Origin of the sequence: Candidatus Binatus sp. (assembly GCF_036567905.1) — a bacterium.
Classification (GTDB): Bacteria; Desulfobacterota; Binatia; order Binatales; family Binataceae; genus Binatus.
In genome coordinates, this window is sequence record NZ_DATCTO010000012.1 from 1 (window position 1) to 115,343 (window position 115,343).

Consider the following 115,343-nt stretch of genomic DNA (forward strand, 5'->3'; position numbering starts at 1 on the left):
CCACGCCGAAGCGCGAGACCGTCGAGCAGCGCGAGCCCGGCGGCAGCGGCATCCGCGATCGCGCCGGAGAGCCGCGCGGTCATGGCGCCGGCATCGGTGCCGATGTCGGAAGAGAGACCGGCTGCCGTCGGCTCAAGCACGAACTGGCTGACCGTCCTGAACGCATACCGCACGCGCCTCAATATACCGCCGGTGGAGGAAGATCCGGCGCTGGGCAGCGGCTGCGTCGCCCATGCGAAGTATCTCGTGATGAACTATCACCAGACGCTCGCAAATCTTGGAGGTCTGATGCACGAGGAGGACGAATCGAAGCCGGGGTATTCGCCCGAGGGCCTCAAGGCAGCGCATTCCAGCGACGTGATGTTCCAAGCCCGGATGAACACGACCGACGCTCAGCGAATGGCAAAGGCAATTGAATGGTGGATTTCGGGACCGTTCCATCGCCCATCGCTCTTGAACCCCGATCTCAGGCATGTAGGTTTTGGTGAGTATTGCGAGGGAACTCTCTGCGCGGCGGTGCTCGATTTGAAAAGCGATCTGCCGCGGGCGCCTCCCGGCGGCCGCCCGCTGGCCCAGCCGGTCGAAGTTCCTCCCGACGGTGTGACGGTAAAGCCCGGCGGATTCAGCGGTGAATGGCCGGATCCAGTATCGTCGTGCCCTGGATACTCTACGGCCGCATTGGCGATCACGCTCCAACTTGGAATGCACGTGCCGGCGAAGATTACCGATGCGTCTGTCACACAGACCACTGGCGCGGCGGCCGGGACCAAAGTCGCCACCTGCGCCTACGATTCCGAAAGCTACGCGAATTCCGACATGGTCACGCAGACCAAGGGCCGCGGGATCCTCAATACGTTTGGTGAAGTGGTAGTGATCGTGCGAGATCCGCTCGCCGCCGGCGAAACTTACCGCGTCGCGATGAGCGTGAACGGCAAACCGTTTGCTTGGAGCTTCACCGCGGCCCCGTGAACAACGATTAGCTAGCGCTGGAAATCGACCGCGATGATCGTCGCCGTCGAATCGAGCGCGCTGTCGGGCGTCGCAATCACGAGCTCGCCAATCGGATCGGGGTTGAACAGCGTATCGGCCGCGGCGATTCGCTTGCGCAGCTTGAGCGAAATCATACTTGCCAGCGGACGCACGTCGCCGACGTGCCGCACCTTGACGCCGCGCACCGAGACCGACTCGTACGGCTTCATCAGCAGGTGCAGATAGACCCGATTGCCGCGGCGGGTTGACGGTCCGTAGAACTGCCACGGCTCGAGTCCGGGGTCAGTGCCGACGATTGCCTCGTTGTTGCGGTCCATCCAGTTGCCAATCGCTTCGAGCCGTTCGGCGTGTTCGGGTGGAATGGCGCCGTCGCCCATCGGGCTCACGTTGAGCAGCAGATTTCCACCCTTGCCCGCCACTTCGCACAGAGTATGGATCAGCGACCGGATCGATTTGAGGTCCTTGTCCGACGGATTGTAACCCCAGCTGTTGTTAATCGTCAGGCAGGTCTCCCACGAGCCTTGCGGCGGCTGGGGCGGAACGGCCTGTTCGGGGGTCTGATAGTCGCCGTAACCGGGGATGCGATCATTGATGACGACCTCGGGCTGAAGCGAGCGGATCATCTCGACCAACTCGCGCGACTTCCATTCCTCGGGCGTGCGTTCCCATCCGCCGTCGAACCAGAGAAGATCGATCTTGCCGTAGTTGGTCAGCAGCTCGCGCATCTGGGCGAACATGAATTGTATAAATCGATCCCACTGTTCAGGCGTCGAGCGGCGCCAGTTGCCCCACTTGTAGGGTTTGTCCGACTCGATGAATGCCGGGTAGTCGGGGTGATGCCAGTCGATAAGTGAGTAATACAGTCCGACCTTCAGGCCCTCGGCGCGGAACGCATCTGTATATTCACGAACTATATCGCGCTTGAACGGCGAATACTCAATTGAATAGTCAGAATGCTTCGTATGGAACATCGAGAAGCCGTCGTGATGCTTGCTGGTCAGGACTGCGTATTGCATCCCGGTGCGTTTTGCCGTCCGCGCCAGCGCGCACGCGTCCCATTTTGTCGGATTAAACGTCCTGGCGGTCGAGTGATATTCGTCAACCGCGACGCTTTGCCCATCCGGCAGCACGCCGACGCCTCCGACCAGCGGCCACGACAGCTCGAGCCCGCGCTGGCTGCAATGCCCCCAATGGATGAACATCCCGAATCTTGCCTTGTTAAACCACGATTCCATAGCGGGGCATTCTCGCCTTCATCGGATGCGCTTGTCCATCCCGAGCCGGGCCGCGGCGCCGGCGCTTCGTCCGGTTCGATGATCGACGCCGGGATTGGGTCGGTTCGGCTCTTGCGGATTGGCGCCGCCTCGAATACTTCCATGTAGGACTGTTGGAATAACCCGATGCATGGACGTTTGATTGTTCGTGCAAATGCGAGTGGATAATATGAAACGCAACTACTTTAGAATGTCGTGTCTTGCCGTCGTGGCGGTGCTGGTGCTTGCCTCGGCTTGCAGGGGCGCAACGGATGGACTCCCAGTGAGAAACACAGGTCATTACGCAATCATCGAGACCGACCGCGGCGCCGTCATCGTCGAGCTTTACCCGGCCGTCGCACCCAAGACGGTCGCGAATTTCGAGACGCTGGTGAACAAGGGCTTTTACAACGGCTTGACTTTCCATCGCGTCGAACCTGGCTTTGTGGTGCAGGGCGGAGATCCTGACGGGACGGGGACCGGCGGTCCGGGCTACACGGTGCCCGGCGAGATCAACGCCAACGAGCATCACCTGCGCGGCACTTTGGCCACCGCGCGCACCAGCGACCAAGTCAATCCGCAACGCGCGTCCAGCGGCAGCCAGTTCTATATCTGCCTGGATAAGGCGCCGTTCCTCGACGGCCAATACACCATCTTCGGCGGCGTGATTAAGGGCATGGACGTGGTCGATCAGATTCAGAAGGGCGACCACATGAAGAAGATCACGCTCGCGAAGGAGCCGCCCAAGTAGCCGCGGCGCGTCGCAAATGACGGATTCACGAAGCGGGCACCCCCATCGGGCGGGGCCCTACTTCACCGTTGACCTGCATCTCCACACCAACCGCGGTAGTTCGGACTCGAACCTGGCGCCGAAAGACCTGGTCGATCGCGCGCGTGCGATCGGAATCGGCGCGGTCTGCATCACCGAGCACGACAACATGTGGGATTCGCGCGAGATCGCGGCGCTGGCGGCCGGCTCGGGCGTGATTTTTATGCGCGGGATGGAAGTCACCACCGACATGGGGCATGTCGGCGCGTTCGGGCTCGAGCGCTACGTCGGAGGAATCTACAAGCTCGCCGAACTGCGGCGCGTGGTGAACCTCGAAGGCGGGATACTGATCGCGAACCATCCGTTCCGCTACAAACTCGACCCGCGCTTTTCCTTCATCAACCCGGACTCGGAGCCGATCGATCCAACTTATCCGGACCGCGCCGCCAAGCTCGAAATCTTCGAGATGGTCGATGCGATCGAAGTGCTCAACGGCGCCTGCGGTGAGGACGAGAATCTGTTCGCGCTCAAGGTCGCGCGCCGTCTTGGGTTGGCGGAGGTGGCGGGCTCGGACTCGCATTCCGCGGGCTCGGTGGGATGCGTGACGACGCTGCTCGACGGGCCAATCAAGGACGAGCGCGAGCTTATCGCCGCGATCCAGTCCCGGCGATGCCGCGCGGGTCGCGGCCTGCTCAAGAGCGCGCTTGCGCCTTTCGAGCTGTCGGCAAATGCCGGCTAACGCTCGGCAAGACCAGGCGGATTGGATCGCCCGCCGGCATTGTTTGCCACGCGATCGATCCGATAAAATTTCTCCGCCGCCGCTGAGACTTTACCCGAGACTTTACCAATGAGTGCCAACAAGGATCGCCTCGCTCTGATCGAGCTGCTCTCCTCGATCGGCGGCGAACATTCCGAGGATCTCCGCGAGACCCTGGACCGGGTTGCCGCCGCGATTGCCACCGGCATGGAGGCCGAGGTCTGTTCGCTCTACCTCTTCGATCCGCAGCGCGAGCGAATCGTGCTGCGCGCCACGGTCGGACTCGATCGCGAATCGGTCGGCAAGGTTTCGATGCGCCTCAACGAGGGACTGGTCGGGTTGGTGCTGGAGAAGGACGAACCGGTTTGCGTGCCCGACGCGATCAGCCATCCGCGCTACAAGTACTTTCCCGAGACCGGCGAGGAACGCTTCCATACTTTTCTGGGCGTGCCGGTTCACGACCACGACGGCCGCAAGAAGCCGCTCGGAGTGCTGGTCGCGCAGACCCTCGAGCGGCGCAAATTCAACAAGAGCGAAATCCGCCTGCTCAACACCGCCGCCAACCAGGTCGCGCAAATTCTTTCTCATTTCAGGCTGCGCGAATCGCTTGCCACCAAGGAAAAAGAGCGGCTCGAATATCGGCGCCGGATGATCGAGGCCAACCGCCAGCTCAAGGACTACGAAAAAGTCGGCGGCAAGACCCGCCACGCCCCGCCCGCCAAGATTCGCCGCCCCCGGCTGCCGGGACTTTCCGCCTCACCCGGATTTGCGCAGGGAAGCGCGCACATCGTCGGCGCATTTCTAAGCAGCGTCGATCGTAACCAGAAGTCCCGCGACCCCAAGGCCGAGCTCAAGCGCTTCGAGGACGCTCTGGCCCGTTCGCTGGCCGAGCTGGCCACCCTGCGGGTGCGGATGGAGCCGCTGATGCCCGAGGCGGACCTCAAGATCTTCGACGGCCATCGCATGATTCTCGAAGACGAGGAGTTCGTCGGCCGCATCCGCGATACAATTGCCAACGGCTACGCCGCCGAGAGCGCGCTGTTCCGGGTCATCGAGGAGCTCAGCACCTCGATGCTTGCGGTCGCGGACAATTATTTGCGCGAGCGCGCGACCGACTTCCGCGACGTCGGCCATCGCCTGTTGCGCCATCTGCGCCAGGAGGAAAAAAGGGCTCCCTTCACCAAGCCGACGATCATAGTCGCCGAGGAGCTTACGCTTTCGCAGCTGATGCTGGCCAGCCACGACAAGCTCACGGGTATTGCCCTGCAATCCGGCGGCGTCACCTCGCACGCGGCGATCCTCGCGCGGGCGTTCGAAATCCCGACCGTAGTCGGCGTCGAACATCTTATGGAATCCGTCGTCGAGGGCGATCAGCTCGTGCTCGACGGCAACTCGGGCGTCGTTTACGTCAATCCCGGCGCCGAGATCGAGCGCGACTACGTGAGCCTGTCCAAGCGCTACGAGGCATTCAAGCGCGAGCTTATCGAAGAGGGCAACGCGCCGACCGCGACCCGCGACGGCCATCGCGTCATGATGCTGGCGAATATCGCGCTGCTGGCCGATATCCAAATGGCGCTGCGCTACGGCGCCGAGGGCGTCGGGCTGCTGCGTTCGGAATTCTCGTTCCTGACCTACGAGGATTTCCCCGATGAGACTCAGCAGGTCGCGCTGTACGGCAAGATGCTCGAGATGCTCGGCAAGCGCCCGATCACGATTCGCACCCTCGACATCGGCGCCGACAAGTATCCGGCCTATATGCGGGTGCCGCGCGAGGACAATCCGTTCCTCGGCTGGCGTTCGATACGCATCTCGCTGGAGATGCCGGGGCTGTTCAAAGTTCAGCTCCGCGCCATTCTCCGCGCCGCCGCCAAGCACGACGTCCGCATCATGTTCCCGATGATCTCGAGCCTCGAGGAATTGCGCCGCGCCAAGGAATTGCTGGCCGAGTCCCAGGCCGAGCTGTTCAAGGAAGGACTCGAGCACAATCCCAATATCGAAGTCGGAATCATGGTCGAAGTGCCATCGGCGGTATGGCTCGCGCCGCGGCTTGCGCGCGAGGTCGATTTTTTCTCGATCGGAACCAACGATCTGATCCAGTACCTGCTCGCCGCCGACCGCAACAATCGCAAAGTCGCGCACCTCTACGAGGCGCTGCATCCCGCGGTCATTTCCGCCATCGCCGAGGTCGTCAATGTCGCGCGCGCGGCCGACAAGGAGGTCTGCCTGTGCGGCGAGATGGCCAGCGATCCGCTGGCAACGCTGCTGCTGGTCGGCATGGGTCTCGACGAACTAAGTCTGAGCCCGCTATTTATTCCGGTGGTGCGCAAAGTCATTCGCGAGGTCGATTATCAGACCGCCCGCCTGATCGCGCGTGAGACTTTACAAATGGCCAGCGTGCAGGAAATCAAGGGTTACCTGGTCGAACGCTATCGCGATTTGGGCCTCATCAATCTGGTCGAAATGTACCGCTAGTTACCCTCCGCCCAGAATTATCCCCATTTAATCCTCGACTTTGGCGCTATTAATGTGTTTCAATTAATTGTTGACATTTCCAGTCGGGAATTGTTTACTGTTTCTGACCGACCGGTTAGATACCATCAGACCCCGCGTTCGGTTATGATGCGCAGGATGGGTACGCTGGGGGCTGGGGGTAGGAAATAAAAGCAGAGGATCTATCGATGGTTTTTCTTATATTTTTAGGCGCATTTCTGATTTTCGCGGCAAGTGTCCTCTACTGGCTGTTGGGGACCAATCGTTATGGCGGTGATCGTCCCGCCGCCACGCTTCAGTTGACTGCGCGCAAGGGTGCGACCGCCGATGCGGCGATGAAACCCGAGCCTTGCCGAACGGTTCGCGTCTATTTCATCAAACCCTCGCGCTACGACGAGGAGGGTTTCGTCCAATATTTCCGCTACGGGGTTCAGCCCAACAACACTTTGACGGTGCTGACCGCGCTCAACGAGGCGTTCAACAAGCGTTACGCGGTCGAGCGCAACGTCCGCCTCGAGACGGTAATTTGGGACGAAATCTGCGACGGTGTAGTCAGCCCTGAGACAATCAAGGCGATAAAGGAAAAGGCGCGCGAAGATGGCGTCGAGTTGCTGATCGGGCTGGCCGGTGTGCAATCGAATCAGTATCCGCGCGGGCGCGACCTCGCGCTTCAGTTCGTCGCCGAAGGCTTGCCCACGATGATGGGCGGCTTCCACGTCAGCGGCTTTCCGGATTCGTGCAAGTTCCTCAACGAATGCGGCGTCACCACCGTCGTCGGCGAGGCCGAAAACATTTGGGGCGTTATCGTCGAGGACTTCCTGCGCGGTGAGCTGCGCAAGCATTATTCGGTCACCGAGGGAATTCGCGCGAAGACCGGCCAGGACGACATCACCGTTCCGCTAATCACGGAAACCCTGCTGCCGATGCTCGACGATCGTTATCTCACGCGATTTTTCAACGATACGATGACCACGCTCGACACTTCGCGCGGATGCCCGTTTACCTGCTCGTATTGCAGCGTGAAAAACGTGATGGGCCGCACGATGCGCTCGCGCGAGCCTGACGCCGTCGTAAGCTGGGTGCGCGACGCATGCCGCAATCATGGCATCGAGTCGCTGTTCCTGGTCGATGACGACTTTTTCCGCTCGCCGCGATGGGAAGAGATTCTCACCGGCCTGATTGAAGTGAAGAAGGAGTATCCCAAGCTCTCCTTCATGATGCAGGTGGACGTCGATGCGTCATGCTACGCAAATGTCGCCGACGGCGAGACCGAGACCGCCAAGCATCGGCGCAGCAAGCGTTTCACCGAACTGGCCGCGGCCGCGGGATGCTACCAGGCGTTCGTCGGAATCGAGTCGCTCAATCCCGACAACCTGAACTTTGCGACCAAGTACCAGAACACCGACGACCGCCAGCACAAGTGGGGGCTGGAAGCGGCGCGCGCGCACGTGATCGACAAGTATCGGCGCGTCGTCGAGAACTGGCACAAAGTCGGGGTCTCGGTGCACGCCGGCTACATGCTGGGATTCCCGTTCGACGGTCCCGATTGCGGGCGCGTGGCGGTGGCAACGCTGAAAAAAATCGGCTTCGACCTCGTGTCGTTCTTCATCATGACTCCGCTGCCGGGCACCGAAGACCAGGCGCGCTTCACCAGGGAAGGCGCCATCATCGACTGGGACTTCAACCAGCTCGACTCGCAGCACGTCACGCTCAAGCACGACAAGATGGACAAGGAAAGCTGGCTCGGCGCGTACCGCGACGCTTACCTGGGCTTCTACTCGCTCCCGCGCTTTCTTCACAGCATATTCACCATTTGCGCCGGCCGCGGACTCAGTGCGGAAGCGCGCTGCTCGACGCTCCGTCAGTTCACCTATTATTTCTTCAGCCATCGCCAAGGACGGCACCCGATGGTCGGCGGGATATGGCCGATTCGCCGCCGCGACGTCCGCCGCGTGGCAGTCACCGACGACGAGGCGCGCCGCTTCTACCTCGGCGGGAAGCGCTTCGGCGCGATGTTGCGCGGCGACGGTGGCGAGGGATTCGCCGGGGCTCCGGCGTAAGCAACGAACAACGCTAATTTTAATCACTTGACCGCACACCGGCGCGATCCAATCGGGATCGCGCCGGTGTGCTTTTCGGGTGTTGCGCATCGCGCCCCAAGGCTACCCGCGCCCGGCTTGCGCCAACGCCCCATAAACGGCTAGGGATTTTCCGGGGACCCCATCATGACCACACTGCCCGTCTTCGCCATCGTCGTCGTCGCCCTGGTCGTCATCGGCATGCTGATCTTCGTCCCATTCATCTTCCGGCTGCTTATCCACCTCGCCTTTTTTCTCATACCCGTGGCGGTCGCCGCGGCGGGTGTCGCGATGATCATGAACGACGAAACGATCTTCGAAAGGCCCGGCGCCGAGCAACGCGTGATCCGGTTCGTCACGATGAACTCCGCGGCCGCCAGCGCGTCGGGTTCCGGCTCGGTGACTTGCCGGATGGGCATTCAGCCCAACGCAGTACCGACTCCGGCCGCGCCCGCGCCAAAGAAGCGCGCCGCAAAGCAAGCGCACGCCAATGGGCCTGCGCCCGTACGCAGGCTGGAACCGACCGCGACCCCGGCGCCGCTCGACGATGTCTATCCTGAATTGATTCGCCGCTCATATCCGGGAATCCCGCGCCAGAAACTGTTCCAACTCTCGCTAGACACGATCCACTCGCTCGGTGGATGGAAAATCGTCAAGGCGGATCTCCGCAACTTCACCATCGATTGCATCTACACGTCGCGAATCTTCAAATTCGAGGACGACGTGAGGATCGCAGTAGAATCATCAGGTGAGATCGACGCGTGCGCGCGCTCCGGCCTGGCGCGCCCCGACGCGACCTCGATACTGCGCTACTTCCCGGGTGACATCGGCGCCAGCGTTGGGCATATCAAGCAATTTTACGAGGCGCTCGAGCCCAAGATGGACGAGGTTTACAAGCAAGCGCAGGACCAGGAGAACGCCAAGAAGCCGCACTGACGCGCACGCGCCGCGAGGTAAAGGGAAGGGGAGATCACTTTATTGAATGCGAAACCCACCGTGGGTTTCGCGCATCCTTGGGCAGGGGTGACCCCTGCACCCAGTGAACAGTGAAAAGAGAAGATGCGGGACTTCGTCCCTGTTAGAAGGGTGAGGCAGAACCATCATCGCAAGTCCTGTTCTTTTTGGTGTCTTTTTTCCTGTGTCGTCCACTCTTTGTGTCACCCTGAGCGGAGCCTGCGGAGTCGAAGGGCCCCGATCTTTTTCTTCGCCTCACCCTGACAGGGCGAGGCCGACGCGAGTCGTCGAGCGTCGGGTGCGGGTACTGATTCCAGGATGCCCTTCTCTGCGCGCCCTTTTTTTTGCGTCATCCCGAGCGAAGCCGAAGGATCTCGCGCGCGCCAGCGCGTGTCTGGCCGACGCCGGACGCCGGGCATCCGTCGAGATTCTTCGCTACAGCAGCTTCCGCTCAGAATGACACGAGGGATCACGCACTTTCCTGTGTCATGCCGAGCGCAGCAACTGGCGCGCAAATTCCTAAAGATCCGCGTTTCACGACCGGGTTTTGGGGATGACCTAATTCAGCCTGACCCCGCCGGATTTGGCGTGCTATGCGTACGCTATGGTCAACCGCCAGGATGTCCCGTACCCGCCCGGCTCACCCGAAATCGGGCGACCCCTGCGTCTGGCAGAAATAGTTTTTGACGAAACAAAGCTAGCCATAGAGCGGAGCCGTCCCAGAACCACTACGAATGGTAGAAATTGCTCTTTCCGGCTCTTTTCGAATAGTCAGAATCGCGCCCGTCGCAGGCTGACGTGGAGAACGTCAGGACCCGGTTGAAGTACGAACGCCGCGAAATTAGCATCCCAATCGCGATCCGGAACCGGACGCGGGAAATGAAGCGGCGTTACACGCGAGCCAATTCGAAGACCATCCGACCACGGGCTGCTCGCAAGGCGTCCGTGAAGACTCCCAAGCGCGCGACTCCGAGCAAGCGCGTCATTCTGATGGTTGGTACACGCAAGGGTGCGTTCATCTATTACGCCGACGCAACGCGCTCACGATGGCGCCTGGACGGGCCGCATCACCTCGGCGAAATAGTCAATCACGTCGTGCTCGATCCTCGTGACGGCAACACGATGCTGATGACGGCGCGCGCCGGACATCTTGGACCTACTATTTTCCGATCGACCGACCTGGCGCGCACGTGGAAAGAAGCAGCCCAGCCGCCGGCGTTCCCAAAGGCGGCGCCGGGCGAGAACGGATGCGCGGTCGAGTACACCTTCTGGCTCTCGCCGGCGCATCGCGATGAGCATGACACCTGGTATGCGGGCACGTCGCCGCCGGCGCTGTTTCGCAGCGAAGATGGCGGAGTTACGTGGCGCGGCGTCGATGGCTACAACGACCATCCGATGTATTCCAAGTGGAATCCGCCCGGCGGGGGAACACCCGACGGACCGGTGCTGAGTTCGGTCAATGTGGACCCGCGCGATGCGGCGCACGTGTATATGGTCACCTCCGACGGCGGTGCGTTCGAAACTCACGACCGGGGACAGTCGTGGCGCTCGCTCAATCGAGGCGTCGAGGCGAACTTCCTGCCCGATCCATATCCGGAGTACGGACAGGACGTGCATTGCATGTGCTTGCATCCGCGCAAGCCCGATCGCCTCTACCAGCAGAATCACTGCGGCACCTATCGGATCGATCGCCCCAGCGACCAGTGGGTGCGAATCGGCAACAACATGCCCCGGGCGATTGGCGACATCGGCTTCGGCATCGTGTTGCATCCGCGCGATCCGGATACGGCGTGGGTGTTCCCGATGGACGGCACTACGGTATGGCCGCGGACCAGTCCCGGCGGGCGGCCGGCCGTGTACCGGACGAGCGACGCAGGCGCGACGTGGACCCGGCAGGATCGCGGGCTGCCGCGGCCGCTTTTGACAAGATGCACGCGACTGGGCCAAGCTGTGATCGTATGGCGATGCGGGAAGCTCAGATCGACGCGCTGGCGACTCATCTCGTGCAGGGGCTGATCGATCGCGGCCTGATCAAGCCCAAGGGCGAGATGAAGGACCTGGTCGCGTGCGTGGTCGAGCTGATGTCGGCGAATTTCGAGACCGAAGCGCAGATCGACGAAGAGGCCGACAAGATGGCGGAGGCGGAGGCGCGCCGCGATACGCGCCTGGACGTCACCCGGCTGCGCAATTTGATTCGCCAGCGCTTGGCCGAGAAAAAGAACTTCACGCTCTAGCCGGCATGCTCGCACAGTAAAGTCTTCATGAAGCTCACCGAAGCACGAGTGCTGTTCCTGGCGCGCGAGTCACTGGCAAAATTGCGCGACGAGGGCTTGGCCGAGATCGCGAACTTTCCGCTCGCGCTTCGCCAGGCGCGCGAAATCGTCGCGCAGTTCAACGAGCAGGGCGACGAGATCGATGCTGCAGTGCGGCGCAAGATCAAGTCGATCAAACGCGGCATCGTCGAGGGTTCCAACGAATGGACCATCCTCTACAAGCGCTACCGCGACGAAGAGATGCGCAAGAAGGGCCCCCAGCGGCAGGGGTGACCCCTGCGTACCGCGTCGGGTCGGCGGTTGATACAATCGGGGCATGGACGATAACGAATTTCGCGAGCGGTCCGATACCGCCTTGACCAAAGTCGCGAAATGGCTCGAGGACCTCGACCCGGACGAAGTCGATTACACCACCGCCGACGGCGTCGTGACGATTGAGTTCGCGGGCGGCGCGAAGTTTATTCTGTCGAGGCAATCGCAGATGAAGCAGATGTGGCTCGCCGCCGGCTCGCATGGATTCCATTACAGTTGGGACGCGGCTGGCGGTCTGTGGCTCGACGACAAGGACGGCCACCAGTTGTTTCCGCGTCTGGCAGAGGCGATATCCGAGCAGCTCGGGCATCCGGTGGAGTTCTGAATTTCCGTCGCCAGGGCGGGGAAAAAGATCCGGGGTCGCTCGGCTTCGCAGACTCCGCTCGGGATGACACAAAAAAGTCGATGCGGCGGCTACACCCTCACCTGACCTCTCCCTTAAGATAGCGGGCGAGGTACCAGCGGTGGCGAATGGAGCAAAAATCCGGGGTGCGATCTCGGGATTTGGCGAGGTCGCCGCGCGGGCGCATCTCCCCGGATGGCGCACGCGCGAAAATATCGCTATCGGCGCGATCCACGATCCAATCTCGGAGCGCCGCCATGAGGCGATTCGGCTAATCAAGAATGTTCGGGTGTACGACGACCTCGAGTTGATGCTCGACGGCGAGGCGCCCGACTTTGTCGATGTCGCCAGCCCCCCGGGGATGCATCATGAGGCCGCGCGCGCGGCGCTTAGAGCGGGCGCGCACGTGCTGGTCGAAAAGCCGCTGGCGCTCACGCTGGCCGGCTTCGACGAACTCGCCGCGATTGCCGCGGAAAAACGGCGCGTGCTGATGTGCGTGCACAATTGGAAATACGCGCCTGCCTATGAGGCCGCGCGCCGGGCGGTCGAAGCAGGGCGGCTTGGCGAGATTCGTTTCATGTCGATCGACCGGCTGCGCACAGAGCCTGCGGGCGCCGGCGCAAGCGGCGGCAGGTGGCGCGCGTCGTCGGCCTCAGGCGGAGGGATTCTGATCGATCACGGATGGCACGTCTTCTACCTGATGTATTGGATGCTCGGCGGCGAGTCGCCGGTGTCGATTTCGGCGCGGCTTGAATCGCCGGCGGGCCTGGAGGTTGACGACCTGGCCGACGTGCGAGTTCGGTTCGGGGCGGGGCGTGTGGCGCGTGCGCATCTGTCGTGGCGCGCGCCGGTGCGCAGAACTTCGGCGCTTATCTATGGAGAGCGCGCGAGCATCGAGATCGAGGGGGATCGGGTGCGCCTGACTGATCGGTCGGGCAACGCTGAAGACCTATCGGTGGCTGACATTCCCGACGATTCGTACCATTCGGCGTGGTTCGGCGCCGTCGCGGAAGAGTTCGAGCAAGCTGTCTCCGAAGGAGGCAATTCGTCCATTGCTGTTGCAAGGCGCAATTTGGCCGAGGCACGCGCCGCATTGGCGCTAATCGATGCAGCGCGAAGATCAGCCGTGAACCACGGCGTCGAGATAAATATCCCGTAAAATCGGGTATTTAGAGCGAAATGTCTCCCCGGGGACATTTTCGCTCGAACTGATCGCCTGACCGCTCGGACTGTCACTCTTGACTTTCGGGAACGCGACGGTAAAGTTGCCATTGACCGAAAGGTTAGCCGCATTACCGAGCCGGGAGGATTATGGGCGCACCGCAGGCCAAACAACTAGACTCATCCGAGGCGCGCACGCAGTCGCAGGATTCGCGAGACGAGATTCTGAAGGCGGCGATGCAGCTCTTTGCCAATCGCGGATTCCATGAGACGTCGATGTCGGAAGTGGCGCGCGAGGCGCGGGTCAGCAAGGCGCTGATTTTCTGGCATTTCAAGACCAAGGAAGAGCTGTTCGTGGCGGTGCTGAACCGGCTGCTGGAGCCGTATTTCATCGATTTTGCGGAAGAAGCGGCGATGGACGAGCGGGCGCAGATTGAGAAGCTGGTCGAGGCCTACCTGTTGTTCGTGCGCGACAACGCGAGCTCGGTGCGTTTCTTCCTGGCGCAGATGCTCCACGACCAGCGGCTGTCCGAGAATCTCAACGGCCAGGTGCTCAAGCTGTATAGCGGATATCGCGCGATGCTGGTGGAGCTGATCGCGCGCGCGCAGCAAAAGGGCATCTGCACGGCGCGGCCGGCGCCCGAATCGGCGGCGGCGTTTCTGCTCTCGGCGCTGAACGGATTGCTGATCGAATACTTGTTCATGGGCGCAAACGCCGTCGATCCGGAAGGGGCGGTGGCGATGGTCGGCGAATGGCTGTTCGGGGGCTTGCCGGGGGCATCTTCATCGGAGGATGGCGGCACGCCGGGCGCCTGAATTTTTCACTTTTTTCACTTTGTTCAAAATCCAGGAGAACGCGCCAGCATGCGAATCCCGCTAAGACAGATGATCGATCTGGGCCGCTACATGCGCGCGAAGAAGCGGTCGGGGGAGAAGTATTTTCCGTTGGTGCTGATGCTCGAGCCGCTGCATGCGTGCAACCTTGCCTGCATCGGATGCGGGCGAATCGTCGAGTACAAGGACACGATTCGCGACATGATGCCGCTGGACGAGGCGCTGCATTCGGCCGAGGAAGCGGGCGCGCCGATCGTGTCGATCTGCGGCGGCGAGCCGCTCATGTACAAGCATATCGTGCCGCTGACCGAGCGATTGATTGAGGATCAGAAGCGTCACGTCATGATCTGCACCAACGCGGTCCTGCTGGACCGATTCGTCAAGCAGGTGGCGCCGAGTCCGTACCTGAGCTTCAACCTGCATCTGGACGGGATGCGCGAAACCAACGATCGCGTGACCGACCGGCCGGGGCATTTCGACACCGTCGTGAAGATGATCAAGATGCTCAAGCAGAATGGCTACCGGGTGCAGACCAACACGACGGTGTTCCGCGAGACCAGCGGTGAAGAACTCGAAGGGATGGTCAAGTACCTGACGAGCCTGGGCGTCGATGGGATGCTGCTGAGCCCCGGCTATCACTACCAGGTGCTGAACAACGACGGCGAGTATCTGCGCAAAGAGGATATGCCGGCCAAGTTCCTCAAAGTCCGCGACATGGCCAACGACTACAAGATCGTCAATACGCCGATATACCTGGACTACCTGGTCGGCAAACGCGACCTGCAGTGCAGTCCGTGGACGACGGTGACGCGCAATCCGCGAGGATGGAAGGGGCCCTGCTACCTGATAACCAACGGGCACTACAAGACGTTCAACGAAATGCATGCGGCGACGGACTGGGAATACTACCGAACCAAGCAGGATTTCCGCTGCCGCGACTGCAAGCTGCATTCGGGATTCGAAGGCACGGTGGCGCTTGATTTCGGCAAGAATCTCAAAGACTCGTGGCGGATGGTGCGGCATTACGTGGCGTGAGGGATTGCTTGCGCTGTCGAAGCACAGAGCGCTCGCGCGCAGTTGACCAATCACCCTTGCCAAGCGGGAGGGGGAGCGATCGCGTGGGGAAAAATTCCGGTCGGTCTTTCAGCGCCGCGGTCGAGCCGGCGTCAGCGCCGCCGGCATCGGAGCAAGAGAAGCGAGACGTGTTTGACTTGCACAGCTATTTAAAGGAGCGCGCGCAAATTATCGAGCGAGCGCTCGCTCAAAGCGTCGAGGAACCCGCGGGTGCGGCGGCGCGCTTGCATGAGGCGATGCGCTACTCGCTGCTGGCGGGCGGCAAGCGGCTGCGGCCGGTGCTGGTGCTGGCGTCGTGCGAGGCGGTCGGAGGGAAAGCCGAGGCGGCGATGGGACTGGCGTGCGCGGTCGAGATGATTCACACCTACTCGCTGATTCACGACGACCTGCCGTGCATGGACGATGACGATATGCGCCGCGGGCGTCCGACCAATCACAAGGTCTATGGCGAAGCGATCGCGACGCTGGCGGGCGACGCGCTGCTGACGGACGCATTCAAGGTGCTCGCGCGCTCGGCGCACAACAGCGCGCCGCCGGCACTCGTGCTGGAAACGATCGCGGAGCTCGCCGGCGCGGCGGGATCGGCCGGGATGGTCGCGGGGCAGGTGATCGATCTGCTCGGCGAGGGCAAGTCGAAGACGGTCGAGGAGCTCGAGGAACTGCACGGCAAGAAAACCGGGGCGCTGTTCCTGGCGTCGGTTCGCGGCGGTGCGCGCCTGGGCGGCGCGAGCGAGGCGCAAATCGAATCGCTCGACGCATACGCGCGCGCGCTTGGGCTGGCGTTCCAGGTCGTCGATGACCTGTTGGATATTCAAGGCACGCCCGAGCAGATGGGCAAACGCACGCAAAAGGACGTCGCGCGCGGCAAGGCGACCTATCCCGCGATATTGGGAATCCAGCGCTCGCTCGATTTGGCGCGCGAGCTCGAAACGCGAGCGCATCGCGCAATTGCCGGTTTCGGGGATAGCGCCGACGCGCTGCGCCACATTGCAACCTTCGTCGTGGAGCGAAAGCTGTGAACGCAGCCCAAGCGTCGGTGGAAATTGCGGGGACGCATTCGCGCCAGGCCGTGCTGGTGGAGCCAGGGCGGCTCGAATTGCGCGACTACGTCGCGCCGCATCCGGGGCCGGGCGAATTGCTGATTCAAATCCGCTGCGCGTTGACTTGCGGCACCGATCTGAAAATGTTTCGGCGCGGACATCCGCTGTGGAAACTTCCGATTGCTTTCGGGCATGAGTTTTCCGGCGTGGTGATGGAAGCCGGCGAGGGCGTGGCGTTCAAGGCCGGCGACGAAATAATGGCTGCGCCGACCGCGCCGTGTGGAATCTGTTTCTACTGCCAGCATGGGCAGCAGAATCTTTGCGACGATGCGGTCGGGCGGATGGTGCTCGGCGCGTATGCGGACCTGCTGCTGCTGCCGGCGCACGTCGTCGCGTGCAACACCTTTATCAAACCCGCGGACTTGCCGTTCGAAGAAGCCGCGCTGCTTGAGCCGCTTTCGTGCGTGGTTCATGCCCAGGAAATGGCGCGTCCCGAAAAAAGCGAGACGGTGGCGATCATCGGCGGCGGCGCGTTCAGTCTGCTGCACATGCTCGTGCTGAAGGCCGCGGGCGTGCGCGAGGTGGCGGTCGTGGGGCGGGGCGCCAAGCGCCTGAAGTGGGCGCAGGAGATGGGCGCGGACCGGGTGATCGACGCGCGCAGCGTCGATGCGGCCGCGGAAATCGCGCGGCTCAACGGCGGCTTCGGTCCCGACCTGGTGATCGAGTGCACGGGACAAGTCGAGGGATGGCAGGATGCGGTGGCGCGCGTGCGGCGCGGAGGACGGGTGGTTTTTTTCGGCGGATGCCCGGTGGGCACGGTGCTCAGCGTCGATACGCGATCGATGCATTACGACAATCTGACGTTGATGGCGCCATTTCATTTTCGCCCGCGCGACGTGCGGCGCGCCTACGAATTGCTCGAGGGGCGTGCGCTGAATGCGGGCGCGATCGTCAACGCGCGAATGCGGCTTGACGATTTGGTGGAAGTGTTTGCGATGCTGGAGCGCGGCGTGGTTCTGAAATGCGCCGTGATTCCATAGTGGATTGCGATGAGGTTGCGAAGGGTTGCCGGGGGACGCGGGCTGAGTTCAGGCAAGGGTGAAACATGAGTCAGGCTATTGAAATTGGAAGCACGGCGATTGCCAGGTCGCCGCATGACGAGTTCGTCGCGAAGGTTGATTACACCGTAGAGCGCGCGCAGCGTGCGCTTATCGCGCTGCAGAAGCCCGAGGGCTACTGGCACGCGCCGCTGGAGGCCAATGCGGAGATGAACGCGGAGTTCATCATCTTCAACCATTTCATGGACACGGTCGATCTCGAGGTCGAAGCGCGGCTGAAGAAGCATCTGCTGGACATTCAGAGTCCGGACGGGAGCTGGGCGCTTTACCAGGGCAGCGAAGGGCATCTGTCGACGACGATCGAAAGTTATTTTGCGCTGAAGCTCACCGGCATGCGCGCGGGTGACGAGCCGATGGCGGCGGCGCGGCGCTGGATCCTGTCCAAGGGCGGCATCGTGAACTGCGGAACGCTGGCGCGCTTCTACCTGGCGGCGATGGGACAGATAACATGGGATGCGACGGCTGCGCTGCCGGTCGAACTTGCGCTTTTTCCGAACTGGTTCCCGTTCAACATTTACGAGCTCGGCTCATGGGCGCGCGGAACGCTGATGGGACTGATGATGCTGCAGGCGGCGCGGCCCGAAAAAAAGATCGATTACCAGCGCGGAGTGCTGGAGCTGTTCATCGAGCCGCCGCATTTCACGAAGTTCAAACAGCCGCGCGGAAAAAAATTGCTGTCGCTGCGCAACGCGCTGAACCTCGCCGACCGGGCGCTGCGATTCTACGATCGGCACAAAATCAAATCGATCCGCGCGCGCGCGCTGCGCCACACGGAAAACTGGCTCATCGAGCATCAGGCGGCCAATGGCTCGTGGGGCGGAATCGAGCCATGCTACCTGCTGAGCGCGATGGCTCTGAAAGCCAACGGTTACCGTAACGACCATCCGGTGTTGAAGAAGGCGATCGAGGCGTCGCGCGAACTGATTTGGCATTTCAACGACTACGACATGTACATGCCGTGCGTGTCGGTCAACTGGGACACGGCGCTCGCGGGCCGCGCGCTGCTGGATTCGGAATTGCCGGCCGACCATCCGGTGCTGAAGCAGGCATCGCAATGGTTTATCGATCATCAGATTTTCAAGAAGGGCGATTGGTCAGTAAAGCGGCCCGAGCTCGAACCGGGCGGATGGGCCTTCGAGTTTTACAACGACTGGTATCCCGACGTGGACGATTCGGCGGTAATTCTGTCGGTGATGGCGGATTCGGCAGCCGATGATGCCGCGGCCGGGGAGCGCGCGATCCGGGTTGGCGCGAACTGGGTAATGGGAATGCAATCGAAGGACGGCGGCTTCGCGGCGTTCGACGCCGACAACGATTCAACCTGGCTCAATCATTTGCCGCTCGCGGACGTGGAAGCGGTGACGGATCCGTCGTGTCCCGATCTCACCGGCAGGGTGCTCGAGATGATGGCGTCGGTCGGCTATCGCACCGAGCATCCGGTGGCGAAACGCGCGATCGAATGGCTCAAGCGAAATCAGTCGCCGGCGGGCGGATGGTGGGGACGCTGGGGCATCAACTATATCTACGGCACATTCTCGGCGCTGTCGGGCTTGCGCGCGATCGGCGTCGATATCAACGAGCCGTGGATCAAGCGGGCGGTCCAGTGGCTCAAGTCCAAGCAGAATCCCGACGGCGGATGGGGCGAGAGCCCGCTGTCGGACAAAGATCCCGCGTGGCACGGGCGCGGGAACAGCACGGCGTCGCAGACGGCGTGGGCGCTGATCGGATTGATCGCGGGCGAGTCAGGGATCAGCGAACACGCGATGCGCGGTGCGCAGTGGCTCTCAGAGAGGCAGAACGATGAGGGTGCGTGGGACGAGACGGAATCAACCGGCAACGGATTTCCGAATCATTTTTATCTTCGCTATTACATGTACGCGCATTATTTTCCGCTGATGGCGCTTGGGCGGTTCCGCCGGCGGCTGGCGGAGACGGCGTCACGTTGAGCGCATCGCGATGAAGGCGATTTCAATTCTCGGCTCGACCGGATCGGTCGGCGTCACCACGCTGGACGTGGTCGGCCGATTCAGCGACCGATTTCGCGTCGTCGCGATGGCGGCGGGACGCAACCTGGATCTGCTGACCGAGCAAGTGAAGCGCTTTCATCCCGAACTCGTCTCGGTGGCGACGCCCGAACTCGCGCGCGAACTGGCGGCGCGCGTCGGTGCGCAGCGCGTGACGATCGTTCACGGACTCGAAGGCGCGATCGCCGTCGCAACGCATCCCGCGGCGAAGCTGGTGATGTCGGCGCTGGTCGGTGCGATGGGACTGCGGCCGACGCTGGCCGCTATCAAGGCCGGCAAGGACATCGCGTTTGCCAACAAGGAAGTGCTGGTCATTGCGGGCGAGTTGATCACGGCGGCGGTGCGCGAGAATCGCATGCGGCTGCTGCCGGTGGACAGCGAGCACAACGCGGTTTTTCAATGCCTGGAAGGACGCGGGCGCGAGTCGCTGAAGCGGATCATTCTGACCGCGTCGGGGGGGCCGTTTCGCGAGCTGGCGGCCGACAGTTTCGAATCGATCACGGTCGAACAGGCGCTGAAGCATCCGACCTGGCGCATGGGCAGCAAGATTACGATCGATTCGGCGACGCTGATGAACAAGGGACTCGAAGTGATCGAGGCGCGCTGGCTGTTCGACCTCAAGCCCGCGGAGGTCTCGGTGGTGATTCATCCGCAGAGCGTGATCCATTCGATGGTCGAAATGATCGATGGCTCGGTGATCGCGGAGATGGCGATTCCCGACATGGCGATTCCGGTGGCGTACGCGCTTGCGTATCCGGAGCGGCTGCCGATGACCCATTTGAAGCCGCTGTCGCTGGCGGAAAATTCGCGGTTGACGTTTGAAGAACCCGACCTGAGACGCTTCCCGTGTCTGCGGCTGGCGTACGAGGCGCTCGCGGCGGGGCACACGATGCCCGCGTGCCTCAACGCCGCCAACGAGGAACTGGTGGCGGGCTTCCTGGCGGGGCACGTGCGTTTCGTGGATATCCCGCGCCATATCGAAACCGTGATGCAACGGCATCGCAACTCGCCGGCCGAAACGATCGAAGATCTGCTGGAGACCGATGGATGGGCGCGAGCCGCGGCGCGCGAACTTATCGGAGCGCGGACGGTCGCAGCCTGAGATGATGGCAAACGCGCGGGCCAATGTGCATAGCGAAGGAACCTCGTACGCTGTGAGCGCAGCGCCGGACGCGTCGGCGCCGCCGGGAGCGTTCGACGTAGCGGCCGCGTACCAGTTCTGCGCGCGGCTGGCAAAATCGCACTACGAAAATTTCACGGTCGCGTCGTGGTTGATGCCGCGCGAGATGCGCCCGCACATGTATGCAATTTACGCGTACGCGCGGATGGCGGATGACTTTGCCGACGAGCATCATGACCTCGCGATGCTCGACGAATGGGAGCGCGAGCTCGACCTGGCGTACGCCGGCACGCCGCGCCATCCGGTATTTATTGCGCTCGCCGACACGGTGCGCCGCTTCGAAATTCCGCGCGAGCCGTTCAAAGATCTTTTGACTGCGTTCCGATCCGACGTGGACTTCAAGGGCTTCGACACGCTCGACGATCTGCTCGGCTATTCGCGCTACTCGGCCAATCCGGTTGGACGGCTGGTGCTTTACCTGTTCGGCTACCGCGACGCCGAGCGGCAGCATCTGTCGGACCTGGTCTGCAGTGGATTGCAGCTCGCCAACTTCTGGCAGGACGTGGCCGTCGATCTCGACAAGGGACGAATCTATCTTCCGCGCCGCGACATGGAACGATTCGGAGTCACGCCGGCGGACCTGGCCGCGCATACCTCGTCGCGCGAGTTCGTGGATTTGATGCGTCATGAAACGGGAGTCGCGCGAGCGATGCTGGTTGAGGGGGGAGAATTGCACAAGTGTGTGGACCAGCGGCTGCGGCGCGACATCGTGATGTTCGCCGGCGGCGGCCTGGCAATTATCCGCGCGATCGATCGCGTCAACTACGATGTGTTCCGGATGCGTCCGGAGCTTGCGAAACTCGACTACTTGAAACTCGGATGGAGCGCGATTCGTGGACGGCTTGAAGTCTGATAGCAGTGCCGCCGGGATCGAAGACGCCGCCGGCCACGACGACGCGTCGCTCGACGCCGACTACGAACGCTGTGCGCAAATCACACGGCGCTCGCGGTCGAGCTTTTACTACGCGTTCATTTTGCTTCCGCCCCCGCGGCGCCGTGCGCTCTATGCCGTCTATGCATTCTGCCGTTTCATCGACGATATCGCCGACGACGAAGCGATTCGCGAGCCGGCGCTGCTGCTGCGCCGGTGGCGCGAGGAACTTGACCGCGTGTATGCGGGCGTGCCGACGCGCGCTCTCTCTCGCGCGCTCGCCGACAGCGCGCGCCGATTTAACATTCCGCGGGAGCTGTTCGAGGAAATCATAAACGGCGTGGAGATGGATCTCTCGCGCAAGCGCTATCAAAGCTGGGAAGAGCTGCGGCCGTACTGCTATCGCGTCGCGTCGGCGCTGGGCCTCATCTGCATCGAGATTTTCGGCTACCGCAACCCGTCGGCGAAGTTGTACGCGGAGAACCTCGGACTGGCGCTTCAGTTGACCAATATTATCCGCGACGTGGGCGAGGACGCCGCGCGCGGCCGCATTTATCTTCCGCTGGAAGACCTCGCGCGATTCAACGTCAGCGAGGATGAAATTCTCGCCGGCGCGTACTCGCGCAACTTCGTCAGCCTGATGGACTTCGAGGCAAAACGCGCGCGGGAACTTTACGCGAAGGCGCAGAACGCGCTCGCACCGGAAGATCGCGCGACGCTGCTGACGGCCGAGGCGATGCGGCTTATCTACGCCGCGTTGCTCGAACGGATCATCAATTCGAACTATCGCGTGCTCGACCGCCGCCACAGCCTGTCTGCGCCGCACAAGCTTTACCTGGTCGGCCGCGCGTGGGCGGTGGGCCGCTGCGGCGCGCTGCACGGATAAGCGGGATGCACGTGGCGAATCAGATGGCATCGGCGATGAAAGACGCGGTCGTGATCGGCGCCGGGTTCGCGGGACTCAGCGCAGCGGTCGCGCTCGCCCAGCGGGGCGTGCGGGTCACAGTGCTCGAAGGAAAACCCGCGCCCGGCGGGCGTGCGTATTCGTTCGCCGAACCGGACACCGGTGATTTCGTCGACAACGGGCAGCACGTCCTGATGGGTTGTTACGTCGAGACGCTCGACTTCCTCAAACGGATCGGCGCTTACGACCAGTTGGTATTTCACGAAGATTTGGAAATCGAAATGCTCGCGGGGCCCGGCCGGAGTGCGATCCTGAAAACGGCGCGGCTGCCCGGACCTCTGCACATGACGGCCGCGTTGCTCGGGTACCAGCATCTGAGTATCGCAGAGCGGTTCGCTGTTATGCGCGGTGGATTGCGCATGCTCGCGATGAGACGGTTCGGCGACGGCGAATTGCGTCGTCTCACCGTCGCGCAGCTGATGGATCGCCTCGGGCAATCGGAACAAGCGCGCCGGTGCTTCTGGTACCCGCTGTCGATCGCGACGCTGAACGACGAGCCGCAATCGTCGTCGGCGCGGTTGTTGGCCGAGGTCCTGAAGCGTGCGTTCTTTTCGCGTCGCCGCGACTCGGCGTTCGTTTATTCGCGCGTCGGGCTGAGCGACCTGTACTGCACCGGCGCGCAGCGGGTGATCGAGCGCGCCGGCGGGAAGGTTGTTTCGCATTCGATTGTGGAGATGCTGGAACCTGGCGCTCGAGGCCACGTCGCAAGCGTGCGGCTGCGCGACGGGCGGCGAATCGAGGCGTCGGCCTTCATCAGCGCGGTCCCGGCCCCCCAGTTACTTCGGTTCCTGCCTGAAAACGCGGTTGCCGATCCATTTTTCTCGCGCTTCACCGGTCTTTCGAGCTCGCCAATCATCTGCGTCCACGTGTGGCTCGATCGCGAAGTGACTACTTCACCGTTCATCGGGTTTATCGGCACTACTACTCAATGGCTATTTAACAAACGTCAAATATTTGCGCAGCGCGGCGAGGCGCATCCGGGTTACCTGAGCTTCGTGATCAGCGGCGCGCGAAAGCTGGTCGAGCGCAGCAATCAGGAAATCCTGGATATCGTGATTAACGATCTCCACGCGATGATTCCCGCGTCGCGCGAAGCCAGGGTCGTGAAGTCGCTGGTGCTCAAGGAGAAAAACGCCACGATGGCCCCGGACCTTCGATCGCATGAACTGCGTCCGACGGCGAAAACGCCGATCGCGAACTTCTTTTTGGCCGGCGACTGGATACAAACCGGTCTGCCGGCGACGATTGAGAGCGCGGTGATTTCGGGACGGGCCGCAGCCGCTGCCGTTTGGGAGCGAACTGCTCAATAGCCATTGAGTGAATCCGATGACTACTAACTTAGCGCTGGTGACGGGCGGCAACGGATTCGTGGGATGCCACGTCGTGCGCGCGCTCATTGCCCGTGGCGATCGCGTGCGGGTGCTGGCGCGTGATAATGCGGATTTGAGTGCGCTGGTTGGTCTGCCGGTCGAGATCGTGCGCGGCGATCTGCGGTACTTCGATTCCGTCGAGCGCGCCGTCAATGGATGCAACGAGGTTTATCACGTCGCCGCCGATTACCGGCTGTGGCTGACCGATCCGGCGCCGATGTATGCGACCAACGTCGGCGGCACGCAGCATATTATCCGGGCCGCGGCCAACGCGGGTGTTGCGCGAATCGTTCACACCAGCACGGTGGGGGCGCTGGGAATTCCGCACGGCGGGGTGGGACGCGAAGACACGCCGGCGTCGCTCGCCGAGATGACGGGTCATTATAAGCGATCGAAGTACATGGCGGAGCAGGCGGCGCTGGAAGCCGCGCGCGCGGGCGTGCCGGTTGTGATCGTGAATCCATCGACGCCGATTGGCGCGCTCGACTTGAAGCCGACTCCGACCGGCAGAATCATCGTGGACTTCCTGAATCGGCGGATGCCGGCATACGTGGAGACTGGCCTTAACATCGTCGATGTGGAAAATGTTGCACGCGGCCATTTGCTGGCGGCGGAGCGCGGCCGAATCGGAGAGAAGTATATTCTCGGCGGTGAAAATCTCACGCTCAGGGAATTTCTCGAGCGGCTCGCCATGATTTCCGGGCTGCCCGCGCCAAAGGTGAGGATTCCGTATGCGGTCGCGCTGGGGTATGCGCTCGGCGCCGAAGCGTTTGCGCGCACCGTCACCCGCCGGGCGCCGCGGGCCAGCCTGACCGAGGTGCGGATGGCGCGAAAGCGGATGTTCTTCGACTCGTCGAAGGCGCGCGCAGAGTTGGGTTATTCGCCGGGGCCGATCGATGCGGCGCTGGCGGCAGCGATAGAATTCTTCAGATCCAAAGGGACGGCGAAGAGCGCCGCGTAAGCCAAGCCATGCAATTACTACTGTCAACGATCATGCTGCGCCCGTACGTGTTCATCTTTCTGGTGAGTTTTTTGTATATCGCGATCGTGAACTTCGGCCTGCGCACGACTATTTTGTTTACGCTCCTGACCTACGCCGTGTCGCTCGCGTGCGAGTGGTCTTCGGTTCACAACGGCTTCCCGTTCGGGCTGTATCACTATATTGACGCGACCCGCGGGCGCGAGATTTGGGTGTTCGGCGTTCCGTTCATGGATTCGTTGTCGTTCACCTTCCTGGCTTTCGCCAGCTATACGCTCGCGTTGTTGCTCAGTTCGCCGTTGTATCGGCGGGGTGCTGATTTTCGGATTCTCGACACGTGGCAAATCCGCCGTGCGCCGCGAGTATGGCTGATGGCGGCGCTGTTCATGGTGATGGTGGACCTGGTGGTAGATCCACTGAGCGTGCTCGGCGACAGATGGTTCCTCGGCAAAATGTTCTGGTACGATCGGCCGGGGCCGCACTTCGGCGTGCCGATCAGCAACTACCTGGGATGGTATTTCGTCGCCGCGATCACGATTGCGATTTTCCAGTGGCTTGACGCGATGCTTAATCGCGGCTCGGCGAAGCCGGCGCGTTCGCTTCCCGCGATGCGGTCGCGCGCGCTGCTTGGTCCGGCGCTATATGCGGGGATCGTGCTCTTCGGAATCACGATGCTGTTCCGAATCAACGCGCTGGAAATCGGATGGGCTGCCGTGTTCATCTACCTGCCCTTCACCGTCCTGGCGATTCATATCCTGACCCGCCGCGAATCCTACGGCGACCACGCGGCAATCGAGCGCCATCTCGCAGACTTTCCCTACGAGCGCGTGCTTCCTGTCTGGAGGCCCGCGATCGCGCGCATACCCGAGCTGGGCCGCCGCGTAGCGAGCACAGACAGTGGCTGGCGAGGCGCTTGATCGGGAGGCGCTTCCAAATTTTCGCCAAGTGTGGCAAGCGTCGGTCATCGAGCCACGACGAAGCAAACAGAGGTGACTTGGCATGCTGCTCAAGGACAAAGTTGCGTTGATCACGGGCGCGGGTTCGGGAATCGGCCGCGCCAGCGCAATTCGGTTTGCGCAAGAAGGCGCGAAGCTGATGGTCGCCGACGTACGCACCGAATCGGCGAGCAATACCGCAGCCGAGATCGAGAAGGCCGGCGGCGTCGCGAAGTCGGTGTCGGTGGACGTGCGCGTCGGCGCCGAAGTCGAGCGGATGGTCAATGAGACGGTAAGCGCGTTCGGCCGGCTCGACATTCTGTTCAACAACGCCGGCGTCTTCGTACCCAAAAACGTGGTGAACACGAGCGAGGAAGAATGGGACTGGGTCGTGGACGTGTGTCTGAAGGGCGTATTCTTCGGCTGCAAGTATGCGATCCCGCAAATGATCAAGCAGGGCGGCGGCGTGATCGTCAACACCGCCAGCGGCGCTGGAATCAAGGGCGTGCCGGATCTTGCCGCCTACCAGGCGGCGAAAGGCGGCGTCGTGATCATGTCGAAAGGAATCGCGCTCGACTTCGCGCGTGACAAGATTCGATGCGTGTCGATCTGCCCGGGCGTGATCGAAACGCCGATCGCCGAGAATTGCAACACCGTTCCCGCCGGCGCGTCACATCTGGTTTGGGAACGCACCGCAGACGCGCATCCGCTCGGGCGCAACGGAAAGCCGGAGGAGGTCGCTGCGCTGGCGGCGTTCCTGGCGTCGGATGAGGCGGGCTTCATCACCGGCGTCGCGGTGCCAATTGACGGCGGGCTCAGCGCGGGCTCTTTCGCCCCACCGGCGCGCGAGCACGCCTAGCAGCCGCCGGGACCTTGCCGTCGTGCGCGATAGCCGTCAGTGCGTCGGCGATTGCGGTACTTGCGCGCGACAGGTTTCGAATCAGCCGCGGCAGCTTGAGCATCGTGGCCGGATTGCGCAGCAGGTAGGACGTCGCGACGAGCGGCCGGACGTTGCCGTCCTGATCGGCCATCGCCGCGCCCACTATTTCGTCGTCAACTTCGTCGAGCACTGCCCGGACCGCGACGAACGGGATCCCGCGCGCAGCGGCCTCTGCGGCAATCGCGGCGGTTTCCATGTCCACCGCGATCGCGCCGGTGCTTTCCTTGGCGCGACGCTTCTCGGCGCCGGTGGCGAGCACGCAATGCGATGTCAAAATCGCGCCGGTCGAGTACGCGATGCCCGCGATCGCAAGCGAGCGGCCGACCGCGCGCAGTTGCGCGTCGCCCACGGCCGTCACTTGCTCGGCAACCCGGCCGTCGGTATGAATCGTCAAAACGCGGTCGGAGACGACGAGATCGCCCGGCTTCAGTCCGCTCGAAAGCGCGCCGGCGACACCGGTCCCGATTACCAACTCGGCGTTGGGTATCAGATCGAACGCGCGGTGTACGGTATCGCTTGCGCGGCGGCGGCCGATTCCATGGCCAACGACAGTGAATTGTTTGCCGCCGATCTCCGCGCGAAAGCCATGCAAGCCGTCCAGAGCGAGCGGAGCGCGACGGCTGAGCCGGCGCTTGAAAGGCGCGATCTCGCGCGCGAAGGCGTAAAAGAGAAGAATCAATCGCGTGGTCTCATGTTGGACTTTCGCAGCGCACGCTTGAGCGAACCATCCGATGCTAGCAGAATTGTGCCGGTGTTTTTCACTCTCGCACTGGTCCGGCAGGGTCATTATCCGCCGTCCGTGGCGATTGGCGGTGGCACAGTTTGAAGCGCCTGATCGTTAACGCCGACGACTTCGGCTTGTCGCCCGAGGTCAACGCCGGCATCGTGCGGGCGAGTCGCGACGGAATCTTGCGCAGTGCGAGCCTGATGGTTGCGGAGCCCGCCGCGCCGGCCGCTGCTCAAATAGCGCGCGAAAATCCCGCGCTCGACGTCGGGCTGCATGTGGTGGTCTGCCGGGGACGCAGCCTGCTCGATGCGTCGCGGCTCGGCGCCGCGGTGCGCGCGTCGGGAGAGTTCAGCGACAATCCCGTGGCTGCGGGGATGCGATATTTCTTCGACCGTTCGATGCGCGCCGCGATGACCGACGAACTGCGCGCGCAAGTCGAGCGCCATCTCGAGTTGATCGGCTGCCTCCACCATATCGACGGGCACTTGAATTTCCACGTCCATCCGCTGTTCGCCGATATTTTGGTTGACCTCGCCGTCGAATATAAAGTGCCATGCATCAGGCTTCCGCGCGAGCGCGTGATGACCACGCTGCGGCTGCGGCGAGACAATGCGCCGCGCAAGCTCGTCGAATCGATCATCTTTCGCACCCTGTCGCGTCGAACCCGCCGGATGATGGCGGAGCGGGGCCTCATCTCGACCGACGCACTGTTTGGACTTCATCAGAGCGGTCATCTGAGCGAGGATTACGTCGTGGGCGTGATCGATCGTATCCGCGATGGCGCCACGGAAATGTATTTTCATCCGGCCGCCGATATCGGCGGCGTCCCGCCTGCGGTCGAGGCGCAACTCGAGGTCGAGATTCTCACCAGCCGGCGCGTGCGCGATGCGATCGCTCGAAATGCGATCGAACTGATCACGTTTGCCGATCTTGCAAAGGGCAATCCCGCCGCTTGATTCAACTTTGCATCTGGCGTTGCCTGTGACTCGTGCCAAAGAAACTTCGCGAGCGGGAGACCAGTGTCATGGCGGAGGTAAAGATTCGGCCGGCGGTGCGCGACGACCTGCCGCGCCTGACGGAAATTTACAACTACTACATCATCAACACGCCCATCACCTTCGACTTGGAACCATTCTCGGTGAAGCAGCGCGCGCGATGGTTCGATGAGCACGCTGGTACGAAACGCTATCGCATGTTCGTCGCGGAAGATGCCGGCCGGGTCGCCGGCTATGCGTGCACGGGACCGTTTCGCGACAAGGCGGCGTACGACACGAGCGTCGAGACCTCCGTTTACTGCGCGCACGACGACAAGCGGCGGGGAATCGGTGCGATGCTGTACCGCGTCCTGTTCGACGCGCTGAAGAACGAGGACATTCATCGCCTGTTGGCCGGGATCACGATTCCCAACGACGCATCGATCAAACTGCATCGACGCTTCGGCTTCACCGAGGTTGGCGTCTTCAGCGAATGCGGCCGCAAGCTCGACCGTTACTGGGATGTCGTGTGGATGCAGCGCCCCCTCCGGCTCGGCACCGTGCCATAAGAGCGATCGGTCGCATAACCTGCCGCCGTGGACGCCAGGCGGCGAGTCGGATCAGAGCAGCGCGTGAGCTGCGAGACGAGCTACTCGGACTTGTATCCTTCCACGCGACTCTCGATTGCATGCCTGAGCGCGTTAATTGAGTCGAGAGTCTCGGCGATCTTCACGAAGGTCTGGATTTTCGCAAGCAGCTTGTCCGCCTTCAACTTCGCCCACCTTGTTTCGGCTTCTCTGGGCTTGATGCGATGCAACTCGTACAGTACGGAGATCTGCTCGCGAAAAACGTCCAGCGGACCAAGCGCTTCCACCAGTGAGCGCAACTGTTGGATTTGGGCTGCTTTGCTACGTGTTATGCCGTGATGTCCTTCTTCCAACTCTCTGCCCAAGACGTCGAGAGCGGCTTTAAGAGACTCACTCGCCGCGTCCACGTTCACCGCCTCCAGCAGCATGACCGCCGAGTTGATCTCAGCGGCCGTGTTGGCGATTTCGAGCAGGCGCCCTGAGTCTTTGAGTTCATCGAGCATTTGCTGAAGTTTCTGAGTGCTTTCCATAAGCGTGCTGTCTCATCTCCGAATATTGGTACAGTTACAACCCGACGAACAGTTTACACGAGCCCGCCACAACCGAGCTACGGGGCCTTTGGGACAAGAGGACGTTTCAATACCACGGGTTCCAGGTCGGCTGGAATTTCCATTTTGAAACCACCGCCGTCCGCGACCCGTGTCGGTCGTTTCAGTTCACGACCGAAGCAAGGACCATGTCCGAGAGCCGCTGAAGACGTTCGAAATTGCGCGATTCCTCGAGCAGTCCGGCGGTCAGGCACACGAACGTCAAATCCCGCTCGGGATCGATCCAGAACATGGTCGAACCAGCGCCGAGACCGCCGAACGTCGAGGGCGACGCCGTCGTGCCGAACGGGTGCGGGAAGATACCCGTTCCGCGGATGAAGAAGGTCAATCCCAGGTTGGCGGGGAATTCGCCCCATCCGCGCGCCTCGTAGGCATAGCTGAACAGATTATTCGGGAGCGTGCCGGTGTGGATGCTGGCGGCCAGCCGGATCGATGCCGGCGACAGCACTCGAACTCCGTCGAGTTCGCCGCCACGCCTGAGCATCTCGGCCCATCGCAAGATGTCGCCCGCAGTAGAAACCACGCCGCCGGCCGGAATTTCAGCCTCTGCGGTTAGCAGCAGGTTCATCGCTTCGAGCAATTCGGGCTGGAAGACGCCGGGAGTTCGGTCGCGCACGACTATTGGAACGAACCGCGCGGCGAGATCCTTGCGCCGGCCCAAAGCGGTTTCTTTCATGGCCAATGGCTCGAAGAATTCCTGCGCGAGAATGTCGCGGAACGACCGGCGCCCGCCGTCAACTCTCCGCACCACTTCCGCCAGCACCGCGTGCGCGGTCAGCGCACTGTAGCTGACGGCGCTGCCGGGAACGGTATCGGGGAGTTGCTGGCACGCTGCCGCTACAAAAGCCTCGAGGTTGCCGAACAACTCCGGCGGGAGCGCAGGAGTCGCCGCCATCCCGGCAGTGTGAGTCAGCATATGAGCAACTGAGATCCGCTGCTTGCCCTTGACTGCGAACTCCGGGATCACGTCTGCGATCTTCGTTGTCAGCGCAAGCTCCCCGCGTTCCACGCGCGCCAAAACCGCCGCAGTGGTCATCGTCTTGGTGATCGACATGATCGCGAAAATGTCATCGATGCGCGCGGCGCGGTTGCTGGCCCGATCGGCGAAGCCGACTGCCTCATGCGCCGCCACCACGCCGCCCCGGGCGACGGCGTACACCACTCCGTCGTAGCGGTTGTTCGCGACATCGTGGCGTATCGCGGCGGCGACCCGATCGAGTCGCGCTGGATCGATTCCGATTTCTGCGGGCTTGCCGGTCTTCATTGAATACCTCCTGCGAAGGACACAACCGAAATTTCAACATATCGTCTAAGGGCAAACTTTAGCCAGTGCTTCCGGCGCGCCGCCGAGTCAATTGCTCGCGCCCCGGCGCGGTTTGAACTAGGCTATGCGTCTGCGGGGCGCGCCCCGCGCAATTTTTCACTTTCCCATTTTCACTTTTTCACGCCCGACTGCATACCAAGGAAGAGGGACCAGATGCGCGATCAGGATGGAGCTCCACTGGCTGATGTTTCGGATGATTATCGCCTGCCGAAAAACGCCGCGCCCAAGCGCTACGAAATTCGGCTCACGCCCGATCTCAAGGCGTTCACGTTTCAAGGCGAAGTGAATATCGACGTCGTCGTCAACGATGCGACCGACGACGTCGTGCTGAACGCGCTCGAGCTGGAAATCGACAAGGTGAGCGCGCAACGCGGCGGAAAATCTCTCGCCGCGAAGGCCGAGCTGGAGCCGGCCAAGGAACGCGCGCATCTCCGATTCGCCGAGAAGCTTTCGCCGGGCGAATGGCGGCTTAAGATTGCGTTCCGCGGAATCCTGAACGACAAGCTGCACGGCTTTTATCGCAGCCAATACCAGGACGCGTCGGGCAAGACCCACGTCGCCGCGACGACGCAGTTCGAATCCACCGATGCCCGCCGCGCGTTCCCGTGCTGGGACGAGCCGGCGCTCAAGGCGAGCTACAAGGTGACGCTGGTGGTCGATGAGCACCTGGCCGCTATCTCCAACGGCGGACAGGAGAGCGAGCGCAAGCTGGCCGGCGCAAAGAAGGAGGTCGTCTTCAAGGAGACGATCCCGATGTCCACCTACCTGGTCGCGTTCATCGTCGGCGAGTTCGATGCGACCGCGCCGGTCGATGCGGGCACGCCGCTGCGGATCGTTCACGTTCCCGGCAAACAGTCGCTGACCGGTTGGGCGCGGCAGATTGGCGCGTTCTCGCTCAAGCATTTCGCCGGCTACTACGGACTCAAGTATCCCGGCGACAAGCTCGACCTGATCGCGATTCCCGATTTCGCCTCGGGTGCGATGGAAAATCTGGGCGCGATCACGTTTCGCGAGACCGCGCTGCTCGCCGATGAAAAGACCGCGTCGCGCGCCGAGCTCGAGCGCGTCGCCGACGTGGTGTCGCACGAAAACGCGCACATGTGGTTCGGCGATCTCGTCACCATGCGATGGTGGAACGGAATCTGGCTCAATGAGGCGTTCGCCACCTTCATGGAGATGCTGGCGGTTGACGCGTGGAAGCCGGAGTGGAAGCGATGGGAGAGCTTCAGCGTCTCGCGCGCGGCGGCGATGTCGATCGACGGGCTGCGCAGCACGCGCCCGATTGAATACACCGTGCGCAGTCCCGAGGACTGCCGCGCGATGTTCGACATCCTGACCTACGAGAAGGGCGCGGCGGTGCTGCGGATGCTCGAGCAGTTCCTGGGCGCCAACGTCTTTCGCGACGGGATCCGCCTCTACCTGAACAAGCATCAATTCAACAACACCGAGACCGGCGATTTGTGGGACGCGCTCGAGGCGGCGTCGCGCGAGCCCGTGCGCAAAATGATGGACTCGTGGATCTTCCAGCCCGGCTTTCCGATCATCGAGGCGGCGCTGGCGGCCAACGAAAACGGCGGCGGACTCAAGCTCTCGCAGCGCCGCTTCTTCTATCTCGCCGAGGACAACCATCAGCTCTGGCATGTGCCCGTGATGGTTCGCGCGAAGACCGACAAGGGCGTCTCGACGCACAAGGTGATCCTCACCACCGCCGACGCGACGCTCGACCTCCCGGGCAAGCTCGAATGGGCGCTGTTGAACGAGGGCGGCCACGGCTTCTATCGCGTGCACTATGCGCCAGCGCTGCTCGCGGCGATCACCAAGAATCTCGGCGCGCTGCAGCCGATCGAACGCTTCGGGCTGGTAAGCGATACCTGGGCGGTGACCGTCGCGGGACTTGGCCCGCTCAGCGAGTTCCTCAAGATGGCGCGGCTGTTCACCGGCGAGACCGACATCAACGTGTGGCGCGCGCTGATTGGTGCGTTTGCATACCTCGACATGATCGCGTCCGACGCCGATCGGCCCGCGCTGGCCGCCACGGTGCGCGAGATCGCCGGTCCCGCGGCCGCGCGGCTGGGCTGGGAGCCAAAGTCCGGCGAGAGCGAGCTCGTGCGCCAGTTGCGCGGCACGCTCATCGGCGCGCTCGGCACGCTCGGCGACGATCCCGAGGTTCACCAGCGCGCGCGCGATCTGTATGCGCGCTTCGAGAATAATCCCGAATCCGCGGATCGTGACCTGATGCCCGCGCTGGTGAACATCCTGGCGCATTGCGGCGACGCCGCGCGTTACGAGGAGTTCAAGCGAAAGTTCAAAGCGCCGCGCACGCCGCAGGAAGAGCAGCGCTTCCTGTTTGCGCTGGCAGATTTCCGCGATCGCGATCTCCTGAAAAAAACCATGGCGATGACGCTGGACGGGCAGGTGCGAACCCAGAATTCGCCCTACCTGATGCATTCGCTGCTGCTCAACCCCGCCTGCCGCTACCAGGCGTGGGACTTTGTGCGCGCGCATTGGGACGAGATGATTGAGAAGTATCCCGACAACGCACTGCCGCGGATGTGCGAAGCCGTGGTCGCGCTGCTGGATCGCGAAGACGAGGTCAAGCAGTTCTTCGCCGAGCATCGCGTGCGGCTCGGCGGCAAGATTATAGATCAGCACCTCGAGCGGCTGAGCGTCGCGGTCGGATTCCGCCGCCGCGAGGGCGCAAACCTGCAAGCAACGCTGAAGGGATAACGAACAGCGCCGAATAGTCTCCCGGCGCCCACGGGCTTGCCATTTCCGATGCCCGCGGACGCCGCAGCGCCCCATCAACCTCAAGTAACGCTTTAAGGTTTGGTTTTGGCGGGTTCGCGGTCCGTTCTCCTGAACTCTTAATGTTTCACGTGAAACATTTATGGCAAAACTTGTTGATCGGCGTGTGTTATCCGCGATTGCCGCAACGTTTCACGTGAAACAATCCCGCGCTCAGCGCGCCTGCACCATCCGCGCCGGCCTTGGCTGTTCGTGGCCGAGAATCGGATGGGGCCGGTACGGCTTCTCGAGCGCGGCGACTTCGTCAGCGCTGAGCTTCACCTCGACGGCCGCGATCGCCTCCTTGAGATGAGCGAGCTTGGTCGCGCCGATGATGGGTGCGGTGACGCCGGGCGCCTGCAGGATCCACGCGCATGCGATCTGCGACGGCGTGACGCCGCGCTGTTTGGCGATCTGCTCGACCACGCTGAGCACTTCGAAGTCGTACTCGCGGAAGTACATATTCTTGGCGAAGTCGTCGGTCTTGGCGCGCGCGGTTGGACCGGCGCCGCCCTTGTCGCGATTGCCCGCCAGAAATCCGCGCGCGAGCGGGCTCCATGGAATCAAGCCGACGCCGTTGTCGATGCAGAGCGAATTCATCTCGCGCTCCTCCTCGCGATAGACGAGGTTGTAATGGTTTTGCATCGAGACGAACCGGTGCCATCCGTTTTCCTTCTGCAGAGCAAGCGCCTTGGCGAATTGCCACGCGGCCATCGAGCTCGCGCCCAGGTAGCGCACTTTTCCGGCGCGCACCAACGAATCCAGCGCCTCGAGGGTTTCCTCGATCGGCGTCGTGTAGTCCCAGCGGTGGATTTGGTAGAGGTCGATAAAATCCATCTTGAGGCGGCGCAGCGACGCGTCGCACGCTTCGAGAATATTCTTGCGGCTCAGCCCCGCGCGATTGAGACCCGGCGCCATCGGGCCGTGCACTTTGGTCGCGACAACGATCTCGTCGCGCTTGGCCATCTCGCCGAGCCATCGCCCGGTGACCTCCTCGCTCACGCCGATTGAATAGACGTTGGCGGTGTCGAAGAAGTTGATTCCCGACTCGACGGCGGCGGCGAAATGTTCGCGCGCCTGGTCCATCGTCAGCACCCAATCGCGCCATTTCTTGTCGCCATAGCTCATGCATCCGAGGCAGATGCGTGAGACGGTGATTCCAGTCTTGCCCAATTTTGAGTACTGCATGATTTCTCCGAATCGTTTTTTGGAATAGTGAGCTTAGAGCCAAAACTCCGGCGCTGGCGCGCGCTTGTCAAGGCCGAACTCGGCTGCGGGCGGCGTCAGGGCGGGGCGGGCTTGGCCACCGCGGGGTGTCGCGGACGAACGTCGTAGCCGTGGTCACGGACGAAATTCTCATGGACGATCCCGAACAGGACCGCGTCGATCAACACCGCAACAAAAATGACGGCGATGAAGAGGTACTTTCCGGGCCGAGGCGCGTCGTTCGCGGGCATAAGAACTATTAATAGCATGACGGCGCTTTTGACATGCTGTTTCCTTGCCTCAGCCGGCATATTAGGATGCTAACGATCGCCGCTGGCCGATTGGTCAGGTGGAGATTTACCGAAGATTAGCCAATTAAGTGGAAGGTGTCGCTGTCGCACGGCCGAAAGATGCGGCGCCGGAGGGAGTCTATGCGGGTTCTGTTCGTGCATCCGAGTCCGCTTATGTACAGCGAGATTTATTTGCGGCTGGAACCGCTGGGAATGGAGCGGGTGGCGGCGGCAACGCGCGCGGCCGGCCACGACGTGAGGATTATCGACCTGCAGATTTTCAAGCATCGCGATCTGTTCGCCGAGCTCGAGAGCTTCCACCCAAGTGCGGTTGGGTTCTCGCTCAATTACCTTGCCAACGTACCCGAGGTGATCGATCTCGCCAAGGACGTGAAGCGGCTGAGGAAGGATTGCTTCGTCTTCACCGGCGGGCACAGCGGCTCGTTCGTCGCCGACGAAATCCTCGAGCACGCCGACGGCGCGATCGACGCGGTCATCCGCGGCGAGGGCGAGACCGCGACGCCGATGCTGCTCGACGCGATCGGCACGGGCTCGATCGGGAAAGTTCCCGGCGTCATGACGACGCAAGGGTCGGGACCGACGCCGGTGATGCTCGACGATCTGGACAAGTTTTTTCCGGCGCGCGACCTGGGACGCCGGCGCAACAAGTACTTTATCGGGATGCTCGACCCGTGCGCGTCGATCGAGTTCACGCGCGGCTGCCCGTGGGATTGCTCGTTCTGCAGCGCGTGGACGTTCTACGGCCGCAGTTACCGCAAATCGACGCCGGAAGCCGCGGCAGAAGACATGCTGTCGATCAAGGAGCCCAACGTCTTCATCGTCGATGACGTTGCGTTCGTGCATCCCGAGCACGGGTTTGCGATCGGTCATGAAATCGAAAAGCGCAAGATCAAAAAGCAGTACTACCTCGAGACCCGCGCCGACGTGCTGTGCCGCAATCCGGAAGTGTTTCGCTACTGGCGCAAGCTCGGGATGGAGTACATGTTCCTCGGGCTGGAGGCGATCGACGAGGAAGGACTGAAGCTGCATCGCAAGCGCTCGTCGATGGGCGTCAACTTCAAGGCGCTCGAAGTCGCGCGCGAGATGGGCCTGATCGTCGCGATCAACCTGATCGCGGACCCGTCATGGGACGAGAAGCGCTTCGAGGTGATCCGCCAGTGGGCGATCAGCGTCCCGGAGGTCGTTCACCTGACGGTGGCGACGCCGTATCCCGGCACGGAGCTGTGGTTCACGGAATCGCGCAAGCTGACGACGCTGGACTACCGGCTGTATGACATCCAGCATGCGGTGCTGCCGACCAAGCTGCCGCTGCTTCAGTTCTACCAGGAGCTGGTGAAGACGCAGGCTGTGCTCAACCGCAAGCATCTTGGCTTCGCGGCGCTGAAGTCGATGGCGCCGATTGTGGGCAAGCTCGCGCTCAAAGGGCAAACCAACTTCATCAAAATGCTGTGGAAGTTCAACAGCGTGTACAATCCGGACCGGCAGTTCGCCGAGCATGCGCGGGAAGTGAAGTACGCGATGCGCCCGCCGTCGATGCATAGCGACGGACGTCCGTCGGCCGACAAGCTTTACATTCACATGCCGAAGCCGTCGCATCCGGAAGCTGTGGAACCGGCCGCGGGCGACACCGCCGCGAGCAGCGCCAAGTGAGTGAAGCGGATCAATCCAAAAGAATGCGAAATCTCGCGTGATATGCGCGAAGCGATCACGCGCTTCGAATAGCAGCGTCGAATAATCCGGCGTGGCGCGCGAGATCCTTCGCTGCGCTCAGGATGACACAAAAAAAGCAAGCGGCGCTCGTGTCGTTCTGAGCGAAAGCCGCTGTAGCGAAGAATCTCGACGCATGCTCGGCGTCCGGCGTTAGTTACGCAAAGGTTTCCTGTCGGGGCGATGCAGGAGCCGGGGTCCCTCGGCTTCGCTCGGGATGACACAAAAGAGGAAGCGACCTGCCGGTCGCAAGGCGGCCGGTGGTCACCGCGCGCAGCATTTGTTGTTTGCCCTCGCGGGCGGGGCGGGCGCAAAATCGCGGGGTTCAGCAACTTTGACGCATAGCGCGCATCACGAGGATCAATCCGATGGCCGAGAATCGCAGGCGAAAGTTCTGGGGATGGGGCTACGAGGACCAGGGGCCGACTCCCGAACAGCAAAAGCATATGGCCGAGCGAATCGCCCAGCGATTCGGCCTGGGACCAATCAAGATCACGCCGGCGCCCAAGGAAAGCGAGCTGAATCTGCGCGCGCCGCGGGTGAAACCACCGGCGGCGCTCGAAGCGATTTGCTCGGCGAGCATCCACGATCGCGCCGGCCACACCTACGGCAAGAGTTCGCGCGATCTCAGGCGTGCGTTTCGCCGTTACTATCCGAATCCGATCGACGTCGTCGCGTTTCCGCGCGATGAGAAAGAACTGATCGCGGTGCTCGAATGGTGCGACGGCGCGCGGATTGCAGCGGTGCCATACGGCGGCGGCTCGAGCGTCGTCGGCGGAGTCGAACCACCCGAAGGCGAGCGCTGTCGCGGCGCGGTCTCGATCGATCTGATGCATCTGGACAAAGTCGTGGAAGTCGATCGGGTCTCGCGCGCGGCGCGAATTCAGGCCGGGGTGTATGGTCCCGCGCTCGACGCGCAGTTGAAGCCGGCGGGCCTCACGATTCGACATTTTCCGCAGTCGTTTGAATTTTCCACGCTGGGCGGATGGATCGCGACGCGGTCGGGCGGGCATTTCGCGACGCTGTACACGCATATCGACGACTTCGTCGAATCGCTGCGCGTCGTGACTCCAACCGGGATCGTCGAATCGCGGCGCTTGCCCGGATCGGGCGCAGGTCCCAGCCCGGACCGGATGTTCATCGGCTCCGAAGGAATTTTGGGCATCATCACCGAGGCCTGGATGCGGCTTCAGGATCGGCCGACGTTTCGCACGGGCGCGTCGATTCCGTTTCCCAGCATGATCGAGGCGGCGGAGGCGGTGCGCCAGATTTCACAGGCCGGGCTGTATCCCGCGAATTGCCGGGTACTCGACGAAGGCGAGGCTTTCAATTCCGGCGCGGGCAACGGTGATGAGGCCGTGCTGGTGCTCGCATTCGAGTCGGCGGACCATCCGCTGGAGCCGTGGATGAAGCGCGCGCTGGAGTGCTGCGCGGATCACGGCGGGAAAATACCGGCGGACGCGGCGAAGACCCGCACCGACGCCGACGCGACGCACGAAGGATCGGCGGGAGCGTGGCGCAACGCGTTTCTGAGCGCGCCCTACCTGATGGACACGCTGGCCGCGATGGGAATGGTGAGCGACACGTTCGAGACTGCGATCACGTGGGAGCGATTCGGGGAATTTCATCGCCAGCTGATGGAGTGCGCGCGCGATACGATAGCCCGAGTGTGCGGCAAGGGCACGGTCACCTGCCGGTTCACGCACGTTTATCCCGACGGGCCGGCGCCGTACTACACGGTGCTGGCGCCGGGCAGACGCGGCGGTGAGATCGAGCAGTGGGACGAAATAAAGGCGGCGGTCTCGGACAAGCTGATGCGGCTGGGCGGCACGATCACGCATCATCACTCGGTCGGCCGCTACCATCGGCCGTGGTACGACCGCCAGCGTCCGGATGGATTCGCGCGGGCGCTGAAGGCGGCGAAGCGCGCGCTCGATCCGCGCGGGATTCTCAACCCGGGCGTGCTGATCGATCCGGACTGACGCGGGGCGGCGCTAGTCGTCGAGGTCGAGTTGTTTTTTCGCCGCGTCGCTCATCATGTGCGGTGTCCATGGCGGATCCCAGACGATCTCGACGCAGGCGTCGTCGCAGCCGGGAATGCCGAGCAGCTTGTCCTGGATCTCCTGCGTGATCATCATGCCCATCTGGCAGCCGGGCGCGGTGAGCGTCATCGTGACATTGACGACGCGGTTGTCGATCGCGACGCCGTAGATGAGTCCGAGATCCACGAGATTGACGGGAATCTCGGGGTCGTAGCACTCGCGCAGCACTTCGTAAACGTCTGCTTCGGTCGGTGCGGGCGAATTCTCCATAATGCAGAGTCTAGTATATAAGAGGATGGGTGTGCGCGAAATCTTCCCGCAACGTGCGGCGCGCGCATTTACCGGAGGTTCGCCATGCCCGACAAAGAAGAACTGTACGACCAGGCGATTGACGCATACGCCGATGACAAGTTCGACGAAGCGATCGAGTTGTACAAACAAGCGCTCGAGATCGATCCGAAGTACGCCGATGCGATCCACGGAATGACGATGTGCTACCAGGCCAAGGGCGATCTCGACGCAGCGATCGAGCTGACGAAAAAATATATCGCGCAGGAACCGGAAGACATCCTGGCGTACACCAACCTCAGCATGTTCTATCAAAAGAAGGGGATGGTGCCGGAAGCGGAGGCGGCCGGCGCGCAGGCGCGGCGGCTGGACTGGAAGCGACAACTCAGGGAAGGCAAGAAGTAGGGGCGCGATGAAACTGAAGGACAAAGTTGTACTGATCACCGGCGCAGGCTCGGGGCTGGGGCGCGAGATGGGACTGACGTTCGCGCGCGAGGGCGCGAAAGTCGGCGTCAACGACATCAGGCCCGAGTCGGCGCAAAACGTCGTGACTGAAATCGAGCGCGCGGGCGGCAGGGCGCGGGCGTTCGTTGCGGACGTGTCGAGCAGCGCGGCGGTCGGCAAGATGTTCGCCGACTTCATCGCCGCGTTCGGGACCATCGACATCCTGATCAACAACGCGGGCATCGCACGCGCTCGCGACACTAGCGAGGTGACCCCGACTCACCAGAAGACCGACGAGGATTGGCACAAGATGCTCGCGACGCATCTCGACTCGACGTTCTACTGCACCCGCGAGGCGCTCAAGCTGATGATCCCGAAACAGTCGGGACGCATCATCAATATGGGCTCGGTCGCCGGCACCACGGGGCTGGCGTTCGCGTCGGATTACTGCGCGGCGAAGGGCGGTATCATCGCGTTCACCAAGTCGGTGGCGCGGGAAGTGGTGATGATGGGGATTCTGGTCAATTGCATCGCGCCGGGATTCATCGACACGCCGATGACCGCGATCATCGAGGGCGAGTTCCGCAAGCAGCTGGAAGCGATGACGCCGATGGGGCGCTTCGGCGAGCCGAGCGACATCGCGGCGGCGGCGCTTTATCTGGCCTGCGAGGATTCGAAGTTCATGGTCGGCCAGGTGCTCAGCCCCAACGGCGGCTACGTGATTTGAACCCCGAGGATCGAGCGGACCGCTGGATAATCGCACGATGCTGACGCGGTCCGCGGGAATTCTGATTCCACTATTCTCGATCCGCACGCGCGACAGCCTCGGACGCGGGGAAATACCGGATCTCGCGCCGATGATGGATTTCGCGCTGTCGATGGGTCATCGGGTAATCCAGCTGCTGCCGTTGGACGAGACCGGCCGCGGCGATCTCAGCCCGTACAGCGCGATGAGCGTGATGGCGATCGATCCGATGTATATCTCGGTGGGCGGGCTGGCCGGCGTCGGGCGGGTCGTGCTGAAGCGCGCGCGCGCGGCGGTTGGTAAGGCGCGCTTTGTGCGACGTTCGATCATACGGCGGGAGAAATTTGCGCTGCTCGAGCGCGCATACCGGGCGACCCGGGCGCGCGGCGGACGCGACGAGGCTGCGCAACTCGACGGGTTCATCGAGGCCAACTCGTACTGGCTCGGCGACTACGCGTTGTTTCGCGCGCTCAAGGAGCGCTTCAACTGGAGCGGTTGGGAAGCGTGGCCGGCGCAAATTGCGCAGCGCGATCCCGCCGCGCTCGCAGCCGCGCGCCGCGAACTGGCCGAGCCGATCGAGATGTACGCCTATTGGCAGTTCATCGCGCACCGGCAATGGTCGCAGATGCGCGCCTACGCATCCTCGCGCGGCGCGCTGATCGGCGGAGACCTTGCGTTCTCGCCGCGGGGCGACAGCGCCGAGGTGTGGGCGAACCAGGACGAGTTCGATCTGTCGCGCACCGTCGGCGCGCCACCCGACGATTTCAATCCCAAGGGACAGCGATGGGGCCTGCCGATCCCCAACTGGGATCAGATGCGCGCGCGTGGATTCAAGCTGCTGCGCGCGCGCGCGCGCCGCGCCAGTTCGCTTTACGATTTGATTCGAGTCGATCACGTCGTTGGGCTTTATCGAACTTTCAATTTCGGCTCTGACCCGGACGCGGCGGGAATTTTCACACCGGCGGACGAAGCGGATCAGCGGCTCCAGGGCGAAGAGGTGATCCGCGCGATCCAGCAGGAAGTTGGCGCGGCGGAACTGATCGCTGAAGACCTGGGCACGGTGCCGCCGTGGGTGCGCGAATCGCTCACGCGCCTGGGCGTGCCGGGATACAAGGTGATGCAGTGGGAACGCGACTGGAGCCGAAGCGATGAGCCATTTCTCAGCCCCGCGGCCTATCCCGAACTTTCGCTCGCGACTACGGGCACGCATGACACCGAACCGCTGACCGTGTGGTGGCGCGCGCAGCCGGTTGCCGAGCGTGAGAAATTCGTGCGCGCGCTTGGTCTCGAGCGCCGGGTGAATCCTCGCCCAATGCTCGGGGAAAGGGCGCGCGATGCGATTCTGGCGGCGCTGTACGCGGCGCCGTCGCGGCTGGTGATAATTCCGATCCAGGATTTGTTTGGATGGAGTGCGCGAATCAATCGGCCCGGAACGATCAGCGATTCGAACTGGACCTATCGAATCCCGCTGACGCTGGAACGAATGCGCCGCAGCCGCGCGATACAGTCGCGCGTCGCCAAGTTGCGCGAGATCGCCGTCGGCAGCGGGCGCTTCAGCAGCTAGATTCCCCGATTACTGCGTCCGCCCCATCGATCGCACCCGGCGCTCAAGTTGTGGCGCGCCCGCGGCTTGAACTATAAGCATCACTTGGCCGCGAAATCCGATCGGCAATACTCCGGGAGCAACCGTCAATTGAGCCAGCCCTCGATCAACCGCGCGCTGAAGTTCGCAATTTTTGCCGCCGCTCTTGCGATCGTGCAGGGATGCGCCGCGCGACAACCCTCGCCCTCGAAGCCCGCGCCCGCGGCCGGCGCCGTTGCGAGCGCGAAACCAACGCCCACCGGAGCGGCGCTGGGCACCCATGCGCCGTACGCAATCACGGCGGGCCTCGACGGCAATCTGTGGTTCACCGAGTACCAGGGCGACGGGATAGGACGGATGACCCCGTACGGCGCCGCCAAACGCTTTCCGATCGATCCCGGCGGATTCGCCGAACGGATCACCGCGGGCCCCGACGGCGCAGTCTGGTTCACCGATGCGGCCGGCAACCGGATCGGCCGCGTGGCGCCCGACGGCAAAATCGCATACGTCAAATTGCCCCATCCAAACAGCGGACCGGCGGGAATCACCTCGGGACCCGACGGCAATCTCTGGTTCACCGAGCATTCGGGCAATCGTATCGGGCGGCTCAGCACCACCGGCACTCTGACCGAGATCGAACTGCCCAAGGGGACCGGTCCCGCCGAAATAGTCGCCGGCAGCGACGGCAACCTGTGGCTCGCCGAGGATCAGGTCAATCGCATCGCGCGCGTCACCGTCTCGGGCGCGGTCAAGGAGTTCCAAATCCTCAATCCCGACGGCCGCCCTGCGATGATGACACTTGGCGCCGACGGCAACGTGTGGTTCACCCAACCGCGGGCCAACAAAATTGGCAGCATCACGCCCGGTGGCTATATCTCGGAGTTCGCATTGCCCAAGCCCGGTGTGCCGCTCGGAATCGCGGCGGGCGCCGACAAAAATCTCTGGGTCACGGTGATTCGCGCGCAACTGATCTATCGCGTGACGCCGCGGGGAGAGTTCACGCGGTTGCCCACGCCTGCAAACTCGATGGCGACTTTCATCACGGCCGGTCCCGACGGCCGCCTGTGGTTCACCGAGCCCAACGGCAAGATAGGCCGCCTCACGACCTCGGGAGACGTCAGGGAATTCGTCTTTTCCGATCCCTACAGTGAGTCCAAGTGAGCGGGCAGGCGACGGTCGCGGCGTAAGCGATAGCGCGTCTGTTCTGTTCGCCGGGTTTTGCGCTATAAGCGCCTTATACGAACCAAAACGCTGGGCGCGTTTGGATTCCGGCATTATGCCGCAAGGGAGATATTGAGCAATGGGCAAGCTCGACGGAAAGGTAGCCGCCATCACCGGCGGCGGTCGCGGCATCGGCCGCGGCGTCGCGAGGGCATTCGCCGCGCAGGGATGCGCAGTGGTAGTCAACGATCTTGGCGTCACGGTCGCGGGCCAGAAGGAAACTCAATCGCCGGCCGACGACGTGGTCAAGGAAATCAAGGCCGCGGGCGGCAGCGCCGTTTCCAATCACATGGATATCGCCACCGTCGAAGGTGGCGAGGGCCTCGTCAACCAGGCGATCAAGGAATTCGGCAAGCTCGATATCCTGGTCAACGTCGCCGGCATCCTGCGCGACCGCATGATCTTCAACATGTCCGAACAGGAATGGGACGACGTGATCCGAGTGCATCTCAAGGGGCACTACTGCACGGTCCGTCCCGCGTCGGCGTATATGCGCGAGCACAAGTACGGCAGGATCATCAACTTCTCATCGAACTCGGCGCTGGGCAGTCCCGGCCAGCCCAACTACGCCGCCGCCAAAGCGGGAGTCCTGGGCCTGACGTACTCGAGCGCGAACTCGCTGCAGAAATATGGAATCACGGTAAATGCGATCATGCCGGGAGCGGCGACCCGCATGACCGACACGATTCCGGCGGGCAGGATGCCCGGCGCGACCGGAATCCCGCAGTCCGAAAACGTCGAGGGCACCCCGCGCGATCCCGCCAACGTCGCGCCGATCGTGGTTTTTCTCGCCAGCGACGATGCCGCGAACGTTACCGGGCAATGCTTTGGCGCGTCGGGCTTTCGCATCATGCGCTATCGGCACATCGTTCCCGACAAGATTCTGTATAACAACGGCCCGTGGAACATTGACGAGCTGTTCGAGCGGCTCAAGAGCACGCTGCTGGTCGAGCTGAGCCAGCCGCGAATGTAGCCGGACCGGCGATTTAGCCCGCCGTCAATGCGCCTGCGGCTTGGCGGCGGGCCGCTCGATGTCAAAACTCGCGTCGAGGAATTTAATGACTCGCGCGGCGTACCCGTTGGGATCCTCGTAGATCGCGTCGCCGTGGCCGCCCGACGGCACCGTCCACATCTGCGCGTTGAAGCCTGCCGAGTCGAGCAGCGCTTTACCGTCGGCAATCGGCGTGATCCTGTCGTCGCGATTCTGGATGATGAGCAATGAGCAAGTGCCCAGGTTGCCCGCGTCGGTGACCGGCGAGATTTTGTACAGCGAGCGCCCGAACCATAGCCGCGCTTCCCACATTACCGTGCCGGCGAACGCGGGATTCAGCCGTGACAGCGACGGGCTGCGCATGAACAGTTGCGCGAGGTTGGCGTAGGAACTGTCGGCGACGATCGCAGTGAAGACCGGCTGCTCGGCCTGCGCCATGATCGCGCCGGCGGCGCCCTCGGATATCCCCAGCGCGGCGATTTTATCGAAGCCGTCGGCGCCAAGCGTGCGCGCGGTCGCCAGCGCGAATTTGCGCTTCAGCATTCCCCAGTTGATTCCGTAGCTCGGATTGTTGGCGCTGTAGCTCGCGACCACGGTGTAGCCGGCGCCCAGCAGAAACTTCGCGTACGGAATCATAGCCACTTCCGGCGCTCCCGCCGCCGGCACGATCACCACCACTTCGCGGCGTTTGCCTGGGAAATACCATCCCACCACGCTGACCTGACGGTGGCGGATGCCGTCCTCTTCGACCACACCGCAGTCCAATCGCTCGGGCTCGACGCCGAGCGCGGCCCCGATGTCCGTCACCGAGCCCCGCTTGAACGACGGAACATGCTGTCCGAAGACGTCCTGCCTGCCGTCGCGGAGAAAGTCCGGGAACATCAACGATCGCGCGACGAAGAGGGCTGCCCCCAGCCATAGAATAATCGGGACGCCCAGCAGGATTGCGCCGATGCCAAAGATGCGCCGCGGCCTGCGCTTGGGCGCTGCCGGCGGAGATTCCGAAGGTTCGCTCATCCGCTATGCTTGTGCACGATTACACACTTTGCTGCAAGACGCGCTTGTGAGCGTTTCGTGCGCCACTTATGCTGCCTCACAGGAAGGCGACGCTCATGTCCGATTGGGATCCCGAACTCTACAACCGCTTTCGGCGCTACCGCGCGGAACCCGTCGAGCACATCCTGTCGCGCCTTCAATTCACTGACCACGAAAACGAAAAAATCATCGATCTCGGCTGCGGCTCCGGCGAGAACACGCTCGAGCTGGCGCGGCGCAGCCCGCGTGGATCGGCGCTCGGCGTGGACGGTTCACCCGCGATGATCGAGGCGGCTCGCAAGCTGCTTGACGGCGAGGCCGCCGGGCTCAAAGCGCGCGTCTCGTTCGAGTTGCTCGACGTGCCTGAGTTTCGCGCCGACCGCGCATACACGCTGATCTTCTCGAACGCCACTTTTCATTGGATTCCCGACAAGCCGGTGCTGTTCGCAGCGTGCTTCGACGCGCTTTGCCCGGGCGGAAGGATCGTGGTGCAGATGCCTGCCAACGAGACCGAGACCGCGAAGATGGAGATCGGGCGGCTCGCGCGGCAGGCGCCATGGCACACAATGCTGGGCGGGCGCGAACATGCGTTTGACGAAGAGCCGCCGGAGTTTTACGCCGCGATGCTGGCGCGGCTCGGCTACGACCGCATCGACTGCTATCACCTGACGTTTCACCATCCGATGGATCGGCCCGCCGACGTCGTTCAATGGTACCGCTCGACCGGGCTGCGGCCTTTCCTCGATGCGCTCCCGGCAGATCGTCACGACGAATTTCTCGCCCAGTTGACGGCGCGGCTCAACTTGGCCTACGGCACTTGCGGGCCGATGACGTTCGACTTCAAGCGGCTGTTTCTCTGGGGCCGCCGCCCTGACAATTAAGATGGCTCGCGCGCGCAATCGTCCCGCACTCGTCGCGCACGGCGGCGCCGGTTCCGCCGGTCCCGGTGCGGAGCGCGCCGAGCGGCGCCGTGCGATGATGGCTGCGATGCGCCTGGGCGCGGGAATTCTTCGCGCCAACGGCAGCGCGCTCGAGGCCGTGGTCGCGACGGTCGCGGCGCTCGAGGATCATCCGCTGTTCAATGCGGGCTACGGCTCGTTGCTCAACTCCGAGGGCAACGTCGAAATGGATGCATCCGTGATGTTCGCCGAGCCGGTCGCCGATCCGGCCGCGCTCATACCTGCTTCACGAGGCAAGCGCTCAGCCCATACCGATCATTCCAGCGGATCCGACTACAGTATCTCGGCCGGCGCGGTTGCCGCGATCAGCCGCGTGCGGAACCCGATAGTGCTCGCGCGCGCCGTGATGGAGCATTCGCCGCACATCATGATGGCGGGTGCCGGCGCGGAAAGCTTCGCACGCAAGGTCGGGATCCGGCTCGTGCGGCCCGAGGAAATGGTGACCGAGCGCGCACGCCAGCGATGGCGCGCGCAAAAGCAGCAGAGCGGAATGCTCGCGGCCCAGCGCGCCGCACGCGCCGCGATGGGACACGGCACGGTCGGCGCGGTCGCCGTGGATGATCGCGGCGCGCTCGCGGCAGCGACCTCGACCGGCGGCGTGCCGGGCAAACTGTTTGGACGCGTCGGCGATTCCGCGCTGATCGGCGCCGGCACTTTCGCCCACGCATTCGGAGCCGCCTCGGCGACCGGGCAGGGCGAGGCGATCATTCTGACCGCGCTCTGCCGCGAGGCGGTGTTGGCGCTCGCGGACGGCTCGCCGCGCTCCGTCGCGGGCGAGGCGATCCGCGAAATGATCGACGCGACCGGTGCGGAGGCCGGAATAATACTGATCGACGGCCGCGGCAGAATCGGTTACGCCCACAACACCGTCTCGATGCAGGTGGCGCGGTACGACTGGGCGGGCGGACTGCGCCATCTGTGGCTCGCGCCGATCGCGCCGGGCCGCCGTCCGTGACTGGCGAGCGTCCAGATACTCCCGCGGCTGCGAGCGGCGGCGCGGTCCTGCGACGGGCAACGCTCGCGATTGCCGCGTTATTCGCCTTCATCGTGCTCGTACAGGGAATCAGCGCGCCGTTTCAGAAGGACGCGGAGCCGCAATCGGCCCAGTGGATTCAGAGCATCGTGCGCGACGGGCATTGGCTGATTCCGAGCGACGCGTACGGCTACACCGATCGCAAGCCCCCGCTTTTCTATTGGCTTTCAGCGCTCGTCGCCAAGGCGACCGGCGCCACCGTGGACGAGGTTCGCGCGCGGGCAGTGTCTGTCGTGGCAGGCACCGCGCTCGCGACTGCAGTGCTCGCCTGGACGGCGGCCAACGTCGGCGCATCCGAAGGATGGCTTGCGTTTGCGTTCATGCTCGGCACCTACGGATTCGCGTCGCGCGCGACCGAAGCGCTGACCGACATGCTGCTCACGTTTCTTTTGTTTGCAGCGTACTGCCGGCTGGCAACGTTAGTTGACAACTCGCAGCCCCAAGCGCGCGCCGCGCCGCGCCGGCCGATGCAGACAGGCTTGATCCTCGGGCTGGCAATCCTGGCCAAGGGCCCGGTTGCAATCGTGCTGTGCGCGCTTGCCGCCTCGATCTATCTGCTGATCGAGCGGCGCAATCCCATCGCGATCCTGCGTCAACGATGGCCGTGGCAGGTGGTCGCGATTGCGGTCGCGATCGGTGCGGTCTGGTACGTGCCGGCGGCGCTCGCCGGCGGGAATAAAATCCTCAGGATCATCTTCGCGGAGAATTTCGGGCATTTCATGCCGGCCAAGCTCGGCGGGACGGGCGAGAGTTATCGGCCCTTCTATTTTATTGCCGCGCGCCTGCTGGGCGGCGCTTTCCCGATGACGATCCTGATCGTGCCGGCCGCGCTTGCCTTCTACACCGGCGAGATTGCGGTGGGGAAGCGGCGCGCGGTGATTTACCAGGCCAGCATGTCGCTCGCGGTGTTAATTTTTTTCTCGATCGCCAGCGTCAAGCGCGACGATTACATCCTGCCCGCGATTCCGGGGATTGCGATTGTGTGCGCATCGGTGTTCACGCTGGACGTACGCGGTGCCGCGGCGAAGTTGCGCGACGTGCTCGTCGCGCTATTCGTGCTGAGCCCGATTTTGGCGACGCTTTTCGTTTGTCTCTTCCGGGGCGCGCCGCGGGTGAATCTCCAATCGAGCGACGCCGCTTACTATTCGATCATTCGTGCCAACCTCGGAACATTTGGGCGGGGGGTTCTCGCATACGGCGCGGGCTGGTTGGTCGCGCTTGCGCTTGCGATCTTCGCGCTGATCCGACGGCGCTCGATTGCAATGGGCGCCGCGTTTGGCCTCCTCGCGCTTTCCTTGAGCCTGTTGTGGACCGCGACGCTGCGACCCGACCTCGCCACGATGCGCAGCGTCAAGAGTTTTGTGCCGATCGTCGCGGATCACGTCAAAGGCGATCAGTTGTGCATCCCATCGGGCATCAACTACGAGCTGTCGTACTACTACGGCGCCGCAGTACCCGATCTTGCTCATCCTCAATGCGCAAATGTTGCCGCGGGCAGGCCTGTCTATCTGATTGCGACGCCGCGCGAGCTGGACGCGACGGCGCCCGGGTATCGGACGCGGCTCAAGCTCATCGCGAAGTCCAATCTGATCGGTGGCGGCGGGCCGCCGGCGCTGTATGAAATCTCGCCAAGCGGCGCGAACGGGGGTTTGAATGGCGGCGGCGAAGCGGCTAAATAGAGAATCGATGGCTGACCGCGTCGAACATGCCGAACATGCGATGAGTGTGCTGATGCGCTTCGTCGTCTCGCTCATCATCCCGATCTGGGCGCTCGCGATGGTCGCGCTCGGCGTCGAGTACCGCTCATTGTGGTGGCTCGGATGCGGGCTGGCGGTCGGCGCAATTGGACTTATCCTGCTGGCCGGCAATCCGTTGGCGGGACCGGTGCTCGACGTGCGCGAAAGTTGGCGGCCCTTGTCGCGGCTCAAGCCGGGCGCCCGCGAAAATAAAAATTCCACCTGACAGACTGCGAAAGCCGCGCCATCGGGCTGATTTGCGGGCCGTCGGCGGGCAGGATATTCTTTAGTTCTGATGCCTATTTTCGAGTACGAATGCTCGCGATGCGGGCTCGTCAGCTCGCACGTGATAATGGGTTCATCGCGTCGCCGCGAGCGCTGCGCCTGTCCCGAGTGCGGGTCGGCGCGGCTGCGGCGCGTGATGTCGTCTTTCGCGGTGGTCGAGAGCGAGTCGTCACGGATTGCGAGTTTCGACGCGTCGAAGCCGCGCGACGATTCGTTCTATCGCGACTCGCGCAACGTCGGACTGTGGGCAAAGAAGCGGGCCAAGGAGATGGGCGTCGATCTCGGATCGAAATTCGAGGCCACGGTCGAGAAAGCACGCAGCGGCAAGCTGATCAAGGATATGACCTGACGGCGCGCGATGAAGAGGCGGGACTATGACTGGCGATAACAAGGACCGGCTGGGCAACAAGCTGCACGATGTCGAGGCGGCGCGCGAGGATCAGTGGGCGCGACAGCGCGATTCCGACCTGATCGAGAAGATGCGCGAGCGCTTGAGCAAGACAGCTTGTCCGCATTGCAAGCAGTTTTTGGTGGCGAAAACCGAGGCCGGAGTAGCAATGCACGTGTGCCCCGCAGGACACGGCGCGTGGCTCGAAGCGGCGGCATTGAAGGCGTTGCTGAAGGAGCACAAATAGCCGTCGCTTGGCGGCGCGCGGGTTTGAATTAAGATTTTCTTAAGCGAAATCGATCGCTGGTGAAGCGGTCCTTCTTGACAGCTTAGTCCGGTCCGATTAATGAGGACTCGGTAACTTAAAATGTATATCAATTTCGGGGTGCCGCTGGCGCTTACGATCATAGGGATCGGCTTTGTGGCGGCGATGCTCGGTCTGCAGAGTCTGCTGGCGCCGCAAAATCCGTACGATCGAAAGCTGACTCCCTACGAATGCGGCGAGCCGCCGACCGGACATGCGTGGATCAATTTCAACGTCCGCTTCTACGTGATCGCGCTGATTTTCGTGGTGTTCGAGGTCGAGATCGCGTTCGTCTATCCGATTGCCGCGGTTTACCTGGACTGGGTGCGCTCCGGGCGCCGCCTTTACGCGCTCAGCGAAATTTTAATTTTTCTGCTGATCCTGTTCGTCGGCCTGATTTATGTGTGGGTCAAGCACGACCTGGAATGGATCAAGAAAGTACCGGTCGAAGACTGAGGTTTATTTTATGCCCCTGCTCAATACGCTCCCGGATTACGTTCTGACCACCAAGACGGACGAACTGCTGAACTGGATGCGCAAATCGAGCATCTGGTACATGCTGTTCGGCCTGGCATGTTGCGCGATCGAGCTGATGCATACGGGCGGCCCGCGCGCGGACCTCGATCGCTTCGGCGCGGTGCCGCGCGCTTCGGCGCGTCAGTCCGATCTGATGATCGTGGCGGGAACGCTGACGCTGAAAATGGCGCTGAGGACGCGGCTGCTTTACGATCAGATGCCCGACCCGAAATACGCGATCGCGATGGGTTCGTGCGCGAGCTGCGGCGGACTGTTCCAACTGGCCTACTCGGTTTGCGACGGGGTGGACAAAATCCTGCCGGTCGATGTGTATGTTCCCGGCTGCCCGCCGCGCCCCGAGGCGCTGACCGAGGGCCTGCTCAAGCTGCAAGAGAAGATCATGGCCGAGCGCTGGCTGGTGCGCTCGCCCAACGCAAAGCAGGTCGCAGCAGCCTGAGCAAATGGAGGCGCTCCAAATAATCGAGCGGGTCAAGAGCCGGTTCGGCGATCGGGTGCTGGAAATATCCGAGAAAAAGCCGGATCCGTTCGCGGTGATTGACCCTGGAGCGATCGTCGAAGTCGGCCGTTTCATGAATCAGGATCCCGAGCTGGCGATGGACTGCCTGTCCAACCAGAGCGGCGTCGATTACAAGGACCGGATCGAGGTGGTCTATCACCTGTTCTCGTACCAGCATCGCCACGGCGCAGTGTTGAAGGTGAAGCTGCCGCGCGACAATCCGAGCGTGGCGACGCTGGAGGGCGTGTGGAAGTCGGCCAACTGGATGGAGCGCGAAATATTCGACCTGCTGGGAGTCAACTTCGAAGGGCATAGCGACATGCGGCGAATCCTGATGCCGGAGGACTGGATCGGTCATCCGCTGCGCAAGGATTTCGTCGAGCCGGCCGAATACCACGGAATCTCAACGGTCAGGGAGAGCCCGATAGTGCGGCTCGACACGAAAAAGAAATGAGCACGCTGCGCACCGAAGAAATGACGCTGAACATGGGCCCGCAGCATCCGTCGACGCACGGGGTGCTGCGCTTCGTGGTGCGCGCCGACGGCGAGGTGATGCGCGAGGCGATACCCGACGTCGGCTACCTGCACCGATCGATCGAAAAGATTGCGGAAAAGGTCGGCTACCGCGGCTTCATGCCATACACCGATCGGGTCGATTACGTGTGCGCGATGTTCACCAACCAGGGCTGGGGCATGGCGTGCGAGAAGCTGGCCGGAATCGAAGTGCCCAGGCGCGGCGAGTACTGCCGGGTGATCGCGGCGGAGTTCAACCGAATCGCGTCGCATCTGCTGTCGGTGGGCGCGATGGCGATGGATATCGGCGCGATGACGCCGTTCGCGCACGTGATCCGCGAGCGCGAGATGATCAACGATTTGATCGAAGAGCTGTGCGGCGCGCGGCTGACGTTCAACTACATGCGAATCGGCGGCGTGGCGTGGGACCTGCCCCCCGGATGGCGCGAGAAGGCGCTTGCGTACCTGGATCATTTCGACCCGATCCTCGAGGAATACAACGCGCTCATCTCGTGGAACAAAATTTACATCGAGCGGCTGGCGAACGTCGGCGTGATCACGGCGGCGGACGCGATCAACTACAACCTGGTCGGGCCGAATCTGCGCGCGTGCGGAATCAAGTGGGACATCCGCAAGGACATTCCGTATTCGGTGTATCCCGAGTTCGAGTTCGAGGTGCCGGTCGGCAATGGCCAGTGGGGCAAGCTCGGCGACTCGATGGATCGATACGTGGTGCGGATTCGCGAGATGGCGCAGTCGTCGAAGATTTTGCGCCAGGCGCTGGAGAAGATTCCGCCGGGCGCGGTGCTGGCGAAAGTGGTGCGCAATTTCAAGCCGCCGGCCGGCGAATGCCAGATTCGCGTCGAGAGCGGACGCGGCGACATGGGCTGGTACCTGGTCAGCGACGGCACCGGCTATCCGTGGCGGGTTCACGTGCGCACGGGATCGTTCGCGGCGATGGGAATCATCCAGAAGCTGAGCGCGGGATTGATGATCGCGGACCTGGTCACGCTGATCGCGAGCCTGGACGTGATTGCGCCGGAGATCGATCGATAGGCATCGATGCAGACGCTGATTCAAAATCTGATTGCGTGGGGCGCGTTCGGCAAGCACCCGCCGCGGGACCTGGTCGCCGCGATCGTGGTGTTCGTGATGAGCGCGGTCGTGTTCCTGGTCGTCGCGCTTCCGTTTGGGGGAATCGTGACCTGGGTCGAGCGGCGGGTGTGGGCGCGAATCCAGTCGCGGGTGGGCCCAAACCGCGTCGGTCCGCAGGGCTTCCTGCAGTGGCTGGCGGACGGAGTGAAAATCGTCTGCAAGGAAGACATCGTCCCCGCCGAAGCCGACTCGCGCCTGTTCAAGCTGGCGCCGTACCTGGTGATGCTGGCGTTCATCCTGCCGTGGGCGGTGATGCCGTTCTCGTCGTCGCTGATACTGGCCGACATGAACGTGGGCATCCTGTACATGACGGCGGTGACGGCGCTTACGGTGGTGGGCGTGCTGATGGCGGGATGGGCGTCGAACAACAAGTGGTCGCTGATCGGCGGAGTCCGCTCGGCGGCGCAAATAGTCAGTTACGAAATACCGGCGGGGCTTTCGATCTTCCCGGTCGTGCTGATGACGGGCACGCTGTCGATGCAGGGAATCATCCGCGGCCAGGGCTGGGCGCCGCAGCATTGGTTCCTGTTCGCCAATCCATTCACGTTCGTGGCGGCCAACATCCTCTATATGTCGTCGCTCGCCGAGGCTAACCGGACGCCGTTCGATTTGCCCGAAGCCGAATCCGAACTGGTGGCAGGCTTTGCGACTGAGTATAGCGGCTGGCGCTACGCGTGTTTCTCCATGGCGGAATGGGGAAACCTGTTTATCGTCGGCGCGATAATCACGACGCTGTTCCTTGGCGGATGGCAATTTCCGCACGTGACGAACAATGCAGTTGCGATGAACGTGCTGGAAGTGATTACGTTCAACGTCAAAGTACTATTCCTGGTTTTCGTCTCGATGTGGATACGCGCGACGCTGCCGCGAGTCCGAATCGATCAGCTAATGACGGCATGCTGGAAGTACTTCGTGCCGATAGCGTTTGTGAATATGATCGGCACCGCGGTGTGGGTAGCCATATGGCCGGACGGCAACGTGTGGATGGGCTATATCATGTTCTCCGGAGCGATCGTGCTCGGGGCAGTATTCATTCAGCGGGTTATCTACTATCTCAGGCGTTCACGGATGGAAGTTTACTTCAATCCGACTATATAGAGGTTATTGATGATCGCGGTTTCGGAATACGTACATAATATAAGGGACACGGTCTCGACGATCTTCGAGGGCATGGCGGTAACGGCGTCGCATTTCATGCGCAAGCCGTACACGGTGCAATATCCGGATCGGATCGCGGTGCGCGTGCAGGACACGCTGCCGTTCCGTTATCGCGGGATCCTGGATGTCGATCTCGAAATATGCACGGGCTGCCTGGCGTGCGAGCGCGCCTGTCCGATCGATTGCATCGTCATAGTGGCCGACAAGGATCAGCAAACGCGGCAGTTGCTGTTGTCGCAGTTCGATATTGACATCGCCAAGTGCATGTACTGCGGGCTGTGCAGCGAGGCGTGTCCAACCGGATCGATCCATCATACGACGGAGTTCGAGGGCGCTGACTATTCGCTGGAGAGCCTGATTCGCCGCTTCGTCCAGGATCCGGTGATTGCTTACAAGGCCAAAAAGGGGCCGGAGACGGATCCGAGAATCGCGCCAATCCTGAATCGCGGCACGGCCTACCTCGATCAATGGGCGCAACCCGGCGGCGAGAAGCCGGCCGGAGAAGAGCCGGCGTAGCGCGCGCCCGGGTCTGCAACGCGGGGAAGGGCGAATCGATGCTCGCACAGGTAATATTCTATGCGGTAGCCGCGTTGACGGTGGGATCGGCCGCGCTGGTGGCGTTCTCGCGCAACATAGTTTATTCGACCTTTGCGCTGCTGGGCGCATTCATGGGCGTAGTGGGTATCTACATTCTGCTCGCGGCGGATTTTGTCGCGATGGTGCAGCTACTCGTTTATGTCGGCGGGATATTGGTACTGACTATCTTCGCAGTGATGCTGACGGCGGGAATCGGCGACGTAAAGGTGTCGAATCGCGCGGTTGGAAGCGCACCCGCGATTGTAGTAGCAGGGGTCGCGGCGATCGTGATGCTGTATGCGGTGATGCGAACGCAGTGGCATCAGGCGGCCGCACTCACGCCCGCGCCGACAACCTACGCGATCGGAAACGCGTTCCTGGGCGATTACGTGCTGCCATTCGAGGTCGCGTCGCTGGTGTTGTTGGCGGCGCTAATCGGCGCGATTGTCATTTCGCGCCACGAAGTCAGGGAGTAGGGGAGCGGGAGAATCGGGATGGGCGGGGGAATAACGCTGAACCACTTCCTGGTTCTGAGCCTGATAATCTTTTCGCTCGGGCTGTTCACGGTTCTGACGCGCCGAAACGCGATTGGAATCCTGATGGGCGTCGAGCTGATACTCAACTCCGCCAACATCAACTACCTTGCATTCGCGTTTTACGGCGGCGGCAAATACGACGGCCAGATTTTTGCGATTTTCGTAATCATGCTGGCGGCGGCAGAGGCGGTGATCGGACTGGCGGTGGTGCTGGCGATTTATCAGAACTTCAAGACGATCGATGTCGATGCGGCCGAGACGCTGCGTGGATAGCTGAGCGATGGATCATCCGATTGCGGTTACCTTCATTCGATTGATCGTGGCGCTGCCGCTGGTGGGCGCGGCGATCAATTTCATTGCGGGCGCGTGGCTGCAGAAGACCTTCGGCAAGCGTGCGATAAGCTTCGTTGGATGTGGTGTCGTCATCGCGGCGTTCATCCTTGCGCTGCGCGCGTTTCTCGTGATGATCGCGATCCCGCCGGAAAACCGCTTCATGCTCGACGACCTGTGGAAGTGGTTCGATGTCGGCGGACTGAACCTGGACATCGCGTTCTGGCTCGATCCGTTGTCGATGGTGATGACGCTGGTAGTCACTGGCGTGGGCGGCCTGATCCACATCTACTCGATTGGCTACATGCACGACGACGACGGCTACTGGCGTTTTTTCGGATGGCTCAACCTGTTCACGTTCGCGATGCTGGTGCTGGTGTTGGGCGACAACTTGTGGCTGATGTTCGTGGGCTGGGAGGGCGTGGGGCTGTGCTCGTTCGCGCTGATCGGGTTCTGGTACAAGGTGACGGCGAACACGACGGCGGGCAACAAGGCGTTCATCGTCAACCGGATCGGCGATCTTGCGTTCGTGATCGCGCTGTACAGTTTGTTCGCGGGACTGCAGTCGATCGGGCACGCGACGCTGGTGACGCGCGAGATCGCGAGATACGCGCCGGCGCTTGCCGGGATGCCGATAAATTTTGCCGGCTATCAGTCGGCGTATCCCCTGGTCGGCTTCGTGACGCTGTTGATGTTCATCGGGGCGACGGGAAAGTCGGCGCAGATTCCGCTGTACGTGTGGCTGCCGGACGCGATGGCGGGACCGACGCCGGTCAGCGCGCTGATCCATGCGGCGACGATGGTGACGGCGGGCGTGTACATGGTGGCGCGGCTGAACTTTTTGTTTTCGATGTCGCCGTTCACGATGGGCGTGATCGCGGTGGTGGGCGGACTGACGGCGCTGTTGGCGGCGACGATTGGCGTGGCGCAAAACGACATCAAAAAAGTGCTCGCGTACTCGACGGTGAGCCAGCTCGGATACATGTTCGCGGCGCTGGGCGTCGGCGCATACGCGGCGGGCGTGTTCCATCTAATGACGCATGCGTTCTTCAAGGCGTGCCTGTTCCTGGGAGCGGGGTCGGTGATCCACGCGATGGGTGGAGAGCAGGACATGCGCAAGATGGGTGCGCTGCGGCACAAGATGCCGATCACGTTCGTGACGTTCATGGCGGCGACGCTGGCGATATCGGGGGTGCCGCCGTTCGCGGGATTCATGTCGAAGGACGAGATCATCTGGCAGGCAATATCGCATGGGCACCCGGTGGTGTGGGCGATGCTGCTGATTGGCGCGGGAATCACGGTGTTCTACATGTTTCGCCAGGTGTACATGACCTTCTTCGGCGAATTTCGCGGCACCCACGAGCAGGAGCATCATGTGCACGAATCGCCGGCGTCGATGGCGTACGTGCTGATCGTGCTGGGCGCGCTGTCGGTAGTCGGCGGACTCGTGAAGATTCCGGCTTTCATCGCGAGTTTCAAGCCATTCGAGGACTTTCTCGATCCCGTATTCAGCTCCGAGGCGACGCGCCGGATAACCGAAGCGGGAATACATAGTCGTGCGACGGAAGGTGCGTTCGGACTTATCACATTCACGATAGTAGTAATCGGATGGCTAATTGCGGATCTTATGTATCGGCAGCAAAAGCTGGAGCCCGCGCGCTTTAGTCAGATGTTCGGCGGAGTGCCATACGAATGGGTATACAACAAATACTATGTCGATGAATTCTACAATCGAGTGATTATAGAGCCATATATGTTCGCGACGCGGGTGCTGGCATGGTTCGACTCCAACATCATCGACGGCGTCGTGAACCTGGCGGCACGCATCATAGTATTTCTTTCGTGGCTGTCGGGACTATTCGACCATTACGTAGTCGATGGGCTGGTGAATTTCGCCTCGAACCTGACGCTCGACGTGGGCGGCAGGCTGCGACGGCTGCAGACCGGCTCGATCAATGGATACTTATACGGAATTCTGGCCGCGGTGATGCTGATATTGCTGGTGCGCGCGGTGGCAAGGACATGACAAATACCGCGGCGGCGCCGCTGCAAGTCAAACGGGAAGAGCGAAACTGAAATGAGTCACGCGCTTACGCTGATAACCTTTGTTCCGATCGTCGGAATGGTGTTGATTCTCGCGCTGCCCGGCGCGATGAAGAACGCATTCAAGTGGATCGCGGCGGCGGCGACGGTGCCGCAACTGTTGATCGCGATTTACCTGTACGAGCACTTCGACACGACGACCAGCGCGGTTCAGTTCGCCGAGAAGGCGTCGTGGATGCCCTCGTACCACATTACTTACTTCGTGGGCGTGGACGGAATCAGCATCTCGATGGTGCTGCTGACGGCGCTCATCATGTTCATCTCGACGTTCGCGAGCTTCGGAATAAATCGCGCGGAGAAGGGCTACTACGCGATGCTGCTGATGCTCGACACGGGAATGATGGGCGTGTTCGTGTCGCTCGATTTCTTCCTGTTTTATATTTTTTGGGAAGTGATGCTGCTGCCGATGTATTTTCTCATCGGCATCTGGGGCGGTCCGCGACGCGAGTACGCGGCGATCAAATTCTTTCTCTACACTCTGCTGGGTTCGGTGCTGATTCTGCTGGCGATGCTCGGACTTTATTACTACAGCGCGACTCCGACCTTTGACTTGACTCAGCTGGCGGCGAATTCGAGTCATTACTCAATCGGGTTCCAGCGAATAGTATGGATCGCGCTGTTCATCGGTTTCGCAATCAAGATTCCGGCGTTCCCGTTCCATACCTGGCTGCCCGACGCGCACGTGGAAGCGCCCACGGCGATTTCGGTGATTCTTGCGGGTGTGCTACTGAAAATGGGCACCTACGGCATTCTGCGCGTCAATTTCGCGGTGCTGCCTGCCGCCAGCTACCAGCTCGCGTGGCTGTTCCTTGGCGTGATCGGCACTATCAACATCGTCTACGGCGCGATGTGCGCGATGGCGCAGACTGACTATAAGAAACTGATTGCCTATTCGTCGATTAGCCACATGGGCTACGTGATGCTGGGGATGGCGGCGTTCACCGCGGCGGGAATCAACGGCGCGGTGCTGCAGATGTTCAATCACGGAACGATCACGGCGATGCTTTTTATCCTGGTCGGCGTGATCTACGATCGCGCGCATCATCGCGAGATAAACGGCTTCGGCGGTCTGGCGCAGCAGATGCCGATATATACGGCGATTACGGGCTTCGCGTTTTTCGCCGGGATGGGACTGCCGGGGATGTCGGCATTTATTTCGGAAGTGCTGGTGCTGCTCGGCGCGTGGCAGACGCATCCGTTTATGGTGGTATTCGGCGCGGCGACGGCGGTACTGACCGCGGGCTATCTGCTGTGGACCTTCCAGCGGATCTACCTCGGGCCGTTGAACGAAAAATACAAGGACTTTCCCGATTTGTCGTTTCGCGAGGCGTTCACGCTGGTGCCGCTCGGGATCATCGTGCTGATACTCGGCGTCTATCCGCAGGCGATTCTCGGCCTGCTCAACACCTCGCTGGTTCATCTGAACCAGGTTGTGCTGTCGACTTCGGGCGCCGCCGTCGCGATGGTTCGCTGAGACTCAGGGCAGATCGGACGCAAGCAGATGGATCTCGGAAATCTCGCGAGCCTGAAACATTTCATCCCGGAAATGATCCTGGTCGCCGGCGTGCTGGCGATCGTGATCATCGACCTGGCGGTACGCAACAAGTCGCGTCTCGGCGTACTGGCTCTGATAGCGGCTGCGGCGTCATTGCTGGCGATCGGGCTGGAGCCGGCGCTGTCGGGCGCGTGGCTGTTTCATCGGATGTTGGTATTCGATTCGTTTGCGATTTACTTCCGCACGCTGATCGCGCTGGCCGCGGTGGTGGCCATCTGGATGTCGATTGGCTCGGAGGAAGTGAAGAGCTGCGACCAGGGCGAGTATTACGCGATCTTGCTGGCGAGCACGTTTGCGATGTTTCTGATGGCGGAGTCGGCGAACCTGCTGATGGCGTACCTGGCGCTGGAGTTCGTCAGCCTGACGTCGTACATCCTGACGGGTTTTTTGCGGCATAACCGGCGCTCGCTGGAAGCCGCGCTTAAGTACTTGATCTACGGGGGCGTCGCGTCGGGGACGATGATTTACGGCATGAGCTGGATTTTCGGCATCACCGGCTCGCTCGACTTCAACGTGATCAACAAAGCGCTCTCGACGCCCGCGCATCTGCCGGTGCTCGCGGTATTTATCGCGCTGGTGTTGATCCTGACCGGGATGGGCTACAAGGTGGCGTCGGTGCCGTTTCATATGTGGGCGCCGGACGTTTATACGGGCGCGCCGATTCCGATCACAACTTTTCTGGCGGTCGGCTCGAAGGCGGCGGGCTTTGCACTGCTGACGCGCTTTTTCTTCCCGGCGATTTCGCATCTGGCGGCGGGCGGAAGCTGGACGGCGCTGGCGGGCGTCGATTGGCCGCAACTGCTGCTCTTCGTTTGCATCATCACGATGACGCTGGGCAACCTGGCCGCGCTTCAGCAGACCAACATGAAGCGGCTGCTGGCGTACTCGAGTATCGCGCAGGCGGGATACGCACTGATGGGATTCGTCGTGCTGTCGAACGACGGAATTCGGGCGATGCTGTTCTACCTGTTTGCCTACTACGTAATGGATGCGGGCGCATTCGTGGTGGTGATGATGGTGGCAAACTCGACGGGGCGCGAGGACGTGGACGCGTACCGCGGGCTGGCCTGGCGCGGCGGAATCGTTCCGGCGCTCGCACTGACTATCTTCCTTTTCTCACTGACCGGGATCCCGCTGACGATTGGATTCATCGGGAAGTTCTACCTATTCGCCGCAGTGATACGCGGCCAATTCTATATACTGGCTATTGTTGGAATACTCAATTCAGTAGTGTCTCTGTATTACTATCTGAAGCCGGTTCAGATGATGTTCTTCGAACAGCCGCGCGGCGACGAAGGCTCGCTGCGCTTCCAGGCGTGGAATTACGGGCTGATGGGAGTGCTGGCCTGCGCGACAATCGCGTTTGGGCTGTACTGGTCGCCGATCATCTCCTTTGCGAACCGCTCGCTGAGTTTCTTCACCGGCCCCACCTGAGCAGGGGCCGGGAATTACCCGTTATTCGAAAACGATCGTGCGGTTGTGGTGGAGCAGCACCTGCTTTTTGAGGTGGGCGCGCACGGCCTTCGCCAACACCATCACTTCGAGATCCTTGCCCTTGCGCGCCAGGTCGGCGACGGTGTCGCGATGCGTCATCGGCGCGGTGGCCTGGGCGATTATCGGGCCGGCGTCGAGCTGTTCGGTCACGTAGTGCGCGGTCGCGCCGATTAGCTTGACGCCGCGGTCGTGCGCCTGCTTGTGCGGCCGCTGGCCGGCGAACGCGGGCAGGAGGCTGTGGTGGATGTTGACGATCGGCTTGTTCCAGGCGCGAAGAAATTCGTCCGACAGCACTTGCATGTAGCGCGCGAGCACGACGGTGTCCGCGCGCAGCCCGGTGAGATGATTCAAGAGCGCGGCTTCAGACTCCGATTTGCGGTCTTTCGCGACCGGAATCACCGTGAACGGCGCCTCGAACGGGCGCGCGAGCGGTTCCAGGTCGGTATGATTGCTGACCACGCCGACCACGTCGCCGTCGAGCTCGCCGAAACGATGCCGGCTCAACAGATCCATCATGCAGTGCGGCAGGCGCGAAACCATGATGACAATCCGGTCCCGCTTGGCGGCGTCGAAGAGCTGCCACTTGAGGTGCTTCCACGGCAGCAGCGACGGCATCGACGCATCGAGTTCTTTGGACAGCTCGCTGATGGGGAGCCGCAGGCTTTCGAAGTGGATGCGCCAGAAGAAGTGGCTATCCTCGTCGTCGGAGTACTGGTCGGAAGTGATAATATTGCATCCGAGAGTGAACAGGTGGCCGGCGACGCGGGCTATGATACCGGGGCGGTCGATGCATGAGATGAGGAGAGTAGCTTTGCCTTCGGCCACGCTGATTACTCCGGGGGCGAATAGTAATTTTGAATTCTAATGTCTGGGCGCGCAAATAAACAAACCGGCGCTGGCGGAATTTTGTACGTAGTCGCGACGCCGATCGGCAATCCGGGCGACATTTCCGCCCGCGCAATTCGCACCCTCGAGCAGGTCAGTCTGATCGCATGCGAGGACACGCGGCGAACCGGGCAGATGCTCGCGCGTCATCAGATTCACACGCCCACCGTCAGCCACTTCGAGCACAACGAGGAGCGGCGCGTGCCGGAGCTGATCGCGAGGCTGAAGGCGGGAGAAAAAATCGCGCTGGTTACCGACGCGGGCACGCCTGCCATTTCCGATCCGGGCTTTCGACTGGTGCGGGCGGCGTGGGAGGCAAACCTGCGCGTGATGGCGGTGCCGGGAGCGTCGGCGGCAATCGCGGCACTGTCGATTGCCGGAATCCCCACCGACAGGTTCACGTTCGAGGGATTTATCCCGCCGCGCGACGCGGCGCGGCGCAGCCGGCTGGAAGAACTCCGCCGCGAGCCGCGCACGATGGTCTTCTACGAGGCGGCGCGCCGGCTGGCCGATACGCTGGCCGAGATGGCGGCCGCATTCGGACAGTCGCGCGATGCGGCGGTGGTGAGCGAGATCACCAAGACTTACGAGGCGACGCTGCGTGGGACGCTGGCTGAGCTGGAACGCCGCTTTCGCGCGACGCCCGCGCTCGGAGAGATCACGATCATCGTCGCAGGCGCGCCGGATGCGCCGAGCATCGGCGGCGCAGACGCGGGGTTGGTCACCGTTGACGTGGGCGATGCGCTCGAAGTTCTCCGTGAGGCGGGACTTGGGCTCAAGCAGGCGAGCGCTGTGGTCGCGCGGCTGACGGGTAGAGGCCGTCGCGAAGTGTACCAGAATGCGCTCAAATCGCGCTCTGATGACGCCAGTGATGACTGACCGGTGGACAGCACCCGGCCCCCGCGCTTGCAGTCGCATCGAGGGTGCGGTTCAATGAACCGAGGAGTGGAGCGGGGATGGCGATGAGGGCTAAAGCCCGGAATATGGCTGGCCAGGCCGCATCAGGCGGCGCGAGCGGTCCAATTGCGGTGCTGGTGATCCATGGACCCAATCTCAATCTGCTCGGCGAACGCGAGCCGGAAATTTACGGCCGAACCCGCCTCGCTGATATCGACAAGGAACTCAAGCAACTGGGACGCGAACTCGAGATGAAGGTTGAGACGTTTCAGTCGAACAGCGAAGGCGCGATCGTCGATCGAATTCAGCAGGCGCGCGGCAGGTGCGACGTGCTAATCCTCAATCCCGGCGCATACACGCACACCAGCGTTGCCATTCGCGACGCGATACAGGCCGTGAGTATTCCGGTAATCGAAGTGCATCTGTCCAACGTGTATCGGCGCGAGGCGTTTCGGCATCATTCGACCATTGCGGACATCGCGCACGGTCGAATCATGGGATTTGGCGCCGAGAGCTATAGCCTGGCTCTCAGAGCCGCGCGCACGATGGCCGAGGAGTCGCGCCGACGGAGCGGATGAGCGCGATGCCGGGCAACGATCAAGCGCGCAGGCGAGTCGCCGTTGCGGGAAGACACGGAGAGCAGATGGAAGTACGCGAGCTAAAAACCCTGCTGGTCCTGATGCGGGACTACGGGCTGGTTGAACTCGAGATCGAAGACAAGAAGGGCAAGGTGCGGCTGGTCCGCGCCGGCGCGCGCGCGCCGGTGGACGCGGCCGAGGCGGGTTCGCAGCCGCATCTGGCGGTGCGCGTGGCCGCGCCGCTCAAGATGGCGATGAGGCACGTTGAGGCGACCGAAGAGGAAGGCTCGAAGGCGGCGGGCAGAATCGAGCTGGCGCCGAATCAGAAGCTGATCGAAAGCCCGATGGTGGGTACGTTTTACCGGGCCGGCTCGCCGGACGCGGCGCCGTTCGTCGAGGAAGGATCGTCGGTGCGCAAGGGCCAGCCGTTGTGCATAATCGAGGCGATGAAGATGATGAACGAGATCGAATCGCCGGCCGCAGGGCGGGTGATAAGAATCATCGCCGAGAATGGAAATCCTATCGAGTACGGTCAACCGCTGATGATCATCGAAGTGACTTGAGAAGCCGGAGCGCTCATCGATGTTCAAAAAAATGCTGATCGCAAATCGCGGGACAATCGCAATCCGGATAATCCGCGCCTGCCGCGAGCTGGGGATTTCGACGGTGGCGGTTTACTCGACCGCGGACAAGAACGCGCTGCACGTGCGGATGGCGGACGAGTCGGTATGCATCGGGCCGCCGGCGGCTGAAGACAGCTATATGAACATCCCGGCGATCCTGAGCGCGGCCACGACCTTCGGCGCCGACGCGGTGCATCCAGGCTACGGCTTTCTCTCTGAGAACGGCGACTTCGCCGAGGCATGCCAGCGCTCGGGACTCAACTTCGTGGGTCCGCGGGCGCGTCATATCAGGTTGATGGGCGACAAGCCGCGCGCGCGGCGAATCATGAAGCGCGCGGGCGTGCCTGTCCTGCCGGGCAGCGAGGGCACCGGCGTTACCGAGCTGCGCGAGGCGCAAGCGGACGCGAAGCGGCTGGGCTACCCGGTGCTGATCAAGGCGGCAGCGGGCGGCGGCGGCAAGGGGATGCGAGTCGTTCGCGACGCGGCGGAGCTGACGCGGCTGTTTCCGCAAGCGCAGGGGGAATCCGAGTTGTCGTTCAACTCGCGCAAGATGTACCTGGAGAAATACCTCAAGCACGCGCGTCACGTCGAGTTTCAGATTCTTGCCGACTTGCACCGCAACGCGATTCATCTCGGCGAGCGCGACTGCTCGATTCAGCGCCGTCATCAGAAGCTGATCGAGGAATCGCCGTGCCCGATTCTGACCGCGCGGCTGCGCGAAAAGATGGGCAAGGCGGCGGTGCGCGCGGCCGAGGTGGTCGGCTATTCGAACGTCGGCACGGTGGAATTTCTGCTGGCGGACAGCGGCGTGTTTTATTTCATCGAGATGAACACCCGGATCCAGGTCGAGCACGGCGTGACCGAGATGGTCACCGGCGTTGACCTGGTGAAGGAGAGCATCCGGATGGCGATGGGCGAGCGGCTTGGGCTCAAGCAGCGGCAGGTGAAGTTCGATGGCGCGTCGATGGAGTTTCGCATCTACGCCGAGGATCCGGAGCGTCATATCCCGTCGCCGGGCGTCGTCACTAATCACCATACGCCGGGCGGACTGGGCGTGCGCGTCGAGACCGCCCTGTACGACGGCTATCGCGTGCCGGTGCAGTACGATCCGCTGATCGCAAAGCTGATAGTGCATGCCGAGGCGCGCGCCGAAGTGATCGCGCGGGCCAAGGCGGCGCTGCGCGAGTATGTCATCGACGGCATCAAGACCAACATCCCGCTGCATCTGAAGATCCTGCACGATCCGGATTTTAATCGCGGCGAATTCTCCACCGATTTTCTAAGCCGCTACGAACCGGCCCAGCCCGAAGCTGCGCACCACGCGCCGGTAAGCAAGGCCTCTTGACCGCAACGCTCCGCGCCATGCTTGATAGAGTCCAATGCAGGGGCGCCGCGCCTCGGCCCATGAGTAAAATGACGAACTTGAAAAAAATCTTGCCCGCGTTCCTTGCACTGATAATCGCCTTGATTGCCAGCCTCCCGGCGGCCGCGCAGGAGGGCATGAATCCGATGATTCCCGGCGGCAACAGCGCGCCCCCGGGCCGCGCGCCGAAGGCGGTCGCCGCCAATCCGCTGTACGATTTCGGCACCGCGCTCGAAGGCACGATGGTCAGTCATACCTTCACCATCAAGAACATCGGCCAGGGCTATCTGGATATTCGCGGCGTGAAGACCTCATGCGGATGCACCACGGGCAATCCCTCGAAGGTGCATGTCGCGCCGGGCGACCAGAGCGAAATCGCCGTCGGGTTCGACACGCACTTTCAGAAGGGCCACCAGGTGCGCACCATCACCGCGTTCACCAACGATCCCGACAATCCGCAGGTCGCGATGACGATGCAGGGGATCGTCAAGCAGCAGGTCGAGGCGCAACCGGGTGAAATCTCATTTGGCAACGTGAAGAAGGGGACCGAAGACACCAGGGAGGTGGTGGTCAACGATCTCAATCCGGGGCGCGGGCCGTTCCAGGTCGGTCCGGTGAGCAACTCGAATTCTTCGATCAGGGTGGTGCAGCAAAAGCGTCCCGACGGCAAGCCGGGCGCGCTGCTCAAAGTCTCGCTGCTCAAGACGATGCCGGTGGGACAGTTCGACGACTCGATCAAGATCACGACCAATCGCGTGCCGTTGCAGGTTGACGTGTTCGGCACCGTGACCGGAGATTTGAATGTCGATCCCGCGCAGGTTTCGTTCGGTCTCGTTCCGCGCGGCCAGGACGTCGTGAGAATCTTCAAGCTGAGCAATCAGGGTCCCCATCCGGTAAAGGTACTCGAGGTGGCCAGCACCAGCCCTGCCGTCGCCGCAACCGCGGAGCCGGTCACGCCGGGCAAGGAATACAAGGTGACGGTTACGCTCAAGCATGGCACACCCGACGGCCAGTTGCGGGGGAATTTGACGATCAAGACCGACGACCCGGAGCAGGCGACGCTGAAGGTGCCGTTCTACGCAATCGTGGGCCAGTTCAAGACCTGATCGAGGTTCGGCGCGAGCGGGGGGAACTGAGCTGAAATGGCTCGCCGCGAGAAATCGGGGATCATCGCCTGGCTGCTGGACCGGATGAGCGACTGGGCCATCGGTCTGCTCACCAAGCCCATCAAGAGTTACGCCCTCCACATCCCCAACGACATTGCCGCGCTCAAGCGTCACATTCGCAAGGGCGACGTCATATTGGTGGAAGGCAACGAGCGAGTCAGCGAATGCATCAAGTACCTGACCCAAAGCTCGTGGTCGCACTCGGCGTTGTACGTCGGTGACGAGCCGATTCGGCGCAATCCCGAGATGAGGGCGCCGCTGGTGGCGCAATTCGGCGAGGAAGCGAACTTCCTGATGGTCGAGGCGATCGTGGAGGCGGGCGTGGTGCTTACGCCGCTGGCCAAGTATCGCGACTTCAACATCCGCGTGTGCCGGCCGTTCAACCTGTCGGCGGCGGATCTGGCCGAGGTGATGGACGAGGCGATTCGCAGCGTGGGCGATACCTACGATCTGCGCAACGTGATCGATCTGGCGCGCTACTTCCTGCCGGTGAGCCTGGTGCCGCCGCGCTTTCGCCGCCAGGCGCTGCAGTTTGGAAGCGGCGAGCCGACGCGAGTCATCTGTTCGAGCGTGATCGCGTCGTCGTTTAATCGGGTGAAGTTCCCGATCGTGCCCAACTACCAGCAGTTGCCGCCGCCGGCCGCGGCGTCGCCCAAGCGCAAGCTATGGCCGATAGGCTCGAAGACGACCGGCGCGCTGCAATACGGCACGCTCAGGATGGTCTCGCCGACGCTGATCACGCCGCGCGATTTCGATCTGTCGCCCTATTTCGAGATCATCAAATTCAATATCATCGAGAATATGCGTTTCGACTATCACAAGATTTTGTGGGCCGACGCCGCACCGCCCGCGCCGGTGAAGAAGGGCGCCTGAGACGGCGGATACTTCGGGGCCATCGCAAGCAGGAGAGGATTCATTGAACGACGAACAAGGGCACGCAGGCGGCCGGCGCGAACTGCTCGAGAAGACAATCGCGAAGATTCTGCATCGCCATTGCAATTTCGGATGGGCGAACTACTACGTCCCGAGCGAGAAGTTTCCCAGCCTCATCGAGGAGCTGGTCGAGGTGATGAGCCCGGGCGGGCAGGCCGGTCACGACGAGCTGGTGCAATTTTTTCTTGGGCTTCAACGCATGTCGTCGATTCAGGAGCGGGTGGCGAAACTCGAGCAGGGATTTTCGGTTTATAAGCGCGGCTGAGCCGCGTCCTCACAGCGATTGGTGCAGTTCGGCTTTTAGCGCCGTCAGTTCGGCGGCGCCGGCGGCGGCCGCTTCGACTGGCAGCCGCCCCGATTCGAAATTTCAGATGGAGGCGCCATCCATGGACGCTCTTGAAGCGATTCTCTCCCGCCGGGTGCAGCGCGCGTTCTCGGACGAGCCGGTGGCGCGCGAAAAACTCTCGAAGATCGTCGAGGCCGGACGCCACGCGATGAGCGCGCGCAACCTGCAGCCGTGGCAGTTTGTCGTGATTCAAAATCGCGACACGTTGAAGGAGATTGGCGCGCTATGCTCGACCGGCCGCTTCGTTGCCGAGTCGCCGTCGGCGATCGTGGTGCTCAAGGACGTCGCCAACGCGCGGTGGGCCGACGTGGATTGCGCGCAAGCGGTGCAGAACATGGCTAACGCGGGATGGGCGCTGGGCCTGGGCACCTGTTGGGTCGGCAACTTCGACGGGGCCAGGATTGGCGCGTTACTCGGGGTCAAGGACGGATGGGCAATTTTCACGGTTCTGCCGTTCGGCTACGCCGACCCGAAGAATCCGCCGCAGGCGAAGCAACTCAAACCGCGCGGTGAGATAGTGCATTATGAACGCGTAGGAAATGCCAAGCCGTGACGATCTGGTAAAGTCTTAACGCTGAAAAGAGGTTTGCGATGGCGATAAAACACCAAATTCCACCCGAAGCGCACGCAACGCTGCAGGATAATCCCGACGCGCTCTATCTCGACGTTCGCACCGAAGTAGAATTCGCCGCCGGACACGCGCCACGCGCGATCAATATCCCGGTCATGGTGGCCAAGGGTCCGGGCCAGATGCAGTTGAATCTCGACTTTGTCGAGATCGTCGTGAAGGTAATTCCCCTCGACAAGAAACTCATCGTCGGATGCATGGTGGGCGGACGTTCGCAGCGCGCGTGCGAGATGCTCGAAGAGGCGGGTTTCATCGATCTGATCAACGTGGTCGGCGGCTTTGGCGGCCAGCGCGACGCGTCGGGGCAGGTGGTCGTCGTGGGATGGAAGGACGCGGGACTGCCGGTGACGACCGAGCTGGGCGACGCCACCTACGCGGCGCTGCGGAGCAAGGCGGGCGTCTAATGGCGATACGCCTGAGCCGGATTTACACGCGCACGGGCGACAAGGGGAATACCGCGCTGGTCGGCGGCAGGCGCGTGCCAAAGGACAGCGCGCGGCTGGAGGCCTACGGAACAACCGATGAGCTGAATTCGATCATCGGAATCGTTCGCACCTACCTTACCCAATATCGCGACGGGTTCGGCGCCGATTTCGAGCCGTATGCGGAGACCCTGCGGCGGATACAAAACGAATTGTTCGACCTGGGCAGCGAACTCGCCACGCCGCCCGACGGCGAATATCCGCAGATGCACAAGATGGGCGCCGGCGAGATCAAGCGGCTCGAAGAAGAGATGGACGCGATGGAGAAGGAGCTCGAGCCGCTGAAATCCTTCACCCTGCCCGGCGGCGGCGTGCTCAACGCGTTTCTGCATCAGGCGCGCACGGTGTGCAGGCGTGCGGAGCGCGAATGCTGGCGGCTGAAGCGCGAAGAGGACATCAACGACAATCTCATCATCTATGTGAACCGGCTGAGCGATCATCTGTTCGTGCAGTCGCGATGGGTTGCGCAGCGGCTAGGGGAGCCCGAATTTCTGTGGGACCGGGCGCTGCGGATCGAAGCGGATAAGAAGACCGCGCGCGCGGCGAAGAGCAAGCCGGGCCGCGGCGGCGTGAAATCCTGAGCAGGGGAAATTTGACGATGGCTGAATCCAGCGACCAGAAAATCTATCTGCGACAGGCGCAGGTCGGCCCGATGGCGAATTTCGTGTACCTGATCGGCGATCCGGCCACGCGCAAGCTCGCGGTCGTCGATCCCGCGTGGGACGTCGATGCGATACGCACCTATGCGGAGCGGGAAGGTTACGAGATCGACAAACTCCTGCTGACGCACTATCACCCCGATCATCTGGGCGGGCACATGATGGGCCAGAACATCGAGGGCGCCGCCAAACTGCTCGAACAGGTGAAGGTCAAGGTCTATGTGAACAAGCACGAGGCCGACGGGGTGAAGCAGGTCGCGGGATTGTCGGACTCCGACCTGGTGAAGGTCGATGCGGGCGACACGGTCAAAGTGGGCGAGCTCGAGGTGAAGTTCCTGCATACGCCCGGGCATACGCCGGGCTCGCAGTGCTTCCTGGTCGAGGGCAACCTGATTTCCGGCGACACGCTGTTCGTGAACTCGTGCGGACGGGTGGACCTGCCGGGCTCGGACCCGGAGGCGATGTATCACAGCCTGAACGATACGCTGCGCAAGCTCGACGACTCGACGGTGGTGTATCCGGGGCACGCGTACTCGGCGGAATCCAGCACGACGATCGGCGATCAGAAGCGCCACAACATGTACATGCGATTTCCGACGCTCGACGATTTTCTCGACGCGATGGGCTACCCGCGCCGCTAGCCGGGGAATTCGCGCGATGGTCGTGGACTCCAGCCATGCGTGAAGATTCGCACAAGCTCGCCGCGCAAGCCGAAAAGCTGCGCGACGAGATCGACCGCGCCAACTATCGCTACCACGTCCTCGACAATCCGGAAATTTCCGACGCCGAATACGACCAGCTGATGCGCCGGCTCGAGGCGCTCGAGCGGGAGCATCCCGAGCTTGCCACGCCCGATTCGCCCACGCAGCGGGTGGGTGCGGCGCCGAGCGAAAAATTCGGCGTCGTGGTGCATCGCCGCCCGATGATGTCGCTCGGCAACGCGATGGACGCCGAGGAGATGCGCGAGTTCGACAAGCGCGTCAGGCGGCTGCTGAAATCCGACGCCGACGTCGAGTACGTCGCCGAGGTCAAGCTCGACGGACTCGGCATCGAGCTGGTTTACGAAGACGGGCGGTTGACCGTCGGCTCGACCCGCGGCGACGGAATCAACGGCGAGGACGTCACCCGCAATATCCGCACGATCAAGAGCGTGCCGCTCAGGTTGCGCTGTCCGGAGCACAACAAAAGCAAAATCCCGCGCCTGCTCGAAGTGCGCGGCGAAGTGATTATTCCGCGGACCGGGTTTGCAAGGTTGAACCGCGAGCGCGAAGAGGCCGGCGAGCCGGTGTTCGCCAATCCGCGCAACGCAGCGGCGGGAGCGCTTCGCCAGCTCGATCCAAAGATCACCGCGTCGCGGCCGCTCGACGTTTTCCTGTACGCGCCGGGCGTGATCGAGGGCGTCGCGCTCAAATCGCAGTGGGAATTTCTGCAAGCGATCAAAGCGCTGGGGTTGCGCGTGAATCCGTTGTCGCGCGTGTGCAGGGGCATCGGCGCGATCCTCGAATACTGGAACGAAATTACCGAAAAACGCCGCGAGCTGGACTACGAGGCCGACGGCGTGGTGGCCAAGGTGAACTCCTACGCGCTCCAGGAGCAGCTCGGCGAGGTGTCGCGGTCGCCGCGCTGGGCGATTGCGTACAAGTTCAAGGCGCAGCAGGCGGAGACGGTGGTCGAGAAGATCGAGGTGCAGGTCGGCAGAATCGGTTCGCTCACGCCGGTCGGCAAGCTTCGCCCCGTGCAGCTCGCCGGCGTCACGATTTCGAATACTTCGCTGCACAACCTCGACGAGATCAGGCGCAAGGACATCCGCGAGCGCGACACCGTGCTGATCGAGCGCGCGGGCGACGTCATTCCGTACGTCATTCGGGTCACCAGGCAAGGGCATCCGCGCGCGAAGCCGTTTGAGATGCCCACCCATTGCCCGGAATGCGGCGCGGCGATCGTCCACGAGCAGGGCGAGGTCGGTTACTTCTGCGTCAATGCGAATTGCCCGGCGCGGATGCGCGAATCGATTCGCCATTTCGCGTCCAAGGGCTGCCTCGATATCGAAGGGTTGGGCGACAAGCTGGTCGCGCAACTCGTCGAGCAGGGCTTGGTGAAGGAGCTCGACGATCTATTCGGGTTGACCGGGGAGCAACTCGCGGGGCTTGAGCGCATGGCGGACAAGAGCGCGCGCAACGTGCTGGACGCGATCGCGGCGGCGCGCAAAACCTCGCTCGACAGGTTCATCAGCGGGCTTGGGATACGCCACGTCGGCGAGCATACCGCGCGTCAACTGGCGTTGAAGTTCAGGACGATGGACGCGCTGGCGGCCGCCACGGAGGACGATTTGCTCGGCGTGCGCGATATCGGGAGCGAAGTAGCGCACAGCATCCGCGAGTACTTCGATGAGCCGCGAAATCTCAAGACCGTCAAGCGCCTGATCAAAATCCTCGAGGTCGAACCGCCGGCCCAGCTCGAGGGCCGCGGCGCGGTCCGCGACAAGACGTTCGTGCTGACCGGGACGCTGGAATCGATGACGCGGGAGGAGGCCGAGCGCAAAATCATGGCGGCGGGAGGGCGAGTCACGTCGTCGGTCAGCCGCAAGACCGGCTTCGTGGTCGCGGGCGCCGAGCCAGGCTCGAAGCTGAAGAAGGCAAACGATTTGGGAGTCAGGGTGCTCGACGAGAAGGGGCTCGTGTCGATTCTTGCGCGCGATAGTTGACCACTGGGAGACCCGGCTTTCATGACGACGCAAAAGCAATCGGGCCGCGCGAGGCTGCATCTGATAATCAGCGGGCGGGTGCAGGGAGTCGGCTTTCGATTCTCGGCTTGCGACGAGGCGAAAGATCTCGCACTCGCCGGATGGGTGCGCAATATCCCGGCCGGCGAGGTCGAAATCGTCGCGGAAGGCAGCAGGGAGAATTTGCAGATGCTGGCGGCGTGGGCACATCTGGGCACGCCGTCGGCGCACGTAACTGAGGTACGCGAAGACTGGCTGGATTTTACCGGTGAGTTCACCGAGTTTCGAATTCGCTGATCGGGCGGGTAAAAAAAATGGGTCTTTTATGGCTCGGTTAGATTAGCTATGCTTTAAATCCGCGTATTGGAATATTTGCCGGGCTTCGAGAGATCGGAGTAGTTTTCAATCAGGCTCTAACCACAAGGAGATTGGACTGAGATGGCTGTACCACCTGAGGCGGCTGGACAAGCTGCCGAGTCGCATGAATCCGCCGCGCCCGCGCCCAAACCGCATCTGAAGCGCGATCATGTCGTCATCCGGTTTGCGGGCGACTCGGGCGATGGAATGCAGTTGACGGGGATGCAATTCACGTCCGAATCGGCGCTGGCTGGCAACGATATCGCCACACTGCCCGACTATCCCGCTGAAATCCGCGCGCCGCAGGGAACGCTGGCCGGGGTCAGCGGCTTTCAGCTGAATTTTTCAAGCAGCGAGGTCTTTACCCCCGGCGATGAGCCCAACGTGCTGGTCGCGATGAATCCCGCGGCGCTGCGGACCAACATCGAGGATCTTCAGCCCAACGCCGTAATAATCGTGGACCGCGAGGCGTTCAACGATTCCAACATCAAGCGCGCCGGATACACGACCAATCCGCTGACGGATCATTCGCTCGACAAATTCCAGCTGATCGAAGTCGATGTGAGCAAGCTCACGTCGCTGGCGGTGCACGGGCTGGGGCTCAACAATCGCGCGGCGTTCCGATGCCGCAACATGTTCGTGCTCGGGATGCTGTCGTGGCTGTTTCAGCGGCCGATCGACAACACGATCACCTCCCTCAAGAACCGCTTCAAGAAGACGCCCGAGCTGATCGAGGCCAATATTCGCGTGCTCACGGCCGGGTACAATTACGGCGAGACGACCGAGATGTTCGCCAGTTCGTACGAGGTGCCTGCGGCGCAAATCGCCCCCGGCCTCTATCGCAATATCACCGGCAATAGCGCGACCGCGCTGGGTTTCGTGGCGGCCGCGGTAAAGGCGGGCCGTCCGCTGTTTCTGGGCTCGTATCCGATTACGCCCGCCAGCGACATTCTGCACGACCTCTCAGGCTACAAAAATTTTCCCGTATATACTTTCCAGGCCGAGGACGAGATTGCCGGCGTCTGCTCGGCCATTGGCGCGTCATTCGGTGGAGCGATCGCAATCACCACGACTTCGGGGCCCGGCCTGGACTTGAAGTCCGAGGCGATCGGGCTGGCGATGAAGGTTGAGCTGCCGCTGGTGATTACCGACGTGCAGCGCGCGGGACCGTCCACCGGGATGCCGACCAAGCCCGAGCAGGCCGATTTGATGCTGGCGATGTACGGACGGCATGGCGAGGCGCCAGTTCCGATCATCGCGGCCTCGACCCCGGCCGACTGCTTCGATTGCGCCTACGAGGCGGTGCGAATCGCGGTCAAGTACATGACGCCGGTGATCCTGCTCACCGACGGCCAGTTGGCCAACGGTGCGGAGCCGTGGCTGCTGCCCGACCCGGACAAGCTTGCGCCGATCAAAGTTGAATTCGCCACCAACCCAGAGGGTTTCCTGCCCTACGCTCGCGACGCCGAAACGCTGTCGCGTCCGTGGGCGGTGCCGGGGACCAAGGGCCTCGAGCATCGCATCGGAGGACTGTCGGGCGAAAACCTGACCGGCAACGTGAGCCATTCGCCGGCCAACAACGAGCTGATGGTGCGGACGCGGGCGCGCAAGATTGCGGGTATCACGCGCGAGATTCCGCCGATCGAAGTGTTCGGCGATGCCGGCGGCGGCGACCTGGTCGTGCTCGGATGGGGCTCGAGCTTCGGTCCGATTCGCGAAGCCGTCAAGCGGGTGCGCGCCAAGGGCAAGAAAGTCTCGCACGTGCATCTGCGCTATCTCAATCCTCTGCCCGGCGACTTGAGCGAAGCGCTCAAGCGTTTCAAGCAGGTGATGGTCGCGGAAATGAACATGGGACAACTGCTCAAGCTGGTGCGCGCCGAATACCTGATCGACGCCTTCGGATTCAACAAGATCCAGGGCCGTCCGTTCAAAGTCAGCGAGATCGAAAACCGCATCAACCGGGTCCTGGAGGGCTGATCGAAAATGGCAACCGTTCTTAACCGCAAGGATTTCGTCTCCGACCAGGAAGTACGCTGGTGCCCCGGATGCGGCGACTACGCGATTCTGGCCGCAGTGCAAAAAACCATGCCCGAGTTCGGCATCGCTCCCGAGAACACGGTCTTCATCTCGGGAATCGGATGCTCGAGCCGGTTTCCCTACTACATGAACACCTACGGCTTCCACACCATTCACGGCCGCGCGCCGGCGATCGCCACCGGGCTTAAGATTTCACGGCCCGATCTCGACGTGTGGGTGGTGACCGGCGACGGCGACGGGCTCTCGATCGGCGGCAATCATCTGATCCACGTGCTCAGGCGCAACGTCGATATCAATATTCTGCTCTTCAACAATCGAATCTACGGGCTCACCAAGGGTCAATATTCGCCGACCTCGGAAGTGGGCAAAATCACCAAGTCCACGCCGGCTGGTTCGGTTGATTTTCCCTTCAATCCGATCACGGTGGCGCTCGGCACGCACGGGACCTTCGTTGCGCGCTCGATCGACATCGAGCAGAAGCTCCTCGGCGAGGTGCTCAAGCGCGCGCACGCGCATCGCGGCACGTCGTTCATCGAGATTCTGCAGAACTGCAGCATCTTCAACGACGGCGCTTTCAACGATGTCACCGACAAGGCGCTCAAGCCGGACCATCAGCTGGTTCTCGAGCACGGGAAACCGCTCATCTTCGGCAAGGATCGCGACAAGGGAATCAGGATGAACGGAATGCGGCCCGAGGTAGTACAGCTCAGCGCAACCGTCACGGAGAAGGACCTCGTCGTGCACGACGAGACCAATCTCTCGCTGGCGTTCATGCTGGGACACTTCGAGTCTCCGCTGCCGACCCCGGTGGGAGTGTTCTACGCGGTGTCGCAGCCGACTTACGACGGAGCTGTCAACCAGCAGCTCGCCGACGCCAAGGCCAAGCAGGGCGCGGGCGACTTGAGGGCGCTGCTGGGCAAGGGCGATACCTGGACGGTGAACTGATCCGCGAACATTTGGATCGAATGTACAAAGGCCCGCGAGCGCATCTCGCGGGCCTTTTGTTTGAGTATCGAGTCCGCCCGGCCGGTAATCGGAGAATCTTCAGAAGCTGAGGCGTTTGAAGCGGCTTTCGGGGATCAGCCGGACCGCCGCCATGATGAAGCGCCAGAACCACGGCGTGTACACCACTTCGGCGCGCCTGCGATAGGCCGCGTAGATCAGATCGGCGGCTTTGGCGGGTGAAATCGTGAGGATAGCGCCCTCGCGTCCCCAGGTCATCCGGGTATCCACCGTGCCGAGCTTCACCGTCATCACATGCACTCCGCTGGCGGCCAGCCGCCCGCGCAGGCCTTGCGCAAAGATCGCGAGCGCGCCCTTGGCCGAGCCGTACACATAATTGCGTGCGCGGCCGCGCTCGCCGGCGACCGATCCGATCACGATGATGAAGCCGGAGCGTTGCTGTTCGAGATGACGGGCGGCCAGCGTAATCAAGGACACGGCGCCGGTGAAGTTCTGATGAATCGTGGCGAGCGCGGCGCCGGGATCGGTCTGGGCCGCGTCTTCGTCGCCGAGCGTGCCGAAGCATGCGACGACCCCGTCGAGTCCGCCGAGCGCGCCCGCGGCGCGGCGGATGAACTCGTCGTGCGAGGCGAAATCCGACGCGTCGAAGGTTCCGGAAAGAGCGGTCACGCCTGCGCGAACGCTGACATCTTCCGCAACGCGGCGAGCCTCATCGGGGTCGCGGGCGGCCAGGTACAACCGCGCTCCGTCGGATGCGAAGCGGAGCGCGAGTGCGCGCGCGATCGGGCTGGTGGCGCCAAGAATGAGAACTTTGGTCATCGTGCGATAGCGCTTGCGCCGTCTTTCAGGCGGGACACATCCCAAGCCTGCGCGACAGGCTCGACGAGAAGCGGTTGTCGGGATCGGCGACGGCCTTCGCCGCCTGCCACTGGGCGAGATTCGGATACATCGCGCGAAACGTCTCCGCACGGAGGCGCGCATCCTTGGCCAGGTACACGCGGCCGCCGCGCTTGAGCACCATCGCGTCGATCGAGTCGAGAAATTCCAGCAGTCCGTCGGTCATCGGGAAGTCCAGTGCGAGCGTATAACCGGGCATCGGGAAGGAAAGCAGGCCGTCCTGCGCACCGAACTTTTTGAGCACGGCGAGAAACGATCCGCGTTGGCTGCGGCTCGTCGCCTCGAGCACTTCGACCAGGCCCGCGCGGCTCTCGCCCGGCGGCCACACGCATTGATACTGGATGAAGCCGCGTTTGCCATAGATTCGATTCCAGTTCCGGATCGAATCGAGCGGGTAGAAAAAGCTGTCATAGTCGAAGATAGTGTGCGCCGCGGTCTGGCGATGAAGGGCGTAATAGACCGCGTTGAACGCCTTGACGGTCAGTGAATTAAGCGCAAATCCAGGCAGGTCGATTGGAACGATTGGGCTCGGCCGCGCCGTCGCGTGGAGCGGATTCTGCGCCAGGTTCCGGGGCAGCCGATCCAGCGTCGCAAAGTTGCCGAGGTTGAGCACCGAGCGGCCCAGCGCGCCCAGCCGGCTGGCGCAATCGATCCACGCGACCGAATAGCCGTACTCGGAATCAGTGCGCTCGAAGGCCTCGATCGCGGCGTCGATATTGCCCGCGCGGATCAACTCGCCATCGAGATAAGCGCTCTCGACCCGCCGCATCCTCAGTTCAAGCTCGAGGATCACGCCGGTCAGACCCATCCCGCCGACCGTCGCCCGGAACAGTTCGGCGTTTTCCTCGCGCGAGCATCGAAGCACCTTGCCTGACGCGATCATCAGGTCGAAGCTGGTCACGTGCGCGGCCAATGAGGAATCGCGATGGTGATTCTTGCCGTGCACGTCGGCGGCGATCGATCCGCCAAGCGTGACGAAGCGGGTGCCCGGCGTGACCGGCGGAAAGAAACCGCGCGGCAAAAAGACGTCGATCAACTCCGCGATCGTGACGCCGGCCTCGCAGCGCAGGATTCCGGTGGCGGGGTCGAAGGCGAGCATCCGATTCAGCCGCGTCAGATCGACGACGCGATTCTGATCGTTCAGCGCCGCATCGCCGTAGGCGCGGCCGGCGCCGCGTGCGATTAGCGAAGTCGCGTCGGCGGTTACGACCGCTTGCAGCTCGGCGATTTTCTCGGGCCGGTAGATGTCGCTCTCTGAGAGCGGATAGCGGCCCCATCCGGTGAGTAGCGCATGGCGCGGTTTCGGCATCGCGCTCGATTCGCGTCGCTCAGTGGTCGTCATCGAGTCTGTGCGCACGGCCGTCATCGTGAGAAGAGAAGCTAACAGGAAGAAGGCGAACGAGAAACGCCCGCGCGCGCTTGGGCACTGGTTCAGTTGGCCAATCTGACAAGCGATCGAATGGCGCCGGAAGGAGCAATTCATACCATTCGTGGTGGTTTTGGGACGGCTGCGCTCTAGCGCTAGCTTTGTTCCGTCAGAAATTATTTCTGCCGCGAGCAGGAGTCGTCCGACTTTGGGCGAGCCGGGCGAGTACGGGACATCCTGGCGGTTGACCATAGCGCAGACGTAGCACGCCAAGTCCGCCGGGGTCAGGCTGAATTAGTTCATCCGCAAACGAAGGAAGAATCACCTGCGCGGTGGGCGGCAGGGGCTGCGGCCCCTGCACCCGCAGTGAGAAGACGCGAAAATCTGCGCAACGCATCTTTTCACGACTACACCAACGGCCAGGGGTCAGCCCTGCAGGAGAATCGCATGTCCTGGGAAAAGGAAGTCGAAGAAATCCGCCGCCGCGTCGAGATCGCCAAAGGGATGGGCGGACCCGACAACGTCAAGCGCCAGCACGACGGCGGCAAGCTCACGGTGCGCGAGCGGATCGAAAGGCTGCTCGACGCGGGAACCTTTCACGAGTATGGAGCGCTGGCCGGCGCGCCGAAATACGAGGGGCAGACGCTCGCGTCGATCATGCCGGCGAACTTCGTCGGCGGCACCGGGCGAATCAACGGACGGCGGGTGGTGGTCGGCGGCGACGACTTCACGGTGCGCGGCGGTGCGGCGGACGCGTCGATCGGCAATAAGCAGGGCTACGCGGAACTGCTCGCGCATGAACTGCATCTGCCGATCGTGCGGCTGGTGGACGGAACCGGCGGCGGCGGCAGCGTGCGCTCGCTCGACACGATGAAACGGACCTACATCCCGGCCAATCCCGCGTTCGACGTGCTGGTGAAATTGATGGGCGAGGTGCCCGTGGTCGCGGGATGCATGGGCTCGGTGGCGGGGCTTGGCGCTGCGCGCGTGGCGGCGTCGCATTTCTCGGTGATGGTTCGCGGGTCGAGCCAGTTGTTTATAGCGGGCCCTCCAGTGGTCAAATGGGGCGTGGGCGAGGAGCTGACCAAGGAAGAACTCGGCGGCTCCGAAATCCACGCGCACATCAGCGGCGCGGTGGACAACGAGGCCGAGAGCGAGGACGACGCGTTCGCGCAGATTCGGCGCTTCCTGTCGTACTTGCCGCAAAGCGTGTGGAATGTGCCGCCGCGGGTGACGCCCGACGACGACCCCGCCCGGCGCGAGGATGAATTGATCGGCATCGTGCCGCGCAATCGGCGCCACGGTTACGACGTGCGGCGAATCCTGGAACTGGTGATGGACCGGGAGTCCTGTTTCGAGATGACGCCGTTCTTCGGGCCGTCGCTGGTTACGGGATTTGCGCGGCTCGACGGATTCCCGGTCGGGGTGATGGCGAGCGATCCGTTCTCGATTGGCGGATCGCTGGACGGACCGGCGTCGGACAAGATGGTCAAGTTCCTCGATCTTTGCGACACGTTTCACCTGCCGGTGGTGAACTTCGTCGATCAGCCGGGATTCCTGATCGGACGCGAGGCCGAGATGGCGGGAACGATTCGGCGCGGGGTGCGCGCGCTGTATGCGCTGTTCCAGACGACGACGCCGCTGGTTGCGATCATCGTGCGCAAGGCGTTCGGAGTGGCGGGCGCGGGCCATGGGATCACGACCGGGCTGAATCTGCGCTACGCGTGGCCGTCGGCGGATTGGGGCTCGCTGCCGATCGAGGGAGGGATCGAAGCGGCATACAAGCGGGACCTGGCGGCGTCGAGCGACCCCGAAAAATTGCGAAAAGAGTTAGAGGAGAAATTCAACGCCGTGCGCTCGCCGATTCGCACCGCGGAAGCGTTTGGAATCGAGGAAATAATCGATCCGCGCGATACGCGGCCGATCCTCGTCGACTGGGTGCATCAGGCGTACGAGATAGTTCCCACGCTGCTGGGAATCAGAACGCGGACGATGCGCCCGTAAGCAGGGAAATCAGCCGCCGGCGCCTGCGGGATCGGCCGCCGGGGCGGGTTGAGCTTGCTTTTCAACCGCCGAATGGCCGCGAGTGAACGACATCGCGATGATGTAGATTATCATTCCGCCCAGCGCGACTTTGACCCACTCACCCCATCCGTAATGGACCGCGACGTAGAGAGACAACGGCGCTGAGATCGCGACCCATCCGCGCGCAATCAGCCCGAAGAAGGCCCATCCGGTCGCTTGCAGAGCGGGGGAGACGTCCTCGAGCGCCTCGGAGAACTGGGCCGCCCACGGCACGTAGCCGATCGCCAGGAAGCATCCCATCAGCGACGCGACCATCGCCATCGTGGCGTGTGGCAGCGCGTGACCGAAGGTTGGAATCCACCAGGCCATCAGAATCGAGGCGAGCACCGCGCCGAAGATCGCGATCGGTTTGCGGGTTTGCAGGCGATCGGAGACTATCCCCGTCAGCACCAGGGCGGCGAGGTTCGCCAGCCAGAAGTATCCATTCATCTTCGCCGCTTCGGCCGGCGTGTAATGAAACGCCTCGGTGAACATCAACGGCCCGAAGCCCTGGATCGCAAAATACAGCGTCAGGTTCGCGCTTACCCCGATGACGAGCAGCCAGACCTCGAAATGACCGAGCAGGCGCCTGAAGGCGTCGCGGGTGCCGGAAGGAAGTTCGGAGGCCGACGGCAGGCGTCCCTCGGCGGCGAGCGCCTGGATTTCAGTCTTCATAATCTGCATGCGCAGTTCGGGGCTCAGATCGCATAGCCACAGCACAATCGGGACGTACATCGCGACCGCGAAGAATCCCATTATCCAAATCTGCGATTGCCAGGTGTGATAAATCGGCAGCGTCGTTCCCGCTACGTAGTTGGCGAGGAAGGCGGCGCCGACCGGACCGATCGTCAGCAGTCCGAAGGCCAGCGCACGGCTGAGCCGCGGCGACATATCCCGCACCAGCGCCGCCAGGGCGCCGGCCGTCAGACCGGCCACGATTCCCATCGAGGTGCGCAGAATCACAAATGAGACGATGCCCGTGATCAACACGTTCAGGAACAACAGGCCGGTGACCAGGCCAAGACATATGTCGATGATGAGGACGCGGCCGTAGCGGTCTGCCAGCGGACCGCCGAAAAACGCGGAGATTCCGGAAATCAGCACGGCAAACGTTATGAATGCGCCGTACGCGACGTGGCTCAGATGCAGGTATGGGAGCAGGATTGGCAGCAAGGGAGCCAGCTGGAAGTCGTATGCGCCCAGAATCGAGGCGAGCACCGTCAGGATCAGCAGGGACCACCGATGGGCGCCGCGCGGATATTCAGTGAGCGTTCGACTCGCCACGAAACCGTTCATGCCGTCTCTCCCCATAAGCCCGACGAACGTTGACCTAGTTTCTCTACAACCAGACGACCCGAAAATACAAGGCGCATCCCTTCGAGCACTGGTGCGCGCGCGTCGTGCCTGCTAAAGGGCTGGAAGCCGAACAGCCTGGAAAAGGACCGCTGAGCGATGGATATAAAGAGCCCCGCCGTGGGCAAGGTGCTGAGACTCTCGGTCGAGAGCGGGGCGCAAGTCGCGCGTGGCGACGAAGTGATGGTGATCGAATCGATGAAGGTCGAGATACCGGTCAAGGCCCCGGCCAATGGGCGCATCATGGAGTTTCGGGTCAAGCCCGGCGATCAGATTCAGCGCAATTTCGTTCTCGCCGTGATCGAAGCGTGAGGTGCAGGGCCAAGTGCTGCCTGTCATGGGCGAAGGAATACTCAGATAGACCGGCGCAATACTAAATAGGTAATCGACTAAATACTCATTATATAGTTGGTTCGTATATACTGTGAGAGTAGAGTGACTACTGGACGCAGGCCGAAGGGGGGTCTTCGCTTTGTCCAGACGTTTTTCGCCGTGGCTTCTCGCCGTCGCGGGGGGCCTGCTGCTCGCATCCGGTCTCGGGGTAATTCTGTCTCTGCCGCAGAGCGCAACGCCGCTATCGGCACGCGCTAATCGCAACGCGTCCGGATCAATGCACGCGCGCGACCGGGTGGCGCGCGAGGCATTCTTTCTCAGCCGGCGTGGACTGAGCTTTGGAGTGCCGCCGGGCGCGTATGGCGTGGCGATCGGCCAGATGCGCCGGCAGGAGCGCAAAGCAGTCGCAAGCGCCACGCTGGACGCGACGGACTCGACGCAAGCGGCTGCTTCTTTCGCGTGGAGCGCGCTTGGTCCGCTGCCATTGAATAACGAGGTTCCGGCCTTTGGCGGAATTTCATTGGGGGGCGCACTGACCGGCGCGACCGGACGGGTTACCGCGCTGGTCGCAGACCCGACCGTGAGCGGACGGATGTTCGTCGGCACCGGCGACGGGGGAGTGTGGATGCGCGCCAATGCAAGCGCGGCATTCGTACCGATATTCGATCTCGAGCCCACGCTGTCGGTCGGCGCGCTCGCGCTCGACGCCAGCACCAGTCCAAATCCAACGCTGTACGTTGGCAGTGGAGAAGGCAACGGCTCGGCCGATTCATACTATGGCGAGGGAGTGTTCGTCTCGAGCGATCTCGGCAATACTTGGGCGCAACTCGGCGCAAGCAACTTCGCGCACGCGTCGATCGCCTCAATCGCGGTCGATACCACGCGGACGCCGCGAACAATCTATGCGGCAGTAACCTACGGCTCGAGCGCGAACCGGGCGGACGCGTCGTGGGTCGAGGGCGATTTCAGTCAAAACGGCCTATGGCGTTCAGCCGACGGCGGCGAGTCCTGGATTCCTTATCCCGCGGGGACCTTCGGCGCATGTCCGTACTTCACCAGCGATCCATGTCCGGCAGAGTCCGTGGTGATCGATCCCGCGTCACCGACCGCCGTTCTGGTATCGATCCTCGGAGTCGGGGTGTTCCGCTCGTCGAATTCCGGATTCAGCTGGACTCCGGCCCGCCTGCCCAACTTGAGCGGCGGCGTCGGCCGGGCGAGCGTCGCCGCCGCCGATGGCGTTGCGTATGCGATGATCGGCGCGGCTGACGGTATCGAGTTCGCGGGATTCTACAAATCCGCCAACGACGGAGTCAGCTGGACCAAGGCGTCGGTGCCGAGCGCGACGGTCGGCGCCGCGACTATCGACGGGTCCAACTCGAGCAACTTTTCCGAGTCGTTCTTCGACCAGGCGCTGGCGATCGATCCCGCCGACACGACCGGCGCAACTATCGTGTTCGGCGGCGTCGGAATCTACCGCTCGATCAACGCCGGGAGCAATTGGACTTCGCTCGCGCCGAGCGGCGGAACGCATTCGGATCAACACGCGATCGCGTTCGATCCCGCAAGCGCGCACAGCTTCTATCTCGGCAACGACGGCGGGCTTTATCGCTTCGACGCCGGCACTCTGAACTGGGCCGCCCTCAACGCGAGTATCAGCGCCGCGCAAGCGGACTCGGTCGGTCCTCATCCAACGAACAGCGCAGTGGCGATTGCGGGATTTCAGGACAACGGCACCGCGCGCTTCGCGGCGGCGCAGCCGCCGGCGTCGAGCTGGACGGAGGTGGATAATCTCGACGGCGGACTGGCGCTCTTCGACACGGTCAACCCGCTGTTTGCCTATCATACGTTCGCGACCACCTCGGTCGGACCATGGGTTTCGCGCTCGACCGATGGCGGAGTCACTTTCAATTCTGCCGCTTCGAGCGCGGCACTGCAGACTGCGATGGCGACGGCGGGCGACGGCGGCGCCGCCTACTATCCGCCGCTGGCGAGCGATCCGGCCGTGGCCGAGCGCGTATTGTTCGGCGCGCATTCGGTGTACGTGTCGAATGACGCGATGGCGACATGGGCGCGGCAAACGACTCAGGATTTGACCGGCGGATGCAACAGCGGCGCGTGCGCGCTCGAGGATCTCGAGATCGCGCCTTCCGACCATACCAAGGCGTACGCGCTCTCGATGGAGACCAGCACGACCTTTCGTCCCACGCCGTTCAAAATCTTCACCACCGACCAGGCCGACCTCCAGGTCAGCGCGGGCCAGCCCGAAGGCGCGCAATGGACCGACAAGACCTCGCAACTGCCGCCAATCGTGTTCCCGACTTCCACGCAGGCGACCGGAATTGCGGTTGACCCGTTCGATTACAGCGTCGCCTACCTGAGCCTTTCGGGGTTCACCTCGGCTACCGGCATCGGTCACATTTTCGTGACGACTGACTTCGGCGGTTCATGGACGCAGGCCGACGGCAATCCGAACCTCCAGAGTCCGCCGCCCGCCAACGCGCTGCCCGACGTTCCGGTGTTGCGATTGCTGGTCGATCGCAATGACCCCACGGCGAACACCGTGCTGGCCGCGACCGACATTGGTATTTTCAGAACGACCGACGCAGGAGCGACTTGGGCGCCGTTCAACCTCGGGGTGATTCCTGCAGTCGCAGTTTTCGATATCGAGCAGAATTTGAGCGGCGTGGTCTTCGCCGCAACCCACGGGCGCGGGATATTTGAGCTCGCCGGCGAGGGATCGCCCGGCACGACGCCGTCGCCAACGCCTGCCGCCACGCCTTCCGCAACCCCGACTCCGACAGCATCCGTGACGGCAACTTCGACGCGCACCGCGACCGCTACGCCGACCGCGTCGCCGACCGCATCCGCGACGCATACCGCGTCGCCGACCGCGTCGCCGACCGCATCCGCGACTGCGACGGCAACTTCGACGCATACCGCGACCGCCACCGGCACCGCGACGCCCACTGCAACAGCGACGTTCACGCCGACGCCGATGCCGACCGTAGCCGCGGCGCTGGCTGTCTCGCCAAGCTCCGCGACTTTTGCCGCGAAGATGGGCAAGAAGAGCAACGCAAAAAAAATAACCGCGCACAACGCCGGTAAAGTGTCGATACTGCTGATCGGTGCGCAGGTGACTGGCGATTTTGCGCTCTCGAAGCTCTGCGGCGGGGCGCTGAAGCCAAAAAAGAAATGCACCTATGCGGTGGTCTTCACTCCGACCGCAAAGGGATTGCGCGCTGGTCTCCTCACGGTCAACAACAACGGCTCGAGCGGGCCGCGAACGGTGAACCTGTCAGGAACCGGGCAGTAGCCGCGCGTGCACTCCTTGCTCGAAACAATTCCACTGCTTTCCATTCCCAAAAGAAGAAGGGCGACCCGCCGCCGGGCCGCCCTTGTTCGATTACCGCTCGGTTGGAAAGCGGCTAGCCCTTGGGCAATCCGAGCACGCGCTCGCCGATGATGTTGTGCTGGATTTCGCTGGTGCCGCCGGCGATCGTCAGCGCCCGCGATGCCAGCATCCGATACGACCACCTGCCTTTGTCCATCGCATACGGCGCGTTGAATTCCATCTGGCTGTACGGCCCCAGTATCTCCATCGCGAAATTGTTGATGCGCACGTTAAGTTCGCTGTTGCACAGCTTGAGCAGCGAGCCCTCGGGCCCCGGCGGCAGACCCTTGAGCCGGCGCGTCAGTTGCCGAAAGCCGGTGTAGCGCAGCGCGGCCGCCTCGCACGCGAAACCGCTCAGCCGCTGGCGCACGCTGGTATCTTCCCACGCCGTGTGTCCGTTGCTGCGGATCGTCTTGGCCAGCTCGACCAGCTCCTTGACCTGGGCCATCAGGTCGCGGCCGCCGCCGATTCCCGACCGTTCGAACATCAGCGTGGTGATTGCGACCTGCCATCCCTGGTTTTTCTCGCCGATAAGATTCTTCTTCGGCACCTTCACGTCCTCGAAGAAGACTTCGTTGAAATTCGCGTCGCCCGTGATCTGCACCAGCGGGCGCACGACCACGCCGGGACTGTGCATGTCAACCAGGATGTAGCTGATCCCCTTATGCTTGGGCGCGTCGGGATCGGTGCGGACCAGCAGGAGACACATGTCCGCGTGATGCGCGTCGGAGGTCCAGACCTTCTGGCCGTTGACGATAAAGTAGTCGCCTTCCTCGATGGCGCGCGTCTTCAGGCTGGCCACGTCGGAGCCGGCGTCGGGCTCGGAATATCCCTGGCACCAGAGCTCGTCGGCCGAAAGAATTTTCGGAACGTGGCGCTGCTTCTGCTCCTCGGTGCCCCAATGAATGATCGTCGGACCGGCCAGCATGATGCCCAGTCCGTTGACCAGCACCGGCGAGTCAACTTTCGCGAGCTCCTCGTTGTAAATGATTTGCTGGGTGAGCGTCGCGCCGCGTCCGCCGTACTCCTTGGGCCAGCTGATTCCGACCCATCCGCCGGCGTGCATCTTCTTGTGCCACTCGACCCGTCGCTTCCAGTCGTCCGGGCTGTCTTCGCGGGTTTCTTCGCGCATGGAGTCGCCGCCGTCTCCGGCCTTGGCCGCCTTGGGCAGGTTGGCATGGAGCCAGCTGCGAAACTCCTGGCGAAACGCCTCGTCTTCGGCGCTGAAATTGAAATCCATTGGTGCCTCCGATGGGGACCGCGCGATGCGCGCCTGGCCGCGTCCACGACGAGCGTCAGCCGGCGGCTGCGATCCCCAACACTTGTCATATAGAACAGCCGGAGCCGCCCATTCAAGCAGATTTTCGCATCCGGCTCGCGCGGCCGAGCCGTGAACATAAAGCCGGTCGGCGCGGTCGTTCTTTTTTTGTGTCATTCTAAGCGAAAGCTGCGGTAGCGAAGAATTCCGGATCCGGGATTCTTTACTGCGTTCAGAACGACAGATGGAAAGAGGCGCCTCAGTTATTCGTCTGCGGAGCGTCACGCATGGAAATCGGATGGATCGGAACCGGAATAATGGGCGCGCCGATGGCGCGACGATTGATCGGCGCGGGCAATCGCGTCCGCGTCTTCAATCGCTCAGCCGACAAGGCGCGAGCGCTCGCCCCTGACGGCGCGATCGTCGCCGCGGACGCGCCTGCGTGCGTCGCGGGCGCGGAAGCGGTGTTCATCATGGTGCCCGACACGCCCGACGTAGAGGCGACGGTCGCGAAGATCGAACCCGCGCTGGCCGCCGGGCAACTGGTCGTCGATATGAGCACTATTTCGCCGATGGCGGAGCGCGCGATCGCGTCGCGGCTGAAGCGGGCCGGCGTCGATTACCTGGATGCGCCGGTGTCGGGCGGCGACGTCGGCGCCCGCGACGGCACGCTCGCGATCATGGTTGGCGGGGAAGCGCTGGCGTTCGGGCGTGCCCGTGGGCTGTTCGAGCTGCTTGGGCGGCGGGTAACGCACATGGGCGCGTCGGGCGCGGGCCAGATGACCAAGCTTGCCAATCAAATCGCGGTCGCGCTCGCGCTGGAGGCGGCGGCCGAGGCGATCAAGTTCGGGCAAGCGGGCGGTCTGGATGCGTCGCGGGTGGTCGAGGCGATAGGCGCGGGCGCGGCCGGGTCGTGGCAGTTGTCGAATCTCGGTCCCAAAATAATCGCCGGCGATTATCGGCCCGGGTTCTTTATCAAGCTGATTCGCAAGGACCTGCGCCTGGTGGTCGAGGCGGCGCGCGAATCGGGCCTGGCGCTGCCCGGACTTTCGCTGATGGCCTCGATGTTCAACGCGGCCGCCGCGCTCGGCCACGATCTCGACGGCACGCAGGCGGTCGCGGCGGCGCTCGACAGATTGGCGGACGTGAAGTAGTACCAGAGTCGAACCTGGATTTTTGGAGGCCAAAAAATGGCAGACCATCTGCTCACGGAACTGAAAGACCGCGTCCTTTACCTCACGATGAATCGGCCCGACAAGCTCAACGCCCTGAGCGCCGAGATGATGGGCGGGCTGGTGGACAACCTGAGGCGCGCCGCGACCAATCGCGAGATAGGCGCCGTCGTGCTGACCGGCGCCGGGCGCGGATTCTGCTCCGGCGGAGATATCGGCGGGATGCGCGAACGCAACGAGGGCGCCGGCGCAGCGGGCGCGGCGCAGACGATAGAGGATCTGGTGGCGGGACTGCGGCGCGGCGAAGAAGCGTCGCAGATGCTGCACGAGATGGCGAAGGTGACGATCGCAGCGGTCAACGGACCGGCGGCCGGCGCGGGACTGAGCCTGGCGATGGCGTGCGACATCAGGATCGCGTCCGACACGGCGCGTTTCGCCACGGCGTTCGCCAAGGTCGGTTTCTCGGGTGATTACGGCGGCACCTGGTCGCTGACGCAATTGGTCGGGTCGGCCAAGGCGCGCGAATTATATTTTCTGGCCGACGTGATCGGCGCCGACGAGGCATTGCGAATCGGATTGGCAAATCGCGTGGTGCCGTCGGCGTCGTACCGCGACGAGGTGCATGCGATAGCGTCGAGGATCGCCAACGGTCCGTCGATTGCCTATTCATATATGAAGGCGAATCTCAACGCGGCGATCAATCACGAGTTCAACGAGCTGCTCGATCGCGAGGCGTGGGGGCAAATTATGACCGGCCTGACCCAGGACCATCGCGAGGCCGTCAAAGCGTTTCTCGAGAAGCGCCCGCCGACCTTCAAGGGCAGATAGCGCTCTCGCCCCCTCTGCTTGTTCGAGGAGGAGAATCCTTGTAAGCGGACCCTCACCCGCGCCGGAGGCTCGGCCGTATGTCTGTGACACCTTCCTGTCAGAGAGAGGCTAATTACGGAGGTCATTTCCCCGATGGACTTCAAGACGATCATCTACGATGCGCGCGACCACGTCGCGAAAATCACCATCAACCGCGCCGAGCGGATGAACGGGTACAACGAGACGATGGTCAAGGAAATGTGCGCGGCGATCGATCTCGCGCGCCAGGACGACGAGGTCCGCGTGTTGATCATCACGGGCAGCGGACGCGCGTTCTGCGCCGGCGGCGATATCAGCGGCGCGCCCGAGAGCCATTCGCGATTCCACGGGCATCCGATGGGCCACATGCTCGAGATGCGCGAAGGGTTCCATCAGCTGGTGCTGTCGTTGCATCGCTTCGACAAACCCGTGATCGCGGCGATTAACGGCGCGGCGGTGGCAGGCGGCCTGACGCTCGCGCTTTCGTGCGATTTCAGAATCGCGTCGGACCAGGCGCGGCTGGGGGACACCGCGCTCAAGTTCGCGCTGCTGTGCGACGAAGGCGGAGCGTACCTTTTCCCGCGCTTCATGGGACTGGATCGCGCACTCAAGATGACGCTGCTGTCTGAAGTTTACGACGCCAAGACGGCGCTCGAACTCGGGCTGGTTACCGAAGTGGTGCCGCACGCGGAACTGGAGGCGCGAGTGAACGATTTCGCGCGGCGGCTCGCGGAAGGACCGCCCTTGGCAATAAGATTGGCCAAACGCATGATGTACAAGCAGCGCGAGATGACGCTCGAGAATGCGCTCGAGGACGCCGCGCTCAACGTGATGATCACGAATCCGTCCGAGGACGTGCGCGAGGGCATCCGCGCCTTTCGCGAGAAGCGCAAGCCGAATTTCAAGGGCAAATGAGTTCTCACTTTTTCACTGTTTAACTTTTCGCTCACTTCCAAGCCGCGCCGCCACAGGAGACCTCGTCCCCATGCCGATGAAGAAAAAAGATATCGAGAAGCTGCTCAAGAAACCGATCGTCGCGGTGGTTGCGGTTACCGCGCCCGACGGCGGGCCGCACGCGGTGCCGACCTGGTTCGAGTACGCCGGCGGGCAAATCGTTTTCCACACCGCAGCGCAGTCGTTCAAATACAAATGCCTGGTGCGCGATCCGCGCGTGACGCTGGTGGTCGATACCAAGAAGGCGCCCTACAAGACGGTGGTGCTGAAGGGACGCGCCACGCTCGAGGAAAAGATCGACGACAAACGCACGGAGCGGATGGCGGTCGAGTACCTGGGCAAGAAACTCGGCAAGGCGTACGCGAAGTCGCTCAAGGGCAACAAGGTCGTGGTGGTGAGCTTCAAGCCGGCGCGGACGATCTCGTGGGACTACGGGCAGGAGCGGCCATAGCGCACAAGGTACGGCGGCGCCGTCGCGCGCTGCTTTCGACGGGCTAATGCATCTGCGATAATTTTATTAGTGGCACGACAGGTACCAGACGATGCGGTTATCGAGGCGCTCGGACACGTAAAGTATCCCGGTTACGCCGCCGACATCGTTGCGCTTGGAATCGTCGAGGATGTCCGGCCCGCGCAAAGCGGCGGCTGCGCGATCACGATTCGACAGGTCACCGAGCGCGACGAGGTGATCCGCGAGCTGGCCGGAAGAATCCATCACGCGCTCACGCACGACCTAGGGGTGCCCAGCGTCGAGCTCAGGGTGCATCGAATCGAAGCCGAGCTGGGCGAAAAAACCGGCCGGGTGCGGCTGGAAGGCACCAAGCACATAATCGCGGTGGGAAGCGGCAAGGGCGGAGTCGGCAAATCCACCGTCGCGGCGAACCTTGCGGTGGCGCTGGCGCGATTGGGGCTCAGCGTCGGTCTGCTGGACGCCGACATGTACGGGCCGTCGGTACCGATGATGTTCAAGGCTGGCGACGAGCGGCCCAAGCCGGCGGGCGGACAGAATTTCTTTCCGATCGAAAAGTACGGGGTGAAGCTGATCTCGATCGGATTTTTCATGGGCGAGAAGGCACCGGTTATCTGGCGCGGACCGATGGTGATGGGGGCGGTGCGCCAATTTCTCAAGGACACGCTGTGGGGCAGCCAGGATTTTCTGGTGGTAGATCTTCCGCCCGGCACCGGCGACGCGCAGTTGACGCTCGCGCAGCAAGTCTCGCTCGACGGCGCCGTGATCGTGACGACGCCCCAGGACGTTGCGCTGCTCGACGCGACGCGCGCGATCAAGATGTTTCGGCAGGTGCATTGTCCGATTCTCGGCGTGGTCGAGAACATGAGCTATTTCGTCTGTCCGGATTGCGGCGAGCGCGACGAACTCTTTGGCCACGGCGGCGGCGAGCGGATGGCCGCCGAGGAAGGGATCCCGCTGCTCGCGAGGATCCCGATCTATCCCGAGGTGCGCCAGGCCGGCGACGACGGCATGCCGATAACGATCGCCAAACCCGAGCATCCTGCGAGCGTGGCGTTCATGGAACTCGCACGGCGGATTGCAAACGCCGCGGACGGTTGACAACCAACAGCATGAAATACTTGCTCGGCCTGCCGCGCGCCGATATTGTTGCGGTTTGGTCCTGTCGTCTCGTCGCCGCCCAGGCGCGGCAAGCTAGATCAACAATGACCGGATTTGGAGCTCGAAAATGGCCACGGTAATAACAGAAGAATGCATTAACTGCGGTGCGTGCGAGCCGGAATGCCCCAACACCGCGATTTACGAAGGCGGCGCGCAATGGGAGCTTAACGGCGCGACCACGCCCGCGATCAAGGACGACCTCTACTATATCGTCCCCGACAAATGCACCGAATGCGTCGGCTTCTTCGACCAGGAGCAGTGCGCGGCGGTTTGCCCGGTCGATTGCTGCATCCCGGACCCCAAGATTCCCGAGACCGAAGAGGTCCTGATCGAGCGCGCTCGCGTGCTCCATCCCGAGCAAACCTTCGGCGCCGAATACCCCTCGCGGTTTCGAAAGGGCTGACGCCGAGGAGCCTGAAGTTTGACGACAAAAGATACCGTCCGAATCGCGCCCGCGGACGGCAAGCTCGGCGTGCTGCTGCCCGGCATCGGCGCAGTCAGCACGACCTTCATCGCCGGAGTCGAGGCGGTTAAGCGCGGTCTGGGCGCGCCGATCGGATCTCTGACCCAGCTCGCCACCGTTCGCCTGGGCAAGCGCACCGAGGGACGCACGCCGCTGATCAAGGACTTCGTGCCGCTCGCCAAGCTGGAAGATCTCGAATTCGGCGGATGGGACATTTACGAAGACAGCGCCTACGAAGCGGCGCGCAACGCGGCGGTCCTCGACCCCGCGCTGCTGGAGCAGGTGCGCGCGCCGCTGGAAAAAATTCATCCGATGGAGGCGGTGTTCGACCAGGACTACGTGCGCAACATCCGCGGCCCCAATCTGAAGGAAGCGCGCACCAAGATGGACAAGGCTGTGATGCTGATGGATGACATCCGGCAGTTCCAGAAACGCACCGGCGTCGCGCGCACGGTGATGGTCTGGTGCGGCTCGACCGAGGTGTTCCATCTCCCGTCGGCGGTCCATGAGACGCTCAAAGCCTTCGAGGCCGGGCTCGCCAACAATGATCCCGAAATCGCGCCAAGCCAGATCTATGCCTACGCCGCGCTCAAGATGGGAATCCCATACGCAAACGGCGCGCCCAACCTGACCACCGACACGCCCGCGCTGCTGGAACTCGCGCGCGAGACCAACCTCCCCGTCTGCGGCAAGGACTTCAAGACCGGGCAGACGTTTATGAAGACGCTGATCGCGCCCGGGCTGAAGGCTCGCATGCTGGGGATGTCGGGATGGTTCTCGACCAACATCCTGGGTAATCGCGACGGCGAGGTGCTGGAGGATCCCGGCTCGTTCAAGTCCAAGGAAGAGACCAAGCTGTCGGTGCTGGACCAGATCCTTCAGCCCGAGCTGCATCCGCAGCTTTACAGCGACGTGTTCCACTCGGTGAAAATCAACTACTACCCGCCGCGCGGCGACTCCAAAGAGGGCTGGGACAATATCGATATCTTCGGATGGCTCGGCTATCCGATGCAGATCAAGATCAACTTCCTGTGCCGCGATTCGATCCTGGCGGCGCCGCTGGTGCTCGACCTCGTGTTGTTTCTCGATTTGGCCCGTCGCGCCGGCATGCGCGGGATTCAGGAATGGCTGTCATTCTACTTCAAGGCGCCGATGCACGCGCCGAACATCTATCCCGAACACGACATCTTCATCCAGCTGATGAAGCTCAAGAACACGCTGCGCTGGATGCGCGGCGAGGACCTCATCACGCATCTCGGGCTTGAATACTACGATTGACGGCCGCGGCGCAGGCCGTTTCGCTCACGCGCGCGCCGCACTAGAATCAAGGCTCGATGGGCGTGCTTAGCGGCAAAACGATCGTTGTCGGCGTGAGTGGCGGAATCGCCGCGTACAAATCTGCGGAACTCGTCCGCCTGCTGGTCAACGCCGGCGCAGTCGTCCGGGTGATGATGACGCGTAACGCAACCGAGTTCATCACGCCGCTCACGCTCCAGACGCTCAGCTCGAATCCTGTCGCCACCGACACGTTCTCGCTGACGCAGGAATCTGAAATCGGCCACATTAGACTCGCCGACAGCGCCGACGCGATCGTGATCGCGCCCGCGACCGCCGACGTGATCGCCAAGGCCGCGGTCGGTATCGCCGACAACATAGTGACCACCGTGTTGCTTGCCACGCGGGCGAAAGTCGCGTTCGCACCCGCGATGAACGTGCACATGTACGAGCATCCGACGGTCGCCGAGAACCTCGCCAGGCTGCGGTCGCGCGGTGCGGTGATCGTCGATCCCGGCGAGGGCGCACTGGCATGCGGCTACGAGGGCAAGGGCCGTTTGGCGGACCCGGCGATCATCGTCGCGGAAATCGAAAAGATGCTCTCCGCGCAGGACGTTGCGGGCGAAAACATTCTGGTAACGGCAGGACCGACCCAGGAACCGATCGATGCGGTGCGATTCGTCTCCAACCGTTCGTCGGGCAAGATGGGATTTGCGATCGCGCGCGCGGCGCGGCGCCGCGGCGCGGCCGTGCGAATCATCGCGGGGCCGTCCGCGCTGGCGACGCCCTGCGGCGTCGAACGAATCGACACGGTGACTGCGGCCGGGATGCTCAGTCAAACGTCCAGCAATTTTCCGTGGTCCACGGCGCTGGTGATGGCGGCGGCGGTTGCCGATTTCCGCCCGGCGAATTTGGCGCGCGGCAAGATCAAGAAAGATGCGCGCGGGCTTCGACTCGAGATGGAGCCGATCGCGGACGAGATGCCGCGCCTGGCGGCGAAGAAGGGCGCGCGCCTGCTGGTCGGGTTCGCCGCCGAGACCGACGACCTGGAAGCCAACGCGCGCGCCAAGCTTAAACGCAAGGGACTCGACCTTATCGTCGCCAACGACGTGACGCGGGAGGGCGCCGGCTTTGAAGTCGATACCAATATCGTCACGCTAATCGGCTCCGACGGTCGCTCCCAGAGCCATCCGCAGATGTCCAAGGACGCGGTCGCGGACCTGATCCTCGATCGAATCGTCGCAATCCGCGCCGCCAAACCGAAGTCCGCCCGCCCAGGTAAATCCTCGCGCCTGCGCGCCGTCAGATAGCTTTCGAATGGACGCGTCGTCGCCGCCGGATCGTCGCACGCTGGTCGCCACGATCCGCGACTACGTCGAGCAGTTGCGCGAGGAGGGGATGGAAGGACTTCCCGCGCCGGCGCCCGGGGCCGCGCGCCACGCGCTCACCGCGCCGGCGCCTGCAGCCGATTCGGTGCCCGAAGCCGGCAGGACCGACGACGCACTCGTGCCCGCCGAACTGTTCTCGAAATATCCCGGACTCGAAAAATCCACGACGCTCGACGAGCTGCGCCAGTTCATCGGAGATTGCCAACGATGCAAGCTGGCGCCGCGCCGTATCAATCTCGTCTTCGGGGTCGGCGATCCCAACGCGCAGTTGATGTTCGTCGGCGAGGCGCCCGGCGCCGACGAGGACGCCCGCGGCGAGCCGTTCGTCGGCCGCGCCGGTCAATTGCTGACCGACATCATCGAGCGCGGCATGGGCATCCGCCGCGCCGAGGTGTACATCTGCAACGTGATCAAGTGCCGGCCGCCCGACAATCGAAATCCCGAACCCGACGAAGTCGCCGCGTGCGAGCCGTTTCTTTTTCGCCAGATTGAGCTCGTGCGTCCGCGCGCGATCATCGGGCTGGGCGCCTTCGCCGTGCAGGCCGTGCTGAAAGTGAAGACGCCCATCAGCAAGCTGCGCGGCAACTGGCACGATTTCCGCGGCATTCGATTCATGCCCACGTTTCATCCCGCCTACCTGCTGCGCAACCCGAGCGACAAACGGCTGGTGTGGGCCGATATTCAGGAAGTGATGAAATTTCTCGGGATGCCGATTCCGCGCCGCGCGGGTTCCGGCTCGTGAGCCTGCGCTTAAGCTTCGTCGCCATCGCGGCATTAACGATCGCGATCGGATCGCTCGCATCGGATCGAATACTTGCCGCCGCCGCGCCCGCGAAATCGGCTGCGCATCCGCCGTGGGTTCAACTGATCACGATTGACGGCTCGATCAATCCCGCCACCGCGTCCTACATCGAGGATTCGCTCGCGTCCGCAAACGCGGGAGGGGCAAGCGCCCTGGTGATCGAGCTCGACACGCCGGGCGGCCTTCTCACTTCCGCCGAAAAGATCGTCAAGGACATCCTGGCCGCTCCCGTACCCGTAATCGTGTACGTCGCGCCGTCAGGCGCCAGCGCCGCGTCCGCCGGCACCTTCATCACCGAAGCTGCGAACGTAGCCGCGATGGCGCCTGGAACTACAATCGGTGCGGCTCATCCGATCGAAGAGGGCGGAGAGGACATCAAGGGCGTGATGGGTCAGAAGATCGAGAATTTCACGGCGACCTTTGCACGCACGATCGCTGAGCAGCGCGGGCGCAACCAGGATTGGATCGAGCAGGCCGTCCGCCGCAGCGTTGCGATCGGCGAGCGCGAGGCGCTGGCCAAGAACGTCGTCGATATCGTCGCGCCCGACCTGCGCAGCCTGCTGACGCAAGCCACCGGGCGCAAGGTCCAGGTCGCAGGCCACACCGTGACGCTCGCGCTGGCCGATGCCACCGTGCGCCGCGTGCGAATGACGCCCGGCCAGCAACTGCTCAACACCCTGGCCGATCCCAACATCGTCTATCTGCTGCTGATGGCGGGACTGATCGGCCTGTACTTCGAGTTCGCGCATCCGGGAGTCATCTTTCCCGGCGTTGCCGGCGCGATTTGCCTGCTGCTCGCGCTGGCGTCGTTCCAGGTCCTGCCGGTAAATCTCACCGGCTTGCTGTTGATTTTTCTCGGCGTTGGATTGCTGATCTCCGAAGCCTTCGTCACCAGCTATGGAATCCTCGGCTTGGGCGGCGTTGCGGCGTTCGTCATAGGCTCGCTGTTTTTGATTGACACTTCGAAGACCAACCTGGTGGTCGATCGCGACATTATATATGGCGCGGCCGCGGCGCTGACGCTGATCATCCTCGGCATCGGATACATCGTGGCCCGCGAGCGCCGCCGCCGCTCGACCACCGGCGCGGAAGGCCTGGTCGGCGAGGTCGGCGAGGTGCGCGAGGCGATCGCTCCCGGCGCGCCGGGCAAAGTGTTTGTTCATGGCGAGATTTGGCGCGCGGTCAGCACCGACGCGCTCAGCCCCGGCGCGCGCGCTCGCGTCAAGTCGATCGACGGTTTGGAATTGCAAGTGCAGAAGTTGCCGTGAAGTTTGGAAAATTCCGGAGGGTTCGGAGGACAACGTAGAACATCAACCAGCCTCGCGCGCTTGGGGGCGAAGGAGAATCGTGATGGCGAGCGGAATAGGCGTAGTCGTCTTCATCGTTGCAATTTTCATTTTGAGCGGGCTCAAAATCCTCAACGAGTACGAGCGCGGCGTAGTCTTTCGTCTCGGCCGGCTCACTCCTTATCGCGGGCCGGGCGTGATCTTCGTGATCCCCGTGATCGAGCGGATGATGCGAATCGATCTGCGGACCGTTACGCTGGACATCCCGCCGCAGGACGTGATCACCAAGGACAACGTGACCGTCAAGGTCAGCGCGGTCCTGTACTTTCGGGTCGTGGATCCCTCGCGCGCGGTCACCGAGGTCGAAAATTTCCTGTTCGCCACGATGCAACTGGCGCAGACCACGTTGCGCTCCGTCGGCGGCCAGACCGAACTCGACGAGTTGCTCAGCCAGCGCGACAAGCTCAACGCGCGCATCCAGGAAATCGTCGATTCGCAAACCGAGCCGTGGGGCGTGAAGGTCACGCTCGTCGAGTTGAAAAATATCGATCTCCCGCAGGATATGCAGCGCGCGATCGCGGCGCAGGCCGAGGCCGAGCGCGAGCGCCGCGCCAAGGTGATCGCGGCGGAAGGTGAATTCCAAGCCGCGCAGCGGCTCTCGGAGGCGGCGGAGATCATGAGCAAGAGTCCCGTCACGCTCCAGCTTCGCTACCTGCAGACGCTCAAGGAGATCGCGGGCGAGCACAATTCCACCATCGTCTTTCCGTTGCCGATCGATCTGCTCGAACCGTTCCGCGCGTTTGCCAAAGCTGTCGGCGGCGGCGGCGACAAGCCCACGACCTGAGCAACCGTATCGTTTCGTTGGCGCCAAACTGAATTTTCGGAGAGACTTTCGACCCTATGGGCAAGCTGATAATGGTTCGTCATGGCGAGAGCGAAGGCAACGCGATTCGGCGCTTCACCACCTCCGCCGACACGAAAATCACCGAGCTTGGCCGCCGCCAGGCGCGCGAGGCCGCGCTCAGAATCAAGCTGAAGTTTCAGCCGACGCTGGTGATTGCGAGCACGTTCGCGCGCGCCCGCGAGACCGGCCTCATCATCGCCGGGGAACTGCGCATCCCGATCGAATACGAGGCGGAGTTCCGCGAGCAGAGTCTTGGCGAGCTCGCCGGACAGCCGTACGAGTCGGTCGCCAACGATCCCAGCTTCGATCCGAAGCGCTCATGGGTGTGGCGCGCGCCGGGCGGCGAGAGTCATGAAGACGTGCTCAGGCGCGTCGCTCCGGTTCTCGATCGCGTAGCCCGGCAATATCCCAGCGAGGAGATCGTAATCGTCAGTCATGGCGGCGTGATGCGATCGGTGTGGGCGCACGTGACCGGCAAGTGGGAAAACGCTCACGTGCCGCCCAACTGCGGTATCGTTGTGATCGAGCATGAAAGCGGCCGCTACCGCGATCCCGAAGTGGTGTACGGAGAATCTCCGGCGCGCGAAACCGGCGGATAATTTCAGTTTTTCACTCTTTGCCCGCGCCCGACAAAACTGAATCGAGAAATTCCTGGCTGCGCAGCCGCCGATCCACGATCGATCCGATGAACCGCGCCAGCGCGAGCGCACCGTCCGGTCCCGCCGCCTCCGAGCCGGGCGAATCGTCCATCGGCGCCGTCCCCAGGCGCGCGAGAATTGCGGCGGCGCCGCTCGACAGCTTGATCGCGCCCTCCGCCACCGAAGGCCGGCATTTTGCGCACACGACCCCGCCGCGCGACACCACGAAATAAACCGCCGCGCCGTTGACGCCGTTGGCGCTCGCGCATATGCGGCAGCGCGTAAACTCGAGTCCGAAGCCGGCCCATCCCAGCAGCCGCAGCTCGAAAGCCTGGCGCAGCGCCGCGTCTGCAAACCGGTGGCTCAGCGCGCCGAGTCCTTCCGACAACACCCGATACGCATCCGCCGCTTCGCCCTCCTCGGTCGTCAGCGCGTCGGTGAGGTCGAGCATGTAGCTGCCCAGCGCGATCTTGGCGAGGTCGTCGTCGAGCACGTGTTGAGGCAGGTCGGCCGCTTCGGCGCGCGTGATAAACACCAACTGCCCGTGTGGCCGCCGGCGGTAGTGCAGGACGACGTGCGTAAATGGTTCGAGCTTGCGCTCGAAGCGATGCCGCGACGCCTTGGCGCCCTTCGCGATGCCGCTGAGCTTGCCGGCGTGCAGCGTCAGCAGCGTGACGATTCGATCCGACTCGGCGTAGTCGCGCGCGCGAAGCACGATCGCCGGCGTTGATTCTTCGACCGGCATGAATTTCTAATCGCCGACGCTTCTGCGGAACACGGCTTGCTGAATGTCCTTGACCTCGAGGCGCATCCGCTCCGCGTTGGCGACCGCCCGGCCGGAGTCCGACGCCTCCTTCAGCAGCACGTCGAAACGCGCCGCGATGCTGGCGAGTTTCGCATTCGCCTCGGTCAGCGCGCGCCGCCGCAGCTCCTCGCTCTCCCACGCGCCGTCGGCGTATTCGCGCAGCTCGCGGCTCTCGAACACCAGTTCCTGCAGCTTGTCTTCGTATCCCCTGACGATTCGGCGCAGCGTCTCGGCCACCTTGGGCCGCTCTTCGGGGTCTTTCCACAGGACGTGCGCGAGGAACATAAGATCGTCTTCAACCACCGCGGTGCGTCCGGCGACGATTGCGTGCGCGCGCAAAATGCCGAGCGAGTTTTTCCAGCGCCGGTCCGAAACGACGATTTGCTCGCGCGCGAGTTCGCGCCTGATTTGCGCAATCGCCTCGAGGATCGCGCCCGGCACCTTGACCGCCGCCGCCGCCGCGCGCAGCTCGTCGAGCTCCGCAAATTTAAGCGTCGTCCGCGCCGGCTGCGGACCGCCCGCCATCATGCGGATGAAGCCGTGCTCCTCGGTGATGTAATCGGCCATGAAGCGCAGCATGAAGCGATCGTAAAGCGCGGTCAGTTCGTCCTCGTCGGGCAGTTCGTTCGACGCGCCGAACATCGTAATCAGCGGCACCGCGACGCGCTCGCGCCCGTTGTGGAAAATACGCTCGTTGATGATCGTCAACAGTGCGTTGAGGATCGAGGAGTTGGCTTTGAAGATTTCGTCGAGGAACGCGATGTGCGCCTCGGGCAGTTTGTGCGTGGTGACGCGGCGGTAATCGTCTTCTTCGAGTCCCTTCAAACTCACGGCGCCGAAAATTTCCTCCGGCGTGCTGAACTTCGTCAGCAGCCACTGAAAATAGTTCGCCCCTTCGATTCGCCGGCACAGTTCGTCGGCCAGCATCGATTTCGCCGTTCCCGGCGGCCCGATTATCAGAACGTGATTCGCCGACAGCATCGCGACGATTGCGCCGTCGATCAAATCGATTCGTTCGAGGAACATCCGGTTCAGTTCCTCGCGGATTCGCGCGAGCTTCGATAGTGCGGTGTCTGCCATTGCGTGCGAGCCGACGCTTCGATCGCTGATCATGACTTCTACCAGACCGGAGCCGAAGATTTAACCCCACCCGCGGCCGTGGCGACGGCACCGCGGTATTAAGCCGTTTGCAGTCGCCGCGCGCGACAACGGAGCGCGGCCTTAACGGTGGGTGCAGGGGTCACCCCTGCCCAAGCTTGCCGCGGCGCCGCTGCTGGCGCTAGATCAGGTAACGGCGCGCGGCTTGGACGATCCTCGTCGTCGCCGGGCGTGCGCGCGGCAGGAGGGCGGTAATGGAAAAGGCGCTGACCGGGGTCAAAGTTCTGGACCTGACGCAATTCGAGGCCGGCACCTCGTGCACCGAGATGCTCGCGTGGCTCGGTGCGGACGTGATCAAAGTCGAGTCGCCAAAGATGGGCGAGCAGGGCCGCTGGCTGCTCACCGAAAAGCCGGGGGTCGATTCGTACTACTTCATCCTGCTCAACGCCAACAAACGCGGCATCACGCTCAACCTCAAGAGCGAGAAGGGCCGCGCGATGTTCATCGACCTGGTCAAGCAAGTCGATATGCTGGCCGAAAATTTTTCGCTGGGCACGCTCGAAGGCCTCGGCCTTGGCTACGATCGCCTGCGCGAAATAAATCCGCGCCTCATCTACCTGACCATCAAGGGCTTTGGCACGCACGGCCCTTACAGCAAGTACAAAAGCTTCGACATGATTGCGCAGGCTGCCGGCGGCGCGATGGCGCTTACCGGCTTTCCCGGTTCGCCCCCGCTCAAGCCCGGACCCACCATCGGCGACACCGGCACCGGCATGCATGCGGCCATCGGCGTGCTTGCCGCGTACATCCAGCGCGAACGCACCGGCAAGGGACAGAAAGTCGAAGTCTCGATGCAGGACGCGGTGCTGAACTTCGTGCGCGTTCCCATGATGGGTACCTACGTCACCCACAAACCCGCGCCGCGCGTCGGCAACCGCATTGGCGGCGGTGGTCCCGGCGACATCTATAAATGCGCGCCCGGCGGCGACAACGACTATTGCTACATCCTGTGCACGTCGCCCGAGATGTTCGAGAGCCTGTTGAAGGTGATCGGCCGCCCGGAAGTCGCGAGCGACGAGCGTTTCGCGGGACGAAACCGCGCCAAAAACGTCGACACGCTGGCCGAGATGATTAACGAGTGGACCGGCCGTCACACCAAGTTCGAGGTGATGCGCATCCTCGGCGAGGCTGGCGTCCCATGCGGCGCCGTGCTCGACAGCGTCGAGTTGCTCAACGATCCCCATCTCAAGCAGCGCGGCATGATCGTCACGATCAAGCATCCCGTGCGCGGCGACTTCACGATGCCGGGATGCCCGGTGCGCCTCGAAGATTCACCCGTCGAAGTGACAGCCGCGCCCCTGCTGGGTCAGCACAACGCCGACGTCTATGGCGATTTGCTCGGACTCGGCGCCGGCCAGCTCGAAGACCTCAAGCGCGAAGGCATCATCTGAGGCTGCGGCTGCCTTGATCGGGCGCGGCGATTTGTTCGAAGCGATCGAATACCTGCGCCGCGAGGGCGAGAGCATCCTCGCGCGCTTCGCACGCTCAAAGCGCGGCGTCGCGTACGCCGATCTGCGCCTCGAAGTCGTCTTCAATCGCGCCGGCGCTGCTGTGGGCGGTGAACCCCGCGACGGCTCTGAGAGCGAGAGCGCTGCGTACGCAGTCTCGGTTCATGTCGCCGACGGGGCGGGCCCTGTCGGTCACGGTCAGACCGGTGCCGAGATTGGCGCGCTGGCGCGCCGGCCGGCCAAACTTGTCGCCGAACTCCGGCGCGGGCTGGGCGAGGCCTTCGATCGCGCGCGCTTCAGCGCCCGCCAAAAAGCCGATCTCATCGCACATTGCGGCGACGCGGCGAAGGGCCTCCTCGTTGCGCAAATTCCACCCCGCGAAAAAGTTCGCGACGACATCGACGCGAGCTTTCGCCAGGATCCGCGCTTGCTCTCGACCGACGCGCTCAAGAAAATTTCGCTGGACGCATCGCGCGAAGTCGCCGCACTTGGCGACGCGATCGCCTACCAGGTCGTCGCCGCGATGACCGAGTTGCGCCGCGAAATATTCATCGATACCGCCGGCACCGTCGTGTCCCAGGCGTACGCGTTTTCGCAGGGCGACTGCTACGTCGTCGCCCAAATCGGCGGCGGCCACCAGGAAAGCTACGACTCGATCGGCCAGCAGCGCGGGCTCGAGTGCTTAAGCGAGGGATGGCGCGGCGAGTTGATGCCGAATCCGGACCTCGCGCGGTTTTGCGTCAACCTTGCCTCCGAAGCGCGCGAGCTTGCCGCCGCACCGATCCTGAAGCCTCCCGATGGCGAAGTCGTGGTCGTTACCGACCCGCATTTCAACGCGCTCGTCTCGCACGAGGTCATCGGCCATCCATGCGAAGCCGATCGCGCGCTTAAGATGGAAGCCGCTTACGCCGGGCGCAGCTGGTTCCTGCGCTCGCTCGCCGACAACCAGTTGGGCAAGGCCGTCGCATCGCCACTGCTCTCCGCCTGCTCCGATCCGAGCCTCGACGGTTACGGCCACTACCGCTACGACCACGAAGGCACGCGCGGGCGGCGCGTGATGCACATCGATCGCGGCATCTTCAGCGGCTTTCTCAATTCGCGCGCGACCGCCGCCGTGCTTGGCGCGGAGCCCAACGGCGCGGCGCGTGCGAGCGAAGGATGGCACGTGCCGCTGATCAGAATGTCCAACACCTTCTTCCTTCCCGGGGAAACGCCACCCGAAAAAATCATCGCCGAGGTCGAGCACGGCTACTACGTCTGCGGCCATCAGATTCCCTCGATCTCCGAATCGCGCGAGAACTTCCGAATCTCCGCACGCCGCATTTATGAAATCGATCACGGGCGAATCGGGCGCCTCTATCGCTCCGGCAGCGTGATCGCCGACTCGAAAAGCTTCTTCACCAGGGTGGACGCGGTCGGCAACGATCTGCGGCTCATCGCGATCCCCAACTGCGGCAAGGGACAGCCGATGCAGGTCAAGCGCATGTCCAACGGCGGGCCGACGCTGCGCTCGCGCGCACGGCTGGCGGGCAACTGATGCGCACGCTCGCCGAGCTCAAGTCCTTCACCCGCGAAGCTGCGCGGATTCTCGCGCGCGAGAAGGACCTCGCTAGCTACGAGATCTATTGCGCCAGCGCCGAGCATCGAATCGCCCGCCTCAACTACACCTCCGACATCCCGAGCCGCGGCCTCGAGGAGTTCAAGTCGCTTCATGCCGACGGATTCCAGTTGCGGATCGCGATGCGCCGTGATCCGCACGAAGTCGGCGCGGCATTTGAAGCCGGCGATTTCAGCTCCGACTCGGTCCGCGACGCGCTCCGCCGCGCACGCAGCGCCGCCGTCATCGATCCGCATTTCCCCGGCTTCCCGTCCGGCGCGCTCGGCCGCAAGCCCGGGTTGTCCGAAAAAAGCGATTTGGTGAGAGTGGGGGACGGCGCGATCGCTGCTGCCGCGTGGGAGGTGCTGGACGGCGCGCTGGCTGCATTCGCGAAGCGGTCCGCGAACGATCGCTTTGGCGCGTCTCGAATCGAGCACCCCGGTCTCATCATCGGCGGCGACATATCCGTGATTCGCGATCGAATCGCGATCTTCAATTCGAATTTCGCTGAAGTCCGGCTCGACGAGAGCGCGCATTTCAACGCCTCGGTCACGTCGATAATCGAATCGCTCGACGCCAAGGGTACCGCCGGCGCGCTCGGCGATTGCGCCGCTGCGATGCGCCGCGCCGCCCGCGTGCTGGGCCGCGACGCCGTCCGCCGCGCGCTTGCCCTCTCCCACGGCGTTCGGCCCGCGTCGGGAAAATTTCGCGTCGTGCTTGGACCGCAGCCGGTCGCCGAGATTCTCAACTACATGGTGATGGGCTCGCTCACCACCGGTGCATTTCACGCCGCCAGTTCCGCCTATCACGGAAAATTTGGCGCGCCCGTGATGGATTCACGCTTGAGCGTTGCCGACGACCCGGCCTTTAGCGCCGGCGCGATTCGCCGCCGAATCACCTGCGAAGGAATACCCACGGGCCGTGTCGAATTGATCCGCGACGGCAGGCTCGTCGGCCTGCTCTCGAACTTCTACGATACTCACCGCCTGCTCACCGACGAGCATCGCGCCGAAAAGCTCGGCGCAGGGGCGCCCGCGAGACTCGACTTCGCTGCGCTGAGCGGTTACCGGCTCGGCGAAGGCGGCGGCCGGCGCTTCGACGCAAGTCCCGGCGCGGCGGGCACCAACGTCGTGATGCGCGCGCGCGGCGGAGTCACGGATCGTGAACTCGTGCGCGCCGTCGGCGACGGAATTTACGTCGGACGCATCTGGTACACCTATCCAATCAACGGCCAGCGCGCCGGCGACTTCACCTGCACCGTCAGCGGCGACTCCTACATTGTTCGCGACGGCGAAATCGCCGAGCCGCTCGCCCCCAACTGTCTGCGCATCAACGCGAACATCGCCGAGGTGTTCGAGCATCCACTCGCGGTCAGTATGCGGCCGCATCCGGCCACCGTGTGGGGCTCGCCCGAGGCCTACTACGTTCCCGCGATCGCGGCCGGCTCGATCGCACTGGCCGAAGTCGCCGCCACCTGACTGCCTGCGATGCTCACTCACATCCGCGCGATCACGTCGCGCGAAAAATTGTCGATGCAATCATCGGTGCGACGCCAATAGCCGCGAACACGCGATGCATCACGCGCATCGGATCGTCGGGATAGCGCTCCGCCAGCATCGCGCGCAGCTCGTCGTCGAATGCCGCAACTCCTTCTGGCGCAAGGCTTGCCCCGACCCCGGCGCTGGCGCGAATCCGCCCGCGCCACGCCGCCGCCGAGCTCATGCGCCGTTCCTCCCGTGAACTTGACTGTATATAACCACCGCCATCGAGTGCAGCGTTCAAGAAAATGCGTTAGAGGTGAGCTGGCTGCGTATTCATCGCGACGCGTTTGCTCCGGTGCCCCACATGGGAAGGGCTTAGGGGGTTGGGTAAATGGATTTTCAATTTAGTCCTGAACAGGAATCGTTCCGCCACAAGGTCCGCGCCTGGCTCGAGGCGAATCTGCCCAAGGACCTGTGCGTTGACGACGCCCAGGATGAACGGGTCGCGCCCAATCGCGAGATCTTCGAACGCCGCCGCGCGTGGCAGGCGAAGCTCCACAGCGCCGGATACGCCGGCCTCTCGTGGCCCAAAGAGTACGGCGGGCACGCCGCCAGCCTGATCGAGCAGGTCATTTGGGACGAGGAATATTCCCGCGCCCGCGCGCCCGTGCTGCCCGGATATTTCGGGCTGGGACTGTGCGGTCCCACGCTGATGAATTGGGGGACCGAGGCGCAGAAGAAACGCTTCATCCCGCGAATCCTCGGCGCCGACGACATCTGGTGCCAGGGCTACTCGGAGCCGGGCGCCGGTTCCGATCTCGCCGGCCTATCCACCCGCGCCGCCGACAGGGGCGACTACTTTCTCGTCAACGGCCAGAAAGTCTGGACCTCGGCCGCGCAATACGCGGACTGGATGTTCATGCTCGCGCGCACCGACCCCGACGCGCCCAAGCATCGCGGCATCAGCTACTTGCTGCTCGACATGAAAAGCCCGGGCATCAGCGTGCGGCCGCTGGTCCTGATGAACGGGCACTCGCATTTCAACGAAGTTTTCTTCGACAACACGCAGGTGCCGAAGGAAAACCTGGTCGGCCCGCTCAACGAAGGATGGAAAGTCGCGATGACGACGCTCAGCTACGAGCGCGCATCCGCCGGCGGTGGCGGACACGGCTCCCAGGTCCGTCGGCTCGCGGAACTCGCGAAGATCGTGTGCATCGGCGGCAAGCCCGCGTGGGAACAGGAATGGGTGCGCCAGCAGCTTGCGCAATTCATCATCGAATGCGAGGCCGCGCGCTACACGCGCCTGCGCTCGCTCACGCGCCTGCTGCGCGGATTGCCGCCGGGACCCGAGGGCTCGATGCTCAAATTGTTCGGCTCCGAACTTGGCGTGCGCATCGCGCGCTTCTCGACCGAGCTGCTCGGCGCCTACGGCCTGGTCGGCGAGCCCACCGGCGTCGTCGCCGATTCTCCGCGATGGCTCAACCGCGTGCTCAGCTCGCGCCAATACACCATCGCCGGCGGCACCAGCGAAATCCAGCGCAACATTATCGGCGAGCGCACGCTCGGTCTCCCCAAGGGATAAGCCTCGAATTCGACACTCCAACGATCGACGGGGGACTTAACATGGAATTCGAACTGCTCTGCGAGATTGAAATCGAGCTTGCGCCGCCGCCAATAGTAATTCCGGATACGCCTGAGGGAACGCGCGTAGTCATTCACGTGAGCGGTGGCAGATTCGAAGGCCCGCGCTTCAATGGCAAGGTGCTTGCCAGCGGCGCCGATTGGTTCCTGATGCGCCCCGACGGCATCGGTGTCATCGACGTGCGCCTGGTGCTGAGGACGCACGACCGTGAAAATATCTATATGACCTACAGCGGACGCGCGCAGTTGGATGTCGGTGGCCCGACTGCGTTGGTTACTGCAGCGACCTTTGCCGCCTCGACCAATGGCAAATACGCCTGGCTTAACGCCGTGCAGGCGATCGGCGTCGGCGAGCCGAGCCCCGTCGGCGTGAAGTACAAAGTATATTTGCCGAAGTAGTCTGCGATCGTCACCCGGCGAGCCTTGCGCGCAGGATATCGTTGATCACTTTCGGATTTGCCTTCCCGCCCATCGCCTTCATCACCGCGCCGACGAAAAATCCGAACAGCTTGTCGCGTCCCGCGCGATACTCGGCGACTTTTTCCGGCTCCGCCGCCAGCACCTTGTCGCAGGCCGCCGCGATCGCGCTCTCATCCGATACTTGCGCGAGTCCCAGCTCGGCGATTGTCGCCTCCGCCCCTTCCCCGGATTTCACCATCGCGGCAAACGCGGTCTTCGCGGCATTCAGGCTTATCTTCTGCTCTTCGACCATCCGCAGCAGCGCGCCGACCTCGCGCGCCGGCGGCGCCGCTTCGACGAACGACTTGCCTGAGTCGCGCGCGACGCGCAGCACTTCGCTCATCACCCAGTTCGCCGCGCTCTTGCGATTCTTGAGTCCGGGCAGCGTTGCTTCGAAGTAGTCGGCGACGTCGCGGTCGGCGATCAGCACGCCCGCCTCGTATTCCGTCAGGCCCAGTTCGCGCACGTAGCGCGCCTTCCGGTCAGCCGGCAGTTCGGGCATCGAAACGCGCACCTTTTCCACCATTTCGGCCGGAACAATCAGCGGCGGCAGGTCCGGCTCGGGGAAATAGCGATAGTCATTCGCATACTCTTTCGAGCGCATCGGGCGCGTTTCCTTGCGCGCGGGATCCCACAGATGAGTCTCCTGCGCGATTTTGCCGCCCGATTCGACAATAGCTATTTGGCGTCCGACCTCATAGTCAATTGCGTCTTCGACGAAGCGGAAGGAGTTGAGATTCTTAATCTCAGTTCTGATGCCATACTCCTTCGCGCCGCGCTTGCGGATCGACACGTTGCAATCGCAGCGGAAGCTGCCTTCCTCCATCTTACCGTCGGACGCATCGACGTATCGAAGTATCGCGCGCAGTTGGCGCAAGTACGCGCCTGCGTCCTCGGCCGAGCGCAGGTCGGGCTCGCTGACGATCTCGATCAGCGGCACCCCCGAGCGATTGAAATCGACCAGGCTGGCGTTTTCGCCGTGGATGTTCTTGCCCGCATCTTCCTCGATATGAATTCGGGTGAGCCCGATTCGGCGCGGCTCGCCATTGTCAGCCGGCGGCAAATCGATATAGCCACCTTTGCAGATGGGAGTTTCGTACTGACTAATCTGGTAGCCCTTGGGCAGATCGGGATAGAAGTAGCTCTTTCGATCGAAAATAGAATAGGGCGCGATCGCGCAATGCGCCGCCAGCCCGGTTCGAATCGCGAGCTCCACCACGCGGCGGTTGAGGACCGGCAGCACGCCGGGCATCCCCATGCACACCGGGCAGACGTTTTCATTGGGTCCCGCGCCGAAAGTCGTCGAGCATCCGCAGAACAGTTTCGAGCGGGTGAGAAGATGGGTGTGGACTTCGAGTCCGATCACCGCCTCGTATGCTTCCCGATTCATCGCAATTATCCGTCAGAGCGCGCGTGTGACGCTAACACACAGCGGATAGCGAAGGCGACTGTCTCTACGATCCCGCCGAGGTCCGATGTTTTATCGGTGGACGATTTAGCTCGACTGGCTCCTCGTTTACTTGACGATAATACTCATCGGGTTCCTGCCCATACGAAAGCCGCGCTTTTGCAAGTTTCGCCACGACCGGATCCGAATCGGCGGCGAGATCCTTGAGATCCGCCATCGCCTCGGGCGTGCCTATATAGGAGAGAATGACCGCTGCCCTCACCCGCTCGTTGGGATCGCTGTTCTCTGAAGCCTTGATGGCGTCGCTCATGGTGGCGTCTGAGTGTATGCCAAGAAACGCTTCGGTTTTTGCGGCTTCCACTCGCTCACAGTCATAATCCGAATCAGGTGTGGGGGCAGGGGCTGCGGCTGGCGATGAAGATGCGGCGGGAGCGGGAAACAATGCCCCTCCCCCCATCGAATGATCGTTCGAAGAATTGGCGAAAGACCCAGCCGGGGGAACCGGAACCATCGCCGGCTGAGGCGCTGGCGTCTGGCCAGCCGCCGGCGCTTGCGCCTCTTCAGCGCCGGAGGAACTAGCGGCGATCTGCTTTTTCAGAGACTTGAGATGCTGCTCGTAATATCCTTTGTACTGGCTGCTTACCTCGGTATAGCCGCCGCCCCTCCAGGCGAAGATCATAGGCCATTCGGCGTCGCATCCAAGGCGCCGGCTTTCAGAGGGCGCCAGCGGACCATATAGGACCAGCTCGAGATTGCCGTCGTGCTTGATATCCTGGATGCTGTCGCGAAGATTTTCCGTTGAATTGGCGAAGGTTGAGTAATGTTCGAAACCGGATGACGTCTTATCGAAAATTTCGGTCCCCTCGCACCCTGCCGTAGCGCCAACATCGATCACAACAACTAAGGAAAGGTTGCCGGAGTGGCGCAAATCCGCGAAGCGAAAGTCGCATACGTGGCCGAAGCCATTGCGAAACGGGCCGCTCACGAATGCCCATACAGCATCTGCCGGGGGTGAATTCGACGCCAGATTGTGAGCGCTTTTAACCGACCAATCGGCCGTCGCCAGGTTAGGCTTAGCAGCCGAGGTTTGGGCCCATCCGGCTAAGGATAGTAGGCACGCCGAGCAAAACGCGACAACAACGGCTGCTATCTTGTTCATGGAGTGTTTCATTATTGCTAGCATTTCTTCTTCTGGCATTGTTTAAGGTTAATGGGAGGATCTGGTGATGGTGGCGTTCCAGTGCACGTAGAGGTGGACCCGCCAGGCGGAGCAGTATTACGGACGCCTGCTACATAGCAGACACCGCAGTAATTCTTGGCCGTATTAATTTCCCATTGCCACTGTACTGAGCACGTGGTCTTATCCGTCACCTTCCCAGAGCATTGGGGGGCGTAGTATTGCGCAGATTCTACTTTTCCTGGATGAGGACCGTATAATTCCAGCGCCATCTCTTCCAACTGACATCTAGTCAGGTCTGGTGGCATTGGAGCGTAACTAGTTTGCATACCGACAGCAAAGGCATCCGCCGTGTTCAATGCGTTCTGAAACACGCCTTGAACACCGTCCTGCGTATTTTGCAGCCAATTCCAGGCATCTGGTTGAGAGACCGGAACCTGCATTAGGCCGATGTGCGATCCCGCGGCTGATTTAGGTTTTTTGGTCGGCAAGCTCTCGTTAGGCCAAGAATCAATTATGCCGTACGGTGCCCTAGGCGATTTTGCAGGCATAAAGAACTGTTCATAGGTGCTTTCCTTCATCGCAAACGCGCGTCAGAGCGCGAGTGTGACGCTAACACACAGCGGATAGCGAAGGCGACTGTGCTTGCGATACCGCCGCTGACCCCGCGCGAACCCAGACTACTTCGGCGGCGAGCCGGCAGGCGGCGGCTCAGCCTCCTCCCGCTCGATCATGTTCAGACGCGGCCCTCGCCCGGCGAATCCAAGATAGACATTTGCGCCAGCTGCAACAACTCGATTCGGATCGCGGCTCAAGGTCCGCAACTGTTCGACTGCATCTGGTGTCCCTATATCTCCCAGCACGCTGGCGGCAAACTCTCGCTGGTATGGGTTGTCGCTGTCCGCCCACTTTATCGCATCGGCCATCCCAGCATCCTTATCGATGCCTAGAAAGCGTTCGATCTTCGCGGCTTCCGCCTTGGCGCAGTCCAGGCTTCCGGTGAGTGTGACGGCTGGTGAGGCCGCTGGCGACGGAGAAGGCGGAGGTGCGGGGACGACTTGTGCGGCCCCAACCCCGTTCGAAGAAGCTGGCGAAGACTCCGTGGTAGACATTCGAGTTATCAGAACCGGAATCCTGTGCGCCACAGACCCCGGCGTTTGACTAGCCGCCGGCGCTTGCGCCTCTTCAGAATGAGCGGCGATCTGTTCCTTCAGCGCGGCCAGCTCCTGCTCGTAATAGCTTGTGTACTGGCTGCTCACGTCGGTGTAACCCTTGCCGGTCCAGGCATAGATTACGGGCCAAATGGCTACGCAGTGCATGGCTCCCAAGTAGGAAGTGAACTCCGTGGCCACTACCAGCTGGAACTGGCCGTTTCCCGCCAAATCTCTGACTTCCCAAGAACCCGGACGCGCAGGGGCAGCATAGCTCTCGAACCCGGACGGCGTTTTGTCAATTACCGATAGCTGGCAGTTCCTACCGTCTGAATAGGAAACAACTAATGACAGATTGCCGGAGTGGCGCAGGTCAGCAAACTGAGACGAGCATATGCCGAGTTGAAAAAGCTCGCCACCGTCGGTGATCTCGTGAAGAAAGGCCAGCACCGCGTCATCGGACGGAGGATTGCTCGCCAAGCTATGCGGCGAGTTGACTGACCAATCGGCCGAGCCCAAGTCGGGTGGCGGAGAAGCCGTCTGGGCCCATCCGGATGACGATGATAGGCAGGCCAAGCAAAACGCTAGAACAACGGCTGTTATCTTGTTCATTGGTTGCCGCAAATGTCGGTCAGAGCGCGGGGGTGCGCGGCTTGAATGCTCCCGTGCGCTCGAAGGCGTCGCCCGCGCGCAGGAGTGTTTCCTCGGCGAACGGCGGCGCGATCAATTGCATCCCAATCGGCAGATTATTCGAATCGTGGCCGCACGGAATCGACATCCCCGGCAGACCGGCCAGGTTGACCGAAATCGTAAAGATGTCCGACAGGTACATCGTCAGCGGATCGTTCATCTTCTCGCCGATCTTGAACGCGGTGGTCGGCGCAACCGGCGTGACGATCAAATCGCACTGCTCGAACGCGCGCTCGAAGTCGTTGCGAATCAGCGTGCGCACCTTTTGCGCCTTCAGATAGTAGGCGTCGTAGTAGCCCGCCGAGAGTGCGAAGGTGCCGAGCATAATGCGGCGCTTGACCTCGGCGCCGAAGCCGTGCGCCCGCGTGGTTTCGTACAGCGCGATATTATCCTCGGCGTTGACGCGCAGGCCGAAGCGGATACCGTCGTAGCGGGCGAGATTGGCGCTCGCCTCGGCGGTCGCGACCAGGTAATACGCCGCGATCGCGTAGCCGGTGTGCGGCAGCGAGATTTCGACGGTCGAGGCGCCCAGAGATTCGTAGCTCTTGAGCGCGGAGCGCACCGACTGTTCGACTTCGGGCTGCATCCCTTCGACGAAATATTCCCGGGGCACGCCGATTCGGAGTCCCTTGACGCTGCCCGTCAGCGCGCGTTCGTAGTCGGGCACCGGACGCGCCGAGCAAGTCGAATCGCGAGCGTCCTTGCCGGCCAGGGTGCGGAGGATTATCGCGGCGTCGCGCACCGATCGCGCAAACGGCCCGACCTGATCGAGCGACGACGCGTATGCGATCACGCCGTAGCGGCTGACGCGGCTGTAAGTCGGCTTGATCCCGACCACGCCGCAGAACGACGCCGGCTCGCGAATCGATCCGCCGGTGTCGGTGCCGAGCGCACCCAGGCATTCGTGCGCCGCGACCGCGGCGGCGGATCCGCCCGACGATCCGCCGGCGACGCGCGCGGTATCATGCGGATTCATCGTCGGCCCGAACGCGGAGTTCTCGGTCGAGGAGCCCATCGCGAATTCATCCATGTTCGTCTTGCCGACGAAAACCGCGCCGTCGGCGCGCAGGCGCTCGATCACGGTCGCGTCAAACGGCGGCACGAACGTCTCGAGGATTCGCGACGCGCAGGTCGTGCGAATGCCTTTGGTCGCGTAAATATCCTTGATGCCGAGCGGAATCCCGCATATCGCCGGCGCGTTGCCCGCGCCGAGGCGAGCGTCGGCCGCGCGCGCCTGCTCGAGCGCCTCCTGCTCGCATACCGTGATGAACGCGTGGAGCCGGGGCTCGGCGGCGGCGATGCGGTCGAGGCAATCGCGCGTCAACTGCGTCGCGGTGATTTCGCGCGCGCGGAGCTTCGACGATGCGTCGGCGATTGTAAGTTTGTTCAGTTCCGATGCCATGCAGGGGATTGTCAGCTAAGTTTCTACTCGATTATTTTCGGCACTTTGAAGTAACCGCGCTCGCGCGAAGGCGCGTTCGCGAGCATCGCGTCCGCGTCGGGCCGGTTGGTCACCTCGTCGTCGCGCATGGGCGTGCCGGCCTCGCCGACCTGCGTGGTCGGCGCGACATCTTTGGTGTCGAGTTCGTTCAATTTATCAACGTAGGCAAGCATTTCGTCCATGTCGGCGCGCAGGCGCTCTTCCTCTTCCGGCGACCATTTCAGGCGCGCCAGACGCGCGACGTGGCGCACCTGCTCGAGGGTTATTTTTGTTCCAGCCATCGCGATTGCGGGCAAATGGTAACATTCCGCGCGTTCCATGTCAGGGCCGCACATAACTAACGCCGGACGCCGGAGCGTCCGTCGAGATTCTTCGCTACAGCAGCTTTCGCTCAGAATGACCCGAGTGGCCGCTCGCTTCTTTGTGTCATCCTGAGCAAGGCGAAGGATCTCGCGCGCCAGCGCGTCTTGCTCCAGCATCAACATCCGGTTATGCAAAGTTCTCCTTACAGGGAGAGGAAAATAAACAGGACAGCTTTTGCGCGGGGTGTTGACGCGCTTGAAATCGAAATCGAAAATTGGCGCGATTTTTCAACATCCTGCCCGGGCGGTGGCGTGGCTGGCTGCGCTGCGCGGAGCGGGCGCGCTGGGGCGGCGCGGCGAGCACGCTGCTGAAAAGCATCTGCGGCGCAATGGGTACCGGATCGTCGCGAGGAATTTTCGCGCCGCCGGAGCGGAAATAGATCTGGTCGCGATCGACGGCGAGACGCTGGTCTTCGTCGAGGTGAAGACGCGGCGCTCGCGTGCGGCGGGCGCGCCCGAAGAGGCCGTCGATGAGCGCAAGCAAAAGCGGATGCGGCGCGCGGCGGAAGCGTTTGCGACGCGTTATCGCGCCGACGAAATCGAGATGCGCTTCGACATTATCGCGGTTGACGCGTCGGGCAAGCGGCTGGAAATTGAACTGCTGAGGAACGCATTCTGAATGCTGGATATCAAGCTGATTCGTGAACGGCCCGATTTCGTAAAGGGCGAACTGGCCAAGCGCGGGATCGATCCCGCTGAAGTCGATCGACTGCTCGAGGCCGACCAGAAGCGCCGAAAGCTTCAAGGCGAACTCGACCAAATCCGAGCCAACCGCAAGCGGCGGGCAAGAGAGGTCGGCAAGCTGCCGCCGGCCGAGCGCGCGGCCGAGATCGCCAAGATTCGCGCCGAGGAAGCCGACGAAGAGAAGTTGACCAAGCTTTCCACCGGCTCATCGTCGGCAGGTGAAGCGGCAGATGCCGGCAGCCCATTGCTGGAATTGGGCGCTCAACTCGGTCTCGCAGAGCGCAAGGTCGAGGAGCTGGCGCTTACTCTCCCCAACATCCCGCGGCCGTACGTCGTCGCCGGCGCGAGCGAGGCCGACAACCGCGTGATCAAAACCGAGGGGACGGCGCGGGAGTTCACCGCGTTCAAGCCGCTCCCGCATTGGGAAATCGGCGAGAATCTCGGAATCATCGATTTCGATCGCGGAGTAAAACTCTCGGGCACGCGTTTCTACGTGCTGAGCGGCGCGGGCGCGAGGCTCGAGCGCGCGCTGATCGCGTGGATGCTCGACGTCAAGACGCAGGAGCAGGGATACCTCGAAATAATCCCGCCGTTGATGGTGAATACTGAGACTGTCACGAGCACGGGGCATTTTCCAAAGAACGCTGACACGATGTACCGCGATATAGAAGATGACTTCTGGTTTATCCCGACCGCCGAGGTTCCGCTGACCAGCCTCCATCGCGACGAAACCCTCGACGAAAGCGTCCTGCCGATTTACCTGACCGCCTACACGCCGTGCTTCAGGCGCGAGAAGATGTCGGCCGGGCGCGACGTGCGCGGTATCAAGCGAGGGCATCAGTTCGACAAAGTCGAGATGGTCAAGCTGGTCCGCCCGGAAACGTCGGACGACGAATTTCACAAGATGGTGAACGATGCCTCGGAGATCTGCCGGCGGCTGAAAATTCCGTTTCGCGTGGTCGAGCTATGCACGGCGGATCTGAGTTTCGCCAGCGCGGTGACTTACGATCTGGAGCTGTGGGCGCCGGGATGCGGCGAATGGCTCGAGGTCAGCTCCATTTCGAACTGCACGGACTTCCAGGCGCGCCGCGCGAAGATTCGCTTCAAGACCAAGGGCGGCAAGCCCGAGCTGGTGCATACATTAAATGGTTCAGGGCTGGCGTTGCCGCGGACTCTGATCGCGGTGCTGGAGAACTACCAGAACGAGGACGGCAGCGTGACGATTCCCGAGGTCTTGCGGCCGTACATGGGCGGAGTGGACAGGATACGGCAGGGGGGACCCCTGCACCCGGTATTAAGGCCGCCCGCCGTTGGCGGGCGCGGCCCCTGCCAACGGCTTAATACTGCGCTGCCGTCGCCACGGCCAGGGGCCAGTCCCTGCACCCTGGCCAGGATTTCTTCTCTCCTCATTCATACCGTTGATTGACGCTCTATTGTCCTCGCCCTGCGAAGGAGAAAGCGAAGGTGACCGAGAGCGACGCGACCTCAGGGAGTAGAAATTTCGTATACATGAGCCCCATAAGGATCAAATGTATCGGTGAAGCTACTGCCGGAAAGGGTTACGCTGCGGGACTCATTATAGACATTGACCAAGCTGGGAGCTTGGCTCCAGGTGAAAGCGGCGGTGGTAGTGGCATTGGTGTAGTTGGAGGCGATGAGGTAACCCTTGCCGTTCGCATATTTGACCCTGGTACGGATGCCGGAGTTTGAATTGCCGGCCAATAAATCGTTCCTGTCGACGGAAGACAGGGCCGGCTGCAGCGAGTCAAGCTCCGTGATCACGGCCTGGAGATTGTCGAAGTTGTCTGTCTTGGCCTGGCACCACGTAGGATTGGCGACAGCAGCACTGCTGGTTGGCGAGTGGTATGCATCAATGCCACTGCAAATAGTGGCCAACGCATTGTTGCCCATGCTCCAATACATCACGCCGTTAGACCCTTCGGCAATGCCCATATATGACATGTCCCGCAACTCGGTTCGGGTAGGCCAGCGGCCCTTATACGTGTCCTGGAAAAACTGGATAACCGTAACAATAGGCCGGGAGCTTCGCATCGTGGCTTTGACGGCAGCGGTAGCATCAGCTACCTCGTACAATGGGTATCCGCCAACTGGCTCGGTGCTATAGAGGGGATACACGTCCGTAGCTACGACATCCAGAACATCCCGCCAATAGTACATCCTGTTTTGGGTATCACCCCCGGTGCCCCAATTAATACCATCTGGCTTAAAGCTCTTGAATCTGTTGGCTCTGATTAAAGACGGCGCTGCTAGAGCAGGTGCGCATTCATCCATAATATACGTTCCTCCCAGATGACTTATTCCAGCCAAGGCCGAAAGGTATGCGTCGTCGGTGTCGGCCGGGTAAGCCGCCGGAGAAAGATTGGCAGAGAAGCAGTTATTGCTATGACTATAATAAATGCCGTGAGCCCGCAAAGCGGTCACTAACGCTCGCACGGAACGCGGCGATGCGCCCCAATACCATTCATTCAAGTAAAAATTAATAGGCAATTCATACAAGCGGTCAGTGGTGATTAAATAATTATCCCAGTCGGAAACATTGCCATTCGCATTGATGTTTGCATCGTAGCTCGCGTCATACACGCCGAGCAAAAACTTGGATTGGCCGTTAAAAAGAATCTGGTTTTCGTCATTCACTGAAATAGCCATGCTGGCGCGGCGAGTGGGGCCAGCGACTTTGAAAACGCGATAGGGCGGATACTCGTAAACCGCGCTGCCATC

Annotated in this window: 107 protein-coding genes and 2 pseudogenes (1 of these 109 running past the window's edge); 86 read left to right on the top strand and 23 right to left on the bottom strand. The window is 62.5% G+C overall.

Annotation, left to right across the window (positions count from 1 at the left end; genetic code table 11):
- Positions 1–102 precede the first annotated feature (102 nt).
- Entirely contained in the window at positions 103–969 is an 867-nt protein-coding gene (locus VIO10_RS01360; protein WP_331958495.1) for a CAP domain-containing protein, read from the top strand.
- Positions 970–980: 11 nt separating this feature from the next.
- Here the strand turns inward: VIO10_RS01360 and VIO10_RS01365 are convergent, their stop codons facing one another.
- Entirely contained in the window at positions 981–2,225 is a 1,245-nt protein-coding gene (locus tag VIO10_RS01365; RefSeq protein ID WP_331958218.1) for an alpha-L-fucosidase, read from the bottom strand.
- A gap of 301 nt (positions 2,226–2,526) precedes the next feature.
- On the opposite strand from VIO10_RS01365, the gene VIO10_RS01370 reads away from it, so the two are divergent.
- From VIO10_RS01370 to VIO10_RS01470, 21 genes and pseudogenes are all read left to right on the top strand, one after another.
- On the top strand, positions 2,527–2,994 hold the full coding sequence (locus tag VIO10_RS01370; protein ID WP_331958220.1) for a peptidylprolyl isomerase: 468 nt from the start codon (positions 2,527–2,529) through the stop codon (positions 2,992–2,994).
- Between the two features lie 16 nt (positions 2,995–3,010).
- On the top strand, positions 3,011–3,751 hold the full coding sequence (locus VIO10_RS01375; protein ID WP_331958222.1) for a PHP domain-containing protein: 741 nt from the start codon (positions 3,011–3,013) through the stop codon (positions 3,749–3,751).
- Positions 3,752–3,859: 108 nt separating this feature from the next.
- Positions 3,860–6,241 carry a phosphoenolpyruvate--protein phosphotransferase gene (gene ptsP, locus VIO10_RS01380; protein ID WP_331958224.1) on the top strand — a complete coding sequence of 794 codons (2,382 nt, stop codon included), beginning with the start codon at positions 3,860–3,862 and terminating at the stop codon, positions 6,239–6,241.
- A gap of 206 nt (positions 6,242–6,447) precedes the next feature.
- The gene (locus VIO10_RS01385; protein WP_331958226.1) at positions 6,448–8,319 is read left to right on the top strand and encodes a B12-binding domain-containing radical SAM protein; all 1,872 of its coding nucleotides are present in this window, start codon (positions 6,448–6,450) and stop codon (positions 8,317–8,319) included.
- Between the two features lie 165 nt (positions 8,320–8,484).
- Positions 8,485–9,273: a hypothetical protein gene (locus VIO10_RS01390; protein ID WP_331958229.1), complete on the top strand. Its 789-nt coding sequence runs from the start codon at positions 8,485–8,487 to the stop codon at positions 9,271–9,273.
- Positions 9,274–10,236: 963 nt separating this feature from the next.
- Positions 10,237–11,307 (top strand): hypothetical protein, encoded by a 1,071-nt coding sequence (locus VIO10_RS01395; protein WP_331958231.1) that lies wholly within the window; start codon positions 10,237–10,239, stop codon positions 11,305–11,307.
- Positions 11,256–11,837 (top strand): annotated as a pseudogene (locus tag VIO10_RS01400) (DUF507 family protein). The gene VIO10_RS01395 and the pseudogene VIO10_RS01400 overlap by 52 nt, the downstream one beginning before the upstream one ends.
- A gap of 43 nt (positions 11,838–11,880) precedes the next feature.
- On the top strand, positions 11,881–12,201 hold the full coding sequence (cyaY, locus tag VIO10_RS01405; RefSeq protein ID WP_331958233.1) for an iron donor protein CyaY: 321 nt from the start codon (positions 11,881–11,883) through the stop codon (positions 12,199–12,201).
- Between the two features lie 139 nt (positions 12,202–12,340).
- On the top strand, positions 12,341–13,378 hold the full coding sequence (locus tag VIO10_RS01410) for a Gfo/Idh/MocA family oxidoreductase (protein WP_331958234.1): 1,038 nt from the start codon (positions 12,341–12,343) through the stop codon (positions 13,376–13,378).
- 152 nt (positions 13,379–13,530) lie between these two features.
- Complete coding sequence (locus VIO10_RS01415; RefSeq protein WP_331958236.1) at positions 13,531–14,196, top strand: TetR/AcrR family transcriptional regulator; 666 nt, start codon at positions 13,531–13,533, stop codon at positions 14,194–14,196.
- A 48-nt stretch (positions 14,197–14,244) separates the two neighbouring features.
- Positions 14,245–15,249, top strand: coding sequence for an adenosyl-hopene transferase HpnH (gene hpnH, locus VIO10_RS01420; protein WP_331958238.1), 1,005 nt, complete (start codon positions 14,245–14,247; stop codon positions 15,247–15,249).
- A 167-nt stretch (positions 15,250–15,416) separates the two neighbouring features.
- Complete coding sequence (locus tag VIO10_RS01425) at positions 15,417–16,307, top strand: farnesyl diphosphate synthase (RefSeq protein WP_331958240.1); 891 nt, start codon at positions 15,417–15,419, stop codon at positions 16,305–16,307.
- Positions 16,304–17,368, top strand: a complete 1,065-nt coding sequence (locus VIO10_RS01430; protein ID WP_331958242.1) for a zinc-dependent alcohol dehydrogenase — start codon at positions 16,304–16,306, stop codon at positions 17,366–17,368. The genes VIO10_RS01425 and VIO10_RS01430 overlap by 4 nt, the downstream gene beginning before the upstream one ends.
- A gap of 65 nt (positions 17,369–17,433) precedes the next feature.
- Positions 17,434–19,392 carry a squalene--hopene cyclase gene (gene shc, locus VIO10_RS01435; RefSeq protein WP_331958244.1) on the top strand — a complete coding sequence of 653 codons (1,959 nt, stop codon included), beginning with the start codon at positions 17,434–17,436 and terminating at the stop codon, positions 19,390–19,392.
- A gap of 10 nt (positions 19,393–19,402) precedes the next feature.
- The gene (locus VIO10_RS01440) at positions 19,403–20,572 is read left to right on the top strand and encodes a 1-deoxy-D-xylulose-5-phosphate reductoisomerase (RefSeq protein WP_331958246.1); all 1,170 of its coding nucleotides are present in this window, start codon (positions 19,403–19,405) and stop codon (positions 20,570–20,572) included.
- Positions 20,573–20,624: 52 nt separating this feature from the next.
- Positions 20,625–21,503 carry a squalene synthase HpnC gene (gene hpnC / locus VIO10_RS01445; protein WP_331958248.1) on the top strand — a complete coding sequence of 293 codons (879 nt, stop codon included), beginning with the start codon at positions 20,625–20,627 and terminating at the stop codon, positions 21,501–21,503.
- A complete protein-coding gene (gene hpnD, locus VIO10_RS01450; protein ID WP_331958250.1) occupies positions 21,484–22,407 on the top strand; it encodes a presqualene diphosphate synthase HpnD in 924 nt (307 codons plus the stop codon). The genes hpnC and hpnD overlap by 20 nt, the downstream gene beginning before the upstream one ends.
- Before the next feature lie 11 nt (positions 22,408–22,418).
- Entirely contained in the window at positions 22,419–23,795 is a 1,377-nt protein-coding gene (gene hpnE / locus VIO10_RS01455; RefSeq protein ID WP_331958252.1) for a hydroxysqualene dehydroxylase HpnE, read from the top strand.
- A 16-nt stretch (positions 23,796–23,811) separates the two neighbouring features.
- A complete protein-coding gene (gene hpnA, locus VIO10_RS01460) occupies positions 23,812–24,816 on the top strand; it encodes a hopanoid-associated sugar epimerase (protein WP_331958254.1) in 1,005 nt (334 codons plus the stop codon).
- 8 nt (positions 24,817–24,824) lie between these two features.
- On the top strand, positions 24,825–25,751 hold the full coding sequence (locus VIO10_RS01465; RefSeq protein WP_331958256.1) for a carotenoid biosynthesis protein: 927 nt from the start codon (positions 24,825–24,827) through the stop codon (positions 25,749–25,751).
- Between the two features lie 82 nt (positions 25,752–25,833).
- Entirely contained in the window at positions 25,834–26,628 is a 795-nt protein-coding gene (locus VIO10_RS01470) for an SDR family NAD(P)-dependent oxidoreductase (protein WP_331958258.1), read from the top strand.
- On the opposite strand, the gene VIO10_RS01475 is transcribed toward VIO10_RS01470, so the two are convergent.
- Entirely contained in the window at positions 26,585–27,388 is an 804-nt protein-coding gene (locus VIO10_RS01475) for a hypothetical protein (protein ID WP_331958260.1), read from the bottom strand. The genes VIO10_RS01470 and VIO10_RS01475 overlap by 44 nt on opposite strands.
- 143 nt (positions 27,389–27,531) lie before the next feature.
- On the opposite strand from VIO10_RS01475, the gene hpnK reads away from it, so the two are divergent.
- Complete coding sequence (gene hpnK / locus VIO10_RS01480; RefSeq protein ID WP_331958262.1) at positions 27,532–28,392, top strand: hopanoid biosynthesis-associated protein HpnK; 861 nt, start codon at positions 27,532–27,534, stop codon at positions 28,390–28,392.
- A 68-nt stretch (positions 28,393–28,460) separates the two neighbouring features.
- Positions 28,461–28,979 carry an N-acetyltransferase family protein gene (locus VIO10_RS01485; RefSeq protein WP_331958264.1) on the top strand — a complete coding sequence of 173 codons (519 nt, stop codon included), beginning with the start codon at positions 28,461–28,463 and terminating at the stop codon, positions 28,977–28,979.
- Between the two features lie 80 nt (positions 28,980–29,059).
- Here the strand turns inward: VIO10_RS01485 and VIO10_RS01490 are convergent, their stop codons facing one another.
- Both VIO10_RS01490 and VIO10_RS01495 read right to left on the bottom strand, forming a co-directional pair.
- Positions 29,060–29,500: a hypothetical protein gene (locus tag VIO10_RS01490; RefSeq protein ID WP_331958266.1), complete on the bottom strand. Its 441-nt coding sequence runs from the start codon at positions 29,498–29,500 to the stop codon at positions 29,060–29,062.
- 208 nt (positions 29,501–29,708) lie between these two features.
- Positions 29,709–30,869 (bottom strand): serine hydrolase domain-containing protein, encoded by a 1,161-nt coding sequence (locus VIO10_RS01495; RefSeq protein ID WP_331958268.1) that lies wholly within the window; start codon positions 30,867–30,869, stop codon positions 29,709–29,711.
- A gap of 213 nt (positions 30,870–31,082) precedes the next feature.
- Here VIO10_RS01495 and VIO10_RS01500 point away from each other — a divergent pair, with 213 nt between their 5' ends.
- Positions 31,083–33,656 carry a M1 family metallopeptidase gene (locus VIO10_RS01500; RefSeq protein WP_331958270.1) on the top strand — a complete coding sequence of 858 codons (2,574 nt, stop codon included), beginning with the start codon at positions 31,083–31,085 and terminating at the stop codon, positions 33,654–33,656.
- A gap of 231 nt (positions 33,657–33,887) precedes the next feature.
- Here the strand turns inward: VIO10_RS01500 and VIO10_RS01505 are convergent, their stop codons facing one another.
- Together VIO10_RS01505 and VIO10_RS01510 are read right to left on the bottom strand one after the other, a co-directional pair.
- Positions 33,888–34,901 carry an aldo/keto reductase gene (locus tag VIO10_RS01505; RefSeq protein ID WP_331958272.1) on the bottom strand — a complete coding sequence of 338 codons (1,014 nt, stop codon included), beginning with the start codon at positions 34,899–34,901 and terminating at the stop codon, positions 33,888–33,890.
- A gap of 95 nt (positions 34,902–34,996) precedes the next feature.
- A complete protein-coding gene (locus VIO10_RS01510; RefSeq protein WP_331958274.1) occupies positions 34,997–35,188 on the bottom strand; it encodes a hypothetical protein in 192 nt (63 codons plus the stop codon).
- 162 nt (positions 35,189–35,350) lie between these two features.
- Here VIO10_RS01510 and hpnR point away from each other — a divergent pair, with 162 nt between their 5' ends.
- Positions 35,351–36,880 carry a hopanoid C-3 methylase HpnR gene (hpnR, locus tag VIO10_RS01515; RefSeq protein ID WP_331958276.1) on the top strand — a complete coding sequence of 510 codons (1,530 nt, stop codon included), beginning with the start codon at positions 35,351–35,353 and terminating at the stop codon, positions 36,878–36,880.
- 425 nt (positions 36,881–37,305) lie between these two features.
- Positions 37,306–38,919 carry an FAD-binding oxidoreductase gene (locus tag VIO10_RS01520; protein WP_331958278.1) on the top strand — a complete coding sequence of 538 codons (1,614 nt, stop codon included), beginning with the start codon at positions 37,306–37,308 and terminating at the stop codon, positions 38,917–38,919.
- Positions 38,920–38,931: 12 nt separating this feature from the next.
- On the opposite strand, the gene VIO10_RS01525 is transcribed toward VIO10_RS01520, so the two are convergent.
- The gene (locus VIO10_RS01525; RefSeq protein WP_331958280.1) at positions 38,932–39,249 is read right to left on the bottom strand and encodes a metal-sulfur cluster assembly factor; all 318 of its coding nucleotides are present in this window, start codon (positions 39,247–39,249) and stop codon (positions 38,932–38,934) included.
- Between the two features lie 84 nt (positions 39,250–39,333).
- Here VIO10_RS01525 and VIO10_RS01530 point away from each other — a divergent pair, with 84 nt between their 5' ends.
- The 5 genes from VIO10_RS01530 to VIO10_RS01550 all read left to right on the top strand — a co-directional run bounded on the left by VIO10_RS01530 (position 39,334) and on the right by VIO10_RS01550 (position 44,232).
- Complete coding sequence (locus VIO10_RS01530) at positions 39,334–39,672, top strand: tetratricopeptide repeat protein (RefSeq protein WP_331958282.1); 339 nt, start codon at positions 39,334–39,336, stop codon at positions 39,670–39,672.
- Positions 39,673–39,679: 7 nt separating this feature from the next.
- Positions 39,680–40,438, top strand: a complete 759-nt coding sequence (locus VIO10_RS01535) for an SDR family NAD(P)-dependent oxidoreductase (protein WP_331958284.1) — start codon at positions 39,680–39,682, stop codon at positions 40,436–40,438.
- A gap of 37 nt (positions 40,439–40,475) precedes the next feature.
- A complete protein-coding gene (gene malQ / locus VIO10_RS01540; protein ID WP_331958286.1) occupies positions 40,476–42,020 on the top strand; it encodes a 4-alpha-glucanotransferase in 1,545 nt (514 codons plus the stop codon).
- A gap of 129 nt (positions 42,021–42,149) precedes the next feature.
- Entirely contained in the window at positions 42,150–43,199 is a 1,050-nt protein-coding gene (locus VIO10_RS01545; RefSeq protein WP_331958288.1) for a virginiamycin B lyase family protein, read from the top strand.
- A gap of 139 nt (positions 43,200–43,338) precedes the next feature.
- The gene (locus VIO10_RS01550) at positions 43,339–44,232 is read left to right on the top strand and encodes an SDR family NAD(P)-dependent oxidoreductase (RefSeq protein WP_331958289.1); all 894 of its coding nucleotides are present in this window, start codon (positions 43,339–43,341) and stop codon (positions 44,230–44,232) included.
- A gap of 24 nt (positions 44,233–44,256) precedes the next feature.
- Here the strand turns inward: VIO10_RS01550 and VIO10_RS01555 are convergent, their stop codons facing one another.
- Positions 44,257–45,267, bottom strand: coding sequence for a hypothetical protein (locus VIO10_RS01555; RefSeq protein ID WP_331958290.1), 1,011 nt, complete (start codon positions 45,265–45,267; stop codon positions 44,257–44,259).
- Between the two features lie 95 nt (positions 45,268–45,362).
- On the opposite strand from VIO10_RS01555, the gene VIO10_RS01560 reads away from it, so the two are divergent.
- The 17 genes from VIO10_RS01560 (at position 45,363) to VIO10_RS01640 (ending at position 60,383) form a co-directional block, all read left to right on the top strand.
- The gene (locus tag VIO10_RS01560; RefSeq protein ID WP_331958291.1) at positions 45,363–46,166 is read left to right on the top strand and encodes a methyltransferase domain-containing protein; all 804 of its coding nucleotides are present in this window, start codon (positions 45,363–45,365) and stop codon (positions 46,164–46,166) included.
- A 1-nt stretch (position 46,167) separates the two neighbouring features.
- The gene (locus VIO10_RS01565) at positions 46,168–47,199 is read left to right on the top strand and encodes an isoaspartyl peptidase/L-asparaginase family protein (protein ID WP_331958293.1); all 1,032 of its coding nucleotides are present in this window, start codon (positions 46,168–46,170) and stop codon (positions 47,197–47,199) included.
- On the top strand, positions 47,163–48,956 hold the full coding sequence (locus VIO10_RS01570; RefSeq protein ID WP_331958294.1) for a hypothetical protein: 1,794 nt from the start codon (positions 47,163–47,165) through the stop codon (positions 48,954–48,956). The genes VIO10_RS01565 and VIO10_RS01570 overlap by 37 nt, the downstream gene beginning before the upstream one ends.
- 7 nt (positions 48,957–48,963) lie before the next feature.
- Positions 48,964–49,239 (top strand): hypothetical protein, encoded by a 276-nt coding sequence (locus tag VIO10_RS01575; protein ID WP_331958296.1) that lies wholly within the window; start codon positions 48,964–48,966, stop codon positions 49,237–49,239.
- 69 nt (positions 49,240–49,308) lie between these two features.
- Complete coding sequence (locus tag VIO10_RS01580; protein ID WP_331958298.1) at positions 49,309–49,647, top strand: zinc ribbon domain-containing protein; 339 nt, start codon at positions 49,309–49,311, stop codon at positions 49,645–49,647.
- 25 nt (positions 49,648–49,672) lie between these two features.
- A complete protein-coding gene (locus tag VIO10_RS01585; protein ID WP_331958300.1) occupies positions 49,673–49,933 on the top strand; it encodes a zf-TFIIB domain-containing protein in 261 nt (86 codons plus the stop codon).
- 120 nt (positions 49,934–50,053) lie between these two features.
- Positions 50,054–50,446, top strand: coding sequence for an NADH-quinone oxidoreductase subunit A (locus VIO10_RS01590; protein ID WP_331958302.1), 393 nt, complete (start codon positions 50,054–50,056; stop codon positions 50,444–50,446).
- Between the two features lie 10 nt (positions 50,447–50,456).
- Complete coding sequence (nuoB, locus tag VIO10_RS01595) at positions 50,457–50,963, top strand: NADH-quinone oxidoreductase subunit NuoB (protein ID WP_331958304.1); 507 nt, start codon at positions 50,457–50,459, stop codon at positions 50,961–50,963.
- Between the two features lie 4 nt (positions 50,964–50,967).
- A complete protein-coding gene (locus tag VIO10_RS01600; protein WP_331958306.1) occupies positions 50,968–51,477 on the top strand; it encodes an NADH-quinone oxidoreductase subunit C in 510 nt (169 codons plus the stop codon).
- Positions 51,474–52,592, top strand: a complete 1,119-nt coding sequence (locus VIO10_RS01605; protein ID WP_331958308.1) for an NADPH-quinone oxidoreductase — start codon at positions 51,474–51,476, stop codon at positions 52,590–52,592. Before VIO10_RS01600 ends, VIO10_RS01605 begins: the two co-directional genes overlap by 4 nt.
- 6 nt (positions 52,593–52,598) lie before the next feature.
- Positions 52,599–53,789, top strand: coding sequence for an NADH-quinone oxidoreductase subunit NuoH (nuoH, locus tag VIO10_RS01610; RefSeq protein ID WP_331958310.1), 1,191 nt, complete (start codon positions 52,599–52,601; stop codon positions 53,787–53,789).
- A 9-nt stretch (positions 53,790–53,798) separates the two neighbouring features.
- The gene (locus VIO10_RS01615; protein WP_331958312.1) at positions 53,799–54,365 is read left to right on the top strand and encodes an NADH-quinone oxidoreductase subunit I; all 567 of its coding nucleotides are present in this window, start codon (positions 53,799–53,801) and stop codon (positions 54,363–54,365) included.
- Positions 54,366–54,403: 38 nt separating this feature from the next.
- A complete protein-coding gene (locus tag VIO10_RS01620; protein ID WP_331958314.1) occupies positions 54,404–54,901 on the top strand; it encodes an NADH-quinone oxidoreductase subunit J in 498 nt (165 codons plus the stop codon).
- 18 nt (positions 54,902–54,919) lie between these two features.
- A complete protein-coding gene (gene nuoK / locus VIO10_RS01625) occupies positions 54,920–55,234 on the top strand; it encodes an NADH-quinone oxidoreductase subunit NuoK (RefSeq protein ID WP_331958316.1) in 315 nt (104 codons plus the stop codon).
- A gap of 7 nt (positions 55,235–55,241) precedes the next feature.
- Positions 55,242–57,317: an NADH-quinone oxidoreductase subunit L gene (gene nuoL / locus VIO10_RS01630; protein WP_331958319.1), complete on the top strand. Its 2,076-nt coding sequence runs from the start codon at positions 55,242–55,244 to the stop codon at positions 57,315–57,317.
- A gap of 51 nt (positions 57,318–57,368) precedes the next feature.
- Positions 57,369–58,868 (top strand): NADH-quinone oxidoreductase subunit M, encoded by a 1,500-nt coding sequence (locus tag VIO10_RS01635; protein ID WP_331958321.1) that lies wholly within the window; start codon positions 57,369–57,371, stop codon positions 58,866–58,868.
- 27 nt (positions 58,869–58,895) lie between these two features.
- The gene (locus VIO10_RS01640; protein WP_331958324.1) at positions 58,896–60,383 is read left to right on the top strand and encodes an NADH-quinone oxidoreductase subunit N; all 1,488 of its coding nucleotides are present in this window, start codon (positions 58,896–58,898) and stop codon (positions 60,381–60,383) included.
- 21 nt (positions 60,384–60,404) lie between these two features.
- Here VIO10_RS01640 and purU read toward each other — a convergent pair whose 3' ends face one another.
- Positions 60,405–61,268, bottom strand: a complete 864-nt coding sequence (gene purU, locus VIO10_RS01645) for a formyltetrahydrofolate deformylase (RefSeq protein WP_331958327.1) — start codon at positions 61,266–61,268, stop codon at positions 60,405–60,407.
- A 39-nt stretch (positions 61,269–61,307) separates the two neighbouring features.
- On the opposite strand from purU, the gene rsmI reads away from it, so the two are divergent.
- The 15 genes from rsmI to VIO10_RS01720 all read left to right on the top strand — a co-directional run bounded on the left by rsmI (position 61,308) and on the right by VIO10_RS01720 (position 75,064).
- A complete protein-coding gene (gene rsmI, locus VIO10_RS01650) occupies positions 61,308–62,207 on the top strand; it encodes a 16S rRNA (cytidine(1402)-2'-O)-methyltransferase (RefSeq protein ID WP_331958330.1) in 900 nt (299 codons plus the stop codon).
- 143 nt (positions 62,208–62,350) lie between these two features.
- The gene (gene aroQ / locus VIO10_RS01655) at positions 62,351–62,803 is read left to right on the top strand and encodes a type II 3-dehydroquinate dehydratase (RefSeq protein ID WP_349259211.1); all 453 of its coding nucleotides are present in this window, start codon (positions 62,351–62,353) and stop codon (positions 62,801–62,803) included.
- A 5-nt stretch (positions 62,804–62,808) separates the two neighbouring features.
- Complete coding sequence (gene accB / locus VIO10_RS01660) at positions 62,809–63,366, top strand: acetyl-CoA carboxylase biotin carboxyl carrier protein (RefSeq protein ID WP_331958336.1); 558 nt, start codon at positions 62,809–62,811, stop codon at positions 63,364–63,366.
- 19 nt (positions 63,367–63,385) lie between these two features.
- Complete coding sequence (gene accC, locus VIO10_RS01665) at positions 63,386–64,771, top strand: acetyl-CoA carboxylase biotin carboxylase subunit (RefSeq protein WP_331958339.1); 1,386 nt, start codon at positions 63,386–63,388, stop codon at positions 64,769–64,771.
- A 68-nt stretch (positions 64,772–64,839) separates the two neighbouring features.
- Positions 64,840–65,895 carry a DUF1573 domain-containing protein gene (locus VIO10_RS01670; RefSeq protein ID WP_331958342.1) on the top strand — a complete coding sequence of 352 codons (1,056 nt, stop codon included), beginning with the start codon at positions 64,840–64,842 and terminating at the stop codon, positions 65,893–65,895.
- 36 nt (positions 65,896–65,931) lie between these two features.
- On the top strand, positions 65,932–66,828 hold the full coding sequence (locus VIO10_RS01675) for a YiiX/YebB-like N1pC/P60 family cysteine hydrolase (RefSeq protein WP_331958345.1): 897 nt from the start codon (positions 65,932–65,934) through the stop codon (positions 66,826–66,828).
- A gap of 43 nt (positions 66,829–66,871) precedes the next feature.
- Positions 66,872–67,153 (top strand): hypothetical protein, encoded by a 282-nt coding sequence (locus VIO10_RS01680; protein ID WP_331958348.1) that lies wholly within the window; start codon positions 66,872–66,874, stop codon positions 67,151–67,153.
- A gap of 121 nt (positions 67,154–67,274) precedes the next feature.
- Positions 67,275–67,787, top strand: coding sequence for a nitroreductase family protein (locus VIO10_RS01685; protein ID WP_331958351.1), 513 nt, complete (start codon positions 67,275–67,277; stop codon positions 67,785–67,787).
- Positions 67,788–67,825: 38 nt separating this feature from the next.
- On the top strand, positions 67,826–68,266 hold the full coding sequence (locus tag VIO10_RS01690) for a rhodanese-like domain-containing protein (RefSeq protein WP_331958354.1): 441 nt from the start codon (positions 67,826–67,828) through the stop codon (positions 68,264–68,266).
- Complete coding sequence (locus VIO10_RS01695; protein ID WP_331958357.1) at positions 68,266–68,925, top strand: cob(I)yrinic acid a,c-diamide adenosyltransferase; 660 nt, start codon at positions 68,266–68,268, stop codon at positions 68,923–68,925. Before VIO10_RS01690 ends, VIO10_RS01695 begins: the two co-directional genes overlap by 1 nt.
- 17 nt (positions 68,926–68,942) lie before the next feature.
- Positions 68,943–69,644 (top strand): MBL fold metallo-hydrolase, encoded by a 702-nt coding sequence (locus VIO10_RS01700; protein ID WP_331958359.1) that lies wholly within the window; start codon positions 68,943–68,945, stop codon positions 69,642–69,644.
- Between the two features lie 35 nt (positions 69,645–69,679).
- A complete protein-coding gene (gene ligA / locus VIO10_RS01705; RefSeq protein WP_331958362.1) occupies positions 69,680–71,707 on the top strand; it encodes an NAD-dependent DNA ligase LigA in 2,028 nt (675 codons plus the stop codon).
- A gap of 21 nt (positions 71,708–71,728) precedes the next feature.
- On the top strand, positions 71,729–72,022 hold the full coding sequence (locus VIO10_RS01710; RefSeq protein WP_331958365.1) for an acylphosphatase: 294 nt from the start codon (positions 71,729–71,731) through the stop codon (positions 72,020–72,022).
- 141 nt (positions 72,023–72,163) lie between these two features.
- Positions 72,164–74,059, top strand: a complete 1,896-nt coding sequence (locus VIO10_RS01715) for a 2-oxoacid:acceptor oxidoreductase subunit alpha (RefSeq protein WP_331958368.1) — start codon at positions 72,164–72,166, stop codon at positions 74,057–74,059.
- Positions 74,060–74,065: 6 nt separating this feature from the next.
- Entirely contained in the window at positions 74,066–75,064 is a 999-nt protein-coding gene (locus tag VIO10_RS01720; RefSeq protein WP_331958370.1) for a 2-oxoacid:ferredoxin oxidoreductase subunit beta, read from the top strand.
- Between the two features lie 99 nt (positions 75,065–75,163).
- On the opposite strand, the gene VIO10_RS01725 is transcribed toward VIO10_RS01720, so the two are convergent.
- Entirely contained in the window at positions 75,164–75,901 is a 738-nt protein-coding gene (locus VIO10_RS01725; RefSeq protein ID WP_331958372.1) for an SDR family oxidoreductase, read from the bottom strand.
- Between the two features lie 25 nt (positions 75,902–75,926).
- The gene (locus VIO10_RS01730) at positions 75,927–77,345 is read right to left on the bottom strand and encodes an FAD-binding oxidoreductase (RefSeq protein ID WP_331958375.1); all 1,419 of its coding nucleotides are present in this window, start codon (positions 77,343–77,345) and stop codon (positions 75,927–75,929) included.
- Positions 77,346–77,792: 447 nt separating this feature from the next.
- Here VIO10_RS01730 and VIO10_RS01735 point away from each other — a divergent pair, with 447 nt between their 5' ends.
- Positions 77,793–79,349: an acyl-CoA carboxylase subunit beta gene (locus VIO10_RS01735; RefSeq protein WP_349259212.1), complete on the top strand. Its 1,557-nt coding sequence runs from the start codon at positions 77,793–77,795 to the stop codon at positions 79,347–79,349.
- A 9-nt stretch (positions 79,350–79,358) separates the two neighbouring features.
- Here VIO10_RS01735 and VIO10_RS01740 read toward each other — a convergent pair whose 3' ends face one another.
- Positions 79,359–80,705, bottom strand: a complete 1,347-nt coding sequence (locus tag VIO10_RS01740) for an MFS transporter (protein WP_331958381.1) — start codon at positions 80,703–80,705, stop codon at positions 79,359–79,361.
- 156 nt (positions 80,706–80,861) lie between these two features.
- On the opposite strand from VIO10_RS01740, the gene VIO10_RS01745 reads away from it, so the two are divergent.
- Both VIO10_RS01745 and VIO10_RS01750 read left to right on the top strand, forming a co-directional pair.
- The gene (locus VIO10_RS01745; RefSeq protein WP_331958384.1) at positions 80,862–81,074 is read left to right on the top strand and encodes an acetyl-CoA carboxylase biotin carboxyl carrier protein subunit; all 213 of its coding nucleotides are present in this window, start codon (positions 80,862–80,864) and stop codon (positions 81,072–81,074) included.
- Between the two features lie 298 nt (positions 81,075–81,372).
- Positions 81,373–84,408 carry a hypothetical protein gene (locus VIO10_RS01750; RefSeq protein WP_331958387.1) on the top strand — a complete coding sequence of 1,012 codons (3,036 nt, stop codon included), beginning with the start codon at positions 81,373–81,375 and terminating at the stop codon, positions 84,406–84,408.
- 112 nt (positions 84,409–84,520) lie between these two features.
- On the opposite strand, the gene VIO10_RS01755 is transcribed toward VIO10_RS01750, so the two are convergent.
- Positions 84,521–85,726, bottom strand: coding sequence for an acyl-CoA dehydrogenase (locus VIO10_RS01755; RefSeq protein WP_331958389.1), 1,206 nt, complete (start codon positions 85,724–85,726; stop codon positions 84,521–84,523).
- A 305-nt stretch (positions 85,727–86,031) separates the two neighbouring features.
- Between VIO10_RS01755 and VIO10_RS01760 the strand changes: the two genes are divergently transcribed.
- The 12 genes from VIO10_RS01760 to VIO10_RS01815 all read left to right on the top strand — a co-directional run bounded on the left by VIO10_RS01760 (position 86,032) and on the right by VIO10_RS01815 (position 97,063).
- Complete coding sequence (locus tag VIO10_RS01760) at positions 86,032–86,898, top strand: NAD(P)-dependent oxidoreductase (RefSeq protein WP_331958392.1); 867 nt, start codon at positions 86,032–86,034, stop codon at positions 86,896–86,898.
- 36 nt (positions 86,899–86,934) lie between these two features.
- Positions 86,935–87,744, top strand: coding sequence for an enoyl-CoA hydratase (locus VIO10_RS01765; RefSeq protein ID WP_331958395.1), 810 nt, complete (start codon positions 86,935–86,937; stop codon positions 87,742–87,744).
- A gap of 132 nt (positions 87,745–87,876) precedes the next feature.
- Positions 87,877–88,677 (top strand): enoyl-CoA hydratase/isomerase family protein, encoded by an 801-nt coding sequence (locus VIO10_RS01770; protein ID WP_331958398.1) that lies wholly within the window; start codon positions 87,877–87,879, stop codon positions 88,675–88,677.
- A 70-nt stretch (positions 88,678–88,747) separates the two neighbouring features.
- Complete coding sequence (locus VIO10_RS01775) at positions 88,748–89,167, top strand: pyridoxamine 5'-phosphate oxidase family protein (protein WP_331958401.1); 420 nt, start codon at positions 88,748–88,750, stop codon at positions 89,165–89,167.
- A gap of 69 nt (positions 89,168–89,236) precedes the next feature.
- On the top strand, positions 89,237–90,286 hold the full coding sequence (locus tag VIO10_RS01780) for an Mrp/NBP35 family ATP-binding protein (RefSeq protein ID WP_331958404.1): 1,050 nt from the start codon (positions 89,237–89,239) through the stop codon (positions 90,284–90,286).
- Positions 90,287–90,413: 127 nt separating this feature from the next.
- Complete coding sequence (locus tag VIO10_RS01785; protein ID WP_331958407.1) at positions 90,414–90,749, top strand: YfhL family 4Fe-4S dicluster ferredoxin; 336 nt, start codon at positions 90,414–90,416, stop codon at positions 90,747–90,749.
- An 18-nt stretch (positions 90,750–90,767) separates the two neighbouring features.
- Positions 90,768–92,087, top strand: a complete 1,320-nt coding sequence (locus VIO10_RS01790) for an inositol-3-phosphate synthase (protein WP_331958410.1) — start codon at positions 90,768–90,770, stop codon at positions 92,085–92,087.
- A gap of 56 nt (positions 92,088–92,143) precedes the next feature.
- Positions 92,144–93,394 carry a bifunctional phosphopantothenoylcysteine decarboxylase/phosphopantothenate--cysteine ligase CoaBC gene (coaBC, locus tag VIO10_RS01795; protein WP_331958413.1) on the top strand — a complete coding sequence of 417 codons (1,251 nt, stop codon included), beginning with the start codon at positions 92,144–92,146 and terminating at the stop codon, positions 93,392–93,394.
- Positions 93,395–93,401: 7 nt separating this feature from the next.
- Positions 93,402–94,214 carry a uracil-DNA glycosylase gene (locus VIO10_RS01800; RefSeq protein ID WP_331958416.1) on the top strand — a complete coding sequence of 271 codons (813 nt, stop codon included), beginning with the start codon at positions 93,402–93,404 and terminating at the stop codon, positions 94,212–94,214.
- Positions 94,211–95,542 carry a nodulation protein NfeD gene (locus VIO10_RS01805; protein WP_331958419.1) on the top strand — a complete coding sequence of 444 codons (1,332 nt, stop codon included), beginning with the start codon at positions 94,211–94,213 and terminating at the stop codon, positions 95,540–95,542. The genes VIO10_RS01800 and VIO10_RS01805 overlap by 4 nt, the downstream gene beginning before the upstream one ends.
- An 82-nt stretch (positions 95,543–95,624) precedes the next feature.
- Positions 95,625–96,404: a slipin family protein gene (locus tag VIO10_RS01810; protein WP_331958422.1), complete on the top strand. Its 780-nt coding sequence runs from the start codon at positions 95,625–95,627 to the stop codon at positions 96,402–96,404.
- A 56-nt stretch (positions 96,405–96,460) separates the two neighbouring features.
- Positions 96,461–97,063: a histidine phosphatase family protein gene (locus tag VIO10_RS01815; RefSeq protein ID WP_331958424.1), complete on the top strand. Its 603-nt coding sequence runs from the start codon at positions 96,461–96,463 to the stop codon at positions 97,061–97,063.
- 10 nt (positions 97,064–97,073) lie between these two features.
- Here VIO10_RS01815 and recO read toward each other — a convergent pair whose 3' ends face one another.
- Both recO and VIO10_RS01825 read right to left on the bottom strand, forming a co-directional pair.
- Positions 97,074–97,847, bottom strand: a complete 774-nt coding sequence (gene recO / locus VIO10_RS01820; protein ID WP_331958426.1) for a DNA repair protein RecO — start codon at positions 97,845–97,847, stop codon at positions 97,074–97,076.
- A 6-nt stretch (positions 97,848–97,853) separates the two neighbouring features.
- Positions 97,854–98,987, bottom strand: coding sequence for an AAA family ATPase (locus VIO10_RS01825; protein ID WP_331958429.1), 1,134 nt, complete (start codon positions 98,985–98,987; stop codon positions 97,854–97,856).
- Positions 98,988–99,259: 272 nt separating this feature from the next.
- Here VIO10_RS01825 and VIO10_RS01830 point away from each other — a divergent pair, with 272 nt between their 5' ends.
- The 3 genes from VIO10_RS01830 to VIO10_RS01840 are packed head-to-tail and all read left to right on the top strand — an operon-like array spanning position 99,260 to position 103,588.
- A complete protein-coding gene (locus VIO10_RS01830; RefSeq protein WP_331958432.1) occupies positions 99,260–100,456 on the top strand; it encodes a CaiB/BaiF CoA transferase family protein in 1,197 nt (398 codons plus the stop codon).
- 13 nt (positions 100,457–100,469) lie between these two features.
- Positions 100,470–102,050 (top strand): TldD/PmbA family protein, encoded by a 1,581-nt coding sequence (locus tag VIO10_RS01835; RefSeq protein ID WP_331958435.1) that lies wholly within the window; start codon positions 100,470–100,472, stop codon positions 102,048–102,050.
- Entirely contained in the window at positions 102,050–103,588 is a 1,539-nt protein-coding gene (locus tag VIO10_RS01840; RefSeq protein WP_331958438.1) for a metallopeptidase TldD-related protein, read from the top strand. Before VIO10_RS01835 ends, VIO10_RS01840 begins: the two co-directional genes overlap by 1 nt.
- Positions 103,589–103,619: 31 nt before the next feature.
- Here the strand turns inward: VIO10_RS01840 and VIO10_RS01845 are convergent, their stop codons facing one another.
- Positions 103,620–103,832 (bottom strand): hypothetical protein, encoded by a 213-nt coding sequence (locus tag VIO10_RS01845; protein ID WP_331958441.1) that lies wholly within the window; start codon positions 103,830–103,832, stop codon positions 103,620–103,622.
- Between the two features lie 150 nt (positions 103,833–103,982).
- Between VIO10_RS01845 and VIO10_RS01850 the strand changes: the two genes are divergently transcribed.
- Entirely contained in the window at positions 103,983–105,173 is a 1,191-nt protein-coding gene (locus VIO10_RS01850; protein ID WP_331958444.1) for an acyl-CoA dehydrogenase family protein, read from the top strand.
- Positions 105,174–105,214: 41 nt separating this feature from the next.
- Complete coding sequence (locus VIO10_RS01855) at positions 105,215–105,631, top strand: DUF3237 domain-containing protein (protein ID WP_331958447.1); 417 nt, start codon at positions 105,215–105,217, stop codon at positions 105,629–105,631.
- A 10-nt stretch (positions 105,632–105,641) separates the two neighbouring features.
- On the opposite strand, the gene gatB is transcribed toward VIO10_RS01855, so the two are convergent.
- From gatB to gatC, 6 genes are all read right to left on the bottom strand, one after another.
- Entirely contained in the window at positions 105,642–107,081 is a 1,440-nt protein-coding gene (gene gatB, locus VIO10_RS01860) for an Asp-tRNA(Asn)/Glu-tRNA(Gln) amidotransferase subunit GatB (protein WP_331958450.1), read from the bottom strand.
- Positions 107,082–107,145: 64 nt separating this feature from the next.
- Complete coding sequence (locus VIO10_RS01865) at positions 107,146–108,297, bottom strand: HEAT repeat domain-containing protein (RefSeq protein WP_331958453.1); 1,152 nt, start codon at positions 108,295–108,297, stop codon at positions 107,146–107,148.
- Entirely contained in the window at positions 108,276–108,857 is a 582-nt protein-coding gene (locus VIO10_RS01870; protein WP_331958456.1) for a hypothetical protein, read from the bottom strand. The genes VIO10_RS01865 and VIO10_RS01870 overlap by 22 nt, the downstream gene beginning before the upstream one ends.
- A 99-nt stretch (positions 108,858–108,956) precedes the next feature.
- Positions 108,957–109,907, bottom strand: coding sequence for a HEAT repeat domain-containing protein (locus tag VIO10_RS01875; RefSeq protein ID WP_331958459.1), 951 nt, complete (start codon positions 109,905–109,907; stop codon positions 108,957–108,959).
- A 151-nt stretch (positions 109,908–110,058) separates the two neighbouring features.
- A complete protein-coding gene (gene gatA, locus VIO10_RS01880; RefSeq protein WP_331958462.1) occupies positions 110,059–111,519 on the bottom strand; it encodes an Asp-tRNA(Asn)/Glu-tRNA(Gln) amidotransferase subunit GatA in 1,461 nt (486 codons plus the stop codon).
- 23 nt (positions 111,520–111,542) lie between these two features.
- Positions 111,543–111,839: an Asp-tRNA(Asn)/Glu-tRNA(Gln) amidotransferase subunit GatC gene (gene gatC, locus VIO10_RS01885; protein ID WP_331958465.1), complete on the bottom strand. Its 297-nt coding sequence runs from the start codon at positions 111,837–111,839 to the stop codon at positions 111,543–111,545.
- Between the two features lie 277 nt (positions 111,840–112,116).
- Here gatC and VIO10_RS01890 point away from each other — a divergent pair, with 277 nt between their 5' ends.
- Together VIO10_RS01890 and serS are read left to right on the top strand one after the other, a co-directional pair.
- Positions 112,117–112,539, top strand: a complete 423-nt coding sequence (locus VIO10_RS01890) for a YraN family protein (RefSeq protein ID WP_331958468.1) — start codon at positions 112,117–112,119, stop codon at positions 112,537–112,539.
- A pseudogene (serS, locus tag VIO10_RS01895) lies at positions 112,540–113,871 on the top strand (serine--tRNA ligase); the annotation flags it as partial. It abuts the gene before it with no gap.
- A 218-nt stretch (positions 113,872–114,089) separates the two neighbouring features.
- Here serS and VIO10_RS01900 read toward each other — a convergent pair.
- A protein-coding gene (locus tag VIO10_RS01900) for a hypothetical protein (RefSeq protein ID WP_331958474.1) crosses the window boundary here: on the bottom strand, positions 114,090–115,343 show its 3' portion. It continues 1,164 nt past the right edge of the window; the window shows 1,254 of its 2,418 coding nt (coding positions 1,165–2,418); the start codon falls outside the window, past its right edge — the gene reads right to left on this strand; it ends in the stop codon at positions 114,090–114,092.

Bases quoted from the DNA above. Each gene is read 5' to 3' on its own strand.
- VIO10_RS01725 (WP_331958372.1), bottom strand. From the start codon at position 75,901: ATGACCAAAGTTCTCATTCTTGGCGCCACCAGCCCGATCGCGCGCGCA.
- VIO10_RS01855 (WP_331958447.1), top strand. From the start codon at position 105,215: ATGGAATTCGAACTGCTCTGCGAGATTGAAATCGAGCTTGCGCCGCCG.
- VIO10_RS01675 (WP_331958345.1), top strand. From the start codon at position 65,932: ATGGCTCGCCGCGAGAAATCGGGGATCATCGCCTGGCTGCTGGACCGG.
- coaBC (WP_331958413.1), top strand. From the start codon at position 92,144: ATGGGCGTGCTTAGCGGCAAAACGATCGTTGTCGGCGTGAGTGGCGGA.
- hpnA (WP_331958254.1), top strand. From the start codon at position 23,812: ATGACTACTAACTTAGCGCTGGTGACGGGCGGCAACGGATTCGTGGGA.
- VIO10_RS01580 (WP_331958298.1), top strand. From the start codon at position 49,309: ATGCCTATTTTCGAGTACGAATGCTCGCGATGCGGGCTCGTCAGCTCG.
- VIO10_RS01765 (WP_331958395.1), top strand. From the start codon at position 86,935: ATGGCAGACCATCTGCTCACGGAACTGAAAGACCGCGTCCTTTACCTC.
- VIO10_RS01710 (WP_331958365.1), top strand. From the start codon at position 71,729: ATGACGACGCAAAAGCAATCGGGCCGCGCGAGGCTGCATCTGATAATC.
- ligA (WP_331958362.1), top strand. From the start codon at position 69,680: ATGCGTGAAGATTCGCACAAGCTCGCCGCGCAAGCCGAAAAGCTGCGC.
- VIO10_RS01635 (WP_331958321.1), top strand. From the start codon at position 57,369: ATGAGTCACGCGCTTACGCTGATAACCTTTGTTCCGATCGTCGGAATG.
- VIO10_RS01590 (WP_331958302.1), top strand. From the start codon at position 50,054: ATGTATATCAATTTCGGGGTGCCGCTGGCGCTTACGATCATAGGGATC.
- gatA (WP_331958462.1), bottom strand. From the start codon at position 111,519: ATGGCATCGGAACTGAACAAACTTACAATCGCCGACGCATCGTCGAAG.
- gatC (WP_331958465.1), bottom strand. From the start codon at position 111,839: ATGGCTGGAACAAAAATAACCCTCGAGCAGGTGCGCCACGTCGCGCGT.
- VIO10_RS01525 (WP_331958280.1), bottom strand. From the start codon at position 39,249: ATGGAGAATTCGCCCGCACCGACCGAAGCAGACGTTTACGAAGTGCTG.
- VIO10_RS01490 (WP_331958266.1), bottom strand. From the start codon at position 29,500: ATGCTCGATGAACTCAAAGACTCAGGGCGCCTGCTCGAAATCGCCAAC.
- gatB (WP_331958450.1), bottom strand. From the start codon at position 107,081: ATGAATCGGGAAGCATACGAGGCGGTGATCGGACTCGAAGTCCACACC.
- VIO10_RS01745 (WP_331958384.1), top strand. From the start codon at position 80,862: ATGGATATAAAGAGCCCCGCCGTGGGCAAGGTGCTGAGACTCTCGGTC.
- VIO10_RS01640 (WP_331958324.1), top strand. From the start codon at position 58,896: ATGGATCTCGGAAATCTCGCGAGCCTGAAACATTTCATCCCGGAAATG.
- VIO10_RS01385 (WP_331958226.1), top strand. From the start codon at position 6,448: ATGGTTTTTCTTATATTTTTAGGCGCATTTCTGATTTTCGCGGCAAGT.
- VIO10_RS01755 (WP_331958389.1), bottom strand. From the start codon at position 85,726: ATGGATTTCAATTTCAGCGCCGAAGACGAGGCGTTTCGCCAGGAGTTT.
- VIO10_RS01750 (WP_331958387.1), top strand. From the start codon at position 81,373: ATGCACGCGCGCGACCGGGTGGCGCGCGAGGCATTCTTTCTCAGCCGG.
- VIO10_RS01840 (WP_331958438.1), top strand. From the start codon at position 102,050: ATGCGCACGCTCGCCGAGCTCAAGTCCTTCACCCGCGAAGCTGCGCGG.
- accC (WP_331958339.1), top strand. From the start codon at position 63,386: ATGTTCAAAAAAATGCTGATCGCAAATCGCGGGACAATCGCAATCCGG.
- VIO10_RS01550 (WP_331958289.1), top strand. From the start codon at position 43,339: ATGGGCAAGCTCGACGGAAAGGTAGCCGCCATCACCGGCGGCGGTCGC.
- VIO10_RS01535 (WP_331958284.1), top strand. From the start codon at position 39,680: ATGAAACTGAAGGACAAAGTTGTACTGATCACCGGCGCAGGCTCGGGG.
- nuoB (WP_331958304.1), top strand. From the start codon at position 50,457: ATGCCCCTGCTCAATACGCTCCCGGATTACGTTCTGACCACCAAGACG.
- VIO10_RS01510 (WP_331958274.1), bottom strand. From the start codon at position 35,188: ATGCTATTAATAGTTCTTATGCCCGCGAACGACGCGCCTCGGCCCGGA.
- VIO10_RS01730 (WP_331958375.1), bottom strand. From the start codon at position 77,345: ATGACGGCCGTGCGCACAGACTCGATGACGACCACTGAGCGACGCGAA.
- VIO10_RS01600 (WP_331958306.1), top strand. From the start codon at position 50,968: ATGGAGGCGCTCCAAATAATCGAGCGGGTCAAGAGCCGGTTCGGCGAT.
- VIO10_RS01440 (WP_331958246.1), top strand. From the start codon at position 19,403: ATGAAGGCGATTTCAATTCTCGGCTCGACCGGATCGGTCGGCGTCACC.
- VIO10_RS01365 (WP_331958218.1), bottom strand. From the start codon at position 2,225: ATGGAATCGTGGTTTAACAAGGCAAGATTCGGGATGTTCATCCATTGG.
- VIO10_RS01615 (WP_331958312.1), top strand. From the start codon at position 53,799: ATGATCGCGGTTTCGGAATACGTACATAATATAAGGGACACGGTCTCG.
- VIO10_RS01470 (WP_331958258.1), top strand. From the start codon at position 25,834: ATGCTGCTCAAGGACAAAGTTGCGTTGATCACGGGCGCGGGTTCGGGA.
- rsmI (WP_331958330.1), top strand. From the start codon at position 61,308: ATGTCTGGGCGCGCAAATAAACAAACCGGCGCTGGCGGAATTTTGTAC.
- nuoH (WP_331958310.1), top strand. From the start codon at position 52,599: ATGCAGACGCTGATTCAAAATCTGATTGCGTGGGGCGCGTTCGGCAAG.
- VIO10_RS01690 (WP_331958354.1), top strand. From the start codon at position 67,826: ATGGCGATAAAACACCAAATTCCACCCGAAGCGCACGCAACGCTGCAG.
- VIO10_RS01740 (WP_331958381.1), bottom strand. From the start codon at position 80,705: ATGAACGGTTTCGTGGCGAGTCGAACGCTCACTGAATATCCGCGCGGC.
- hpnR (WP_331958276.1), top strand. From the start codon at position 35,351: ATGCGGGTTCTGTTCGTGCATCCGAGTCCGCTTATGTACAGCGAGATT.
- VIO10_RS01685 (WP_331958351.1), top strand. From the start codon at position 67,275: ATGGACGCTCTTGAAGCGATTCTCTCCCGCCGGGTGCAGCGCGCGTTC.
- cyaY (WP_331958233.1), top strand. From the start codon at position 11,881: ATGGACGATAACGAATTTCGCGAGCGGTCCGATACCGCCTTGACCAAA.
- VIO10_RS01845 (WP_331958441.1), bottom strand. From the start codon at position 103,832: ATGAGCTCGGCGGCGGCGTGGCGCGGGCGGATTCGCGCCAGCGCCGGG.
- VIO10_RS01850 (WP_331958444.1), top strand. From the start codon at position 103,983: ATGGATTTTCAATTTAGTCCTGAACAGGAATCGTTCCGCCACAAGGTC.
- VIO10_RS01785 (WP_331958407.1), top strand. From the start codon at position 90,414: ATGGCCACGGTAATAACAGAAGAATGCATTAACTGCGGTGCGTGCGAG.
- VIO10_RS01575 (WP_331958296.1), top strand. From the start codon at position 48,964: ATGGCTGACCGCGTCGAACATGCCGAACATGCGATGAGTGTGCTGATG.
- VIO10_RS01415 (WP_331958236.1), top strand. From the start codon at position 13,531: ATGGGCGCACCGCAGGCCAAACAACTAGACTCATCCGAGGCGCGCACG.
- VIO10_RS01770 (WP_331958398.1), top strand. From the start codon at position 87,877: ATGGACTTCAAGACGATCATCTACGATGCGCGCGACCACGTCGCGAAA.
- malQ (WP_331958286.1), top strand. From the start codon at position 40,476: ATGCTGACGCGGTCCGCGGGAATTCTGATTCCACTATTCTCGATCCGC.
- VIO10_RS01810 (WP_331958422.1), top strand. From the start codon at position 95,625: ATGGCGAGCGGAATAGGCGTAGTCGTCTTCATCGTTGCAATTTTCATT.
- recO (WP_331958426.1), bottom strand. From the start codon at position 97,847: ATGCCGGTCGAAGAATCAACGCCGGCGATCGTGCTTCGCGCGCGCGAC.
- VIO10_RS01715 (WP_331958368.1), top strand. From the start codon at position 72,164: ATGGCTGTACCACCTGAGGCGGCTGGACAAGCTGCCGAGTCGCATGAA.
- VIO10_RS01670 (WP_331958342.1), top strand. From the start codon at position 64,840: ATGACGAACTTGAAAAAAATCTTGCCCGCGTTCCTTGCACTGATAATC.
- VIO10_RS01735 (WP_349259212.1), top strand. From the start codon at position 77,793: ATGTCCTGGGAAAAGGAAGTCGAAGAAATCCGCCGCCGCGTCGAGATC.
- VIO10_RS01865 (WP_331958453.1), bottom strand. From the start codon at position 108,297: ATGCCAGAAGAAGAAATGCTAGCAATAATGAAACACTCCATGAACAAG.
- VIO10_RS01560 (WP_331958291.1), top strand. From the start codon at position 45,363: ATGTCCGATTGGGATCCCGAACTCTACAACCGCTTTCGGCGCTACCGC.
- VIO10_RS01565 (WP_331958293.1), top strand. From the start codon at position 46,168: ATGGCTCGCGCGCGCAATCGTCCCGCACTCGTCGCGCACGGCGGCGCC.
- nuoK (WP_331958316.1), top strand. From the start codon at position 54,920: ATGGGCGGGGGAATAACGCTGAACCACTTCCTGGTTCTGAGCCTGATA.
- VIO10_RS01870 (WP_331958456.1), bottom strand. From the start codon at position 108,857: ATGAAGGAAAGCACCTATGAACAGTTCTTTATGCCTGCAAAATCGCCT.
- VIO10_RS01390 (WP_331958229.1), top strand. From the start codon at position 8,485: ATGACCACACTGCCCGTCTTCGCCATCGTCGTCGTCGCCCTGGTCGTC.
- VIO10_RS01520 (WP_331958278.1), top strand. From the start codon at position 37,306: ATGGCCGAGAATCGCAGGCGAAAGTTCTGGGGATGGGGCTACGAGGAC.
- VIO10_RS01495 (WP_331958268.1), bottom strand. From the start codon at position 30,869: ATGAAGACCGGCAAGCCCGCAGAAATCGGAATCGATCCAGCGCGACTC.
- VIO10_RS01465 (WP_331958256.1), top strand. From the start codon at position 24,825: ATGCAATTACTACTGTCAACGATCATGCTGCGCCCGTACGTGTTCATC.
- nuoL (WP_331958319.1), top strand. From the start codon at position 55,242: ATGGATCATCCGATTGCGGTTACCTTCATTCGATTGATCGTGGCGCTG.
- ptsP (WP_331958224.1), top strand. From the start codon at position 3,860: ATGAGTGCCAACAAGGATCGCCTCGCTCTGATCGAGCTGCTCTCCTCG.
- VIO10_RS01505 (WP_331958272.1), bottom strand. From the start codon at position 34,901: ATGCAGTACTCAAAATTGGGCAAGACTGGAATCACCGTCTCACGCATC.
- VIO10_RS01720 (WP_331958370.1), top strand. From the start codon at position 74,066: ATGGCAACCGTTCTTAACCGCAAGGATTTCGTCTCCGACCAGGAAGTA.
- VIO10_RS01700 (WP_331958359.1), top strand. From the start codon at position 68,943: ATGGCTGAATCCAGCGACCAGAAAATCTATCTGCGACAGGCGCAGGTC.
- VIO10_RS01815 (WP_331958424.1), top strand. From the start codon at position 96,461: ATGGGCAAGCTGATAATGGTTCGTCATGGCGAGAGCGAAGGCAACGCG.
- VIO10_RS01695 (WP_331958357.1), top strand. From the start codon at position 68,266: ATGGCGATACGCCTGAGCCGGATTTACACGCGCACGGGCGACAAGGGG.
- accB (WP_331958336.1), top strand. From the start codon at position 62,809: ATGCCGGGCAACGATCAAGCGCGCAGGCGAGTCGCCGTTGCGGGAAGA.
- VIO10_RS01800 (WP_331958416.1), top strand. From the start codon at position 93,402: ATGGACGCGTCGTCGCCGCCGGATCGTCGCACGCTGGTCGCCACGATC.
- VIO10_RS01605 (WP_331958308.1), top strand. From the start codon at position 51,474: ATGAGCACGCTGCGCACCGAAGAAATGACGCTGAACATGGGCCCGCAG.
- VIO10_RS01375 (WP_331958222.1), top strand. From the start codon at position 3,011: ATGACGGATTCACGAAGCGGGCACCCCCATCGGGCGGGGCCCTACTTC.
- hpnH (WP_331958238.1), top strand. From the start codon at position 14,245: ATGCGAATCCCGCTAAGACAGATGATCGATCTGGGCCGCTACATGCGC.
- shc (WP_331958244.1), top strand. From the start codon at position 17,434: ATGAGTCAGGCTATTGAAATTGGAAGCACGGCGATTGCCAGGTCGCCG.
- VIO10_RS01530 (WP_331958282.1), top strand. From the start codon at position 39,334: ATGCCCGACAAAGAAGAACTGTACGACCAGGCGATTGACGCATACGCC.
- VIO10_RS01620 (WP_331958314.1), top strand. From the start codon at position 54,404: ATGCTCGCACAGGTAATATTCTATGCGGTAGCCGCGTTGACGGTGGGA.
- VIO10_RS01555 (WP_331958290.1), bottom strand. From the start codon at position 45,267: ATGAGCGAACCTTCGGAATCTCCGCCGGCAGCGCCCAAGCGCAGGCCG.
- VIO10_RS01485 (WP_331958264.1), top strand. From the start codon at position 28,461: ATGGCGGAGGTAAAGATTCGGCCGGCGGTGCGCGACGACCTGCCGCGC.
- VIO10_RS01585 (WP_331958300.1), top strand. From the start codon at position 49,673: ATGACTGGCGATAACAAGGACCGGCTGGGCAACAAGCTGCACGATGTC.
- VIO10_RS01500 (WP_331958270.1), top strand. From the start codon at position 31,083: ATGCGCGATCAGGATGGAGCTCCACTGGCTGATGTTTCGGATGATTAT.
- VIO10_RS01825 (WP_331958429.1), bottom strand. From the start codon at position 98,987: ATGGCAGACACCGCACTATCGAAGCTCGCGCGAATCCGCGAGGAACTG.
- VIO10_RS01830 (WP_331958432.1), top strand. From the start codon at position 99,260: ATGGAAAAGGCGCTGACCGGGGTCAAAGTTCTGGACCTGACGCAATTC.
- VIO10_RS01360 (WP_331958495.1), top strand. From the start codon at position 103: ATGTCGGAAGAGAGACCGGCTGCCGTCGGCTCAAGCACGAACTGGCTG.
- VIO10_RS01775 (WP_331958401.1), top strand. From the start codon at position 88,748: ATGCCGATGAAGAAAAAAGATATCGAGAAGCTGCTCAAGAAACCGATC.
- VIO10_RS01760 (WP_331958392.1), top strand. From the start codon at position 86,032: ATGGAAATCGGATGGATCGGAACCGGAATAATGGGCGCGCCGATGGCG.